The 115,343-nt window shown below is 52.7% G+C and carries 90 protein-coding genes, 6 tRNA genes, 6 rRNA genes, 1 pseudogene and 2 riboswitches (2 of these 105 only partly in view); of the genes and pseudogenes, 59 read left to right on the top strand and 44 right to left on the bottom strand.

Annotation, left to right across the window (positions count from 1 at the left end):
- Together GHC22_RS22400 and GHC22_RS22395 are read left to right on the top strand one after the other, a co-directional pair.
- Positions 1–279, top strand: partial view of an oligogalacturonate-specific porin KdgM family protein gene (locus GHC22_RS22400; RefSeq protein ID WP_003825173.1) — the final stretch only. It extends 402 nt beyond the left edge of the window; only the last 279 of its 681 coding nucleotides appear in the window; its start codon lies beyond the left edge, outside the window; it ends in the stop codon at positions 277–279.
- A gap of 78 nt (positions 280–357) precedes the next feature.
- Positions 358–1,782, top strand: a complete 1,425-nt coding sequence (locus GHC22_RS22395; RefSeq protein ID WP_032945626.1) for an MFS transporter — start codon at positions 358–360, stop codon at positions 1,780–1,782.
- Between the two features lie 58 nt (positions 1,783–1,840).
- Here the strand turns inward: GHC22_RS22395 and metJ are convergent, their stop codons facing one another.
- Positions 1,841–2,158 carry a met regulon transcriptional regulator MetJ gene (metJ, locus tag GHC22_RS22390; RefSeq protein ID WP_003825168.1) on the bottom strand — a complete coding sequence of 106 codons (318 nt, stop codon included), beginning with the start codon at positions 2,156–2,158 and terminating at the stop codon, positions 1,841–1,843.
- A 265-nt stretch (positions 2,159–2,423) separates the two neighbouring features.
- Here metJ and metB point away from each other — a divergent pair, with 265 nt between their 5' ends.
- From metB to katG, 4 genes are all read left to right on the top strand, one after another.
- On the top strand, positions 2,424–3,584 hold the full coding sequence (metB, locus tag GHC22_RS22385; protein ID WP_003028818.1) for a cystathionine gamma-synthase: 1,161 nt from the start codon (positions 2,424–2,426) through the stop codon (positions 3,582–3,584).
- A gap of 2 nt (positions 3,585–3,586) precedes the next feature.
- Positions 3,587–6,019, top strand: a complete 2,433-nt coding sequence (locus tag GHC22_RS22380; RefSeq protein WP_032945630.1) for a bifunctional aspartate kinase/homoserine dehydrogenase II — start codon at positions 3,587–3,589, stop codon at positions 6,017–6,019.
- A gap of 374 nt (positions 6,020–6,393) precedes the next feature.
- Positions 6,394–7,281 carry a methylenetetrahydrofolate reductase gene (gene metF / locus GHC22_RS22375; RefSeq protein ID WP_008787045.1) on the top strand — a complete coding sequence of 296 codons (888 nt, stop codon included), beginning with the start codon at positions 6,394–6,396 and terminating at the stop codon, positions 7,279–7,281.
- Between the two features lie 167 nt (positions 7,282–7,448).
- Positions 7,449–9,629, top strand: coding sequence for a catalase/peroxidase HPI (gene katG / locus GHC22_RS22370; protein ID WP_032945632.1), 2,181 nt, complete (start codon positions 7,449–7,451; stop codon positions 9,627–9,629).
- A gap of 86 nt (positions 9,630–9,715) precedes the next feature.
- Here the strand turns inward: katG and GHC22_RS22365 are convergent, their stop codons facing one another.
- Genes GHC22_RS22365 through ptsP form a run of 3 tightly spaced genes read right to left on the bottom strand, consistent with a single transcriptional unit; the run spans position 9,716 to position 14,011 of the window.
- The gene (locus GHC22_RS22365) at positions 9,716–10,819 is read right to left on the bottom strand and encodes a glycerol dehydrogenase (protein ID WP_153753916.1); all 1,104 of its coding nucleotides are present in this window, start codon (positions 10,817–10,819) and stop codon (positions 9,716–9,718) included.
- A gap of 12 nt (positions 10,820–10,831) precedes the next feature.
- Positions 10,832–11,494, bottom strand: a complete 663-nt coding sequence (gene fsa, locus GHC22_RS22360) for a fructose-6-phosphate aldolase (protein WP_003825157.1) — start codon at positions 11,492–11,494, stop codon at positions 10,832–10,834.
- A gap of 15 nt (positions 11,495–11,509) precedes the next feature.
- Positions 11,510–14,011, bottom strand: a complete 2,502-nt coding sequence (gene ptsP / locus GHC22_RS22355) for a phosphoenolpyruvate--protein phosphotransferase (RefSeq protein WP_048227754.1) — start codon at positions 14,009–14,011, stop codon at positions 11,510–11,512.
- Between the two features lie 308 nt (positions 14,012–14,319).
- Between ptsP and GHC22_RS22350 the strand changes: the two genes are divergently transcribed.
- The 5 genes from GHC22_RS22350 (at position 14,320) to GHC22_RS22330 (ending at position 19,335) form a co-directional block, all read left to right on the top strand.
- Positions 14,320–15,399, top strand: a complete 1,080-nt coding sequence (locus GHC22_RS22350) for a PTS fructose transporter subunit EIIC (RefSeq protein ID WP_003825153.1) — start codon at positions 14,320–14,322, stop codon at positions 15,397–15,399.
- Between the two features lie 14 nt (positions 15,400–15,413).
- Positions 15,414–15,734: a PTS fructose-like transporter subunit IIB gene (locus GHC22_RS22345; RefSeq protein ID WP_003825151.1), complete on the top strand. Its 321-nt coding sequence runs from the start codon at positions 15,414–15,416 to the stop codon at positions 15,732–15,734.
- A gap of 101 nt (positions 15,735–15,835) precedes the next feature.
- Complete coding sequence (locus GHC22_RS22340; protein ID WP_153753915.1) at positions 15,836–18,133, top strand: formate C-acetyltransferase; 2,298 nt, start codon at positions 15,836–15,838, stop codon at positions 18,131–18,133.
- Positions 18,099–18,977: a [formate-C-acetyltransferase]-activating enzyme gene (locus tag GHC22_RS22335; RefSeq protein ID WP_153753914.1), complete on the top strand. Its 879-nt coding sequence runs from the start codon at positions 18,099–18,101 to the stop codon at positions 18,975–18,977. Before GHC22_RS22340 ends, GHC22_RS22335 begins: the two co-directional genes overlap by 35 nt.
- A 1-nt stretch (position 18,978) precedes the next feature.
- On the top strand, positions 18,979–19,335 hold the full coding sequence (locus GHC22_RS22330) for a PTS fructose-like transporter subunit IIB (RefSeq protein ID WP_048215171.1): 357 nt from the start codon (positions 18,979–18,981) through the stop codon (positions 19,333–19,335).
- On the opposite strand, the gene GHC22_RS22325 is transcribed toward GHC22_RS22330, so the two are convergent.
- The 4 genes from GHC22_RS22325 to argE form a co-directional block, all read right to left on the bottom strand.
- Positions 19,322–20,182, bottom strand: coding sequence for a helix-turn-helix transcriptional regulator (locus tag GHC22_RS22325; RefSeq protein WP_153753913.1), 861 nt, complete (start codon positions 20,180–20,182; stop codon positions 19,322–19,324). The two genes, GHC22_RS22330 and GHC22_RS22325, sit on opposite strands and share 14 nt — an antisense overlap.
- Positions 20,183–20,333: 151 nt before the next feature.
- Positions 20,334–22,067, bottom strand: a complete 1,734-nt coding sequence (locus GHC22_RS22320) for a phosphoethanolamine transferase CptA (RefSeq protein WP_153753912.1) — start codon at positions 22,065–22,067, stop codon at positions 20,334–20,336.
- 209 nt (positions 22,068–22,276) lie between these two features.
- Entirely contained in the window at positions 22,277–24,928 is a 2,652-nt protein-coding gene (gene ppc / locus GHC22_RS22315) for a phosphoenolpyruvate carboxylase (RefSeq protein ID WP_003825139.1), read from the bottom strand.
- 269 nt (positions 24,929–25,197) lie between these two features.
- Positions 25,198–26,349, bottom strand: a complete 1,152-nt coding sequence (argE, locus tag GHC22_RS22310) for an acetylornithine deacetylase (protein WP_137378325.1) — start codon at positions 26,347–26,349, stop codon at positions 25,198–25,200.
- A gap of 155 nt (positions 26,350–26,504) precedes the next feature.
- On the opposite strand from argE, the gene argC reads away from it, so the two are divergent.
- From argC to oxyR, 4 genes are all read left to right on the top strand, one after another.
- Positions 26,505–27,509: an N-acetyl-gamma-glutamyl-phosphate reductase gene (gene argC / locus GHC22_RS22305; RefSeq protein ID WP_032945645.1), complete on the top strand. Its 1,005-nt coding sequence runs from the start codon at positions 26,505–26,507 to the stop codon at positions 27,507–27,509.
- Positions 27,510–27,519: 10 nt separating this feature from the next.
- Complete coding sequence (argB, locus tag GHC22_RS22300) at positions 27,520–28,293, top strand: acetylglutamate kinase (protein ID WP_003028854.1); 774 nt, start codon at positions 27,520–27,522, stop codon at positions 28,291–28,293.
- A gap of 108 nt (positions 28,294–28,401) precedes the next feature.
- On the top strand, positions 28,402–29,772 hold the full coding sequence (gene argH / locus GHC22_RS22295; protein WP_153753911.1) for an argininosuccinate lyase: 1,371 nt from the start codon (positions 28,402–28,404) through the stop codon (positions 29,770–29,772).
- Positions 29,773–30,105: 333 nt separating this feature from the next.
- On the top strand, positions 30,106–31,023 hold the full coding sequence (gene oxyR / locus GHC22_RS22290) for a DNA-binding transcriptional regulator OxyR (RefSeq protein ID WP_008787060.1): 918 nt from the start codon (positions 30,106–30,108) through the stop codon (positions 31,021–31,023).
- Here oxyR and sthA read toward each other — a convergent pair.
- Positions 31,006–32,406 (bottom strand): Si-specific NAD(P)(+) transhydrogenase, encoded by a 1,401-nt coding sequence (gene sthA, locus GHC22_RS22285; protein ID WP_003028860.1) that lies wholly within the window; start codon positions 32,404–32,406, stop codon positions 31,006–31,008. The genes oxyR and sthA overlap by 18 nt on opposite strands.
- A 191-nt stretch (positions 32,407–32,597) precedes the next feature.
- Here sthA and fabR point away from each other — a divergent pair, with 191 nt between their 5' ends.
- Together fabR and GHC22_RS22275 are read left to right on the top strand one after the other, a co-directional pair.
- A complete protein-coding gene (fabR, locus tag GHC22_RS22280; RefSeq protein WP_003028862.1) occupies positions 32,598–33,233 on the top strand; it encodes an HTH-type transcriptional repressor FabR in 636 nt (211 codons plus the stop codon).
- 15 nt (positions 33,234–33,248) lie between these two features.
- A complete protein-coding gene (locus GHC22_RS22275) occupies positions 33,249–33,608 on the top strand; it encodes a YijD family membrane protein (protein ID WP_003825114.1) in 360 nt (119 codons plus the stop codon).
- 82 nt (positions 33,609–33,690) lie between these two features.
- Here GHC22_RS22275 and trmA read toward each other — a convergent pair whose 3' ends face one another.
- Positions 33,691–34,791: a tRNA (uridine(54)-C5)-methyltransferase TrmA gene (gene trmA / locus GHC22_RS22270; protein WP_032945647.1), complete on the bottom strand. Its 1,101-nt coding sequence runs from the start codon at positions 34,789–34,791 to the stop codon at positions 33,691–33,693.
- Between the two features lie 115 nt (positions 34,792–34,906).
- Positions 34,907–35,094: riboswitch (cobalamin riboswitch) on the top strand.
- A 64-nt stretch (positions 35,095–35,158) separates the two neighbouring features.
- Between trmA and btuB the strand changes: the two genes are divergently transcribed.
- The 9 genes from btuB to birA all read left to right on the top strand — a co-directional run bounded on the left by btuB (position 35,159) and on the right by birA (position 45,806).
- Positions 35,159–37,015, top strand: coding sequence for a TonB-dependent vitamin B12 receptor BtuB (btuB, locus tag GHC22_RS22265; protein ID WP_153753910.1), 1,857 nt, complete (start codon positions 35,159–35,161; stop codon positions 37,013–37,015).
- A complete protein-coding gene (murI, locus tag GHC22_RS22260) occupies positions 36,960–37,811 on the top strand; it encodes a glutamate racemase (protein WP_003847829.1) in 852 nt (283 codons plus the stop codon). The genes btuB and murI overlap by 56 nt, the downstream gene beginning before the upstream one ends.
- A 380-nt stretch (positions 37,812–38,191) precedes the next feature.
- Positions 38,192–39,733: ribosomal RNA gene (locus GHC22_RS22255) — 16S ribosomal RNA — on the top strand.
- Between the two features lie 71 nt (positions 39,734–39,804).
- A tRNA-Ile gene (locus GHC22_RS22250) sits at positions 39,805–39,881 on the top strand.
- 105 nt (positions 39,882–39,986) lie between these two features.
- Positions 39,987–40,062: transfer RNA gene (locus tag GHC22_RS22245), tRNA-Ala, on the top strand.
- A 208-nt stretch (positions 40,063–40,270) separates the two neighbouring features.
- Positions 40,271–43,178 (top strand): 23S ribosomal RNA (locus tag GHC22_RS22240).
- Positions 43,179–43,275: 97 nt separating this feature from the next.
- Positions 43,276–43,391 (top strand): 5S ribosomal RNA (gene rrf, locus GHC22_RS22235).
- The 16S, 23S and 5S rRNA genes sit together here with 2 tRNA genes alongside, the layout of an rRNA operon.
- Positions 43,392–43,818: 427 nt before the next feature.
- On the top strand, positions 43,819–44,847 hold the full coding sequence (gene murB / locus GHC22_RS22230) for a UDP-N-acetylmuramate dehydrogenase (RefSeq protein ID WP_111466267.1): 1,029 nt from the start codon (positions 43,819–43,821) through the stop codon (positions 44,845–44,847).
- Complete coding sequence (gene birA / locus GHC22_RS22225) at positions 44,844–45,806, top strand: bifunctional biotin--[acetyl-CoA-carboxylase] ligase/biotin operon repressor BirA (RefSeq protein ID WP_128612557.1); 963 nt, start codon at positions 44,844–44,846, stop codon at positions 45,804–45,806. Before murB ends, birA begins: the two co-directional genes overlap by 4 nt.
- A 32-nt stretch (positions 45,807–45,838) precedes the next feature.
- Here the strand turns inward: birA and coaA are convergent, their stop codons facing one another.
- Both coaA and GHC22_RS24745 read right to left on the bottom strand, forming a co-directional pair.
- Positions 45,839–46,789, bottom strand: a complete 951-nt coding sequence (coaA, locus tag GHC22_RS22220; RefSeq protein ID WP_003031107.1) for a type I pantothenate kinase — start codon at positions 46,787–46,789, stop codon at positions 45,839–45,841.
- 289 nt (positions 46,790–47,078) lie between these two features.
- Positions 47,079–47,159 (bottom strand): annotated as a pseudogene (locus GHC22_RS24745) (hypothetical protein); the annotation flags it as partial.
- A 19-nt stretch (positions 47,160–47,178) separates the two neighbouring features.
- Here GHC22_RS24745 and GHC22_RS22215 point away from each other — a divergent pair.
- From GHC22_RS22215 to rpoC, 13 genes are all read left to right on the top strand, one after another.
- Positions 47,179–47,254 (top strand) — tRNA-Thr (locus GHC22_RS22215).
- An 8-nt stretch (positions 47,255–47,262) separates the two neighbouring features.
- Positions 47,263–47,347, top strand: a tRNA-Tyr gene (locus tag GHC22_RS22210).
- A gap of 114 nt (positions 47,348–47,461) precedes the next feature.
- Positions 47,462–47,536 (top strand) — tRNA-Gly (locus GHC22_RS22205).
- A gap of 5 nt (positions 47,537–47,541) precedes the next feature.
- A tRNA-Thr gene (locus GHC22_RS22200) sits at positions 47,542–47,617 on the top strand.
- Between the two features lie 118 nt (positions 47,618–47,735).
- The gene (tuf, locus tag GHC22_RS22195) at positions 47,736–48,920 is read left to right on the top strand and encodes an elongation factor Tu (protein ID WP_003031109.1); all 1,185 of its coding nucleotides are present in this window, start codon (positions 47,736–47,738) and stop codon (positions 48,918–48,920) included.
- A 230-nt stretch (positions 48,921–49,150) separates the two neighbouring features.
- Positions 49,151–49,534 carry a preprotein translocase subunit SecE gene (secE, locus tag GHC22_RS22190; protein ID WP_003033128.1) on the top strand — a complete coding sequence of 128 codons (384 nt, stop codon included), beginning with the start codon at positions 49,151–49,153 and terminating at the stop codon, positions 49,532–49,534.
- 1 nt (position 49,535) lies between these two features.
- Entirely contained in the window at positions 49,536–50,081 is a 546-nt protein-coding gene (nusG, locus tag GHC22_RS22185; RefSeq protein WP_003033125.1) for a transcription termination/antitermination protein NusG, read from the top strand.
- Between the two features lie 154 nt (positions 50,082–50,235).
- Positions 50,236–50,664, top strand: coding sequence for a 50S ribosomal protein L11 (rplK, locus tag GHC22_RS22180; RefSeq protein WP_003033122.1), 429 nt, complete (start codon positions 50,236–50,238; stop codon positions 50,662–50,664).
- 3 nt (positions 50,665–50,667) lie between these two features.
- Entirely contained in the window at positions 50,668–51,375 is a 708-nt protein-coding gene (gene rplA / locus GHC22_RS22175) for a 50S ribosomal protein L1 (protein WP_003033119.1), read from the top strand.
- A gap of 414 nt (positions 51,376–51,789) precedes the next feature.
- On the top strand, positions 51,790–52,287 hold the full coding sequence (gene rplJ, locus GHC22_RS22170; RefSeq protein ID WP_001207203.1) for a 50S ribosomal protein L10: 498 nt from the start codon (positions 51,790–51,792) through the stop codon (positions 52,285–52,287).
- Between the two features lie 66 nt (positions 52,288–52,353).
- Positions 52,354–52,719, top strand: coding sequence for a 50S ribosomal protein L7/L12 (rplL, locus tag GHC22_RS22165; protein WP_003033114.1), 366 nt, complete (start codon positions 52,354–52,356; stop codon positions 52,717–52,719).
- 320 nt (positions 52,720–53,039) lie between these two features.
- Positions 53,040–57,068, top strand: a complete 4,029-nt coding sequence (gene rpoB / locus GHC22_RS22160; RefSeq protein WP_003033111.1) for a DNA-directed RNA polymerase subunit beta — start codon at positions 53,040–53,042, stop codon at positions 57,066–57,068.
- A gap of 76 nt (positions 57,069–57,144) precedes the next feature.
- The gene (gene rpoC / locus GHC22_RS22155; protein ID WP_003826919.1) at positions 57,145–61,368 is read left to right on the top strand and encodes a DNA-directed RNA polymerase subunit beta'; all 4,224 of its coding nucleotides are present in this window, start codon (positions 57,145–57,147) and stop codon (positions 61,366–61,368) included.
- Positions 61,369–61,470: 102 nt separating this feature from the next.
- Here the strand turns inward: rpoC and GHC22_RS22150 are convergent, their stop codons facing one another.
- Both GHC22_RS22150 and GHC22_RS22145 read right to left on the bottom strand, forming a co-directional pair.
- Positions 61,471–61,788 (bottom strand): PTS lactose/cellobiose transporter subunit IIA, encoded by a 318-nt coding sequence (locus tag GHC22_RS22150; RefSeq protein WP_003033104.1) that lies wholly within the window; start codon positions 61,786–61,788, stop codon positions 61,471–61,473.
- Positions 61,789–61,792: 4 nt separating this feature from the next.
- Entirely contained in the window at positions 61,793–62,098 is a 306-nt protein-coding gene (locus GHC22_RS22145) for a PTS sugar transporter subunit IIB (RefSeq protein ID WP_003033102.1), read from the bottom strand.
- Between the two features lie 1,093 nt (positions 62,099–63,191).
- Between GHC22_RS22145 and cspG the strand changes: the two genes are divergently transcribed.
- Positions 63,192–63,404, top strand: coding sequence for a cold shock protein CspG (gene cspG / locus GHC22_RS22140; protein ID WP_003033098.1), 213 nt, complete (start codon positions 63,192–63,194; stop codon positions 63,402–63,404).
- A 119-nt stretch (positions 63,405–63,523) separates the two neighbouring features.
- Here cspG and thiH read toward each other — a convergent pair whose 3' ends face one another.
- From thiH to GHC22_RS22105, 7 genes are all read right to left on the bottom strand, one after another.
- On the bottom strand, positions 63,524–64,657 hold the full coding sequence (gene thiH / locus GHC22_RS22135; protein ID WP_148362590.1) for a 2-iminoacetate synthase ThiH: 1,134 nt from the start codon (positions 64,655–64,657) through the stop codon (positions 63,524–63,526).
- Positions 64,654–65,424 carry a thiazole synthase gene (thiG, locus tag GHC22_RS22130; protein ID WP_032941566.1) on the bottom strand — a complete coding sequence of 257 codons (771 nt, stop codon included), beginning with the start codon at positions 65,422–65,424 and terminating at the stop codon, positions 64,654–64,656. Before thiG ends, thiH begins: the two co-directional genes overlap by 4 nt.
- 1 nt (position 65,425) lies before the next feature.
- On the bottom strand, positions 65,426–65,626 hold the full coding sequence (gene thiS / locus GHC22_RS22125) for a sulfur carrier protein ThiS (RefSeq protein ID WP_016155307.1): 201 nt from the start codon (positions 65,624–65,626) through the stop codon (positions 65,426–65,428).
- Entirely contained in the window at positions 65,607–66,365 is a 759-nt protein-coding gene (locus GHC22_RS22120) for a HesA/MoeB/ThiF family protein (RefSeq protein ID WP_003826902.1), read from the bottom strand. Before GHC22_RS22120 ends, thiS begins: the two co-directional genes overlap by 20 nt.
- Positions 66,358–66,993 carry a thiamine phosphate synthase gene (gene thiE / locus GHC22_RS22115; RefSeq protein WP_149608323.1) on the bottom strand — a complete coding sequence of 212 codons (636 nt, stop codon included), beginning with the start codon at positions 66,991–66,993 and terminating at the stop codon, positions 66,358–66,360. Before thiE ends, GHC22_RS22120 begins: the two co-directional genes overlap by 8 nt.
- Positions 66,993–68,891 carry a phosphomethylpyrimidine synthase ThiC gene (gene thiC, locus GHC22_RS22110; RefSeq protein ID WP_153753909.1) on the bottom strand — a complete coding sequence of 633 codons (1,899 nt, stop codon included), beginning with the start codon at positions 68,889–68,891 and terminating at the stop codon, positions 66,993–66,995. The genes thiE and thiC overlap by 1 nt, the downstream gene beginning before the upstream one ends.
- Positions 68,892–68,974: 83 nt before the next feature.
- A riboswitch (TPP riboswitch) is annotated at positions 68,975–69,097 on the bottom strand.
- A 50-nt stretch (positions 69,098–69,147) separates the two neighbouring features.
- Complete coding sequence (locus tag GHC22_RS22105; protein ID WP_032945654.1) at positions 69,148–69,636, bottom strand: Rsd/AlgQ family anti-sigma factor; 489 nt, start codon at positions 69,634–69,636, stop codon at positions 69,148–69,150.
- Positions 69,637–69,732: 96 nt separating this feature from the next.
- Here GHC22_RS22105 and nudC point away from each other — a divergent pair, with 96 nt between their 5' ends.
- From nudC to GHC22_RS22075, 6 genes are all read left to right on the top strand, one after another.
- Positions 69,733–70,506 carry an NAD(+) diphosphatase gene (gene nudC / locus GHC22_RS22100; RefSeq protein ID WP_003033074.1) on the top strand — a complete coding sequence of 258 codons (774 nt, stop codon included), beginning with the start codon at positions 69,733–69,735 and terminating at the stop codon, positions 70,504–70,506.
- Between the two features lie 50 nt (positions 70,507–70,556).
- Entirely contained in the window at positions 70,557–71,621 is a 1,065-nt protein-coding gene (gene hemE, locus GHC22_RS22095; protein WP_003826889.1) for a uroporphyrinogen decarboxylase, read from the top strand.
- A 9-nt stretch (positions 71,622–71,630) separates the two neighbouring features.
- The gene (gene nfi / locus GHC22_RS22090; protein ID WP_048237131.1) at positions 71,631–72,311 is read left to right on the top strand and encodes a deoxyribonuclease V; all 681 of its coding nucleotides are present in this window, start codon (positions 71,631–71,633) and stop codon (positions 72,309–72,311) included.
- A 33-nt stretch (positions 72,312–72,344) separates the two neighbouring features.
- Positions 72,345–72,935 (top strand): YjaG family protein, encoded by a 591-nt coding sequence (locus GHC22_RS22085; RefSeq protein ID WP_003842015.1) that lies wholly within the window; start codon positions 72,345–72,347, stop codon positions 72,933–72,935.
- Between the two features lie 186 nt (positions 72,936–73,121).
- The gene (hupA, locus tag GHC22_RS22080; RefSeq protein ID WP_001044509.1) at positions 73,122–73,394 is read left to right on the top strand and encodes a nucleoid-associated protein HU-alpha; all 273 of its coding nucleotides are present in this window, start codon (positions 73,122–73,124) and stop codon (positions 73,392–73,394) included.
- 11 nt (positions 73,395–73,405) lie between these two features.
- Positions 73,406–74,098: a DUF1481 domain-containing protein gene (locus GHC22_RS22075; RefSeq protein WP_032945667.1), complete on the top strand. Its 693-nt coding sequence runs from the start codon at positions 73,406–73,408 to the stop codon at positions 74,096–74,098.
- A 61-nt stretch (positions 74,099–74,159) separates the two neighbouring features.
- On the opposite strand, the gene zraP is transcribed toward GHC22_RS22075, so the two are convergent.
- Both zraP and GHC22_RS22065 read right to left on the bottom strand, forming a co-directional pair.
- Entirely contained in the window at positions 74,160–74,603 is a 444-nt protein-coding gene (gene zraP / locus GHC22_RS22070) for a zinc resistance sensor/chaperone ZraP (RefSeq protein ID WP_153753908.1), read from the bottom strand.
- An 18-nt stretch (positions 74,604–74,621) separates the two neighbouring features.
- Positions 74,622–74,810: a hypothetical protein gene (locus tag GHC22_RS22065; protein WP_153753907.1), complete on the bottom strand. Its 189-nt coding sequence runs from the start codon at positions 74,808–74,810 to the stop codon at positions 74,622–74,624.
- Positions 74,811–74,867: 57 nt separating this feature from the next.
- On the opposite strand from GHC22_RS22065, the gene zraS reads away from it, so the two are divergent.
- Both zraS and zraR read left to right on the top strand, forming a co-directional pair.
- Entirely contained in the window at positions 74,868–76,253 is a 1,386-nt protein-coding gene (zraS, locus tag GHC22_RS22060; RefSeq protein ID WP_153753906.1) for a two-component system sensor histidine kinase ZraS, read from the top strand.
- 5 nt (positions 76,254–76,258) lie between these two features.
- On the top strand, positions 76,259–77,584 hold the full coding sequence (gene zraR / locus GHC22_RS22055; protein ID WP_071446128.1) for a sigma-54-dependent response regulator transcription factor ZraR: 1,326 nt from the start codon (positions 76,259–76,261) through the stop codon (positions 77,582–77,584).
- On the opposite strand, the gene purD is transcribed toward zraR, so the two are convergent.
- Entirely contained in the window at positions 77,581–78,870 is a 1,290-nt protein-coding gene (purD, locus tag GHC22_RS22050; RefSeq protein ID WP_048227505.1) for a phosphoribosylamine--glycine ligase, read from the bottom strand. The genes zraR and purD overlap by 4 nt on opposite strands.
- A 15-nt stretch (positions 78,871–78,885) precedes the next feature.
- Positions 78,886–80,475 (bottom strand): bifunctional phosphoribosylaminoimidazolecarboxamide formyltransferase/IMP cyclohydrolase, encoded by a 1,590-nt coding sequence (gene purH / locus GHC22_RS22045; protein ID WP_153753905.1) that lies wholly within the window; start codon positions 80,473–80,475, stop codon positions 78,886–78,888.
- Between the two features lie 624 nt (positions 80,476–81,099).
- Here purH and GHC22_RS22040 point away from each other — a divergent pair.
- The 3 genes from GHC22_RS22040 to rrf (GHC22_RS22030) all read left to right on the top strand — a co-directional run bounded on the left by GHC22_RS22040 (position 81,100) and on the right by rrf (GHC22_RS22030) (position 85,997).
- A 16S ribosomal RNA gene (locus GHC22_RS22040) occupies positions 81,100–82,641 on the top strand.
- Positions 82,642–82,876: 235 nt separating this feature from the next.
- A 23S ribosomal RNA gene (locus tag GHC22_RS22035) occupies positions 82,877–85,784 on the top strand.
- A 97-nt stretch (positions 85,785–85,881) separates the two neighbouring features.
- Positions 85,882–85,997 (top strand): 5S ribosomal RNA (gene rrf / locus GHC22_RS22030).
- Positions 85,998–86,379: 382 nt separating this feature from the next.
- Here rrf (GHC22_RS22030) and GHC22_RS22025 read toward each other — a convergent pair.
- Positions 86,380–86,817: an acetyltransferase gene (locus GHC22_RS22025; protein ID WP_153753904.1), complete on the bottom strand. Its 438-nt coding sequence runs from the start codon at positions 86,815–86,817 to the stop codon at positions 86,380–86,382.
- 157 nt (positions 86,818–86,974) lie between these two features.
- On the opposite strand from GHC22_RS22025, the gene metA reads away from it, so the two are divergent.
- The 4 genes from metA to aceK all read left to right on the top strand — a co-directional run bounded on the left by metA (position 86,975) and on the right by aceK (position 92,994).
- On the top strand, positions 86,975–87,904 hold the full coding sequence (metA, locus tag GHC22_RS22020) for a homoserine O-succinyltransferase (protein ID WP_003826503.1): 930 nt from the start codon (positions 86,975–86,977) through the stop codon (positions 87,902–87,904).
- A gap of 268 nt (positions 87,905–88,172) precedes the next feature.
- On the top strand, positions 88,173–89,774 hold the full coding sequence (gene aceB / locus GHC22_RS22015) for a malate synthase A (protein WP_032942053.1): 1,602 nt from the start codon (positions 88,173–88,175) through the stop codon (positions 89,772–89,774).
- A gap of 31 nt (positions 89,775–89,805) precedes the next feature.
- Positions 89,806–91,110, top strand: coding sequence for an isocitrate lyase (gene aceA, locus GHC22_RS22010; protein WP_003826506.1), 1,305 nt, complete (start codon positions 89,806–89,808; stop codon positions 91,108–91,110).
- A 102-nt stretch (positions 91,111–91,212) separates the two neighbouring features.
- Positions 91,213–92,994 carry a bifunctional isocitrate dehydrogenase kinase/phosphatase gene (gene aceK, locus GHC22_RS22005; protein ID WP_153753903.1) on the top strand — a complete coding sequence of 594 codons (1,782 nt, stop codon included), beginning with the start codon at positions 91,213–91,215 and terminating at the stop codon, positions 92,992–92,994.
- A gap of 86 nt (positions 92,995–93,080) precedes the next feature.
- On the opposite strand, the gene iclR is transcribed toward aceK, so the two are convergent.
- Positions 93,081–93,905: a glyoxylate bypass operon transcriptional repressor IclR gene (iclR, locus tag GHC22_RS22000; RefSeq protein ID WP_003826510.1), complete on the bottom strand. Its 825-nt coding sequence runs from the start codon at positions 93,903–93,905 to the stop codon at positions 93,081–93,083.
- Positions 93,906–94,100: 195 nt separating this feature from the next.
- Between iclR and metH the strand changes: the two genes are divergently transcribed.
- On the top strand, positions 94,101–97,784 hold the full coding sequence (metH, locus tag GHC22_RS21995; protein WP_063941207.1) for a methionine synthase: 3,684 nt from the start codon (positions 94,101–94,103) through the stop codon (positions 97,782–97,784).
- Between the two features lie 220 nt (positions 97,785–98,004).
- Positions 98,005–99,636 carry a Na/Pi cotransporter family protein gene (locus tag GHC22_RS21990; protein WP_153753902.1) on the top strand — a complete coding sequence of 544 codons (1,632 nt, stop codon included), beginning with the start codon at positions 98,005–98,007 and terminating at the stop codon, positions 99,634–99,636.
- Between the two features lie 115 nt (positions 99,637–99,751).
- On the opposite strand, the gene pepE is transcribed toward GHC22_RS21990, so the two are convergent.
- From pepE to GHC22_RS21975, 3 genes are all read right to left on the bottom strand, one after another.
- Entirely contained in the window at positions 99,752–100,441 is a 690-nt protein-coding gene (gene pepE / locus GHC22_RS21985; RefSeq protein WP_032942056.1) for a dipeptidase PepE, read from the bottom strand.
- A gap of 110 nt (positions 100,442–100,551) precedes the next feature.
- Positions 100,552–100,830 (bottom strand): addiction module antidote protein, encoded by a 279-nt coding sequence (locus GHC22_RS21980; RefSeq protein ID WP_153753901.1) that lies wholly within the window; start codon positions 100,828–100,830, stop codon positions 100,552–100,554.
- Between the two features lie 440 nt (positions 100,831–101,270).
- Positions 101,271–101,822 (bottom strand): AAA family ATPase, encoded by a 552-nt coding sequence (locus GHC22_RS21975; RefSeq protein ID WP_003826517.1) that lies wholly within the window; start codon positions 101,820–101,822, stop codon positions 101,271–101,273.
- A 275-nt stretch (positions 101,823–102,097) separates the two neighbouring features.
- Between GHC22_RS21975 and GHC22_RS24740 the strand changes: the two genes are divergently transcribed.
- Positions 102,098–102,283 (top strand): hypothetical protein, encoded by a 186-nt coding sequence (locus GHC22_RS24740; protein ID WP_228553211.1) that lies wholly within the window; start codon positions 102,098–102,100, stop codon positions 102,281–102,283.
- Between the two features lie 49 nt (positions 102,284–102,332).
- On the opposite strand, the gene GHC22_RS21965 is transcribed toward GHC22_RS24740, so the two are convergent.
- The 8 genes from GHC22_RS21965 to GHC22_RS21930 all read right to left on the bottom strand — a co-directional run bounded on the left by GHC22_RS21965 (position 102,333) and on the right by GHC22_RS21930 (position 108,878).
- Positions 102,333–103,145, bottom strand: coding sequence for a shikimate 5-dehydrogenase (locus GHC22_RS21965; RefSeq protein WP_153753899.1), 813 nt, complete (start codon positions 103,143–103,145; stop codon positions 102,333–102,335).
- 1 nt (position 103,146) lies between these two features.
- Positions 103,147–104,370, bottom strand: a complete 1,224-nt coding sequence (gene sorE / locus GHC22_RS21960) for an L-sorbose 1-phosphate reductase (RefSeq protein ID WP_048236371.1) — start codon at positions 104,368–104,370, stop codon at positions 103,147–103,149.
- 68 nt (positions 104,371–104,438) lie between these two features.
- A complete protein-coding gene (locus GHC22_RS21955; RefSeq protein ID WP_003031641.1) occupies positions 104,439–105,263 on the bottom strand; it encodes a PTS system mannose/fructose/sorbose family transporter subunit IID in 825 nt (274 codons plus the stop codon).
- Between the two features lie 11 nt (positions 105,264–105,274).
- A complete protein-coding gene (locus tag GHC22_RS21950; RefSeq protein WP_003826527.1) occupies positions 105,275–106,072 on the bottom strand; it encodes a PTS mannose/fructose/sorbose transporter subunit IIC in 798 nt (265 codons plus the stop codon).
- A 65-nt stretch (positions 106,073–106,137) separates the two neighbouring features.
- Entirely contained in the window at positions 106,138–106,632 is a 495-nt protein-coding gene (locus GHC22_RS21945) for a mannose/fructose/sorbose PTS transporter subunit IIB (protein ID WP_048227499.1), read from the bottom strand.
- The gene (locus GHC22_RS21940) at positions 106,632–107,039 is read right to left on the bottom strand and encodes a mannose/fructose/sorbose PTS transporter subunit IIA (RefSeq protein ID WP_003031647.1); all 408 of its coding nucleotides are present in this window, start codon (positions 107,037–107,039) and stop codon (positions 106,632–106,634) included. The genes GHC22_RS21945 and GHC22_RS21940 overlap by 1 nt, the downstream gene beginning before the upstream one ends.
- 9 nt (positions 107,040–107,048) lie before the next feature.
- The gene (locus tag GHC22_RS21935) at positions 107,049–107,855 is read right to left on the bottom strand and encodes an SDR family oxidoreductase (protein ID WP_153753898.1); all 807 of its coding nucleotides are present in this window, start codon (positions 107,853–107,855) and stop codon (positions 107,049–107,051) included.
- A gap of 69 nt (positions 107,856–107,924) precedes the next feature.
- Positions 107,925–108,878 carry a sugar-binding transcriptional regulator gene (locus GHC22_RS21930; RefSeq protein WP_153753897.1) on the bottom strand — a complete coding sequence of 318 codons (954 nt, stop codon included), beginning with the start codon at positions 108,876–108,878 and terminating at the stop codon, positions 107,925–107,927.
- 469 nt (positions 108,879–109,347) lie between these two features.
- Between GHC22_RS21930 and rluF the strand changes: the two genes are divergently transcribed.
- Positions 109,348–110,223, top strand: coding sequence for a 23S rRNA pseudouridine(2604) synthase RluF (gene rluF / locus GHC22_RS21925; protein ID WP_008786901.1), 876 nt, complete (start codon positions 109,348–109,350; stop codon positions 110,221–110,223).
- Here the strand turns inward: rluF and GHC22_RS21920 are convergent.
- The 6 genes from GHC22_RS21920 to panS form a co-directional block, all read right to left on the bottom strand.
- Positions 110,220–110,492 carry a DUF3811 domain-containing protein gene (locus tag GHC22_RS21920; protein ID WP_003826541.1) on the bottom strand — a complete coding sequence of 91 codons (273 nt, stop codon included), beginning with the start codon at positions 110,490–110,492 and terminating at the stop codon, positions 110,220–110,222. The two genes, rluF and GHC22_RS21920, sit on opposite strands and share 4 nt — an antisense overlap.
- Positions 110,493–110,565: 73 nt before the next feature.
- Positions 110,566–111,324 (bottom strand): DeoR/GlpR family DNA-binding transcription regulator, encoded by a 759-nt coding sequence (locus tag GHC22_RS21915; RefSeq protein WP_153753896.1) that lies wholly within the window; start codon positions 111,322–111,324, stop codon positions 110,566–110,568.
- A complete protein-coding gene (locus GHC22_RS21910; RefSeq protein ID WP_057068617.1) occupies positions 111,311–112,174 on the bottom strand; it encodes a Cof-type HAD-IIB family hydrolase in 864 nt (287 codons plus the stop codon). The genes GHC22_RS21915 and GHC22_RS21910 overlap by 14 nt, the downstream gene beginning before the upstream one ends.
- Positions 112,175–112,192: 18 nt before the next feature.
- A complete protein-coding gene (locus tag GHC22_RS21905; protein ID WP_032942081.1) occupies positions 112,193–113,032 on the bottom strand; it encodes a histidine biosynthesis protein in 840 nt (279 codons plus the stop codon).
- A gap of 27 nt (positions 113,033–113,059) precedes the next feature.
- Positions 113,060–114,646, bottom strand: a complete 1,587-nt coding sequence (locus GHC22_RS21900; protein WP_057068619.1) for a hypothetical protein — start codon at positions 114,644–114,646, stop codon at positions 113,060–113,062.
- 243 nt (positions 114,647–114,889) lie between these two features.
- Positions 114,890–115,343, bottom strand: partial view of a ketopantoate/pantoate/pantothenate transporter PanS gene (panS, locus tag GHC22_RS21895; protein ID WP_032942083.1) — the 3' portion only. Its footprint extends 485 nt past the window's final position; the window shows 454 of its 939 coding nt (coding positions 486–939); the start codon falls outside the window, past its right edge; its stop codon occupies positions 114,890–114,892.

The raw sequence follows: 115,343 nt of genomic DNA, 5'->3' as shown, positions 1-115,343 counted from the left end.
GACGGCAAAGATGACCGCATGGTCTATCGTCCGGAAGCCTGGCTTGGTTATAACGTCAATGACTGGATGTTTGAGCTAAATGGTATTTATAAAATTGCCGATAGCGAAGATTTATATAACAACCGGAAAGATGATTATGAATATAACTTCCGCGTGGCGTACAAATTAGGCTCCTGGGTTCCATTTGTTGAGGTTGGCAACGTTTCCTCGGGTTATAACACAACAACGACAGACGATCGTCAGACCCGTTATCGTGTCGGTCTTGGTTATAACTTTTAATCGGTAATAGTTTTCGTATCGGCTGATTACGTCGATAAGCATAGTTTGTGTGAATAATATGTCTAAGGAGTTGACATCATGTCTAATGATGGAACTATTATCGGAAATAATGAAACCACTGCCGTCAGGCCTTTCGGAATTAGAGATAAAATTGGTTATTTATGTGGTGACCTCGGAACCTGTTTTATTCTTGGCTTAGTTAATAGTTTTTTAATGATTTATTACACTAACGTCCTCGGTATTTCCGGCGTTATTGTTGGCTCACTCTATTTTGTGACCAAACTCTTTGATGCGTTCGTTGATGTTGGTGTAGGGCGCTTATGCGATACCTCTAAACTGACGGTACATGGACGTTTCAACCCGTGGGTGCGTCGCATGAAGTATCCATTTTGCATCATTGCGGTTGTCCTGTTCCTGCCGTTTGTGAATGATTTTTCTTATACGGCGAAAATCATCTACATCTGCTGCTCCTATTTCATTTACGGTTCGCTGTTATCGACCGTGAGTATTCCGTACGGTGCTATGTCTGCGGCGATTAGCTCGAATCCTGAAGATCGTGTATCGCTTTCAACCTGGCGTAGCGTTGGGTCAGCAATTGGCGGTGGGGCAACTGGCTTTTTCATTCCAATCCTGATGTACACCACCCTGGTGGATGGAAGCCAGGTGATTTCCGGGCAACACTTCTTCTGGATTTCCATTGGTTGCGCAGTGCTGGGCTTGATCTTTTTATCCTTGACCTGTCATTTAACGACGGAGCGCGTGCGCGTGGAGAGAAAAGAGAGCATGCCCGTTTCGGTGTTGCTGAAGGGACTGGCACGCAATAAGGCGCTGATTGTTTTAGTGGTTGTGGATTTGCTGATTGTAATTAATCAGGGGTTGTCCGGTACCAACATGACTTACCTGTTTAATGACTATTTCCACAATAAAGAGGCGATGTCAGTCGCGTTGCTGTTTACCTTTGGTTCCCTGGTTCTGCTGGCGCCATCGGCATCCTGGCTCACGAAGCGGTTTGGTAAAAAAGAAGCCAGTGTAGGCGCGTTGCTTTTTGCCGTGGTCATGTATGTGATTATGTACTTTGTCCACATTACGGATGCAAAGGTCTATCTGGTTTTCTTGTTCCTGGCGACGCTGGGTGCAGGGTTATTCAACCTGATGATTTGGGCGTTTATGACTGATGTTTGTGACTACCATCAGTATGTCACTGGCGATCGCGAGGATGGCACGGTTTATGGTGTGAACTTCTTTGCGCGCAAGGTTGGTCAGGCATGTGCAGGGGCGATTGGTGGGTTTATGCTGGCTATCATTGGCTATCAATCATCGTCAACAGGTGGTGCAGTGCAAACCAGCATTGTGCAGGAAAATATTTATACGATGGCGAATCTCTTGCCGGCGCTATGCCTGTTTTTGGCGGCGGTCATTCTGATTTATTTCTATCCATTGAACCGTACGGAAACGCTCAAAATGGAAGAAACATTGAATAAACTCAATGGTATTAGTAAGTAACACTGTGAGAAAAGGCGGGAGCATTCCCGCCTCTACACGCCCATTGCTGTTCTAACTATCAGTATTCCCACGTTTCCGGGTTGATACCCAGTTCACGCATGATTACCTTTGCTTCTTCCGGGATTTCATCACTGCGTTCTTTACGCAGGTCGTCATCGTTGGGTAAGGGTTGCCCAGTAAAAGCATGCAGAAACGCTTCACACAGCAGTTCGCTGTTGGTGGCGTGGCGCAGGTTGTTCACCTGACGACGCGTGCGTTCATCGGTAAGGATTTTTAACACCTTCAGAGGAATGGAAACCGTAATTTTTTTGACTTGCTCACTCTTCTTACCGTGCTCAGCGTATGGGCTGATATATTCGCCGCTCCATTCAGCCATGAGATACCTAATCCTCTTCGTCATTAATATTGAGGCCAGAACCTGAGCCCGGACCATAATTGCGCGTAGTTTATCGTAGTGGCGTGGCCCTGACACGAAGTAAGCCGACGCAGATGTACGCTAATGCATATAATTTTAACGGCTATTTCCAGTTTGCTCAATCTATACGCAAAGAAGTTTAGATGTCCAGATGTATTGACGGCTATCGTAACTATGATTACTCTGGTGTCTGACTTTTCACCGACTCAGCCAGGATCTCCTCAATATGACGCGTAAACAGGCCACCATCGCAGTGCGTAGCGGGTTAAATGACGACGAACAGTACGGTTGCGTTGTCCCGCCGATTCACCTCTCCAGCACCTATAACTTTACCGGATTTAATGAACCTCGCGCCCATGACTATTCGCGTCGCGGCAACCCAACGCGCGATGTTGTTCAGCGTGCGCTGGCGGAACTGGAAGGCGGTGCAGGTGCTGTGCTGACCAATACTGGCATGTCGGCGATTCATCTGGTGACCACGGTCTTCCTCAAGCCAGGCGATCTGCTGGTCGCACCGCATGACTGCTACGGCGGGAGCTACCGACTGTTTGACAGTCTGGCAAAACGTGGCTGTTACCGCGTCCTGTTTGTCGATCAAGGAGATGAGCAGGCATTGCAGGCCGCATTGGCGGAAAAACCGAAGCTGGTGCTGGTAGAAAGCCCAAGCAACCCGCTGCTGCGCGTGGTGGATATTGCGAAAATCTGTCAGCTGGCGCGTGAAGCTGGCGCGGTCAGCGTGGTCGACAACACTTTTTTAAGCCCGGCACTGCAAAATCCACTGGCATTGGGCGCCGATCTGGTGTTGCATTCATGCACGAAATATTTAAACGGTCACTCAGACGTGGTGGCTGGTGTTGTGATAGCGAAAGATCCGGAAACGGTCACTGAACTGGCATGGTGGGCGAATAATATTGGTGTGACCGGCGGCGCGTTTGATAGTTATCTGCTGTTGCGCGGCCTGCGTACTCTGTCTCCTCGAATGGAGGTGGCGCAACGTAATGCTCAGGCGATAGTCGATTATCTGCAAACTCAGCCGCTGGTGAAAAAATTGTATCACCCGTCATTGCCGGATAATCAGGGCCATGAGATTGCCGCGCGTCAGCAAAAAGGCTTTGGCGCGATGTTAAGTTTTGAACTGGATGGTGATGAGCAAACGCTGCGCCGCTTCCTTGGCGGGTTGTCATTGTTTACGCTGGCGGAATCGTTAGGGGGTGTTGAAAGTCTGATCTCCCACGCCGCAACCATGACACACGCGGGCATGGCGCCAGAAGCGCGTGCTGCTGCCGGAATTTCCGAAACGCTGCTGCGTATCTCCACCGGTATTGAAGATGGCGAAGATTTAATTGCCGACCTGGAAAATGGCTTCCGGGCTGCAAACAAGGGGTAAACATGAGTGTGATTGCGCAGGCAGGGGCGAAGGGTCGTCAACTGCACAAATTTGGTGGTAGTAGTCTGGCAGACGTGAAATGTTATCTGCGTGTCGCAGGCATTATGGCGGAGTACTCGCAGCCTGATGACATGATGGTTGTTTCAGCCGCAGGCAGTACCACTAACCAGTTGATTAGCTGGCTGAAATTAAGCCAGACCGATCGCCTTTCTGCGCATCAGGTTCAACAGGCGTTACGTCGCTATCAGAGCGAGCTTATCAGCGGTTTGTTACCGCCTGATATAGCGGATGGACTAATTGGTGCGTTTATTCACGATCTGGAGCGTCTGGCTGGATTACTCGACAGTGGCGTGAACGATGCCGTCTATGCTGAGGTTGTTGGGCATGGTGAGGTATGGTCCGCGCGTTTGATGTCTGCGGTCCTTAACCAACAGGGGCTGGAGTCAGCCTGGCTGGATGCGCGCGATTTTTTACGTGCTGAACGCGGTGCCCAGCCGCAGGTAGATGAAGGTCTTTCTTACCCGCTGCTACAGCAACTGCTGGCGCAGCATCCGGGTAAACGGCTGGTGGTTACCGGCTTTATTAGCCGCAGCAATTGCGGTGAAACGGTCCTGCTGGGGCGTAACGGCTCCGACTACTCGGCGACGCAGGTTGGCGCGCTGGCGGGCGTTTCTCGCGTAACTATCTGGAGCGATGTCGCCGGGGTTTACAGCGCGGATCCGCGTAAAGTAAAAGACGCCTGTTTGCTGCCGCTGCTGCGTCTGGATGAAGCCAGCGAGCTGGCGCGTCTGGCGGCACCGGTTCTCCATGCCCGTACCTTACAGCCGGTTTCCGGTAGCGATATCGATCTCCAACTGCGTTGTAGCTATACGCCGGAGCAGGGTTCAACGCGCATTGAACGCGTACTGGCCTCCGGTACCGGGGCGCGTATTGTGACCAGTCATGATGACGTCTGCCTGATTGAGTTTTTGGTTCCGACTGGCCAGGACTTTAAGCTGGCTTATAAAGAGATTGATCAGGTTTTAAAACGTACCCAGGTGCGTCCGCTGGCAGTGGGTGTGCATCCTGACCGCCAACTGCTGCAATTTTGCTATACCTCCGAAGTCGCTGACGGCGCACTGAAAATTCTGGATGAAGCTGGTCTGCCGGGCGAGCTGCGTTTGCGCCAGGGGCTGGCGCTGGTAGCGATGGTCGGGGCGGGCGTCACCCGTAATCCGCTGCACTGCCACCGTTTCTGGCAACAGTTGAAAGGTCAGCCGGTTGAATTCACCTGGCAATCGGAAGAGGGTATCAGCCTGGTCGCGGTACTGCGTACTGGGCCAACAGAGAGCCTGATTCAGGGCCTGCATCAGTCAATTTTCCGCGCGGAAAAACGCATTGGTCTGGTGTTGTTCGGCAAAGGCAACATTGGTTCGCGCTGGCTGGAGCTGTTCGCTCGCGAGCAGAGCACGCTCTCGGCGCGCACCGGATTAGAGTTTGTGCTGGCGGGTGTGGTTGATAGCCGTCGTAGCCTGCTGAATTACGAAGGGCTGGATGCCAGCCGCGCGTTAGCTTTCTTTGATGACGAGGCAGTAGAGCAGGATGAAGAGTCTCTATTCCTGTGGATGCGTGCTCACCCGTATGATGATTTAGTGGTGCTGGACGTTACTGCCAGCGAGCAACTTGCGGATCAGTATCTGGATTTTGCCAGCCATGGTTTCCACGTTATCAGCGCCAACAAACTGGCGGGGGCGAGCAGCAGTCATAATTATCGCCAAATTCATGACGCTTTTGAAAAAACCGGCCGCCACTGGCTGTATAACGCCACCGTGGGAGCAGGTTTGCCGATCAATCATACCGTGCGCGATCTGATTGATAGTGGAGATACCATTCTGTCGATCAGCGGGATCTTCTCCGGTACGTTGTCGTGGTTGTTCCTGCAATTTGATGGCACGGTCCCGTTCACCGATCTGGTGGATCAGGCGTGGCAACAGGGGCTGACTGAACCCGATCCGCGCGTAGATCTTTCCGGCAAAGATGTGATGCGTAAGCTGGTGATTCTGGCGCGTGAAGCAGGTTACGACATCGAACCGGACCAGGTTCGCGTGGAATCGCTGGTGCCTGCGCATTGTGAAGAAGGCTCTATTGACCATTTCTTTGAGAATGGTGATGAGCTGAACGAGCAGATGGTGCAGCGTCTGGAAGCGGCGCGTGAAATGGGGCTGGTGCTACGCTATGTGGCGCGTTTTGATGCTAACGGTAAAGCGCGCGTTGGTGTTGAGGCGGTTCGTCCTGAACACCCGCTGGCGGCGCTGTTGCCGTGCGATAACGTATTCGCCATTGAAAGCCGCTGGTATCGCGATAACCCGCTGGTGATCCGTGGACCGGGCGCAGGTCGTGACGTCACCGCCGGCGCTATTCAGTCAGACATCAACCGTCTGGCGCAACTGCTGTAGTTTTTGTTGCCGGATGATCCGGCCGACGGTTCGTTTGTGACCCAGGCCGGATAAAATACGTCAACAGCCATCTGCATAATCACTTCAACGCTCTCATCCTGCGTTAAACCTACCCGTATTGCGTCTTACCCGCGCTCTGGCCAGAGGCGAGTCTGTCACCGCTCTCGTTAACGGCTTGCAGACGGTCATGCCACAATTCCTCATCATTTCAGGCTGATGTGAATTTTTTTCACGTTGGCTGAGTATTCCTCACCTTTAACGATGATTTTTGTGTTGACGCCAGCGTGCTTTTCCGTCATTTTTACATCTAGACGTCTAAACGTATAGCAGTTCACAACACAACATATAACGACAAAAGATTGATGAGGTAAGGTATGAGCTTTTTTCACGCCAACCAGCGGGAAGCGCTGAATCAGAGTCTGGCCGAAGTACAGGGGCAGATTAACGTTTCTTTCGAATTTTTCCCGCCGCGCACCAGTGAAATGGAGCAAACCCTGTGGAACTCTATCGATCGCCTGAGCAGCCTGAAGCCGAAGTTTGTTTCAGTCACCTACGGTGCAAACTCTGGTGAGCGCGACCGTACGCACAGCATTATTAAAGGCATTAAGGATCGCACTGGTCTTGAAGCAGCTCCGCACCTGACCTGTATTGATGCAACCCGCGATGAGCTGCGCACCATTGCTCAGGACTACTGGAATAACGGTATTCGTCATATTGTTGCTCTGCGCGGTGACCTGCCGCCGGGAAGCGGTAAACCGGATATGTATGCCTCTGACCTGGTGACTCTGCTGAAAGACGTTGCGGACTTTGATATCTCCGTTGCGGCTTACCCGGAAGTACACCCAGAAGCGAAGAGCGCTCAGGCCGATTTGCTGAACCTGAAGCGTAAGGTTGATGCCGGTGCAAACCGCGCCATTACTCAGTTCTTCTTCGATGTAGAAAGCTATCTGCGCTTTCGCGATCGCTGTGTGTCTGCGGGAATCGATGTGGAAATTATTCCGGGTATCCTGCCAGTCTCTAACTTTAAGCAGGCGAAAAAATTTGCCGATATGACCAATGTTCGTATCCCTTCCTGGATGTCGACCATGTTTGATGGTCTTGATGATGATGCGGAAACCCGCAAGCTGGTAGGTGCAAACATCGCTATGGACATGGTGAAAATCCTCAGTCGCGAAGGGGTGAAAGATTTTCACTTCTATACCCTTAACCGTGCCGAGATGAGCTACGCAATTTGTCACACGCTGGGAGTAAGACCAGCATAATTAGTGCCTCAGCCCTCTTCGGAGGGTTTTTTATTGATCATTTTGATCTACATCTCTGTAACTTTAAATATAAAAGGAATGAGCTATCGAATCTGTGGGTTTTTTCGACTATATCTTATCTCTGGTGGTGTATATCGTAGTCAGAACACTGTAAAGGGAGCATATAGATGAGCATGTCCGACGATAGCCAGAACGCATCAACTGCCGGTAAGTGTCCTTTTCATCAGGGCGGGCCGGATCACAGCGCGGGAGCAGGAACGAACAACCGCGACTGGTGGCCCAATCAACTCCGTGTAGATCTTTTAAACCAACATTCCAACCGTTCTAACCCGCTGGGTGAGGACTTCGACTACCGCAAAGAATTTAGCAAACTTGACTACTCTGCCCTGAAAGGGGATCTCAGAGCCCTTCTGTCCGAATCTCAACCGTGGTGGCCCGCTGACTGGGGAACCTATGCCGGATTATTTATCCGCATGGCATGGCACGGTGCAGGGACCTATCGCTCCATCGATGGACGCGGTGGCGCGGGTCGCGGACAGCAGCGTTTTGCACCACTGAACTCCTGGCCGGACAACGTCAGCCTGGATAAAGCGCGTCGTCTGCTGTGGCCAATCAAGCAGAAATATGGCCAGAAAATTTCCTGGGCCGACCTGTTTATCCTTGCGGGTAACGTGGCGCTGGAAAACTCAGGCTTCCGTACCTTCGGCTTTGGTGCCGGTCGTGAAGACGTCTGGGAACCGGATCTCGACGTAAACTGGGGTGATGAAAAAGCCTGGTTGACCCACCGTCATCCGGAAGAACTGGCAAAAGCGCCGCTGGGCGCAACCGAAATGGGCCTTATCTATGTGAACCCGGAAGGGCCGGACCATAGCGGCGAACCGCTCTCTGCGGCCGCGGCTATTCGCGCGACCTTCGGTAACATGGGTATGAACGACGAAGAAACCGTAGCGCTGATTGGCGGCGGTCATACGTTGGGTAAAACCCATGGTGCAGCACCGGCTTCGCACGTAGGCGCCGATCCAGAATCCGCACCAATTGAAGCGCAGGGCCTGGGCTGGGCCAGCAGCTACGGCAGCGGCGCGGGTGCAGACGCAATTACTTCCGGTCTGGAAGTGGTCTGGACGCAGACGCCGACCCAATGGAGCAACTATTTCTTCGAGAACCTGTTCAAATATGAATGGGTACAAACCCGCAGTCCGGCAGGCGCGATTCAATTTGAAGCGGTTGATGCGCCAGAAATTATCCCCGATCCGTTCGATCCGTCGAAAAAACGTAAGCCAACAATGTTGGTTACCGACCTGACGCTGCGTTTCGATCCGGAGTTCGAGAAGATTTCCCGCCGTTTCCTGAACGATCCGCAGGCCTTCAACGAAGCGTTTGCCCGCGCATGGTTTAAGCTGACGCACCGTGATATGGGGCCAAAAGCGCGTTACATCGGACCGGAAGTGCCAAAAGAAGATCTGATTTGGCAAGACCCGCTGCCGCATGCGTTCTTTAACCCAAGCGAAGAAGATATCCTGAAACTGAAGGCGACCATTGCTGCTTCCGGGTTGTCCGTGGGCGAGCTGGTGTCAGTGGCGTGGGCTTCTGCATCAACGTTCCGCGGTGGGGATAAACGTGGCGGCGCTAACGGTGCGCGTCTGGCGCTGGACCCACAGCGTGGCTGGGATGTGAATGCTACCGCGGCACGCGTACTGCCTGTGCTGGAAGGCATTTATAAGTCAGCCCATACCGCTTCGTTAGCCGATATTATCGTGCTGGCCGGTGTTGTTGGTATAGAGCAGGCGGCTAGCGCTGCGGGTGTCAGCATTAAAGTACCTTTTGCGCCGGGCCGCGTGGATGCGCGTCAGGACCAAACGGATATTGAGATGTTTGAACTGCTTGAGCCGATCGCCGATGGCTTCCGTAACTACCGCTCCCGTCCTGACGTATCGACCACCGAGTCGCTGCTGATTGATAAAGCGCAGCAGCTGACGCTGACCGCACCGGAAATGACCGTGCTGGTGGGCGGTATGCGCGTACTGGGCACCAACTTCGACGGCAGCCAGCATGGCGTCTTTACCGATCGTCCTGGCGTGCTCAGCACTGACTTCTTCGTCAATCTGCTGGATATGCGCCATGAGTGGAAGGCGGTTGATGAGTCAAAAGAGCTGTTCGAAGGTCGTGACCGTCTGAGCGGTGAAGTGAAATACACGGCAACCCGCGCCGATCTGGTGTTCGGTTCTAACTCCGTACTGCGCGCAGTGGCTGAAGTTTATGCCTGCAGCGATGCTCACGAGAAGTTCGTGAGAGATTTCGTTGCCGCATGGGTGAAAGTGATGAACCTGGATCGTTTCGATCTGCTGTAACAGATAATGCCGGATGTCGCTTGTGCGTATCCGGCATAGTATGAATAAAAAAATCCCCGCGATTGCGGGGATTTTTTATTGGCAGGTTATTCCCACTCTTGCAGGTAACGTTGACCGTACTGGTCAGCCACCAGCAGGGCGGCATACACCTGGTCCGGAGTTGCGCCGCCAGGCATGTTGTGGATGGTTTCGCCTTCTGCACAGGCTGCCTCAGCCACAATGCGCATTTTCGCCGGGATATCCTGTTTGATGTCCAGTTGCGCCAGGGTAATCGGCAGGCCAACGGAATGACACAGCGCGGCAACGGTTTCAATTTCATCAACTGGCGCGTTTTCCAGCACCAGCTGTGTCAGCGTACCGAAAGCCACTTTCTCGCCGTGGTAGTAGTGATGCGCATCCGGGATTGCGGTCAGACCGTTATGAATGGCGTGAGCCGCTGCCAGGCCACCGCTTTCAAAACCGACGCCACTCAGATAGGTGTTGGCTTCAATAACGCGCTCCAGTGCTGGTGTAACCACGTGCTGCTCGGCTGCCAGCATCGCTTTTTCACCTTCTTCGATTAGCGTATTAAAGCACAGCTCTGCCAGCGCCAGCGCCGCCTGAGTACACTGACCGCCCGCCATGGTGGTTGCGCCGCTGCGTGAACAAGCACGTGCTTCGAACCAGGTTGCCAGCGCATCGCCAATACCCGCAGCTAACAGACGCGCCGGTGCGCCCGCGACAATTTTGGTATCCACAATGACCCTGTCCGGGTTGTTGGGCAGCAGCAGATAGCGATCGAATTCACCGGCATCGGTGTAAATGACGGACAGCGCGCTGCACGGCGCATCGGTAGAGGCGATGGTTGGGGCAATGGCGACAGGCACGCCCATAAAGTGCGCCAGCGCTTTGGCGGTATCCAGCGTTTTCCCGCCGCCAATACCAAGTACTGCGCCACACTGCGCTTTTTCCGCTACGCCGCGCAGACGGTCGATTTCGTTTTGTGAACATTCGCCGCCAAACGGTGCAATTTCCAGCGCCAGTCCGGCATCCTGAAAGCTTTTTTCCAGTGCGTCCTGGGCAAAGCCTAAGACAAACTTGTCCCCAACGACCAGCCAGCGTTCTGCCAGTGGTTTGAGGTAGCTGCCAAGACGGGTAATAACATCGGCACCCTGGATGTACTTACCAGGTGATTGAATAATGCGATCCATACTTTATTTCCCTCACAGGTTGATGTGACCAAATGCGTTGTTCCAGTCCTGCTCAAACTTCTCTATTGCTGACTCTACCGCAGGGGTATTGAGCATTTGTTGCGCTACGTCTAATGGCAGGGTGATAGCTTCACATCCTGCCAGTAAGCAATCCAGCGCCTGACGCGGGGTTTTAAAGCTGGCTGCCAGTACCATGCTGTTTGGCGCATGCAGCTCCAGTAACGTTTGCAGTTCCTGTACTGTGCGAATCCCGTCGCCGCCCTGTGCGTCGATACGGTTAACGTAAGGCGCGATATATTTAGCTCCTGCCAGCGCAGCCAGTAGCCCCTGAGATGCACTGTATACGGCGGTTCCCAGCGTGGTGATACCCTCTTTTTTCAGCATCTTAATCGCGGCCAGACCTTCGGATGTCACCGGGATTTTCACTACCAGACCAGGCACCGCGTTGCTCAGGCGTTTGGCTTCTTCCACCATGCCCTGTGCGTCTCGGCTCATGGTTTGGGCAAACAAAATACCCTCTTCGCCGATGGCGTTTTGCAGGCGTGGCAGTACATCCCAGATAGATTCTTTGCTTGCCGCCACAATGCTTGGGTTGGTGGTAACACCCGCGATAGGGAAGATGCGTGCCAGACGTTCAACTTCCGCGACGTTGGCGGTATCAAGGTAAAGTTCCATACAAAAACATCCTCTTTAAAGTTCAAGTTCATGTTGCAACAGGCTGGCGATAGCGTCGGCTGAGGCGGCACTAACCAGCGCGTTACGGAATTCTTCATGCATAATGCGGCGCGCCAGACGCGAGAAAATACGCATATGCTGATCGCCAGCGGCATGTTTGTTGAGCGTCAGCATAATAATGAACTGTGCATCATCATCACCCCAACGTACCGGCGCTTGCAGGCGCGCTACGCTGATGGTGGACTGCTCAATATGTTCGGATTTGCTGTGTGGAATGGCGAAGCTAAAACCTAATCCGGTAGAGAAGACGGCTTCGCGCGCCCACAGGTCTGCTTCCAGTTTACGTGGATAGCGGCAACGGCCTGCCAGCAGGAGGTTATCGGTCATCCCTTTGATTACCTCTTCTTTACTGCGCCAGTCGCTGTCCAGTGTGATGCATTCGGCGGTAACCAGAGGTGTATCCTGTTGGGTCATGCGGAACTGAGCCAGCAGATGTTCGACCTCCAGCGAGGTTCGACAAGCCATCGCTTGATTCAGCAATTGACGGCAGGCACGGCTGTCGAGTTGCGCCATCCGCGCTTTGGCGGCGGGAATGGAGGGAGCGCTCATACTGATCTCGTCCAGACCCAGTCCCACCAGCAATGGCAGCACCGAACCTTTGGCACCCAGTTCGCCGCACAGGCCAATCCATTTCCCCTGCCGATGTACTGCCTGTACGGCGTAATCCAGCGCGCGCAGGAAAGCCGGATTCAGGCTGTTGTAGTGGCGGGTAACTTTGGCGTTGTCGCGGTCGACCGCCAGCAGGTATTGCGTCAGGTCATTGCTACCAATACTAAAGAAATCAATCTCTTCACAGCATTGGTCAATGATGAACATCACAGACGGAACCTCCAGCATAATACCGAGCTGGATCTTCTCATCAAACGGAATGTGTTCACTTCGCAGTTGCTGCTTGGCTTCTGCCAGTTTCTCTTTGACCCACAGGATCTCTTCCATCGAGGAGATCATTGGGATCATGATTTTCAGGCTACCGTGCGCTGAGGCGCGCAGGATCGATCGCAGTTGCGTAGTAAACAACGTGGCATATTCTTCATAAATACGCACCGCGCGATAACCGAGAAATGGGTTGGTCTCAGCAGGAATATTCAGATAATCAACGGGTTTATCACCGCCGATATCCATGGTGCGTACAATAATGCTGCGTCCCTTTGCGGGTTCCAGCGCCTGGCAGAAAATGTTGTATAGTTCGTTCTCATCCGGGGCGCAGGTACGGTCCATATACAGCATTTCCGTACGGAACAGGCCAACCGCTTCCGCACCGTTACTAAAGGCTGCTTGTGCTTCCACGGAGTGGGCGATGTTGGCGGCGACTTCCATACGGATGCCATCAGCCGTGCGTGCCTCCTGGGTCAGCCAGATACGTTGCTGTTCCCGAATGGCATCCTGGATACGGGCTTCTTGCTGATAATAACGTACGATGGATTCATCAGGGGCAACGACGACTGCTCCTGCGTTACCATCGATATAAACCGTTTGCTGTAGCCATGGCATCAAAGATTCAATATCTACGCCAACCAGCGTAGGGATGTTGAATGACCGGGCGAGAATCACCGTGTGTGACGTAGTACCACCGCTTTTTAACAGCAAGCCTTTCAGCAATGTTTTGTCCAGTTCGAGGAACTGGCTCGGTGTTAGCTCATCCGCCATGCAAACCGTAGGCTGGGTCAGTTTTCCCGGTGCAGGGAAGCGCTGTTCCCCATAAATTTGCTGCAGAAGCTGGAAGCAAACATCGCGTACATCCAGTGCACGCTCCTGTAAATAACTGCTGCTTGAACGGGCGAATTCATCACAAAAATGTCCGGCACTTTCGACAACCGCCTGGGCGCAGCTTAACCCGCGTGATACGCCGGCGAGCAGGTGCTGGCGCAGTGAGAGGTCGCTTGCCAGCGAGCGGTGTGCTTCCAGAATCGCACTGGTAGCGCCGTCGCTGTCGAGTAATCGAAACTCAATATTTTTCATCAACAGCGTTAAACCGTTATCCAGTGCCGCTTGCTCGGTTTCAATATCTTGAGCGGATGGAAGGTTACTGAGCGCGTTAAGATCCAGCGAAGAAAGCAGACTCAGAACGCCCCCTGCGCTGCCGCTGCAGACGGTGCGAGCGCGGAAAAGCTGTGGATTTAAATGGGTGAGCGATGCCGGAAGTGGCTCCAGCTCGTTGTTTTTGGCTTCCGCTAGCGGTGCATCGCAGTGCGGAAATTCATTTCGTAACCATTGGCTCAGATGCTGGTGGGCTGCCTGTTCATCTGTACCGGAAATCAGCAACTGGCAGCTATCACCCGCCAGAGTATCGGTGCCAATCAACGATAGTGCGCTCTTAGCGTTGCCCTTACGTTCGGTACGCAGGTTGTGCCACTCAATGTGTGAGGTAAAGGTGTTGCACTGCGTTTCTATGTGGCTTGCCGGGCGTGCATGTACGCCATTGGGTAGCTCACAGGTAAATTCCACAATCAGGGCCATAGCCTCATCTCCCATAACGATTTCTCGCTACAGGATAAAAGGGCAACGCCTGAGCCTGCCATGTGACAAATCTGCCAAAAACTGGATAAATGTAATGTAACTATCAAAGTGAGACATCCCTCACAAGTCAGCGTATCCACTATAAATTCCGAGAAACTGCAAGTTATGAGGCGGATCGCATTTTTGTACTGATATTACAAAAGTCCAGCAAATGGCCTTTTTATCCACTGTTTGCGTCGCGTCAGATTGCCTATTGTTTTCCGCAACAAGTTTATGGATATGGGCTTTAGGCAGCCCGGGAGCGACTTATGAAAGAGTTGGTACAAATCCTGAAAAATACTCGTCAGCACCTGATGACCGGTGTTTCGCATATGATCCCCTTCGTCGTAGCGGGCGGTATTTTGCTGGCTGTCTCCGTCATGCTGTATGGCAAAGGCGCGGTACCGGATGCTGCGACCGATCCTAATCTTAAAAAGCTGTTTGATATTGGCGTCGCCGGGTTGACTTTGATGGTGCCATTTCTTGCTGCTTATATCGGCTATTCCATCGCTGAACGTTCTGCTCTGGCCCCTTGTGCGATTGGCGCATGGGTGGGAAACAGCTTCGGTGCAGGTTTCTTTGGCGCATTAATTGCTGGGATTATTGGCGGTATCGTTGTCCATTATCTGAAGAAGATCCCCGTACATAAGGTGTTGCGTTCGGTAATGCCTATCTTCGTTATTCCCATCGTCGGCACTTTTATCACCGCAGGTATCATGATGTGGGGGCTGGGGGAGCCTGTTGGCGCGTTAACTACTAGCCTGACCGAGTGGCTGCAGGGTATGCAGCAGGGCAGCATTGTGCTGCTGGCGGTAATTATGGGACTGATGTTGGCCTTCGATATGGGAGGGCCAATTAACAAAGTTGCCTACGCATTCATGCTGATTTGCGTGGCGCAGGGGGTTTATACCGTCGTGGCAATCGCCGCAGTAGGGATCTGCGTGCCGCCGCTGGGTTTAGGTTTAGCGACGCTGATTGGTCGTAAGAATTTCTCTTCTGAAGAACGCGAAGCCGGTAAAGCTGCGCTGGTAATGGGCTGCGTTGGCGTAACGGAAGGCGCGATTCCGTTTGCTGCAGCCGATCCGCTGCGTGTCATTCCATCGATTATGGTGGGTTCCGCCTGTGGCACGGTAACCGCCGCCCTGTTTGGTGCGCAGTGTTATGCCGGCTGGGGCGGACTGATTGTTCTGCCTGTAGTGGAAGGAAAACTGGGTTATATCGCGGCTGTTGCCGTTGGTGCTGTAGTGACCGCCGTGTGCGTTAACGTACTGAAAAGTCTGGCGCGGAAAAAAGTGTCTCAGGTCGATCAGAAAGAAGATGACCTGGATTTAGATTTTGAAATGAATTAAGTGAGGAATGAGTCATGACCAAGATTATCGCAGTAACCGCATGTCCTTCTGGCGTTGCCCACACCTATATGGCAGCCGAAGCGCTGGAAAGCGCCGCTAAAGCTAAAGGTTGGCAAGTAAAGGTTGAGACTCAGGGTTCGATCGGTCTGGAAAACGAACTGACCGCGGCGGATGTGGCGGAAGCCGACATGGTCATTCTGACCAAGGACATTGGTATTAAATTTGAAGAACGTTTTGCGGGCAAAACTATCGTTCGCGTCAACATCAGCGATGCAGTGAAACGTGCCGACGCCATCATGAACAAGATTGGCGCGCATCTGGCGCAAACCGCTTAACCGTTTGTTTGCCGGATGGCGGCTTCGCCTTATCCGGCCTACAGATGCGTAGGCCTGATAAGCGTAGCGCCATCAGGCAACTATTCCCGCAGGAGTTCCTCATGACGAACCGTATCCAACGTTTAAAAACCGCTCTGTTTCAGAACAACCGTGAAATTTCGCTTGAACGTGCGCTGTTATATACCGCCAGCCACCAGCAGACGGAGGGAGAGCCGGTTATTCTGCGTCGGGCGAAAGCCACCGCATATATTCTTGAGCACGTTGAGATTTCGATTCGTGATGAGGAACTGATTGCCGGAAACCGTACTGTTAAACCGCGTGCGGGCATTATGTCACCGGAAATGGATCCTTACTGGCTGCTTAAAGAGCTGGAGCAGTTTCCAACCCGTCCGCAGGACCGTTTTGACATCAGCGAAGAGGATAAACATCTCTATCGCGATGTGCTGTATCCGTACTGGGAAAAGCGGTCGATGAAAGATTTCATCAACGGTCAGATGACCGATGAGGTTAAAGCTGCCGTCAGTACCCAGATTTTTAGCATTAACCAGACTGACAAAGGTCAGGGACATATCATTATTGATTATCCACGCCTGTTGAATCATGGGCTTGGCGAACTGGTAGCGCAGATGCGAGCGCATTGTCTGCAGCAGCCGGAGAATCACTTTTATCAGGCTGCGCTGCTGCTGCTTGAGGCTTCGCAAAACCATATTCTGCGTTACGCTATGCTGGCAGAGAAGATGGCGGAAAGCTGCCCGGATGCGCAGCGACGCCAGGAATTACTGACGATTGCTGAAAACTCTCGGCATAACGCCCAAAGCAAGCCGCAAACCTTCTGGCAGGCATGTCAGCTGTTCTGGTACATGAACATTATTTTGCAATATGAATCCAACGCCAGTTCTCTTTCACTTGGACGCTTCGACCAGTATATGCTGCCGTTTTATCAGGCTTCGCTGACGCAGGGGGAAGACCCAGCATTCTTACAAGAGATCCTCGAATCCCTATGGGTGAAATGTAATGACATCGTACTGCTGCGATCCACCAGCAGTGCGCGCTACTTCGCTGGCTTCCCAACAGGCTACACCGCGCTACTGGGGGGATTGACGGAGAATGGTCGTAGTGCGGTAAATGTATTGTCTTTCCTCTGTCTTGATGCGTATCAGAACGTACAGCTACCACAACCAAACCTCGGTGTGCGCACGAATGCATTGATCGATACACCGTTCCTGATGAAAACAGCACAGACCATTCGTCTTGGTACCGGCATCCCGCAAATCTTTAACGATGAAGTGGTGGTGCCCGCGTTTCTGAATCGCGGTGTTTCGCTGGAAGATGCGCGGGATTACGCGGTAGTAGGCTGTGTCGAGCTGTCTATTCCAGGCAGAACATACGGTTTGCACGATATCGCTATGTTTAATCTGCTGAAAGTGATGGAAATTTGTCTGCATGAGAACGAAGGCAACCGCACTCTGACGTACGACGATCTCCTGGCGCATATTCGTGCCAAAATCAGCCACTACATCACGTTGATGGTGGAGGGCAGTAATATCTGCGATATCGGTCACCGCGACTGGGCGCCGGTGCCGCTGCTCTCCTCGTTTATTAGCGACTGTCTGGATAAAGGGTGCGATATTACCGACGGCGGTGCGCGTTATAACTTCTCCGGCGTACAGGGGATCGGTATTGCAAACCTGAGCGATTCGCTGCATGCGCTCAATGGGCTGGTATTCGAACAACAGCGCTTATCTTTTGATGAACTTTTGTCGGTGCTAAAAGATAACTTTGCTACCCCGGAAGGCGAGAAAGTTCGCGCCAGGCTGATCAATCGCTTCGAAAAATACGGCAACGATATCGATGATGTAGATAACATTAGCGCCGAACTGCTACGTCATTACTGCAAAGAGGTAGAGAAATACCAGAATCCGCGCGGCGGGCAATTTACGCCGGGTTCGTATACCGTCTCTGCACACGTGCCGCTGGGTTCGGTCGTTGGGGCAACACCGGATGGCCGCTTAGCCGGGGAGCAACTGGCAGATGGGGGGCTGTCGCCGATGCTGGGACAGGATATGCAAGGACCGACGGCGGTATTGAAGTCGGTCAGCAAGCTGGATAACACACTGCTTTCCAATGGGACGTTGCTGAACGTGAAGTTTACGCCAGCCACACTGGAAGGTGAGGCCGGTTTACGCAAGCTGGCGGATTTTCTGCGGGCATTTACCCAGCTCAAACTCCAGCATATCCAGTTTAACGTGGTGAATGCCGACACATTGTGCGAAGCGCAGCAGCGCCCGCAGGATTTCACCGGGCTGGTGGTGCGCGTGGCGGGTTACAGCGCCTTCTTTGTCGAGTTGTCGAAGGAGATCCAGGATGACATCATTCGCCGCACCGCGCATCAACTGTGAGGTAATTGACCCTCGTGGCGAGGAAGTCGCGCGTATATTCAACATTCAGCGTTACTCACTGAATGATGGGCAGGGTATTCGTACGGTCGTCTTTTTTAAAGGCTGTCCGCATACCTGCCCTTGGTGTGCTAACCCGGAATCACTCTCGCCACGTATTGAAACGGTACGGCGGGAGAGTAAGTGTCTGCACTGTACACCCTGTCTGCGTGATGCCGACGAGTGTCCCTCTGGGGCATTTGAACGTATTGGTCGTGATATCACGTTGGACGATCTGGAACGTGAAGTGATGAAAGATGATATTTTCTTTCGTTCTTCTGGTGGGGGGGTAACGCTTTCCGGCGGTGAAGTGCTGATGCAAGCGCCCTTTGCCACACGGTTCCTGCAACGTCTGCGGCGCTGGGATGTGCGCTGTGCAATTGAAACGGCTGGCGATGCGCCGGCCGGTCGCTTGTTATCGCTGGCAAAAGAGTGTGATGAGGTGTTGTTCGACCTCAAAATAATGGATGGAGATCTGGCTCGTGAGGTCATCAACATGAACCTACCGCGTGTACTGGCGAATTTACGGCTATTGGTGGAGGAAGGGGTTAATGTCATACCTCGCCTGCCGCTGACTCCGGGCTTTACGATGAATTCAGATAACACGCAGCATGTGTTGACGATGTTGTCATCACTAGGCATAAAACAGGTACACCTGCTACCGTTTCATCAATATGGCGAGCCCAAATACAGCCTGCTCGGTTTACCCTGGTTGATGAAAGAAGTGCCCGTACCGACGGCGCAAGAGGTGGATATTATACGTAAGATGGCAGAATGCGCCGGATTTCAGGTAACAGTAGGAGGATAGTATGACCATCGCACCTGTACGATATCTGGTTGCTGTCACCGCGTGCGTAAGCGGCGTGGCCCATACCTATATGGCAGCTGAGCGGCTGGAGAAACTCTGCCAGCAGGAAAAATGGAGCATCAAGATCGAAACTCAAGGGGCATTGGGAACCGAAAATCGCCTGATGGAAGAGGATATTAACCGCGCTGATGTGGTGTTGCTCATTACTGATATTGAACTGGCAGGAGCAGAGCGTTTTACGCAGAGCCGATACGTTCAGTCGGGCATTAGCGCATTTCTGCGTGAGCCGCAGCGGGTGATGAGCGCCGTACGAAAGCTGCTTTCAGCGCCACAGCACACACATCTTACTCTGGATTAGCTTCTTTCTCCGTCAATTGGCTGTGGTACTGCCGACGGTATTCTGATGGTGAACGTTCGGTATTTTTGCGAAACAGGCGGCAGAAGTAGTTGCTGTCAACAAACCCACAAATGTGCGCCACCTCTTTAATCTTCAATTCGTAACCCTTCAACAGCGTTTTTGCGTGTTCCAGTCGCGTGTGGTTCAGGTATTCGTTAAACCCGATAGCGCCCGTTTTTTGAAAAAGGTGGGAAAGATAATTGGGTGAGATGTAGAACGCCTGCGCGACGGATTCTCGGGTGAGCGGTGAAGCGTAGCGTTCGTCAATATAGTTGCGAATGGCTTCGAAAAGCGCCTGGCTGCGTGATGCGGTTTGGATCTGGCTGCCGAGCAGATCGCGGCAGTGGCTCAGTAAGCTTGCAACGATTAGCCTGGCGGTTTGCTGCTCCTGCGGCTGCATCTGCATTTCATTGAGCGTTTGCAGCAGGAATGAGCCAACACGCGGTCCACGCCGCGCGACGTGCTGGCGGGTAAGGTTTTGATATTGCTTACCGTCCCACTGAACGATGCTAAAACCCAGTTGCTGTTTGCCAAATAAGATACTGAGCGTGGTCACCGGTGTGAGCCACTGTGGAAAGTTCCAGCCACCAGCCGGAACGAACAAGGCATCGCAAGGCTGTAACGTCGCGGATGCGCCAGCAACACCGTTATCGGTGAATTCACCTTCCAGCACAATCTCCAGTCGGGGAAAATCGACCTGATACGCCAGTTCCGGCGTTGAGCTACTGGTGCTGGCAAAGTAAATCTGCCGCAGCGGTGTGGGGCTGTTGATCAGGCGAGAGAGCAGGTGGCTGATGTCGTGATACATGTTAATCCCTTGCAGGCAGCAGACAGGGAAACAGTAACGTTGAAAACAATCGCCCTCAAGTGATTATTGCCGGATGGCGGCTAATGCCTTATCCGGCCTACAAGTCTTTGCGAGCTGTAGGCCGGATAAGCGTAGCGCATCCGGCAGACTGTTACTGATTACCGATTTGATCGCCGTAAGGCAGGGTATCGTAATCAATCAGGGCATTCTTTTTGTACGGGTTGCCAATCCAGCGGGTCGTCTCTTTGAACTGCGGGCTGGTAATGGCACGAGTTGGATCGAAACCATCATAGGTGAAGCCCGCTAAATCAGACCATGTGTGGATAAGCTCTGAGCTGCTGTATTTACGATTCACATCCTGTGAGAAGTCACGCGGGTGTGCAGCCTGCCATTTTTCCGAGGTCCACAGCAGGAACGGCACCGTATACATATGGCGCGTTGGGTTGTCTTCATTACGACCCTGCGTTTTATGCGGCGGCGTATCGTATACCTCTTCCCCATGATCGGAAAAGTACAGCAGGAAGCCGTTCGGATCAGTCGCTTTATAGTCTTTGATCAGACTGGCAATGATATGGTCATTGTAGACATTCGCGCTGTCGTAATCGTTGTAAGCTTCCAGCTCATCGTTACTCAGGCCAGCGGGCACATTGTCGATATTATTGTCGAACTTACCCTGACCATCCGGGTAACGGAATTTGTACTTAATATGCGTACCCAGCAGGTGAACGATGATGAACTTTTTCGGTGCAGGGTCAGCCAGTACTTCTTTAAATGGCGCCAGCACGTTGCTGTCATATTCGCGCGCACTTTGGGTACGCTGCTGGTTCATATAGAACTGTTTATCCGTCTGCTTAGAGAACACCGTCAGCATGGTGTTGCGGGCGGTCATCGTCTGCTGATTGGTGATCCAGAAGGTTTTATAACCTGCCTGTTTCATCATGTTCATCAGGGACGGCTGAGTCAGATACAGATCTGGGTTCTTCTCGTTGGCAAAGGTCAGCGCCTGCTGCAGGATTTCAATGGTGTACGGACGTGAGGTCACGACATTATTGAACACGGTGAAGTTAGGATCGGATTTATGCAGCGCATCCAGTTCAGGCGTTGTTTCGCGTGGGTAACCGTACAGGCTCATGCGGCCACGTTGCGTTGACTCGCCAATCACCAGTACCAGCGTACGCGGCGCATCACCGGAGTTGTCTTTAAAGTTGGCCAGCGGCGGCAGGGCATTGTTCTCATTCAGCAGGCTGTTCAGCGCGGTCAACTGCTGACGATACTGATAATACCCGGAGATGAACTGCCACGGTGCGGCAGGCTCCATGCGTGAAGCGAGACCATCCAACGTTTTTTCAAACGGCTTATGTTTGATAAATGTGTTCACTGTCATCGGATGCAGAATCAATCCGTATAACAGTGCAAACGACACCAGATAGCGCCAGGATGATGGAATATGCACAGGACGCAGACGTGTCCATAGCAGAATTGCCACAGCTGTATAGGCCAGCGCAATTAAGACAATCTTCAGGCTGAAATATTGGCTCAGATATTCGCTGGCTTCGTTCGCATTGGTTTCAAACATTACGTACAGAACGCTTTGCGAGAACTCTTGCCCGTAGATGACGTAATAGCTCAGAGCAGCCAGCGAGGCCGCCCATAACACCACGCCTATCACTGCAGCAATAATGCGGATACGGTTTGGAAATAAGAATACCGGAATCAACCACAGCGAACTAAACAGCAAGGAGTCGCGTAAACCGGTAGATCCGCTGTAGCCACTAAAATAGATAACGGCCTGCAGTAATGAGGAAAAAAACCAAAAATAGAGGAGCGCCCAACCCAGGGCTTTCCAGCTAAAGGCGGGTTTAGACTGGAGTTGTAAGGATTGCATAATGTGAGCCTGTCTTTAATCGTAGCGCCAAGAGTAGCGACTAAACATTAAGAGGAACTGAAGCATCACGATCTTAGGATCGTGTTTTGTTGTTTATATATTCATGGAGTGAATATATTCAGGCGGGAATATATTGAAAAAGAAGCGGTTAGGACAGCAGTTTTTGCCGTCGCCTTCATACAATAGCACGAAGGCGACGAGAGGGGTCGTTAGCCAGTATTACGCATACCAGCGGCGACACCAGCGATTGTGACCATCAATGCTTGTTCCACGCGTGGGTCCGGTGCATTGCCTTGCTCTTCCGCCAGGCGTGAGCGGTGTAACAGCTCTGCCTGTAATACGTTCAGCGGGTCAGTATAAATATTTCTTAACTGAATGGACTCGGCAATCCACGGCAGGTCGGCCATCAAATGCGAGTCGTTGGCAATCGCCAGTACGACATCGATATCTGCTGCCAGGCGTTGGCGTAGCTCTGCACCCAGCGGCCACAGATCTTTTTTGACCAGGCGCTGATCGTAATACTCTGCCAGCCACAGGTCTGCTTTCGCGAAAACCATTTCCAGCATGCCAAGGCGTGTGGAGAAGAATGGCCAGTCGCGGCACATGGCTTCAAGTTCGCTTTGCTTGCCGTCTTCAACCACTTTTTGCAGCGCGGTACCTGCACCCAACCAGGCCGGGAGCATCAGGCGGTTCTGCGTCCAGGCGAAGATCCACGGAATGGCGCGCAGAGACTCTACCCCGCCGGTCGGACGGCGTTTTGCCGGACGTGAACCGAGCGGGAGTTTACCCAGTTCCTGCTCCGGTGTCGCTGAGCGGAAATAAGGGACGAAGTCTTTGTTTTCACGCACATATCCACGATAGAGCTCGCAGGAAATATCGGAAAGCTCATCCATGATATGACGCCAGCTATCTTTCGGTTCTGGCGGTGGTAACAGGTTGGCCTCCAGAATTGCTCCGGTATACAGCGACAGGCTGCTGATGGTCACTTCCGGCAGGCCGTACTTAAAGCGGATCATCTCCCCTTGTTCTGTCACGCGCAGACCGCCTTTCAGGCTGCCCGGCGGTTGAGAGAGTAGCGCCGCATGTGCAGGCGCGCCGCCGCGACCAATGGAACCACCGCGACCGTGGAAAAGCGTCAGTTCGATACCGGCTTTTTCGCAGGTTTTGATTAGCGCGTCCTGAGCCTGGTATTGCGCCCAGGAGGCCGCCATCACGCCCGCGTCTTTTGCGGAATCAGAATAGCCAATCATGACCATCTGTTTGCCCTGAATAAAGCCGCGGTACCAGTCGATATTTAAAAGTTGAGACATGACGTCATCGGCATTGTTGAGGTCGTCCAGCGTTTCAAATAGCGGAGCGACCGGCATAGCAAAACCAATTCCGGCTTCTTTCAGCAGCAGATGCACGGCCAGCACATCCGACGGAGTTTTCGCCATCGAGATAACATAGGCGGCAATGGAGCCATATGGGGCTTCGGCAATGACCCGACAGGTGTCGAGCACTTCACGGGTGTCGTTGCTCGGTTCCCAGTTACGCGGCAGGAGCGGACGCTTGGAATTCAGTTCGCGGATCAGGAAAGCCTGTTTATCCGCTTCCGACCAGTTTTCGTAGTCGCCAATACCCAGATAACGGGTCAGTTCGCCCAGGGCTTCAGTATGACGGGTGCTTTCCTGACGAATATCAATACGCACCAGCGGTACACCGAAACACTTCACGCGCCTAAGGGTGTCGAGCAATTCGCCATTGGCGATAATACCCATGCCACAGGCCTGCAGAGACTGGTAGCACGCGTAAAGCGGGTCCCAAAGCTGTTCGTTTTGGGTGAGAAGTCCCGCTGGTTTCGGCAATTTCTCGCCTTTCAGACGGGCTTCAAGCCAGGCCTGGGTTGCCATCAGACGAGAACGCAGGGTTTTCATCAGATAGCGATAAGGTTCAGCTGCACCTTCTTCGCCTACCAGCGCCATCAGCTCCGGCGTGGCATCCACCATCGACAGCTCAGAAATCAGAAACTGGATGTCTTTCAGGAACAGGTCTGTCGCTTTCCAGCGGCTGAGCAGCAGCACGTGACGGGTGATATCTGCCGTTACGTTCGGGTTACCATCACGGTCACCGCCCATCCAGGAAGTAAATCGAACCGGGACAAAATCAACCGGCAGCTTATAACCCAGATGCTCTTCCAGTTGTTCATTCAGCTCGCGCAGGTAGTTCGGTACACCTTCCCACAGGCTGTTTTCAACTACCGCGAAACCCCATTTGGCTTCATCAACCGGGCTTGGGCGCAGCTTGCGGATCTCATCCGTATGCCAGGACTGGGCAATGAGCTGACGCAGACGGCGCATCAGTTGGTTGCGTTCATAATCGACGAGGTCTTTGTTATCAAGCTGCTTGAGGCAGGCGTTCACTTCACCCATTTTATGGATCAGCGTACGACGAGTGATCTCGGTCGGGTGGGCGGTGAGTACCAACTCCAGAGAGAGTGATTCTACGGCTTTCTTGATGGTGGCGTCATTGAGGTTGGGCTGCTCTTTCAGTTTACGCAGAGTGCGAGCAATCACTTCCGGGTTGCTGGCTGCTTCGCCTTTTGGCGAAATGCTGTGGTATTGCTCGGCGGTGTTGGCCAGGTTCAGGAACTGGCTAAATGCGCGGGCAACCGGCAGCAGCTCGTCGTTAGACAGATTTTGCAGTGTGGTGAGCAATTCCTGGCGATTAACTTCATTGCCAGCGCGAGATGATTTGGACAGCTTACGAATTGTTTCTACGCGATCAAGAATGTTCTCTCCCAGCGCATCCTTGATGGTCTCTCCCAGCACTTTGCCGAGCATACTGACATTACTACGCAACGCGGAATATTGTTCGTTCATATTAACCCAGACACCCCATCTATTTTGAATATGTCCTGTATCTTTCGCGCCTGACTATCACGCGAAATCTTGCGGACTTAACTTTTTAGCCGTCTTTTATAAAGCCACGTAAAACACGTGACGTCAATTGCTGCGAAATCGGTTCAGCAAACGAATAAATGCCGTGAATTTACGTTATTTAATTCACATCCAATCAAATAAGCGTTGCTTATGGAAATGTTAAAAAATCATCCCGCTTACCACTAAAGGATTAGCGGGGTGACAAGCAGTTAATGCCAGCAGAAATGATGCACAACCTGGGTGATTAATTCGCGAGTTGGCTTAATAAAGCGTGTTTCCAGATATTCATCCGGCTGATGCGCCTGATTAATAGAACCTGGACCCAATACCAGCGTCGGGCAAAGCGTCTGGATAAATGGCGCTTCGGTGCAGTAGTTCACCACTTCAGTCTGTGCGCCCAGCAGTTTCTCAACCACCTCTACCAGTTGATGGTCAGGCGGACACTCATAGCCTGGAATCGGTGGATGCAGTTCCGATACGGTCAGGCGGCCCGGCCAGCGTTCGCTGACAGGGGCCAGCGCTTCGTTAAGTAACCCATTGAGATCGTTTAGCGTCATACCTGGTAGCGGGCGAATATCCATATGCAGTTCGCAGCAGGCGCAGATTCGGTTGGCGGCGTCGCCACCGTGGATGTGGCCCAAATTTAACGTTGGATACGGAACGGTAAAGGCATCATGGTGATAGCGCGCTTTCAGGTCATCGCGCAGATGCATGATATGGCCGATGGCATCATGCATCAGTTCAATCGCATTAACGCCACGTGCCGGATCGCTTGAATGACCCGATTGTCCCAGAATGCGTATCGCATTAGAGATATGACCTTTGTGTGCGCGAACCGGTTGCAGTGAAGTGGGTTCGCCAATAATCGCGCAGTCTGGGCGCAGAGCAGTGGTTTCAGAAAAGTAGCGAGCTCCCGCCATGCTGGTCTCTTCGTCAGCAGTGGCCAGAATGTAGAGGGGCTTTTTCAGCTTCGTGACGTCGACATCACGCAACGCGTCGAGGATAAAGGCGAAGAAGCCTTTCATGTCCGCCGTACCCAAACCATAGAGCTTATTGTCATGCTCGGTCAGGGTGAACGGATCGCGCGTCCAGCGTCCGTCGTCAAAGGGTACGGTATCGGTATGGCCCGCCAACAACAGACCACCAGAGCCCTGTCCAATGCTCGCCAGCATATTGAATTTATTCCGCGTATCGGGAACCGGCTGGACCTCCACATTGAAGCCTAAATCTTTAAACCAGCCCGCCAACAGAGTGATTAAACCTGCATTGCTTTGATCGAGCGCTTCTTCGGTAGCGCTAATCGATGGCGTGGCAATCAGAGCGCGGTAAATCTCGATAAATGGCGGTAAATTGTTTTTCATTGTTGACACACCTCGGGTCATGATAGTATCAATATTCATGCAGTATTTGTGAATAAAAATACATTAACGTTGAGCGTAATAAAACCCACCAAGTGTAAGGTGAGGTGATAAAGGCTTATACCTGGCAACAGAATCTAAGAAGGTGAGCAGCCCCGATGTTGAATACGCTGATTGTGGGCGCCAGTGGCTATGCCGGCGCAGAGCTTGTGACCTATGTAAATCGCCATCCTGATATGACCATAACCGCTTTGACCGTCTCAGCGCAAAGCAATGATGCAGGAAAATTAATCTCCGATTTGCATCCGCAGTTGAAAGGCATTGTCGATTTACCGTTGCAGCCAATGTCAGATATCAGCGAGTTTAGCGCAGGGGTGGATGTTGTGTTCCTCGCAACGGCTCATGAGGTAAGTCATGACCTGGCTCCGCAGTTTTTGCAGGCCGGTTGCGTGGTGTTTGACCTCTCTGGCGCGTTTCGCGTAAATGACGGCGCGTTCTATGAAAAATATTATGGTTTTACCCATCAGCATCCCGACCTGCTGGAGCAGGCAGTTTACGGGCTGGCGGAATGGAAAGAAGACCAACTGAAAGAAGCGAATCTGATTGCTGTGCCGGGTTGTTACCCGACGGCGGCGCAGCTTTCGCTGAAACCACTGATTGACGCCGGGCTGTTGGATCTCAGCCAGTGGCCGGTAATTAATGCGACCAGCGGCGTAAGCGGCGCGGGCCGTAAAGCGGCTATCTCTAATAGTTTTTGCGAAGTAAGCCTGCAACCGTATGGCGTGTTTACCCATCGTCATCAGCCGGAAATCGCTACTCATCTGGGGGCTGAAGTGATTTTCACCCCGCATCTGGGCAACTTCCCGCGCGGAATTCTGGAAACTATCACTTGCCGCCTTAAAGCGGGTGTAACTCATGCTCAGGTAGCGCAGACGCTGCAACAGGCGTATGGCGATAAACCGCTGGTGCGTCTGTATGACAAAGGGGTTCCAGCGTTGAAGAATGTGGTTGGATTACCATTCTGCGATATCGGGTTTGCTGTGCAGGGTGAGCATCTGATCGTTGTGGCGACGGAAGACAACTTATTGAAAGGCGCGGCGGCACAGGCGATGCAGTGCGCAAATATTCGTTTTGGCTTTGCCCAAACGCAGTCTCTTATTTAAGGGTGCAACAATGAATCCATTAATTATCAAGCTGGGCGGCGTTTTACTGGATAGTGAAGAGGCGCTGGAGCGCTTGTTTACCGCACTGGTGAATTATCGTGAGTCGCACCAGCGTCCGCTGGTCATTGTGCACGGTGGCGGCTGCGTGGTCGACGAGCTGATGAAGCAGCTGAATCTGCCGGTGAAAAAGAAAAATGGTCTGCGCGTCACGCCTGCCGATCAAATTGACATTATTACCGGTGCCCTGGCGGGAACGGCGAATAAAACCTTGCTGGCCTGGGCGAAAAAGCATCACATCGCGTCTGTGGGTCTGTATCTTGGCGATGGCGACAGCGTAAAAGTGACGCCGCTCGATAAAGAACTGGGTCATGTTGGACTGGCGCAGCCGGGTTCGCCTAAGCTGATTAACACGCTGCTGGAAAGCGGTTTTCTGCCGGTAGTGAGCTCTATTGGTGTCACTGATGATGGTCTGCTGATGAACGTGAATGCCGATCAGGCTGCAACGGCGCTGGCGGCAACGCTGGGTGCGGATCTGATCCTGCTCTCTGATGTGAGCGGTATTCTGGATGGCAAAGGCCAGCGCATTGCCGAAATGACCGCAGCGAAAGCGGAACAGCTGATTGAACAGGGCATTATTACCGATGGCATGATCGTGAAGGTGAATGCGGCGCTGGATGCCGCGCGTACGCTGGGCCGTCCGGTGGATATCGCCTCCTGGCGTCATGCAGAGCAGCTTCCGGCGCTGTTTAACGGCACGCCAATTGGTACGCGTATTCTGGCTTAACTATTAATGTGCCGGATGGTGGCTTCGCCTTATCCGGCCTACGTGGGTTTTGTAGGCCCGGTAAGCGCAGCGCCACCGGGCAAAAATATCATATTAAGGAAATTCGTTATGGCACTTTGGGGTGGGCGTTTTACACAGGCAGCAGATCAGCGGTTCAAACAGTTCAACGACTCGTTGCGTTTTGACTACCGCCTGGCAGAACAGGATATTGTTGGCTCTGTGGCCTGGTCCAAAGCGTTAGTAACGGTCGGTGTACTGACTGCCGATGAACAGCTGCAGTTGGAAGAGGCGCTGAATAACCTGCTGGAAGAGGTTCGCGCAAATCCTCAGCAGATTTTGCAAAGCGATGCCGAAGATATTCACAGTTGGGTGGAAGGTAAGCTGATTGATAAAGTCGGCCAGCTTGGTAAAAAACTGCATACCGGGCGTAGCCGTAATGACCAGGTCGCGACCGATCTCAAGCTGTGGTGCAAAGACACGGTTATCGAATTACTGTCGGCCAATCGTCAGTTGCAAACTGCGCTGGTGGTGACGGCGGAGAATAACCAGGACGCCGTCATGCCGGGTTACACCCACCTGCAACGTGCGCAGCCGGTGACGTTTGCTCACTGGTGTCTGGCCTATGTTGAAATGTTGGCGCGTGACGAGAGCCGTTTGCAGGATGCGCTCAAACGCCTGGACGTCAGTCCGTTAGGCTGCGGCGCGCTGGCGGGTACGGCGTATGAAATCGATCGCGAGCAGTTGGCGGGTTGGTTGGGCTTTGCCTCGGCAACGCGCAACAGCCTGGACAGCGTTTCTGACCGTGACCACGTGCTGGAGTTACTCTCCGACGCCTCTATCGGCATGGTACACCTGTCGCGTTTTGCTGAAGATCTGATTTTCTTTAACACCGGCGAAGCGGGCTTTGTTGAACTCTCCGACCGTGTGACTTCCGGTTCATCTCTGATGCCGCAGAAGAAAAACCCGGATGCGCTGGAGCTGATCCGTGGTAAATGCGGTCGCGTGCAGGGTGCGCTGACCGGCATGATGATGACTTTAAAAGGCCTTCCACTGGCATACAACAAAGATATGCAGGAAGACAAAGAAGGGCTGTTCGACGCGCTCGACACCTGGCTGGACTGTCTGCATATGGCCGCGCTGGTGCTGGATGGAATCCAGGTGAAACGTCCGCGTTGCCAGGAAGCGGCGCAGCAGGGTTATGCTAACGCCACTGAGCTGGCGGATTATCTGGTGGCGAAAGGCGTCCCGTTCCGCGAAGCGCACCATATTGTGGGGGAAACGGTGGTCGAGGCGATTCGTCAGGGCAAACCGCTGGAAGCGCTGTCGCTTGCCGAGTTACAAAAGTTCAGCCAGGTGATTGGCGATGACGTTTACCCGATCCTCTCGTTGCAATCGTGTCTGGATAAACGTGCAGCGAAAGGTGGCGTGTCGCCGCAGCAGGTTGCGCAGGCGATCGACTACGCGAAGGCACGCCTGTAGGTCGGATAAGGCGAAGCCGCCATCCGGCACTGTGCGCCGTTCTGCCTGATGGCGCTACGCTTATCAGGCCTACCAAACCATAACCCGGCCGAGCTTTGCGACGCCGGGCTTTTTTATGCAAAAAAAATGCGGACGCAAGGTCCGCAAAAGTTCACGTTGGCTTTAGTTATTTCGAGTATGAGAGAAACTCTCAAAACGGACAGTAGCTTCAAGGGTTAAAGGGGTACCGTTCCGTTTCTGTGGTGCATTATTAAACAGAAAGCTTGATAGGGATAATCGTTCGTTGCTATGCTACCTATCGCTACGAACTATCGTGGCGATGGAGGATGAATAATGAATATTCGTGATCTTGAATACCTGGTGGCACTAGCCGAACATCGTCACTTCCGACGAGCGGCAGACTCCTGTCACGTTAGCCAACCCACGCTGAGCGGGCAGATCCGCAAGCTGGAAGATGAGCTTGGCGTCATGTTGCTGGAGCGTACGAGTCGCAAGGTGCTGTTCACCCAGGCCGGTTTGCTGCTGGTGGATCAGGCGCGCACCGTGCTGCGCGAGGTCAAAGTGCTCAAGGAGATGGCAAGCCAACAAGGCGAGACAATGTCTGGCCCGCTGCATATTGGTTTGATCCCAACGGTGGGGCCATACCTGCTGCCGCATATTATTCCGATGTTGCACCAGACCTTCCCAAAACTGGAGATGTATCTCCATGAAGCGCAGACACATCAGCTGTTGGCGCAACTGGATAGCGGCAAGCTCGACTGCGTCATTCTGGCGCTGGTCAAAGAGAGTGAGGCGTTCATCGAAGTACCGTTATTTGATGAGCCTATGATGCTGGCGATCTATGAAGATCACCCATGGGCAAACCGTGACTGTGTACCGATGTCCGATCTGGCGGGTGAAAAACTGCTGATGCTGGAAGATGGCCACTGTCTGCGCGATCAGGCGATGGGTTTCTGCTTTGAAGCGGGTGCTGATGAAGATACCCATTTTCGGGCAACCAGTCTGGAAACGCTGCGTAACATGGTGGCGGCAGGCAGTGGTATTACCTTACTGCCTGCGCTGGCCGTTCCACCGGAGCGTAAGCGTGATGGTGTCGTTTATCTGCCATGCATTAAACCCGAACCGCGTCGTACGATTGGTCTGGTATACCGTCCTGGTTCGCCGCTGCGCAGCCGTTATGAACAGCTGGCAGAGGCCATCCGTGGATCAATGGATGGCCATTTCGATAGTGCGTTAAAACAGGCGGTTTAAGCCATTTAGCGCCGCTACCCGATAGGCTTCTGCCATGGTTGGGTAGTTAAAGGTGGTGTTAACGAAGTACTCGATAGTGTTACCACCACCTTTTTGCTCCATTATCGCTTGTCCGATGTGAATAATTTCGGCCGCGCGCTCCCCAAAGCAGTGGATCCCCAAAATCTCTTTGGTTTCGCGATGGAACAGGATCTTCAGCGTTCCGACACTCATACCCACGATTTGTGCACGTGCCAGATGCTTAAACTGGGCGCGGCCAACCTCGTATGGTACTTTCATTGCCGTGAGCTGCTGTTCTGTTTTACCAACGGAGCTGATTTCCGGAATGGTATAAATCCCGGTTGGGATATCTTCGATCAGATGCGCAGTGGCTTCGCCTTTTACCAGTGCCTGGGCGGCAATGCGTCCCTGGTCGTAGGCCGCCGAGGCCAGGCTCGGATAACCAATTACATCCCCTACGGCGTATACATGCGGCAGCGCCGTCTGGTACATACTATTCACTTTGAGCTGCCCGCGGCTGTCGGTTTTCAGACCAATGTTTTCCAGCGCCAGCGAATCGGTATTACCGGTACGGCCATTGGCGTACAGCAGGCAGTCGGCCTTCAGTTTCTTACCGGACTTCAGGTGCATGATGACGCCGTCATCGCAACCTTCAATCTTCTCATACTCTTCGTTGTGGCGAATGACCACACCGCTGTTCCAGAAGTGGTAAGAGAGCGAGTCGGACATCTCCTGATCGAGGAATGCCAGCAGACGATCGCGGGTGTTGATTAAATCAACTTTGACGTCCATTCCACGGAAGATCGACGCATATTCACAGCCAATGACCCCTGCGCCATAAATCAGCACATGACGGGGTTCGTGGTGCAGGCTCAGGATAGAGTCACTGTCGTAAACCCGGGGATGCGAAAAGTCGACATCAACAGGGCGATAAGGACGCGAACCGCAGGCAATAACAAACTTATCCGCAGTCAGCGTTTCCACCGTACCGTCGTGACATTCCAGGGCGATCGTGTGTTCATCAACAAAACGGGCATTTCCCTGCAAAATTTCGCAGTGGTTGCGCTCGTAAAATCCTTGCCGCATACGCGTTTGCTGATTAATAACGTTATCAGCGTGGTTGAGAATATCGGCGAAAGAAGAACGAAGGAGTCGGGAGTGGTCGCTGTACAGTGGGTTCTGATTGAATTCAATAATGCGGCTGACGGCGTGGCGGAGAGCTTTCGACGGGATGGTGCCCCAGTGGGTACAACCTCCGCCGACATTATGATAGCGCTCAATTACCGCGACGCGCGCTCCTTGCTTAACCAGACCCATTGCCGCGCCTTCGCCGCCGGGACCGGAACCTATTACTATTGCATCGTAATCGTAAGAATGTGACATGGTCAGGCTTACCTGTTCTTATACATAAAAGCAACAGAATAGTAACATCGTTGTTGAGATAACCCAATTATCGTTGTGCTTTTTTGCGAAGTCGAAGCACAAACTGCGCGTAAACAATCATTCACAAAGCCATGCCAACCGCCTAATCTCTGGTATAGTGCCAGCAAGGTATGTGGAAGGATTCAGACATCGTGATGGGCGTTAGAGCGCAACAAAAAGAGAAAACCCGGCGTTCGCTGGTAGAAGCCGCATTTAGTCAACTCAGCGCTGAGCGTAGTTTTGCCAGCCTCAGTTTACGCGAAGTCGCTCGTGAAGCGGGCATTGCGCCAACCTCGTTTTATCGCCATTTCCGCGATGTGGATGAACTCGGCCTGACGATGGTGGACGAGAGCGGTCTGATGCTGCGTCAGTTGATGCGCCAGGCGCGCCAGCGTATCGCGAAGGGCGGGAGTGTGATCCGCACCTCGGTCTCAACATTTATGGAGTTCATCGGCAACAATCCTAACGCCTTCCGTTTATTATTGCGCGAGCGTTCGGGGACATCCGCAGCGTTTCGTGCAGCGGTCGCTCGTGAAATTCAGCACTTCATCGCGGAACTTGCGGACTATCTGGAACTCGAAAACCATATGCCTCGTGCGTTTACTGAAGCACAAGCCGAAGCCATGGTAACCATTGTGTTCAGCGCCGGGGCAGAAGCACTGGATGTTGGCGCTGAGCAGCGCCGACAGCTGGAAGAGCGGCTGGTATTGCAACTACGCATGATCGCGAAAGGCGCATTTTATTGGTACCGCCGTGAACAAGAGAAGATGACGCACCACTCCGAGTAACGAGAAGGACAAGCAATGAAACAGTCAGGTCAAGATAAAGGTACGCTGCTGCTGGCGCTGGTTGCTGGCTTATCGATCAATGGTACATTTGCGGCGCTGTTTAGCTCCATTGTGCCATTCTCAGTATTCCCGATCATTTCGCTGGTGCTGACGGTGTATTGTCTGCATCAACGCTATCAGAACCGCACCATGCCTGTGGGATTGCCGGGCCTGGCTGCCGCCTGCTTTATCCTCGGCGTTCTGTTGTACAGCACCGTGGTACGCGCTGAATATCCGGATATCGGCTCTAACTTCTTCCCGGCGGTACTGTCTGTGATTCTGGTGTTCTGGATCGGCTTTAAAGTCCGTAACCGTAAACAGGAAATTGCGGAGTAACAGTTGTAGCGGTAGGCCGGATAAGGCAAAGCCGCTATCCGGCAATCTGAACAGGTAGTGCTTATCCAGCCTACGTTCTGTCTTACTTCTTGGTTAACAGTACGCCGCACTCCATATGGTGCGTATACGGGAACTGATCGAATAGCGCCAGACGTGAAACATTGTGCGTCTGGCTTAACGTTTCCAGGTTTTTACACAGCGTCTCCGGATTGCAGGAGATGTACAGAATGCGCGGATACGCCTGCACCATTTTCTCCGTTTCGCTGTCCAGACCGCTGCGTGGTGGGTCAACGAAGATAGTTTCACACTGGTAACTCTTTAGATCGATTCCCTGCAAACGGTTGAACTCGCGAACGCCGTTCATCGCCTGAGTAAACTCTTCGGCCGCCATGCGGATTATTTGTACGTTTTCAATCTGGTTAGCCGCAATGTTGTACTGTGCAGCAGCAACGGACGGCTTGGCGATTTCCGTCGCCAGTACGCGGTTGAAGTTTTGTGCCAGGGCTAACGAGAAATTGCCATTGCCGCAATACAGCTCCAGCAGGTCGCCTTTTGAGCCCCTGGTGACATCAATCGCCCACTCCAGCATCTGAATATTCATGGCGGCGTTCGGCTGGGTGAAGCTGTTCTCAACCTGGCGATAGATAATCTCTTTACCCGCAACCGGCAAGCGTTCGTCAATGTAGTCCTGATCCAGCTCGATTTTGGTTTTGGTTGCCCGGCCAATCAGATGCACATTCAGGTTTTTCGCCCGTAGCGCATCCCGCAGCGCTTCAGCTTCCTGACGCCATTCATCATCCAGCTTTTTATGGTACAGCATCGATACCACCGCCTGACCGCTCAGGGTTGTGAGGTAATCAATCTGAAACAGTTTGTGACGCAGGACGTGGTTGTTGCGAACGCCTTCGATCATTGCCGTCATTAGCGTGTTGATAAGCTCACTGGCTGCCGGGAAGCTGTCGACACGGATACGGTTTTTGGTCTGGCTGTCGAACATGATGTGGTACAGATCATCACCGTCATGCCACAAACGGAATTCCGCGCGCATACGGTAGTGGCTGACCGGTGAGCGAAACACTTCCGGAGCCTGTGCATAAAATGGCGTCATTAAGCTCTGCAGACGCACCACTTTTTCAGCTAACTGTGCGTCGTACTGTTCTGTCGGAAGGTGTTCGGGGGTCATGATGCGTCCTGAAAAATAAAAGTACGCGGGGATTGTAGGGATTGCTCATCAGATGTCCAGTCATTGATGATTTCCGATATTGTGATACGCAGTCTGGACAGTGGGTTGTAACAAACTGTAGCATCCGTTTTCCGGTCCTGTGAGTTAAAAGGGAATCCAGTGTGAATCTGGAGCTGACGCGCAGCGGTAAGGAAGGTAGGGGATGAGCGCACCTGGTGCAGACACTGCGGCATGCCGTGGGAAGTCATCGTCTCTTTAAGTTGCCTCCAAGCCCGAAGACCTGCCGGCTAACGTCGCATCTGGCTTTCATCATCGCGTACTATCGGTGGGACCTGCGGCATCCTTCTTATATTGTGGATGCTTTACAATGATTAAAAAATCGTTGCTGTGCACGGCACTTTCCGTCACGGCATTTTCTGGTTGGGCACAGGATACTAGCCCAGATACTCTCGTTGTTACTGCCAACCGTTTTCAGCAGCCTGTTAATACTGTCCTTGCCCCCACTGATGTGGTGACGCGTGAAGATATTCAGCGCTGGCAGTCAAAAGATCTCAATGATGTCATGCGCCGATTGCCGGGCGTAGATATTTCGCAAAGCGGCGGTATGGGGAAAAGCTCCTCGCTGTATGTTCGCGGTACTGAGTCCCGGCATGTCCTGGTATTGATTGATGGCGTGCCGATGGCGCGTGCAGGCATCGGTAATGCGATTGATATTGGTCAGATTCCGGTATCGTTGGTGCAACGTGTTGAATATATTCGCGGGCCGCGTTCAGCTGTGTACGGATCTGGTGCGATCGGTGGTGTGATGAACATCATTACGATGAGTAATGAAGAGAAATCACAGATCAACGCAGGTATGGGGACTGATGGTTATCAGACCTACGACGGCACGATAAATAAACGATTTGGTGACACGATGGTGACGGCGGCTGGCGCTTACCAGACGACCAAAGGTTTTAACATTCAACCTGATTCCCCTTACAGCGGTGACAGCGATCGCGATAGTTATCGCAACAAACTGTTCTGGGGCGGCTTGCAGCACAAGTTTAACGATAACTTCTCCGGTTTCTTCCGTGGTTACGGCTACACGGCGAATAGCGATTACGATCAGGGCTCTTATGGCTATGCTGGCGGTAATGACGAAGCTCAGAATTACACTCAGTCCTGGGATTCCGGCCTTCGTTACAGCTCAGGTATCTATTCCGCCCAACTGATTGCTAACTACCAGCATCTCAAAGATTACAACTATAGCAATCAACTCGGTCGTTATGCGGGGGATGCTACGCTGGATAATATGGAACAGCGCTATATTCAGTGGGGAAATAACGTTGAGGTTGGGCATGGAGCGATTAGCGGTGGTGTCGACTGGAAACAAGAAAAGCTGACTTCCAGTAGTACCACGAAATCGGACGCTTATAAACGTGATACGACCGGACTTTATCTAACTGGGCAACAACAAATTGATAGCGTCACGCTGGAAGCCTCAGGCCGTGAAGATCATGATGAACAATTCGGCTGGCATGGCACCTGGCAGACTGCTGCAGGCTGGGAGTTTGTTGATGGCTACCGTGCAACGCTCTCTTATGGCACAGGTTTCCTGGCTCCTTCACTTGGTCAGCAATACGGGGCTACGCGTTTTGCCTCTTCCTATGGGCCGGGTATTGCAGCCAACCCGAATTTGAAACCGGAAGAATCTAAACAGTGGGAAGCAGGGATTGATGGATTGACAGGGCCGCTTGATTGGCGTCTTTCTGCATATCATTATGAAATTCAAAACCTGATCGATTACAAGAATAACCAGTACGTCAACGTTAAGTCAGCCACGATTAAAGGGCTGGAATGGACTGGGAATGTTACGACTGGCCCGGTAGATCATCACCTGACGCTACAGTATGTTGACCCGCGGGATGATGATACGAATAAGGTTCTCTATCGCCGAGCAAAACAGCAGGTTAAGTATGAGTTAACTGGGCAGGTTCAGGACTTGGGGTGGAACGTTGCTTATCAATATATAGGTGAACGTTACGATAATGATTACGACAATAATCGTGATGTTAAATTGGGCGGCGTCAGCTTGTGGGATATCGGAGTGTCATATCTAATCACCTCACAGCTGACAGTTCGTGGTAAAATCGCCAACCTGTTCGATAAAGATTACGAGACAGTTTATGGCTACGCAACTGCAGGACGGGAATACACCTTGTCTGGCAGCTACACCTTCTGATCCCCGTCCCACCGTGCTGGTGTTTGATTCCGGCGTCGGTGGGTTGTCGGTCTATGACGAGATCCGGCGTCTTCTGCCGGATCTCCACTATATCTACGCTTTTGACAACGTCGCCTTTCCTTATGGAGAGAAGAGCGAGGAGTTTATCGTCGAGCGTGTTGTTGAGATTGTGACTGCGGTCCAGCAGCGCTATCCCCTTTCTCTTGCGGTCATCGCGTGTAATACAGCAAGCACGGTGTCGCTCCCTGCGTTACGTGAGAAATTTGCTTTCCCGGTTGTGGGCGTGGTGCCTGCGATTAAACCGGCAGCGCGACTCACGGCTAACGGTGTTGTGGGGCTACTGGCTACACGTGCAACGGTGAAGCGCTCGTATACCCATGAGCTGATTGCGCGATTCGCTAACGAATGCCAAATTGCAATGTTGGGTTCTGCTGAGCTGGTGGAACTGGCGGAAGCGAAGCTGCACGGTGAAACAGTTTCTCTGGAAGAGCTGCGGCGTATTCTGCGTCCGTGGCTGCGGATGTCTGAACCACCTGACACAGTAGTGCTCGGTTGCACTCATTTCCCTCTATTACAGGAAGAACTTTTACAGGTCCTTCCCGAGGGGACGAGACTGGTGGATTCTGGTGCCGCGATAGCGCGCCGCACGGCCTGGTTGTTAGAGCATGAAGCACCAGATGCGAAATCAACCGATGAGAACGTTGCATTTTGTATGGCAATGACGACAGAAGCTGAACAATTATTGCCTGTGCTACAGCGCTATGGCTTTAAAACGCTCGAAAAACTGTCGGTTTAAGTGGTTTTGATGAAAAAACACGCACTCGGAAGATTATTTTAAATTTCCCCTTGTCAGCCTGAAATAACTCCCTATAATGCGCCTCCACTGACACGGAACAACGGATTACAAGCCGCCGGGTCAGCGGGGTTCTCCTGAGAATCTCGTAGAGAAAAGCAAAAATAAATGCTTGACTCTGAATGAGGAAAACGTAATATACGGGACCTCGCGACAGAGCGCTAAAGCGCGTCGCAACTGCTCTTTAACAATTTATCAGACAATCTGTGTGGGCACTCGAAGATACGGATTCTTAACGTCGCAAGACGAAAAATGAATACCAAGTCTCAACGAGTGAACACGTAATTCATTACGAAGTTTAATTCATTGAGCATCAAACTTTTAAATTGAAGAGTTTGATCATGGCTCAGATTGAACGCTGGCGGCAGGCCTAACACATGCAAGTCGAACGGTAGCACAGAGGAGCTTGCTCCTTGGGTGACGAGTGGCGGACGGGTGAGTAATGTCTGGGAAACTGCCCGATGGAGGGGGATAACTACTGGAAACGGTAGCTAATACCGCATAACGTCGCAAGACCAAAGAGGGGGACCTTCGGGCCTCTTGCCATCGGATGTGCCCAGATGGGATTAGCTAGTAGGTGGGGTAACGGCTCACCTAGGCGACGATCCCTAGCTGGTCTGAGAGGATGACCAGCCACACTGGAACTGAGACACGGTCCAGACTCCTACGGGAGGCAGCAGTGGGGAATATTGCACAATGGGCGCAAGCCTGATGCAGCCATGCCGCGTGTATGAAGAAGGCCTTCGGGTTGTAAAGTACTTTCAGCGAGGAGGAAGGTGTTGTGGTTAATAACCGCAGCAATTGACGTTACTCGCAGAAGAAGCACCGGCTAACTCCGTGCCAGCAGCCGCGGTAATACGGAGGGTGCAAGCGTTAATCGGAATTACTGGGCGTAAAGCGCACGCAGGCGGTCTGTCAAGTCGGATGTGAAATCCCCGGGCTCAACCTGGGAACTGCATCCGAAACTGGCAGGCTAGAGTCTTGTAGAGGGGGGTAGAATTCCAGGTGTAGCGGTGAAATGCGTAGAGATCTGGAGGAATACCGGTGGCGAAGGCGGCCCCCTGGACAAAGACTGACGCTCAGGTGCGAAAGCGTGGGGAGCAAACAGGATTAGATACCCTGGTAGTCCACGCCGTAAACGATGTCGACTTGGAGGTTGTGCCCTTGAGGCGTGGCTTCCGGAGCTAACGCGTTAAGTCGACCGCCTGGGGAGTACGGCCGCAAGGTTAAAACTCAAATGAATTGACGGGGGCCCGCACAAGCGGTGGAGCATGTGGTTTAATTCGATGCAACGCGAAGAACCTTACCTACTCTTGACATCCAGAGAACTTAGCAGAGATGCTTTGGTGCCTTCGGGAACTCTGAGACAGGTGCTGCATGGCTGTCGTCAGCTCGTGTTGTGAAATGTTGGGTTAAGTCCCGCAACGAGCGCAACCCTTATCCTTTGTTGCCAGCGGTTCGGCCGGGAACTCAAAGGAGACTGCCAGTGATAAACTGGAGGAAGGTGGGGATGACGTCAAGTCATCATGGCCCTTACGAGTAGGGCTACACACGTGCTACAATGGCATATACAAAGAGAAGCGACCTCGCGAGAGCAAGCGGACCTCATAAAGTATGTCGTAGTCCGGATTGGAGTCTGCAACTCGACTCCATGAAGTCGGAATCGCTAGTAATCGTGGATCAGAATGCCACGGTGAATACGTTCCCGGGCCTTGTACACACCGCCCGTCACACCATGGGAGTGGGTTGCAAAAGAAGTAGGTAGCTTAACCTTCGGGAGGGCGCTTACCACTTTGTGATTCATGACTGGGGTGAAGTCGTAACAAGGTAACCGTAGGGGAACCTGCGGTTGGATCACCTCCTTACCTTAAAGAACCGACCTTTGTAGTGCTCACACAGATTGTCTGATGAAAATTAGCAGTAAGAAAATCTCTGCAGGCTTGTAGCTCAGGTGGTTAGAGCGCACCCCTGATAAGGGTGAGGTCGGTGGTTCAAGTCCACTCAGGCCTACCAAATTCTTTCTGATACCGCGTTGTGAAACGACTCGCATACTTCTGTATGCTTCACCGTTCCACGCCTTGTCTCAGCAAGAATTAAGGTGAATGAGATAACTACGATGGGGCTATAGCTCAGCTGGGAGAGCGCCTGCCTTGCACGCAGGAGGTCTGCGGTTCGATCCCGCATAGCTCCACCATCCTTACTGCAAAAACACAAGAAAACTTCAGAGTGTACCTGAAAAGGTTCACTGCGAAGTTTTGCTCTTTAAAAATCTGGATCAAGCTGAAAATTGAAACGACACACTGTTTCATTTCTCCGTAATAAGAAATGAAAAGCGGTGTGTTCGAGTCTCTCAAATTTTTGCAAGTCGATGATGAATCGAAAGAAACATCTTCGGGTTGTGAGGTTAAGCGACTAAGCGTACACGGTGGATGCCCTGGCAGTCAGAGGCGATGAAGGACGTGCTAATCTGCGATAAGCGTCGGTAAGGTGATATGAACCGTTATAACCGGCGATTTCCGAATGGGGAAACCCAGTGTGATTCGTCACACTATCATTACGTGAATACATAGCGTAATGAAGCGAACCGGGGGAACTGAAACATCTAAGTACCCCGAGGAAAAGAAATCAACCGAGATTCCCCCAGTAGCGGCGAGCGAACGGGGAGCAGCCCAGAGTCTGAATCAGCATGTGTGTTAGTGGAAGCGTCTGGAAAGTCGCACGATACAGGGTGAAAGTCCCGTACACAAAAGTGCATGTGTTGTGAACTCGAAGAGTAGGGCGGGACACGTGGTATCCTGTCTGAATATGGGGGGACCATCCTCCAAGGCTAAATACTCCTGACTGACCGATAGTGAACCAGTACCGTGAGGGAAAGGCGAAAAGAACCCCGGCGAGGGGAGTGAAAAAGAACCTGAAACCGTGTACGTACAAGCAGTGGGAGCACCCTTTGGGGTGTGACTGCGTACCTTTTGTATAATGGGTCAGCGACTTATATTCTGTAGCAAGGTTAACCGAATAGGGGAGCCGAAGGGAAACCGAGTCTTAACTGGGCGTTAAGTTGCAGGGTATAGACCCGAAACCCGGTGATCTAGCCATGGGCAGGTTGAAGGTTGGGTAACACTAACTGGAGGACCGAACCGACTAATGTTGAAAAATTAGCGGATGACTTGTGGCTGGGGGTGAAAGGCCAATCAAACCGGGAGATAGCTGGTTCTCCCCGAAAGCTATTTAGGTAGCGCCTCGTGAACTCATCTTCGGGGGTAGAGCACTGTTTCGGCTAGGGGGTCATCCCGACTTACCAACCCGATGCAAACTGCGAATACCGAAGAATGTTATCACGGGAGACACACGGCGGGTGCTAACGTCCGTCGTGAAGAGGGAAACAACCCAGACCGCCAGCTAAGGTCCCAAAGTCATGGTTAAGTGGGAAACGATGTGGGAAGGCACAGACAGCCAGGATGTTGGCTTAGAAGCAGCCATCATTTAAAGAAAGCGTAATAGCTCACTGGTCGAGTCGGCCTGCGCGGAAGATGTAACGGGGCTAAACCATGCACCGAAGCTGCGGCAGCGACACTATGTGTTGTTGGGTAGGGGAGCGTTCTGTAAGCCGTTGAAGGTGTATCGTGAGGTATGCTGGAGGTATCAGAAGTGCGAATGCTGACATAAGTAACGATAATGCGGGTGAAAAACCCGCACGCCGGAAGACCAAGGGTTCCTGTCCAACGTTAATCGGGGCAGGGTGAGTCGACCCCTAAGGCGAGGCCGAAAGGCGTAGTCGATGGGAAACAGGTTAATATTCCTGTACTTGGTGTTACTGCGAAGGGGGGACGGAGAAGGCTATGTTAGCCGGGCGACGGTTGTCCCGGTTTAAGCATGTAGGCGGAGGTTCCAGGTAAATCCGGTACCTTATTAACGCTGAGGTGTGATGACGAGGCACTACGGTGCTGAAGTAACAAATGCCCTGCTTCCAGGAAAAGCCTCTAAGCATCAGGTAACACGAAATCGTACCCCAAACCGACACAGGTGGTCAGGTAGAGAATACCAAGGCGCTTGAGAGAACTCGGGTGAAGGAACTAGGCAAAATGGTGCCGTAACTTCGGGAGAAGGCACGCTGATATGTAGGTGAAGTGGTTTACCCATGGAGCTGAAATCAGTCGAAGATACCAGCTGGCTGCAACTGTTTATTAAAAACACAGCACTGTGCAAACACGAAAGTGGACGTATACGGTGTGACGCCTGCCCGGTGCCGGAAGGTTAATTGATGGGGTTATCCGTAAGGAGAAGCTCTTGATCGAAGCCCCGGTAAACGGCGGCCGTAACTATAACGGTCCTAAGGTAGCGAAATTCCTTGTCGGGTAAGTTCCGACCTGCACGAATGGCGTAATGATGGCCAGGCTGTCTCCACCCGAGACTCAGTGAAATTGAACTCGCTGTGAAGATGCAGTGTACCCGCGGCAAGACGGAAAGACCCCGTGAACCTTTACTATAGCTTGACACTGAACACTGGTCCTTGATGTGTAGGATAGGTGGGAGGCTTTGAAGTGTGGACGCCAGTCTGCATGGAGCCATCCTTGAAATACCACCCTTTAATGGCTGGTGTTCTAACGTAGACCCGTAATCCGGGTTGCGGACAGTGTCTGGTGGGTAGTTTGACTGGGGCGGTCTCCTCCTAAAGAGTAACGGAGGAGCACGAAGGTTAGCTAATCCTGGTCGGACATCAGGAGGTTAGTGCAAAGGCATAAGCTAGCTTGACTGCGAGAGTGACGGCTCGAGCAGGTGCGAAAGCAGGTCTTAGTGATCCGGTGGTTCTGAATGGAAGGGCCATCGCTCAACGGATAAAAGGTACTCCGGGGATAACAGGCTGATACCGCCCAAGAGTTCATATCGACGGCGGTGTTTGGCACCTCGATGTCGGCTCATCACATCCTGGGGCTGAAGTAGGTCCCAAGGGTATGGCTGTTCGCCATTTAAAGTGGTACGCGAGCTGGGTTTAGAACGTCGTGAGACAGTTCGGTCCCTATCTGCCGTGGGCGCTGGAGAATTGAGGGGGGCTGCTCCTAGTACGAGAGGACCGGAGTGGACGCATCACTGGTGTTCGGGTTGTCATGCCAATGGCATTGCCCGGTAGCTAAATGCGGAAGAGATAAGTGCTGAAAGCATCTAAGCACGAAACTTGCCCCGAGATGAGTTCTCCCTGACTCCCTGAGAGTCCTGAAGGAACGTTGAAGACGACGACGTTGATAGGTCGGGTGTGTAAGTGTAGCGATACATTGAGCTAACCGATACTAATGAACCGTGAGGCTTAACCTTACAACGCCGAAGATGTTTTGGCGAAGAGACAGACACAAGATTCAGCTTGATTACAGATTAGATTGACATGCAAAAGCGTGTTGATAAACAGAATTTGCCTGGCGGCTGTAGCGCGGTGGTCCCACCTGACCCCATGCCGAACTCAGAAGTGAAACGCCGTAGCGCCGATGGTAGTGTGGGGTCTCCCCATGCGAGAGTAGGGAACTGCCAGGCATCAAATAAAAGCGAAAGGCTCAGTCGAAAGACTGGGCCTTTTGTTTTATCTGTTGTCTGTCGGTGAGCGCTCTCCTGAGGAGGACAAATCCGCCGGGAGCGGATTTGAACGTTGCGCAGCAACGGCCCGGAGGGTGGCGGGCAGGACGCCCGCCATAAACTGCCAGGCATTAATTTAGTGAAGAAGCCCATCCTGACGGATGGGCTTTTTTGCGTCTGTGCGGGGCAAAAACCGCCGGATGCGGCGTGCCGCCTTATCCGGCCTACAGAGGCCGGGCTGAACGTATTTTGTAGGCCTGATAAGCGCAGCGCATCAGGCACATCGCAGTGCCATCGGGAGCAAAGCAATATCCTGAGCCTCCATAACACAAGCCATCCTGCGGTATATGCGGTAAACTAGGCGCGATTTTGCATCAGGAAAGCGTCTATGAATCACTCCCTTAAAGCCTGGAACACCTTCGGTATCGATCAGCAAACGAATGAACTTGTCTGCGCCGAAAATGAACAACAATTACTGAATGCCTGGCAATCAGCCAATGCATCGCATCATCCTGTACTGATCCTGGGCGAAGGGAGTAACGTCCTGTTTCTTGATACCTTCCAGGGTACGGTGATCGTCAATCGTATTAAGGGTATTGAGATTACAGAACAACCGGATGCGTGGCATTTGCACGTAGGTGCGGGTGAAAACTGGCATCATCTGGTCCAGCATACGTTGCAGCTTGGCATGCCTGGGCTGGAAAATCTGGCGCTTATCCCAGGCTGCGTGGGTTCATCGCCAATCCAGAATATTGGTGCCTATGGCGTAGAGCTACAGCGCGTCTGCGAATACGTAGACTGCGTTGAGCTGTCGACTGGCAAACATCTGCGCGTTGGTGCAGCAGAATGTCGTTTTGGTTATCGTGACAGCATCTTCAAACATGAATACCAGGATCGCTTCGCAATTATTGCTGTTGGTTTACGCTTGTCTAAACAGTGGCATCCGGTACTGACCTATGGCGATCTGACGCGCCTGGATCCTACAACGGTGACGCCTCAGCAGGTTTTTGATTCTGTCTGCCATATGCGCACGACAAAATTGCCCGATCCGAAAGTAAACGGTAATGCAGGAAGCTTCTTTAAAAACCCGGTTGTCATCGCAGAGATTGCGCAGGAGCTCCTGGCAAAATTCCCAACAGCACCTCATTACCCGCAGGCTGATGGTTCTGTGAAACTGGCAGCAGGCTGGCTTATCGATCAGTGTCAGCTAAAAGGCATGCGCATTGGTGGCGCAGCGGTACATCAACAGCAGGCACTGGTGCTGATCAATGCAGACAATGCGACGAGTCAGGATGTGGTGCAACTTGCACATCATGTACGTCAAAAAGTCGGTGAGAAATTTAATGTCTGGCTCGAACCAGAGGTCCGATTTATTGGCCCGCAGGGTGAAATGAATGCTGTGGAGATCATTGCATGAAGGATAATACCGTCCCTCTGACGCTTATTTCATTACTCGCTGATGGCGAATTTCATTCCGGTGAGCAGCTCGGTGAAAAGTTGGGAATGAGCCGTGCCGCAATCAATAAGCATGTCCAGACGTTACGCGACTGGGGGGTTGATGTCTTTACTGTTCCAGGTAAAGGATACAGCTTACCGGAGCCTATCCAACTATTAGATGCCTCACTTATTCATTCTCAACTGGATGGTGGAAATATCACAGTCCTGCCGGTTATCGACTCAACCAATCAGTACCTGATGGACCGAATAGGTCAACTGGAGTCAGGGGATGCCTGTGTCGCTGAATATCAGCAAGCCGGGCGCGGCCGCCGTGGTCGCAAATGGTTTTCACCGTTTGGTGCCAACCTGTACCTGTCAATGTTCTGGCGGTTGGAACAAGGACCGGCTGCCGCGATTGGCCTGAGTCTGGTTATTGGTATCGTCATGGCTGAGGTTTTACGCGATCTGGGCGCAGAGAAGGTACGTGTAAAATGGCCCAACGACCTCTATTTGCTCGACCGTAAGCTGGCAGGGATCCTGGTTGAACTGACCGGTAAGACAGGGGATGCCGCGCAGATTGTTATCGGTGCGGGTATTAATATGTCCATGCGCCGGGTTGAAGAAAATGTGGTGAATCAAGGCTGGATTAACTTGCAGGAAGCGGGCATTAACATTGATCGCAATACCCTTGCTGCCCGACTGATACGTGAGTTGCGTGCTGCGTTAGTGCTCTTTGAACACGAAGGTTTAGCGCCGTATCTGTCTCGCTGGAAGAGACTGGATAACTTTATCGACCGCCCGGTCAAACTTATTATTGGCGATAAAGAAATATTTGGCGTCTCTCGTGGAATAGACGCGCAAGGTGCATTATTGCTTGAGCAAAATGGCGAGATCAAACCCTGGATGGGTGGAGAAATATCGCTAAGAAGCGCTGAGTAATAAGAAGGGGAGCTGTTGCTCCCCTTTTTTATTTATTTTCTCAACCTGACTTGCTCAACGGCATGATTGGCACTTTTCGTCATGATTAAGCTTGCTCGCTCACGCGTTGGTAATATATTTTGCTTTAAATTCAGCCAGTTGATCTCTTTCCACAACGATGTGGCGGTGTTGATAGCCTCATCTTCTGATAATTTTGCATAGTTATGAAAATAAGAGTCCGGGTTGGTAAACGCCCCTTCACGGAATTTCAGGAAACGGTTGATATACCACGTCTGGAGTAATTCTTCTGGCGCATCAACATAAATAGAAAAGTCGACAAAGTCAGAAACAAATACATGATGCGGATCGTGAGGATAGTCCATCCCGCTCTGTAAAACATTTAGCCCTTCGAGTATTAATATGTCGGGCTGGGCAACGGTTTTGTCGCCATCAGGGATCACATCATAGATGAGATGGGAATAGACCGGCGCCGTGACGTTAGGTACGCCTGATTTCAGATCGGAAACGAATTTAACCAAGCGATGCATATCATAGGACTGGGGGAAGCCTTTCTTCTTCATCAGTCCACGATCTTTCAATACCTGGTTAGGGTGGAGAAAGCCATCGGTAGTAATCAACTCAACCTTGCGATGCTCGGGCCAGCGACTGAGCAAAGCCTGCAAAACACGCGCAGTCGTACTTTTACCGACGGCGACGCTGCCAGCAATGCTAATAATATAAGGAATACGCTCGCCATTCGTGCCTAAAAATTGCTCCAGCACGGCCTGACGTCGCAGGTTCGAACTGATGTAAAAGTTTAGCAAACGCGAGAGAGGCAAATAAATCTCGGCAACTTCTTCCAGCGATAAGTCTTCGTTAATGCCTTTAAGACGAGCAATCTCTTCCTCGGTCAGGGTCATCGGCACGGAATCACGAAGCGCAGCCCACTGGTTGCGATCAAACTGTAGGTAAGGCGACGTTAACGCTTGCTCTTTTATACTCATACGCATGGTCTGGCTGTCATTGCTATATCAGGTCTGCGGTAAAAAACGAAATCATCCCGGTACGCAATGGCACGCACATTTCAGTTAATTTGGACAATGGGCAGGAGGGTAACACCAGATGGGGGGGAATAATAAGAAAAAATCATCCTCTGAAATGCAATGTGACGGGTATTCCAGATGTATAAAGATGTGCTTTCTCTCTATCAAAGCGTACCTGTCGGAGCAAAATTCCTCCCAGAGGAGGCACCTGACGTTGGAAATTTGTCCAATTCAAAGAGGAAATAGATTATTTATCGGTCGTATAGTGCAAAATGTGAGCGATAGAACATTTTATGCAATTTTTTAGTTGCATGAGTGCGCATGTCTCCATAAAATGCGCGCTACTTGATGCCGACTTAGCTCAGTAGGTAGAGCAACTGACTTGTAATCAGTAGGTCACCAGTTCGATTCCGGTAGTCGGCACCATCAAGTCCGGTGGGGTTCCCGAGCGGCCAAAGGGAGCAGACTGTAAATCTGCCGTCACAGACTTCGAAGGTTCGAATCCTTCCCCCACCACCACTTTCTGGCAGCGTTATCGCCGCCTGAGTTGATTAAAAAATTAATCAGCTCGAACAGAAAAGAGAGAAATCTCTTTTTTGTTGCAGAAAGAACTGGGTAGCCGAGTTTCAGGATGCGGGCATCGTATAATGGCTATTACCTCAGCCTTCCAAGCTGATGATGCGGGTTCGATTCCCGCTGCCCGCTCCAGACGTGCTGATATGGCTCAGTTGGTAGAGCGCACCCTTGGTAAGGGTGAGGTCCCCAGTTCGACTCTGGGTATCAGCACCACTTCACTTCTCCTTCCCGTTTCTCTCTGTTTACTTTTAAAAGCATTCAACAGCTCAGGTATATTGCCTGGTTGATGTGGTGATATCACCGATTTATCCGTGTCTTAGAGGGACAATCGATGTCTAAAGAAAAATTTGAACGTACTAAACCGCACGTTAACGTCGGTACTATCGGCCACGTTGACCATGGTAAAACAACGCTGACCGCTGCAATCACTACCGTTCTGGCTAAAACCTACGGCGGTGCTGCTCGCGCATTCGATCAGATCGATAACGCGCCGGAAGAAAAAGCTCGTGGTATCACCATCAACACTTCTCACGTTGAATATGACACCCCGACTCGCCACTACGCGCACGTAGACTGCCCGGGCCACGCCGACTATGTTAAAAACATGATCACCGGTGCTGCGCAGATGGACGGCGCGATCCTGGTTGTTGCTGCGACTGACGGCCCGATGCCGCAGACTCGTGAGCACATCCTGCTGGGTCGTCAGGTAGGCGTTCCGTACATCATCGTGTTCCTGAACAAATGCGACATGGTTGATGACGAAGAGCTGCTGGAACTGGTAGAAATGGAAGTTCGTGAACTTCTGTCTCAGTACGATTTCCCGGGCGACGACACTCCGATCGTTCGTGGTTCTGCTCTGAAAGCGCTGGAAGGCGAAGCAGAGTGGGAAGCGAAAATCATCGAACTGGCTGGCTTCCTGGATTCTTACATCCCAGAACCAGAGCGTGCGATTGACAAGCCGTTCCTGCTGCCTATCGAAGACGTATTCTCCATCTCCGGTCGTGGTACCGTTGTTACCGGTCGTGTAGAACGCGGTATCATCAAAGTTGGTGAAGAAGTTGAAATCGTTGGTATCAAAGAGACTGCTAAGTCTACCTGTACTGGCGTTGAAATGTTCCGCAAACTGCTGGACGAAGGCCGTGCTGGTGAGAACGTTGGTGTTCTGCTGCGTGGTATCAAACGTGAAGAAATCGAACGTGGTCAGGTACTGGCTAAGCCGGGCTCTATCAAGCCGCACACCAAGTTCGAATCTGAAGTGTACATTCTGTCCAAAGACGAAGGCGGCCGTCATACTCCGTTCTTCAAAGGCTACCGTCCGCAGTTCTACTTCCGTACTACTGACGTGACTGGTACCATCGAACTGCCGGAAGGCGTAGAGATGGTAATGCCGGGCGACAACATCAAAATGGTTGTTACCCTGATCCACCCAATCGCGATGGACGACGGTCTGCGTTTCGCAATCCGTGAAGGCGGCCGTACTGTTGGTGCGGGCGTTGTTGCCAAAGTAATGAGCTAATTGCCGAATAACATTTGACGCAATGCGCAATAAAAGGGCATCATTTGATGCCCTTTTTGCACGCTTTCACACCAGAACCTGGCTCATCAGTGATTTTTTTTGTCATAATCATTGCTGAGACAGGCTCTGAAGAGGGCGTTTAGTCCGAAACGCACCAGAGCATTTCGGTTTGGATCGCCTCGCTTACGCGGGGTGAAAATGTTTGTAGAATACTTCTGACAGGTTGGTTTATGAGTGCGAATACCGAAGCTCAAGGAAGCGGGCGCGGCCTGGAAGCGATGAAGTGGGTTGTTGTCGCTGTATTGCTGCTTGTAGCTATCGTTGGCAACTACCTCTATCGTGACATGATGCTGCCGCTGCGTGCGCTGGCCGTAGTGATTCTGATTGCCGCAGCGGGTGGTGTCGCGCTGTTGACAACAAAAGGTAAAGCGACCGTTGCTTTTGCCCGTGAAGCGAGAACCGAAGTCCGTAAGGTCATTTGGCCAACTCGCCAGGAAACATTGCACACCACATTAATTGTGGCTGCGGTTACCGCAGTAATGTCACTGATCCTGTGGGGACTGGATGGTATTCTGGTTCGCCTGGTATCCTTTATCACTGGCCTGAGGTTCTAAGATGTCTGAAGCCCCTAAAAAGCGCTGGTACGTCGTTCAGGCGTTTTCCGGTTTTGAAGGCCGCGTAGCCACGTCGCTGCGCGAATATATCAAGTTACAAAATATGGAAGAGCTGTTTGGCGAAGTCATGGTGCCGACCGAAGAAGTGGTCGAAATCCGTGGTGGCCAGCGTCGCAAGAGCGAACGTAAATTCTTCCCGGGCTATGTACTGGTCCAGATGGTGATGAATGACGCAAGCTGGCACTTGGTGCGCAGCGTGCCGCGTGTGATGGGCTTTATCGGCGGTACATCTGACCGTCCGGCGCCGATCAGCGACAAAGAAGTTGATGCGATCATGAACCGTCTGCAGCAGGTTGGCGATAAACCGCGTCCGAAAACGATGTTTGAGCCAGGTGAAATGGTTCGCGTTAGTGACGGTCCGTTTGCTGACTTTAACGGCGTGGTTGAAGAAGTGGACTACGAGAAGTCCCGCCTGAAAGTCTCTGTTTCTATCTTCGGTCGTGCGACCCCGGTAGAACTGGACTTTGCCCAGGTAGAAAAAGCCTAAACAGCGATCAAAAAAGCGGCGATTTAATCGTTGCACAAGGCGCGAGATTGGAATACAATTTCGCGCCTTTTGTTTTTATGGGCCCTGTCCGTAAAACGAATTTAATCACGGGGAGCCTCCTTGAGGCGCTATAACCCAACTAGAGGAATTTAGAATGGCTAAGAAAGTCCAGGCCTACGTCAAGCTGCAGGTTGCAGCTGGTATGGCTAACCCGAGTCCGCCGGTAGGTCCAGCACTGGGTCAACAAGGCGTGAACATCATGGAATTCTGCAAAGCGTTCAACGCAAAAACTGATTCCATGGAAAAAGGTCTGCCGATCCCGGTTGTTATCACCGTTTACGCTGACCGTTCTTTCACTTTCGTTACCAAAACGCCTCCGGCAGCAGTTCTGCTGAAGAAAGCGGCTGGTATCAAGTCTGGTTCCGGCAAGCCGAACAAAGACAAAGTGGGTAAAATTTCCCGCGCTCAGCTGCAGGAAATCGCGCAGACCAAAGCTGCCGACATGACTGGTTCCGACATTGAAGCGATGACTCGCTCCATTGAAGGTACTGCACGTTCCATGGGCCTGGTAGTGGAGGACTAAGAAATGGCTAAACTGACCAAGCGTATGCGCGTGATCCGTGACAAAGTTGATGCAACTAAACAGTACGACATCAACGAAGCTATTGCTCTGCTGAAAGAGCTGGCCACTGCTAAATTCGTAGAAAGCGTAGACGTTGCCGTTAACCTCGGCATCGACGCTCGTAAATCTGACCAGAACGTACGTGGTGCAACTGTACTGCCGCACGGTACTGGCCGTTCCGTTCGCGTAGCCGTATTTGCCCAGGGCGCAAACGCTGAAGCTGCTAAAGCTGCAGGCGCTGAGCTGGTAGGTATGGAAGATCTGGCTGACCAGATCAAGAAAGGCGAAATGAACTTTGACGTTGTTATTGCTTCCCCGGATGCAATGCGCGTTGTTGGCCAGCTGGGTCAGGTTCTGGGCCCGCGTGGCCTGATGCCAAACCCGAAAGTTGGTACTGTAACCCCTAACGTTGCTGAAGCAGTTAAGAACGCTAAAGCAGGTCAGGTTCGTTACCGTAACGACAAAAACGGCATCATCCACACCACCATCGGTAAAGTGGATTTTGACGCTGACAAACTGAAAGAAAACCTGGAATCTCTGCTGGTTGCGCTGAAAAAAGCGAAACCGACTCAGGCTAAAGGCGTGTACATCAAGAAAGTTAGCATCTCCACCACCATGGGTGCTGGTGTTGCCGTTGATCAGTCCGGTCTGACTGCGACTGTGGCGAACTAATATTCGCCTTTACGTGGGCGGTGATTTTGTCTACAATCTTACCCCCACGTTTCTGCTAATTGCAGACGTATATCCGAGATATTCAGGCTGTGGCAAGGCGACAACTGAGTGAATCGCCAGGAGCATAGTTAACTATGTGACTGGTGTGAACGAAGGCAGTCAACGCCGTCACAGATTGAATAGCGACAGATAGACAAGATTTGTTCGTTGGAGCCTGGCCTATCCAGGCCTCCGTCGAAGACCGCAGGTGTTTCGTAAGAAACTTAATGCCCTGCGTAGACGGTGACAGAACGCTAAGATTATTTCTGATACTCTGGCTTGTTTCTGCTCACCGTATTTAGACGCTCTCTCAGTTGGGGAGAGTGAAGTGAGTTCCGGAACATGAGTTCCGGCAAACATCCAGGAGCAAAGCTAATGGCTTTAAATCTTCAAGACAAACAAGCGATTGTTGCTGAAGTCAGCGAAGTAGCCAAAGGCGCGCTGTCTGCAGTAGTTGCGGATTCCCGTGGCGTAACTGTAGATAAAATGACTGAACTGCGTAAAGCAGGTCGTGAAGCTGGCGTATACATGCGTGTTGTTCGTAACACCCTGCTGCGCCGCGTCGTTGAAGGTACTCAGTTCGAGTGCCTGAAAGACACGTTTGTTGGTCCGACCCTGATTGCATACTCTATGGAACACCCGGGCGCTGCTGCTCGTCTGTTCAAAGAGTTCGCGAAAGCGAATGCAAAATTTGAGGTCAAAGCCGCAGCCTTTGAAGGTGAATTGATCCCGGCATCGCAAATCGATCGCTTGGCAACTCTGCCGACCTACGAAGAAGCAATTGCACGCCTGATGGCAACCATGAAAGAAGCTTCGGCTGGCAAACTGGTTCGTACTCTGGCTGCTGTACGCGATGCGAAAGAAGCTGCTTAATCGCAGTTATCTTTCTCAAGCATCTGCTTACGTATAAACTTATTCTGATTTTCAGGAACAATTTAAATGTCTATCACTAAAGATCAAATCATTGAAGCAGTATCCGCTATGTCCGTAATGGACGTTGTAGAACTGATCTCTGCAATGGAAGAAAAATTCGGTGTTTCCGCTGCTGCTGCTGTAGCTGTAGCTGCTGGCCCGGCTGAAGCTGCTGAAGAAAAAACTGAATTCGACGTAATTCTGAAAGCTGCTGGCGCTAACAAAGTTGCTGTAATCAAAGCAGTACGTGGCGCAACTGGCCTGGGTCTGAAAGAAGCTAAAGACCTGGTAGAATCTGCTCCGGCTGCCCTGAAAGAAGGCATCAGCAAAGACGACGCAGAAGCACTGAAAAAATCTCTGGAAGAAGCTGGCGCTGAAGTTGAAGTTAAATAAGCCAACTTTTCTGGTTGCAGCCTAAGAAATTAGGCTGATGGCTGGTGACTTTTTAGTCACCAGCCTTTTTGCGCTGTAAGGCGCCAGTAGCATTTCACACTGTTTGACTACTGCTGTGCCTTTCAATGCTTGTTTCTATCGACGTCTTAATATACTGCGACAGAGCATCAGTTCTGTGTAAATCGCAATGAAATGGTTTAAGCGTGATAGCAACAGGCATTGCGGAAAGTATTCGATTTTCCGGTCAACAAAATAGTGTTGCACAAACTGTCCCTTCGTCGGACAGATGGGTCGACTTGTCAGCGAGCTGAGGAACCCTAATGGTTTACTCCTATACCGAGAAAAAACGTATTCGTAAGGATTTTGGTAAACGTCCACAAGTGTTGGACATACCTTATCTCCTTTCTATCCAGCTTGACTCGTTTCAGAAGTTCATCGAGCAAGATCCTGAAGGGCAGTATGGTCTGGAAGCAGCTTTCCGTTCCGTTTTCCCGATTCAGAGCTACAGCGGTAATTCCGAGCTGCAATACGTCAGCTACCGCCTTGGCGAACCGGTGTTTGACGTTCAGGAATGTCAGATCCGTGGCGTGACCTATTCCGCACCGCTGCGCGTAAAACTGCGTCTGGTGATCTACGAGCGCGAAGCGCCGGAAGGCACCGTAAAAGACATTAAAGAACAAGAAGTCTACATGGGCGAAATTCCGCTCATGACTGACAACGGTACCTTTGTAATCAATGGTACTGAGCGTGTTATCGTTTCTCAGCTGCACCGTAGTCCTGGCGTCTTCTTTGACTCCGACAAAGGTAAAACCCACTCTTCGGGTAAAGTGCTGTATAACGCGCGCATCATCCCTTACCGTGGTTCCTGGCTGGACTTCGAATTCGATCCGAAGGACAACCTGTTCGTACGTATTGACCGTCGCCGTAAACTGCCTGCGACCATTATTCTGCGTGCACTGAACTACACCACTGAGCAGATCCTTGACCTGTTCTTTGAAAAAGTTGTTTTCGAAATTCGCGACAACAAGCTGCAGATGGAACTGGTGCCGGAACGCCTGCGTGGTGAAACCGCTTCCTTTGACATTGAAGCTAACGGCAAAGTCTACGTCGAAAAAGGCCGTCGCATCACTGCGCGCCACATTCGCCAACTGGAAAAAGACGATATCAAACATATCGAAGTTCCGGTTGAATACATTGCTGGTAAAGTTGCGGCTAAAGACTACGTTGACGAATCTACTGGCGAGCTGATCTGCGCAGCTAACATGGAGCTGAGCCTGGATCTGCTGGCTAAGCTGAGCCAATCTGGTCACAAGCGTATCGAAACGCTGTTCACTAACGATCTGGATCACGGTCCGTACATTTCTGAAACTGTACGTGTTGACCCAACCAACGATCGTCTGAGCGCACTGGTAGAAATCTACCGCATGATGCGTCCTGGTGAGCCGCCGACTCGTGAAGCTGCTGAAAGCCTGTTCGAGAACCTGTTCTTCTCCGAAGACCGCTATGACCTGTCTGCGGTTGGTCGTATGAAGTTCAACCGTTCTCTGCTGCGCGACGAAATCGAAGGTTCCGGTATCCTGAGCAAAGACGACATCATCGAAGTGATGAAGAAGCTCATCGATATCCGTAACGGTAAAGGCGAAGTCGATGATATCGACCACCTCGGCAACCGTCGTATCCGTTCCGTAGGCGAAATGGCGGAAAACCAGTTCCGCGTTGGCCTGGTACGTGTTGAGCGTGCGGTGAAAGAGCGTCTGTCTCTGGGCGATCTGGATACCCTGATGCCTCAGGATATGATCAACGCCAAGCCGATTTCTGCAGCAGTGAAAGAGTTCTTTGGTTCCAGCCAGCTGTCTCAGTTTATGGACCAGAACAACCCGCTGTCTGAGATTACGCACAAACGTCGTATCTCCGCACTCGGCCCAGGCGGTCTGACCCGTGAACGCGCAGGCTTCGAAGTTCGAGACGTACACCCGACTCACTACGGTCGCGTATGTCCAATCGAAACGCCTGAAGGTCCGAACATCGGTCTGATCAACTCCCTGTCCGTGTATGCACAGACTAACGAATACGGCTTCCTCGAGACTCCGTATCGTAAAGTGACCGACGGTGTTGTAACTGACGAAATTCATTACCTGTCTGCTATCGAAGAAGGCAACTACGTTATCGCTCAGGCGAACTCCAACCTGGATGACGAAGGCCACTTTGTAGAAGATCTGGTTACCTGCCGTAGCAAAGGCGAATCCAGCTTGTTCAGCCGCGACCAGGTTGACTACATGGACGTATCCACCCAGCAGGTGGTATCCGTCGGTGCGTCCCTGATCCCGTTCCTGGAACACGATGACGCCAACCGTGCATTGATGGGTGCGAACATGCAACGTCAGGCGGTTCCGACTCTGCGCGCTGATAAGCCGCTGGTTGGTACCGGTATGGAACGTGCTGTTGCCGTTGACTCCGGTGTTACTGCAGTTGCTAAACGTGGCGGTACTGTTCAGTACGTGGATGCTTCCCGTATCGTTATCAAAGTTAACGAAGACGAGATGTACCCGGGCGAAGCAGGTATCGACATTTATAACCTGACCAAATACACCCGTTCTAACCAGAACACCTGTATCAACCAGATGCCTTGCGTATCTCTGGGCGAGCCGGTTGAACGTGGTGATGTGCTGGCAGACGGTCCGTCCACCGACCTCGGTGAACTGGCGCTGGGTCAGAACATGCGCGTGGCATTCATGCCATGGAATGGTTACAACTTCGAAGACTCCATCCTCGTATCCGAGCGTGTTGTCCAGGAAGACCGTTTCACCACCATCCACATTCAGGAACTGGCATGTGTGTCCCGTGACACCAAGCTGGGGCCAGAAGAGATCACCGCTGATATCCCGAACGTGGGTGAAGCTGCGCTCTCCAAACTGGATGAATCCGGTATCGTTTATATCGGTGCGGAAGTGACCGGTGGCGACATTCTGGTTGGTAAGGTAACGCCGAAAGGTGAAACCCAACTGACGCCAGAAGAGAAGCTGCTGCGTGCGATCTTCGGTGAGAAAGCGTCTGACGTTAAAGACTCTTCTCTGCGCGTGCCAAACGGTGTTTCCGGTACGATTATCGACGTTCAGGTCTTTACTCGCGATGGCGTAGAAAAAGACAAACGTGCGCTGGAAATCGAAGAGATGCAGCTGAAGCAGGCGAAAAAAGACCTGTCTGAAGAACTGCAGATCCTCGAAGCTGGCCTGTTCAGCCGTATCTACGCTGTGCTGGTTTCCGGTGGTGTTGAAGCTGAGAAGCTCGACAAACTGCCGCGTGACCGCTGGTTAGAACTCGGCCTGACCGACGAAGAGAAACAGAATCAGCTGGAACAACTGGCTGAGCAGTACGACGAACTGAAACACGAATTCGAGAAAAAACTCGAAGCGAAACGCCGTAAAATCACTCAGGGCGACGATCTGGCACCGGGCGTGCTGAAGATTGTTAAGGTGTATCTGGCGGTTAAACGTCGGATCCAGCCTGGTGATAAGATGGCAGGTCGTCACGGTAACAAGGGTGTAATCTCTAAGATCAACCCGATCGAAGATATGCCACACGATGCTAACGGTACGCCGGTAGATATCGTACTGAACCCGCTGGGCGTACCATCGCGTATGAACATCGGTCAGATCCTTGAAACCCACCTGGGTATGGCTGCAAAAGGTATCGGCGATAAGATCAACGCCATGCTGAAACAGCAGCAGGAAGTCGCGAAACTGCGCGAATTCATCCAGCGTGCTTACGATCTGGGCTCAGATGTTCGTCAGAAAGTTGACCTGAATACCTTCAGCGATGAAGAAGTTCTGCGTCTGGCTGAAAACCTGAAAAAAGGTATGCCGATCGCAACGCCGGTATTCGACGGTGCGAAAGAGTCTGAAATCAAGGAACTGTTACAGCTGGGTGGCCTGCCGACTTCCGGTCAGATCACACTGTTCGACGGTCGTACCGGTGAGCAGTTCGAGCGCCAGGTTACCGTTGGCTATATGTACATGCTGAAACTGAACCACTTGGTTGATGACAAGATGCATGCGCGTTCTACCGGTTCTTACAGCCTGGTTACTCAGCAGCCGCTGGGTGGTAAGGCGCAGTTCGGTGGTCAGCGCTTCGGGGAGATGGAAGTGTGGGCGCTGGAAGCATATGGCGCAGCATACACCCTGCAGGAAATGCTCACCGTTAAGTCTGATGACGTGAACGGTCGTACTAAGATGTATAAAAACATCGTGGACGGCAACCATCAGATGGAACCAGGCATGCCGGAATCCTTCAACGTACTGTTGAAAGAGATTCGTTCGCTGGGTATCAACATCGAGCTGGAAGACGAGTAACTCTCGATCAAACAGGTCACTGGTGCTGGCGTAACAGCCAGCGCCAGATTGTGCTAACTCCGACGGGAGCAAATCCGTGAAAGATTTATTAAAGTTTCTGAAAGCGCAGACTAAAACCGAAGAGTTTGATGCGATCAAAATTGCTCTGGCCTCGCCAGACATGATCCGTTCATGGTCTTTCGGTGAAGTTAAGAAGCCGGAAACCATTAACTACCGTACGTTCAAACCTGAACGTGACGGCCTTTTCTGCGCCCGTATCTTTGGGCCGGTAAAAGACTACGAGTGCCTGTGCGGTAAGTACAAGCGCCTGAAACACCGTGGTGTGATCTGTGAGAAGTGCGGCGTTGAAGTGACCCAGACTAAAGTACGCCGTGAGCGTATGGGCCACATCGAGCTGGCGTCTCCGACTGCTCACATCTGGTTCCTGAAATCTCTGCCGTCCCGTATCGGTCTGCTGCTTGATATGCCACTGCGCGATATCGAGCGCGTACTGTACTTCGAATCTTATGTAGTTATCGAAGGCGGTATGACTAACCTGGAACGTCAACAGATCCTGACTGAAGAGCAGTATCTGGACGCGCTGGAAGAGTTCGGTGACGAATTCGACGCGAAGATGGGTGCGGAAGCTATTCAGGCCCTGCTGAAGAGCATGGATCTGGAGCAAGAGTGTGAAACTCTGCGCGAAGAGCTGAACGAAACCAACTCCGAAACCAAGCGTAAGAAGCTGACCAAGCGTATCAAACTGCTGGAAGCCTTCGTACAGTCTGGCAACAAGCCAGAGTGGATGATCCTGACCGTTCTGCCGGTTCTGCCGCCAGATCTGCGTCCGCTGGTTCCGCTGGATGGTGGTCGTTTCGCAACGTCGGATCTGAACGATCTGTATCGTCGCGTTATCAACCGTAACAACCGTCTGAAGCGTCTGCTGGATCTGGCTGCGCCGGACATCATCGTACGCAACGAAAAACGTATGCTGCAGGAAGCGGTTGACGCCCTGCTGGATAACGGTCGTCGCGGTCGTGCGATCACCGGTTCTAACAAACGTCCTCTGAAATCTTTGGCCGACATGATCAAAGGTAAGCAGGGTCGTTTCCGTCAGAACCTGCTCGGTAAGCGTGTTGACTACTCCGGTCGTTCTGTAATCACCGTAGGTCCATACCTGCGTCTGCATCAGTGCGGTCTGCCGAAGAAAATGGCACTGGAACTGTTCAAACCGTTCATCTACGGCAAGCTGGAACTGCGTGGCCTGGCCACCACCATTAAAGCCGCTAAGAAAATGGTTGAGCGTGAAGAAGCTGTCGTTTGGGATATCCTGGACGAAGTTATCCGCGAACACCCGGTACTGCTGAACCGTGCACCAACACTGCACCGTCTGGGTATCCAGGCATTTGAACCGGTACTGATCGAAGGTAAAGCTATCCAGCTGCACCCGCTGGTTTGTGCGGCATATAACGCCGACTTCGATGGTGACCAGATGGCTGTTCACGTACCGCTGACGCTGGAAGCCCAGCTCGAAGCGCGTGCGCTGATGATGTCTACCAACAACATCCTGTCTCCGGCGAACGGCGAACCTATCATCGTTCCGTCTCAGGACGTTGTATTGGGTCTGTACTACATGACCCGTGACTGTGTTAACGCCAAAGGCGAAGGCATGGTGCTGACTGGCCCGAAAGAAGCTGAGCGTATCTATCGCGCAGGTCTGGCCTCTCTGCATGCGCGCGTTAAAGTGCGTATCACCGAATATGAAAAAGATGAAAACGGCGAATTCGTTGCGAAAACCAGCCTGAAAGACACGACCGTTGGCCGTGCCATTCTGTGGATGATCGTACCGAAAGGTCTGCCTTTCTCCATCGTCAACCAGGCGCTGGGCAAGAAAGCTATCTCCAAAATGCTGAACACCTGTTACCGCATTCTGGGCCTGAAGCCGACCGTTATCTTCGCTGACCAGACAATGTACACCGGCTTTGCATATGCAGCGCGTTCAGGTGCATCTGTTGGTATTGATGACATGGTCATCCCAGAGAAGAAACACGAGATCATCTCTGAAGCGGAAGCTGAAGTTGCTGAGATCCAGGAGCAGTTCCAGTCTGGTCTGGTAACCGCAGGCGAACGCTATAACAAAGTTATCGATATCTGGGCTGCGGCGAACGATCGTGTATCCAAAGCGATGATGGATAACCTGCAAACCGAAACCGTTATTAACCGTGACGGCGTAGAAGAGCAGCAGGTTTCCTTCAACAGCATCTACATGATGGCCGACTCCGGTGCGCGTGGTTCTGCAGCACAGATTCGTCAGCTGGCCGGTATGCGTGGTCTGATGGCGAAGCCAGATGGCTCCATCATCGAAACGCCAATCACCGCGAACTTCCGTGAAGGTCTGAACGTACTCCAGTACTTCATCTCTACTCACGGTGCTCGTAAAGGTCTGGCGGATACCGCACTGAAAACAGCGAACTCCGGTTATCTGACTCGTCGTCTGGTTGACGTCGCGCAGGACCTGGTTGTTACTGAAGACGATTGCGGCACTCTGGAAGGCATCACCATGACCCCGGTTATCGAGGGTGGTGACGTTAAAGAGCCGCTGCGCGATCGCGTTCTGGGTCGTGTAACTGCTGAAGACGTTCTGAAGCCGGGTACGGCGGATATTCTGGTTCCACGCAACACGCTGCTGCACGAACAGTGGTGTGATCTGCTGGAAGAGAACTCCGTTGACTCCGTTAAAGTCCGTTCCGTTGTATCTTGTGACACCGACTTTGGTGTATGTGCACACTGCTACGGTCGTGACCTGGCGCGTGGCCACATCATCAACAAAGGTGAAGCAATCGGCGTTATCGCGGCACAGTCCATCGGTGAGCCGGGTACACAGCTGACGATGCGTACGTTCCACATCGGTGGTGCGGCATCTCGTGCGGCTGCTGAATCCAGCATCCAGGTGAAAAACAAAGGTAGCATCCGTCTGAGCAACGCGAAGTCGGTTGTGAACTCCAGCGGTAAACTGGTTATCACCTCACGTAACACCGAACTGAAACTGATCGACGAATTCGGCCGTACCAAAGAAAGCTATAAAGTGCCTTACGGCTCCGTTATGGCGAAAGGTGATGGCGAACAGGTTGCTGGCGGCGAAACCGTAGCAAACTGGGATCCGCATACCATGCCGGTTATCACCGAAGTGAGTGGTTTTGTCCGCTTCACTGACATGATCGACGGCCAGACCATTACTCGTCAGACCGACGAGCTGACCGGTCTGTCTTCTCTGGTGGTTCTGGATTCTGCAGAGCGTACTGCGGGTGGTAAAGACCTGCGTCCGGCACTGAAAATTGTTGATGCTCAGGGCAACGACGTTCTGATCCCAGGCACCGATATGCCTGCTCAGTACTTCCTGCCGGGTAAAGCGATTGTTCAGCTGGAAGATGGCGTACAGATCAGCTCTGGTGACACCCTGGCGCGTGTTCCGCAGGAATCCGGCGGTACCAAGGATATCACCGGTGGTCTGCCGCGCGTTGCGGACCTGTTCGAAGCACGTCGTCCGAAAGAGCCGGCAATCCTGGCTGAAATCAGCGGCATCATTTCCTTCGGTAAAGAAACCAAAGGTAAACGTCGTCTGGTTATCACCCCGGTAGACGGTAGCGAACCGTACGAAGAGATGATTCCGAAATGGCGTCAGCTCAACGTGTTCGAAGGTGAACGTGTAGAACGTGGTGACGTGGTTTCCGACGGTCCGGAAGCGCCGCACGACATCCTGCGTCTGCGTGGTGTGCATGCTGTAACTCGTTACATCGTTAACGAAGTTCAGGACGTATACCGTCTGCAGGGTGTTAAGATTAACGATAAACACATCGAAGTTATCGTTCGTCAGATGCTGCGTAAAGCCACCATCGAAAGCGCTGGTAGCTCCGACTTCCTGGAAGGCGAGCAGGTTGAATACTCCCGCGTCAAGATCGCAAACCGCGAGCTGGAAGCGAACGGCAAAGTGGGTGCAACGTTCTCCCGCGATCTGCTGGGTATCACCAAAGCGTCTCTGGCAACCGAGTCCTTCATCTCTGCAGCATCGTTCCAGGAAACCACGCGTGTCCTGACCGAAGCAGCTGTTGCAGGTAAACGTGATGAACTGCGCGGTCTGAAAGAGAACGTCATCGTGGGTCGTCTGATCCCGGCAGGTACTGGTTATGCGTACCACCAGGATCGTATGCGCCGTCGCGCAGCGGGCGAACTGCCAGCTGCACCGCAGGTAACTGCTGAAGATGCGTCTGCCAGCCTGGCAGAACTGCTGAACGCAGGCCTGGGCGGTTCTGACAACGATTAATCGTTGCCGACCATAATAAAAAACCCGCTTCGGCGGGTTTTTTTATGTCTATGTTATTTCTGATGGCGTTTATCAGGTCTACAAAGCCATCCGGCAGTGTCATTAATTTACCGGCGGTAACCGCCGATAAAGCTCAATCATATCGCCGGCCAGATCCTGAATCACCATGGCATTCATCAGGTGGTCCTGCGAATGGACGGTGATGAGATTAACCGGTAGTTTGCCAGTGCCCTCGTCAATACCGATCAGCTGGGTCTGGATTTTATGCGCTTGTTTGACGTACTCGCGTGATTCCGTCATCGCTTGTTCTGCACCGGAGAAATCACCTTTACGCGCCAGTTGCAATGCCGTCAGGGCCTGGCTGCGTGCAGCGCCAGCATTTACCAATAACTCCATGATGATCGTTTCTAACTCTTCCATACCATCACTCCAGTAGTTTCAGCGCCTTATCCAGTACCGCATCGCCTTTCATCATGCCGTAATCCATCATGTCGATAACGGCGACCTTTTTGCCTAGTGGGTCGGCGATCGCCTGTAGCTTGGCCTGTTCATACTTAACCTGTGGACCGAGCAAAACGATATCCGCTGTAGCGATATTCTCTTCAAACTCGGCCACCGGGACGGCTTTGATAGTGACGTCAACGCCTTTTTTCTGGGCGGCATCTTTCATCCTTTGCACCAGCATGCTGGTGGACATTCCGGCGGCACAGCATAAAACGATGTTTTTCATAAGCAGTCTCGATCAACATGTGTGAGTTGATAATTATCGCGAGCCAGCTATAGCAACAACTGCTTTGCAACGATTGTGTGCAAGGCATCACAAAGAAAGCCGCTTTTTCTGAAACCGGTTACAAAAAGAGGCAGAACCCTGCTATCTGGACCAGGGCCAGCGGCTTTTTGACTCGCTTATCACATGCTGGAATATATAATTACTGTCAATAAATACATGTTATAAAAAACAGTATTGACAGCGTTTTTTAAACCCGTATGTTAATACTTAACAGCGGAGAAATTGTAGTTTGCTGTTAACGTAGTAAGTGTTAGTAGAGCTTGATTGGGGTTTGCGATAAAGGCCACGAAGTATTTTTTGTATGGGATAGTCGATGCTGAAAACGCTATTTTTTCACTTCGACAATGCTTTCAGGCCACGTAGTTGATATATCTAATCGCAAAAAGTCAGTAAAACGCGACGATGTAACGCCATGATTTTATAGTAAATGTTTGTGATTTCTGCTTTTCTGGTTATCACAAGGGAAATAAGGCAACGCATCAAAGAGTATATGTCGCGAGGGGAAGTGTACTTGTTTAGGTCACCAGCCTTGAGTTCTATTATCAAGCGGGTGGAATGTGTTTAACGGTAAATAGAGGAAAGCTTCAGTTAGTATCAATATCCAATATTATCTGTAGTAAACGTGTACATTTTAAAGTAGTACCATCAGCAGTATTAAATCGTTAAGTTTATTAATGTTAAATTTGAAGTGTGTAGTAACGTAAAGCCCTGACTGCAATAGTCGGGGCTTTTGTTCATTGTAGATCAAGCTGTTATCCAGGATGCTTAGCCGCGATGGTTCAACATTGCATCACTCAGTGAGTATTAAAAAAATTAATGCTTGCTTAATGATTAGAAGTAGGTCTACTATAGCGGCATCGGTTTGGAACACAGACCTTATGCAAGCAGTTTTAGTAAAGCAGTTCTCAGTTCAAGCGTTATCCTCAGATACTCTTCTTCATGAGCCTCCTCCCTAAGTGCCCCATAAGTTAATTTCTGCAAAACAGGCCATCTTCGCTGCATAAGCGGCTCAAAAACATGAAAGGAAGTATCTATGTCTAACAAAATGACTGGTTTAGTAAAATGGTTTAACTCTGATAAAGGCTTCGGCTTTATCACTCCTCAGGACGGTAGCAAGGATGTGTTTGTGCATTTCTCCGCTATCCAGAGTAACGATTTTAAAACGTTAGACGAAGGTCAAAAGGTGGAGTTCTCCGTGGAGAATGGCGCTAAAGGCCCGTCTGCTGTTAACGTTGTCGCGCTGTAATCGCCGATAATTTCACGAGCGCTTACGATAGCGATGAAGGCCAGAGCCCGAGCAGTTAAGTGCCAGTGAAGAAAAAACCCGCGAAAGCGGGTTTTTTTGTTTATGCGATTGCTCCTGACCTACGGTACCTGTGAAGCGCGCCCCAGATAGCTGTCCCAGTCTTTCCACACGGGCTGTAAACCCTGGGCCATGAGTGCTTCAGCAACGGCTTCTGGGCGACGATCGTCGTGCGGGGAGAACTGTTCCAGTTCGGGGTGGTTATCGGCATAACCACCGGGCTGGGTTTTTGAGAAGGCGCTGACGTTGTTGATCGCCAACGGGATCACATGGTCACGAAACCATGGCGATTCGCGGGTGGAGAGCGACAGCTCAATTTCTGGCGCCAGTAAACGAAACGCGCAAATGGTCTGGACCAACTGTCGCTCATCCATGATCGATGCAGGCTCAACGCCTCCGGTGCATGGGCGCAGGCGAGGGAAGGAGATAGAGTAACGGCTCTGCCAGTAATGCTGCTGCATCCATAGCAGATGTTCAGCCACCATATAGCAATCAACCCGCCAGCTGTCGGACAAACCAATCAACGCGCCAAGACCGATTTTGTCGATCCCTGCGCGGCCCAGCCTGTCCGGCGTTTCCAGGCGCCAGAAGAAATCCTGCTTTTTCCCTTTTAAATGGTGACGAGCGTAAGTTGCCTCATGATAACTCTCCTGATACACCATTACGCCATCCAGCCCCAGCGTCTTCAGCTCTGCATATTCAGCCTCTGACAACGGCTGTACCTCCATCTGTAAAGAGGCGAACTGGCGGCGAATGGCAGGCAAATGGCGACGAAAGTAATCCATCCCCACTTTTGCCTGATGTTCACCGGTGACCAGCAGCAGATGCTCAAAACCCAGCTCACGGATAGCCGCACACTCCCGTGTTATCTCATCTTCGTCCAGCGTTTTGCGTTTGATACGGTTGCTCATCGAAAAACCGCAGTAGGTGCAGTCGTTGGCGCAAAGGTTGGAGAGATACAACGGCACGTAAAAGCTCACCGTGTTACCAAAACGCTGACGGGTGAGCTTCTGCGCCCGCTGCGCCAGCGGCTCCAGATAATCGGCGGCGGCAGGAGAGAGCAATGCCATCAGATCGTCGCGACTAAGATGCGAAGCGTTGAGGGCGCGCTCTACGTCAGCGGCGGTTTTACCGTTGATGCGCAGGCGGATGTCGTCCCAGTCCAGCTGTCGCCAGCGGTCGCTGAACGTTTTCATGCGAAGGCCTCCAGGAATCCGGTTAACGGGCTGGTGGGACTTGCCTGCGAACTTTTGCTTCCTGGTACCGCCTGGCGTGCCAGCAAGCCAGCTTCAACGGCCAGACGGAAGGCGGTTGCCATCATCACCGGGCTGTCGGCTACCGCGATTGCCGTATTGACCAACACCGCGTCGGCACCCATTTCCAGCGCCTGCGTGGCGTGGCTGGGGACGCCGATGCCTGCATCAACCACCACCGGCACGGTCGCCTGTTGGATAATAATCTCCAGCATCGCTTTGGTTTCCAGCCCCTGATTAGAACCGATGGGCGCGCCGAGCGGCATGACTGCAGAACAGCCTACTTCTTCCAGCCGTTTGCACAGCACCGGATCTGCGCCACAGTAAGGCAGTACCACGAAGCCCTTTTTCACCAGTGCTTCTGCGGCTTTCAATGTTTCGATTGGATCGGGTAACAGCCAGCGGGCGTCCGGGTGGATTTCTAACTTCAGCCAGTTTGTGCCCAGCGCTTCACGCGCCAACTGGGCAGCAAAAATCGCCTCTTCAGCGGTTTTTGCCCCCGAAGTGTTGGGCAACAGCGTCACACCAGCGTCTACCAGCGGCGCCAGAATGGCATCGTTGTGCTGACGCAAATCCACGCGCTTCATGGCCAGCGTTACCAGTTGGCTGCCGGAGGCGCGAATCGCCTCGACCATCAGCTGCGATGAAGCAAATTTTCCGGTGCCGGTGAACAGATGCGAATCAAACGTTTTGTCGGCAATACGTAACATATCAACCCCCTGCAATAACCTGAAAAAGCAGGATCTGGTCGCCTTCCTGCACGATTTGCTGCTCCCACTGCTCGCGTGGGAGGATCTGCTGATTGAGCGCCAGCGCCGCGCCCGGTTTAAGCTGATTAAGCGCAGTGAGCAGCCCACTGACGGTTTGTCCTTCGGCGCACTGCATCGGCTCATCATTGAACTGAATCTGCATGTTGCCCTCCGCATACCGGGCAGCCGCTGGCGCGTCGTAGTGCGAAGCTGCGCCACTGGCTGGTTTTACCGTCAAACAGGCGTAGCTCTCCGCTGGGTGTCTCAATACCGCTGAGCAATTTAATCGCTTCTAACGCCTGCAAGGTGCCCATCACGCCCACAACCGGTCCGACGATACCGGCGGTACGGCAGTTGCGTTCGGGCTCTACATCGTCCGGCCACAGGCAGCGGTAACATCCTTGTTCCCACGGGGGCGTCAGCACCATCAGTTGGCCGCCAAAGCCGACGGCGCTGGCGGTGACGAGCGGGGTGTTGAGCGTTACGCAGGCGGCGTTAATTTCCTGGCGCGTGGCCATGTTATCGGTACAGTCGAGCACCACATCGGCACGCGCTACAGCATGCCGAAGCGCATCGCCTTTCAGTCGCTGCTGGAGTGACACCAGCTCGATATCCGGGTTGAGCCGCGTCAGGCGCTGCTGGGCAACCTGCGATTTTGAACGTGCGATATCATCAGTGGTAAACAGGATCTGGCGCTGCAGGTTGCTCAGATGAATGTCGTCATCGTCTACCAGCGTCAGTTTTCCGATGCCTGCTCCCGCCAGATACAGCGCGGCAGGCGAACCTAACCCGCCTAAACCGACAATCAGCACATGGCTATCGAGTAGCTTTTGCTGGCCTTCAATGGCGATATCGCCGAGCAGGATCTGTCGGCTGTAACGCATAAAGTCGCGGTCATTCATCGCCCACTCCCGCGATATCCAGTAGTTGGGCCGTGGCGACCTGCCAGTCAGCCGCCTGGGTAATGGCGCTGACCACGGCAATGCTGCCGACGCCGGTCGCCAGTACCGCCGGGGCGCGCTCAAGGCTGATACCGCCAATGGCGACGGTCGGGTAATCCGCTAATCGTTCAATATGGTTTGCCAGTTGCGTGAGTCCCTGCGGGGCGGAAGGCATCTGTTTGGTTTGCGTGGGAAAAACATGACCCAGCGCGATATAAGAAGGCTTAGCGGCGAGCGCGACGTCGATCTCCATATCATCGTGAGTGGAGACCCCCAGGCGCAGCCCCGCCGCCTGAATCGCCTTCAGGTCGGTGGTTTCAAGGTCTTCCTGGCCCAGATGTACGCCGTAAGCGCGGTGCTTAATTGCCAGACGCCAGTAGTCGTTGATAAACAGACGGGCGTCATAGCAACGCCCCAGTTCAATGGCGGCCATAACGTCGGCTTCGACCTCTTCATCACGCTTATCTTTAATGCGCAGTTGGATCGTGCGTACGCCCGCCTGCAGCAAGCGTTCAATCCATGGCACGCTGTCCACCACCGGGTAAAGCCCGAGGCGAAACGGCACGGTCGGGAAATCAGGCTGGTACATTACGCCTCCTCTTTTTTGAGGTAGATTTCGCCGCCTTTGGCGCGGAAGTTCTCCGACATATCCGCCATGCCGACTTCAATCGTTTGTGCGGCAGCGTAGTCGCGAACCTCCTGGCTGATTTTCATCGAGCAGAACTTCGGCCCGCACATGGAGCAGAAGTGGGCGACCTTACCGGATTCCTGTGGCAGGGTTTCATCGTGGTAGGCACGGGCGGTGAATGGGTCGAGCGCGAGGTTAAACTGGTCTTCCCAGCGGAATTCGAAGCGCGCTTTCGACATGGCGTTATCGCGGATCTGCGCGCCCGGATGACCTTTTGCTAAGTCAGCTGCATGGGCGGCAATCTTGTAGGTAATCAACCCTTGTTTAACATCTTCTTTGTTCGGCAGGCCGAGGTGCTCTTTTGGCGTGACGTAGCACAGCATCGCGCAGCCAAACCAGCCGATCATCGCCGCACCGATCCCGGAAGTGAAGTGGTCGTAGCCCGGTGCGATATCGGTGGTCAACGGTCCTAAAGTGTAGAACGGTGCTTCATGGCAGTGCTCCAGCTCTTCGGTCATGTTGCGCTGGATCATATGCATGGGCACATGACCTGGACCTTCTATCATCACCTGCACGTCGTATTCCCAGGCGATTTTGGTCAGCTCGCCCAGCGTATGCAGCTCGGAGAACTGCGCTTCGTCGTTCGCATCCTGAATTGAACCCGGGCGCAGGCCGTCACCTAGCGACAAAGAGACATCGTAGGCGGCGCAGATTTCGCAAATCTCGCGGAAATGTTCGTACAGGAAGTTCTCTTTGTGATGAGAAAGGCACCATTTCGCCATAATTGAACCGCCGCGTGAGACAATGCCGGTCAGGCGTTTGGCAGTCATCGGCACGTAGCGCAGCAGCACGCCCGCGTGAATGGTGAAGTAGTCGACGCCCTGTTCGGCCTGCTCCAGCAGCGTGTCGCGGAAGGCTTCCCAGGTGAGATCTTCGGCGATCCCGTTGACCTTCTCCAGCGCCTGGTAGATCGGCACAGTACCGATCGGTACCGGACTGTTACGCAGGATCCACTCGCGGGTTTCGTGGATATAGCGACCGGTGGAGAGATCCATCACCGTGTCAGCGCCCCAGCGCGTCGACCACACCAGCTTCTCTACCTCTTCTTCAATGGAGGAGGTGACGGCAGAGTTACCAATGTTGGCGTTAACCTTCACCAGGAAGTTGCGACCGATAATCATCGGCTCGGATTCCGGGTGATTGATGTTGGCAGGAATAATCGCTCGGCCCGCGGCCACTTCATCACGCACGAATTCCGGCGTGATGTTTTCCGGCAGGCGTGCACCAAAGTTCATCCCCAGATGCTGGTGACGCAGCACTTCACTGTGAATGCGCTCGCGGCCCATGTTTTCACGGATGGCGATGAACTCCATCTCCGGGGTCACTATTCCCTGGCGGGCGTAGTGCAGTTGGGTGACTCGCTTACCCGCTTTGGCGCGCTTTGGCGTCAGCAGGCCGGTGAAACGCAGCTCGTCCAGGCCATCGTCGGCCAGACGTTCTTTGGTATAAGCGGAACTCCGGTCGTCTAATTCTTCGCTATCGTTACGCGCCGCAATCCACGGTTGGCGCAGCTTTGCCAGACCCTGCTGGACGTTAATCGCCACGTCAGGATCGCCATACGGTCCGGAGGTGTCGTATACCGGAACGGCTTCGTTCTCTTCGAACTGCGGGTTGTCTTTTGTGCCGCCAGTCAGCGTTGGGCTGAGCTGAATTTCGCGCATCGGAATGCGGATATCCGGCTGCGAACCGGTAATATAAATGCGTTTTGAGTTAGGGAAGGCGGTCCCTTCCAGGGTATCGATAAAGTGTTGGGCTTGAGCGCGCTGTTCGCGGCGTGATGGTTTAGTAGTGGCAGACATAGCTCATTCCAAATAAAAGTAAGGATATGGCTTGTCAGACGACGGATGAAGCAAGAGAGAAGCTCGCCCGGAGGCGATGCTATTGTAGATTGACTCTTGTTCCCTTCGCAGGTTTTAACCTGATCAGGTTCCGCGGATCCCGAATTAACGGTCTCAGCCTTTTCCACTCATGCTGCTGTGGAAAATAAGCACTCCGACAAGAAGTAACCTCAGTAAAGAGGTAATGAATGTAAACTACGCGTTAATGCCGCAAATCTCAAGCATGACGTTTGAGAGTGTTACTCTCGTGCATTGCGTCAAATACCAGCATGATCAGCTTATCTTCCAGCACGAATCGGGCTTCCAGTGCCTCGCCGAGATCCGATAAAACCTGTTGAAATTCAAGGAAGTTATCATGATCAATCGCAGTTTCCAGGCTGGAGTCATAGTAGTCCATGATCAGCTGCGTATTGGCTTCCAGCAGCGGCCAAATTTTTGTGGCTTTTAAAAGCTGCCCGTTCCCTTCCAATTTATGGAGAATACGTTCATAAATACTGAAGTGTCCGGTGGAGAGGTAATCGACCAGGCTCTGACAAAAATCATCCAGCGCCTTTTCATTGAGTCGCATGTACGATTCTTTGCCAGGCTTAATGCCAACCAGATTGTAGTAAGCCACGAGCAGGTGCTTACGTACATGTAGCCAGCGATCAACCAGTTTATTACTTCCTCCGACGTGCTCCGTCAGGCTTTCCAGCTGGTTTAGCATGATTGACTCCGCAAGATGGTGTTTAGGAACTGCTCACCCGTAAATGTAAAAATAATGTAAACAACATGCCTGTGAAGCAAAGGTTGCGCAAGAGATATGGATCGTATAATTGAAAAATTAGATAGCGGCTGGTGGATCGTCAGTCATGAGCAAAAGTTATGGTTACCTCATGGCGAGCTACCTTATGGCGACGCAGCCCGTTTTGATCTGATTGGTCAGCGCGCGCTGCCAATAGGCGAGTGGGAAGGGGAAACTGTCTGGCTGGTGCAGCAGCAGCGTCGACACGATATGGGGTCGGTGCGCCAGGTCATTGACCAGGATGTTGGCCTGTTTCAACTGGCCGGACGCGGCGTACAGCTGGCGGAGTTCTATCGCTCGCATAAATTCTGCGGCTACTGCGGCCATCCCATGCACCCGAGTAAAACGGAGTGGGCGATGCTCTGTAGCCACTGCCGTGAACGTTATTACCCGCAAATTGCCCCGTGCATAATCGTCGCTATTCGCCGAGATGATTCCATCCTGCTTGCCCAACATGTTCGCCATCGTAACGGCGTGCATACCGTACTGGCAGGTTTTGTCGAAGTGGGCGAGACCTTAGAACAGGCGGTGGCGCGTGAAGTTATGGAAGAAAGCGGGATTAAGGTGAAAAATCTGCGCTATGTCACTTCTCAGCCGTGGCCATTCCCGCAGTCTTTGATGACCGCATTTATGGCGGAGTATGATAGCGGCGAAATCGTCATCGACCCGAAAGAGCTGCTGGAAGCGAACTGGTATCGCTATGACGACTTACCGCTCTTACCCCCGCCGGGTACTGTCGCGCGTCGATTGATTGAAGACACTGTGGCAATGTGTCGGGCTGAGTACGAGTAAAGAGCGAGTGGTGATACACTGATGGACTGACGCAATAAGGAACTGCAAAAATGACCGAACTGAAGAACGATCGTTATCTGCGTGCGCTGCTGCGCCAGCCCGTTGATGTCACTCCGGTATGGATGATGCGCCAGGCAGGCCGCTATCTACCGGAATACAAAGCTACCCGTGCCGAAGCGGGCGATTTTATGGCGCTGTGCAAAAATGCCGAGCTGGCCTGCGAAGTCACGTTGCAGCCGCTGCGTCGCTATAAACTTGATGCCGCGATCCTCTTCTCGGATATCCTGACGATCCCGGATGCGATGGGACTCGGGCTGTATTTTGAAGCAGGAGAAGGTCCACGCTTTACCTCTCCGATTACCAGCAAGGCTGACGTCGACAAACTGCCGATCCCGGATCCGGAAGATGGGTTGGGGTACGTGATGAACGCGGTGCGTACTATCCGCCGTGAACTGAAAGGCGAAGTGCCGCTGATCGGCTTCTCCGGTAGTCCGTGGACGCTGGCGACCTACATGGTTGAAGGCGGCAGCAGCAAAGCCTTCACCGTGATTAAAAAGATGATGTACGCCGACCCTAAAGCGCTGCATCTGCTGCTTGATAAGCTGGCGAAGAGCGTCACGCTGTACCTGAACGCGCAGATCAAAGCGGGTGCGCAGTCGGTGATGATTTTCGACACCTGGGGTGGCGTGCTGACCGGTCGCGACTATCAGCAGTTCTCTTTGTACTACATGCACAAAATCGTTGATGGCCTGCTGCGCGAGAACGAAGGTCGTCGCGTACCGGTGACGCTGTTTACCAAAGGCGGTGGTCAGTGGCTGGAAGCGATGGCGGAAACCGGCTGTGATGCGTTAGGTCTCGACTGGACCACTGACATTGCCGATGCGCGTCGTCGTGTAGGTCATAAAGTGGCGCTCCAGGGCAATATGGATCCGTCCATGCTGTATGCGCCGCCAGCCCGCATCGAAGAAGAGGTGGCGACAATTCTGGCCGGATTCGGTCAGGGTGAAGGGCATGTCTTTAACCTGGGCCACGGCATTCATCAGGACGTCCCGCCAGAACATGCGGGTGTCTTTGTGGAGGCGGTACATCGGTTGTCCGAACAGTACCACCGCTAAGGAGTTATCATGGATCTCGCGTCATTACGCGCGCAGCAGCTTGAACTGGCTTCTTCAGTGATCCGCGAGGATCGTCTGAAGAACGATCCGCCGGATCTGATCGGCGGGGCGGACGTTGGGTTTGAGCAGGGTGGCGAAGTGACGCGAGCCGCGATGGTCTTACTGAAGTATCCCACGCTTGAACTGGTCGAATACAAGGTGGCGCGTATCGCCACCACCATGCCCTACATTCCCGGTTTTCTCTCCTTTCGTGAAACTCCCGCGCTGATGGCCGCCTGGCAACTGCTCTCGCACAAGCCAGATCTGCTGTTCGTTGATGGTCATGGCATTTCTCACCCGCGTCGTCTGGGCGTGGCCAGCCATTTTGGCCTGCTGGTGGACGTACCAACGATTGGTGTGGCGAAAAAACGGTTGTGCGGCAAGTTTGAATCGCTCGCTGCTGAACCTGGTGCGCTAGCGCCGTTGCTGGATAAAGGCGAACAACTGGCATGGGTCTGGCGCAGCAAAGCGCGCTGTAACCCGTTGTTTATTTCCACGGGCCACCGTGTGAGTATGGACAGCGCACTGGCGTGGGTTCAACGCTGTATGAACGGCTATCGTTTGCCGGAACCCACACGCTGGGCAGATGCAGTGGCATCCGAACGCCCGGCTTTTACTCGGCTTGCAGCAAAAACGCCCCATATCGGGTAAACTGCGGCTAATTTCCGTATTTGAGAACTCATCATGTTACAAAATCCGATTCACCTGCGTCTGGAGAAGCTGGAAAGCTGGCAGCACGTCACGTTTATGGCTTGTCTGTGCGAACGCATGTACCCAAACTACGCCATGTTCTGCAAGCAAACTGAATTTGGCGATGGACAGATTTACCGCCGAATTCTGGATCTGATTTGGGAAGCGCTGACGGTTAAAGACGCGAAAATCAATTTCGACAGCCAGCTGGAAAAATTTGAAGAGGCCATTCCTTCTGCAGACGATTACGATCTGTACGGTGTTTATCCGGCGATTGATGCCTGTGTGGCATTAAGCGAGCTGATGCATTCGCGTCTTAGCGGTGAAACGCTGGAGCATGCAATCGAAGTTAGTAAGGCTTCGATTACGACGGTTGCGATGCTGGAAATGACTCAGGCTGGTCGTGAAATGACCGATGAAGAGCTCAAAGAGAACCCTGCCGTTGAGCAAGAATGGGATATTCAGTGGGAAATTTTCCGACTTTTAGCCGACTGTGAAGAACGCGATATTGAGCTGATAAAAGGGCTGCGTGCAGACCTGCGCGAGGCTGGCGAGAGCAATATTGGTATAAATTTTCAGCAATGACACCACAAAACGTGATTTAACGCCTGATTTGTCGTGCCTGAAGGCTTCCCATCCGCCCCCGGTCTGGTCTACATTTGGGGGGCGAAAAAAAGTGGCTATCGGTGCGTGTATGCAGGAGAGTGCTTTTCTGGCATTTCCGTCGCACTCGATGCTTAGCAAGCGATAAACACATTGTAAGGATAACTTATGAACAAGACTCAACTGATTGATGTAATTGCAGACAAAGCAGAACTGTCTAAAACACAGGCTAAAGCTGCTCTGGAATCCACTCTGGCTGCTATTACTGAGTCTCTGAAAGAAGGCGATGCTGTACAACTGGTTGGTTTCGGTACCTTCAAAGTGAACCACCGTGCTGAGCGCACTGGCCGCAACCCGCAGACCGGTAAAGAAATCAAAATCGCCGCAGCTAACGTACCGGCATTTGTTTCTGGTAAAGCACTGAAAGACGCGGTTAAGTAATTCGCGTGGCAGTGAACAGTTTTAACGAAGGGGCGGTTTCGCCCCTTTTGTCCATCTGGCGTCATACGCTTTGGCTTTCAGGTGTTCTGTTACTGTCTGCCTGCGGTAGCCATTCTGAGCTTCCTCCTTTCACGGCCAGCGGCTATGTTGGCGATCAGGGGGCGGTACGCATTTGGCGTAAAGACTCCGGTGACGATGTTCACTTGCTCTCGGTATTTAGTCCGTGGCGTAAAGGCGAAACCACTACCAGTGAATACCGCTGGCAGGGTGATTCGCTCTCTCTGATAGAACTCAACGTTTACAGTAAACCGGCTGAACATGTCCGTATACGCTTCGATGACCGGGGCGAACTGAGCTTCATGCAGCGTGAAGTCGACGGGCAAAAGCAGCAGCTTTCCAGCGATCAAATCGCGCTTTACCGCTATCGAGCCGATCAAATTCGCCAGACCAGCGATGCGCTGCGTCAGGGGCGGGTGATATTGCGTCAGGGACGTTGGCATGCGGATAACACGGTCACAACCTGTGAAGGTGAAACGCTGAAGCCAGACCTGGAGTCGTGGGCGATAAACCATATCGAGCGCCGCCAGAGACATTCATCCGTAGAGGTGAGTGTGGCATGGCTGGAAGCGCCCGAAGGGTCGCAGCTACTGCTGGTCGCCAATGAAGATTTTTGTCACTGGCAGCCTACAGCCAAAACTTTCTGAAAACCTGAATACAGGAAATCAGCAGGCCTGATCCGTATAGCGTCATCAGGCATTAAGTCTTTTACCAGTGGCCCATTCCCATATGGCCGCCGCCGCGATGGTTACCGCCACCGCCGCATCCGCCGTAGCCCATTCCCGCGCCACGTGGCACGCCAGCCTGCGCCATTGCGACATCACGTTTAACGCGCTGCTCGTCCAGAGACTGATTCAACGCTTCCATATCTTTTGCAACGGCGTTAATTTTTGCCGTGTCAGGCGAGCTGGCTGTTAATAGTGCATTGTACTCATAACGTTTGGATGTCAGCTGTTGGCGCAACGCGCTGGTCTGGGAATAATAATCATCATAGATTTTCTGTGCGGCAGCCTGCTGCTCAGCGGTCATTGGCGTACCGCCCCGTTGCTGCATTCCGTCGCCATATCCCCAGTGATTCTGTGCCAGTACCGGGGTGGAGCCAAGTGCGATAAGAGAAAGTGCAATCAGTGCCAGTTTGTTGTTCCGTTTCATCGTTCGTTCTCCTGTTGGTTAGCTTACATTCCCTTTTGCATCTTCCGTGCCAAAGCGGCAATCCCAGTCCTGCGGGCGTTGTACCCGCCGTCTTTGCAGGGAAACGAGTAAAAATGACTCGCCAGAACGCGTCAGCGAGTCATTTTTACCCGTTACTTTCAGCTGTTTGTGTCTGAGGGCAGGGTTATCAGGGGGAAAAAATGGCATGATTTCTGCTGTATACCTGCAACGATGAAAGGAACAAGCGGGGTGAAGGGAGAGCGTATGCGTCTTTATAAGGATACGGTGGCAAAGTGGTTGAGCCGACTCTTGCTGGCGGCAATCCTGGTTTTGGTCGGCTGGTTTTCGATTATGACCATTCGGGACTATGGGCGGGAAAGTGGTGCCGCGCGGCAAACGCTACTGGAAAAAGGCAGCGTGCTCATTCGCGCTCTGGAGTCTGGTACGCGCGTAGGCATGGGGATGCGCATGCATCATGCCCAGCAGCAGACGCTACTGGAGGAAATGGCTGTACAGCCTGGCGTGCTATGGTTTGCTGTCGTCGATGAGCATGGTGTCATTATTACCCACAGCAATTCCGCGATGGTCGGCAAAACGCTCTATTCATCGGATGTCCTGCGACAGCTTAGTCCTGGGGAGCAAGAAAGCTGGCGGAATATTGAAATTCCAGCGAGGGATGGTGAAAAAACGCCAGCACTGGAAATTTATCGCCAGTTTCAGCCGATGTATGGTCCAGGACGCCACGGCATGGCGCGCTGTGCCAGTAATGACGGGCAGCTTATCACCCCAGCACAAACCATATTTATCGCCTTTGATGCCAGCGATTTGACAGCGACTCAGGCAAGGGAGTGGCGTAATACACTGATAGTCCTCTCTGCGCTGGCGGCTGTGTTGCTGGCCACCGTGCTGACGTTCTTCTGGTATCAGCGCTATCAGCGCTCGTACAAAGAACTCCAGGATGCGATGAAGCGTAAAGAAAAACTGTTAGCACTCGGTCATCTTGCGGCTGGGGTGGCACATGAAATTCGTAACCCGCTTTCATCGATCAAAGGGTTAGCGAAGTATTTTGCCGAGCGAACCCCGGCAGGAGGCGAGTCGCACGAGTTGGCACAGGTGATGGCGAAAGAGGCGGATCGTTTAAATCGGGTGGTGAGCGAGTTGCTGGAGCTGGTGAAACCTGCACATCTGACGCTGCAAAAGGTGGATCTCAATGAGGTTATCACCCACTCATTACACCTGGTGAGTCAGGATGCGGCAAGCCGGGAAATCCAGCTCCGCTTTTCGGCCAATTGTACGCTGCCCGCTATCCAGGCCGATCCTGACCGACTGACTCAGGTTTTGTTGAATCTGTATCTGAACGCCATTCATGCGATTGGTCGTCAGGGCACGATCACGGTTGAAGCGAATGAAAGCAGCGGCGAACGCGTTAAAATTGTGGTTACCGATAGTGGGAAGGGGATTGCGGCGGAACAGCTGGAGGCCATTTTTACGCCTTACTTTACGACCAAAGCTGACGGAACCGGCCTCGGGCTGGCGGTAGTGCAGAACATTATCGAACAGCACGGTGGCACCATTCAGGTGGCAAGCGTTGAGGGCAAAGGCGCGACCTTTACCCTTTGGCTGCCGACCAAAGCGAAACAACAGGATTAACAAGGATGACGCGCGGAAAAATCAATATTCTGGTGGTAGATGACGATATCAGCCACTGCACCATTTTACAGGCGCTGCTGCGCGGCTGGGGTTATGAGGTCGCGCTGGCCTATAGCGGGCGAGCGGCGCTGGAACAGGTGCGCGAACGCGTATTTGATTTAGTGCTGTGTGATGTACGCATGGCGGAGATGGACGGCATCGCAACGCTGAAAGAGATTAAAGCGCTGAATCCGGCGATTCCAGTCTTGATCATGACGGCGTTCTCCAGCGTGGAGACTGCCGTTGAAGCGCTTAAAACCGGGGCGCTGGACTACTTAATCAAGCCGCTGGATTTTGACCGTCTGCAGGAGACGCTGGAAAAGGCGCTGGCGCATACGCGGGAAACGGGCGCTGAACTGCCATCGGCGTCGGCTGCGCAGTTTGGCATGATTGGCAGCAGTCCGGCGATGCAGCAGTTGCTCAACGAAATTGCGATGGTTGCTCCTTCGGATGCTACGGTGCTTATTCACGGAGACTCCGGTACGGGGAAAGAGTTGGTAGCCCGGGCGCTGCATGCCAGCAGCGCCCGTCGCGATAAACCGCTGGTGACGCTCAACTGCGCGGCGCTTAATGAATCGCTGCTGGAGTCCGAACTTTTTGGTCACGAGAAAGGGGCGTTTACCGGGGCGGATAAACGGCGGGAAGGGCGTTTTGTCGAAGCCGATGGCGGCACGTTATTTCTTGATGAAATTGGCGATATCTCACCGCTGATGCAGGTGCGTCTGCTGCGGGCTATCCAGGAGCGCGAAGTGCAGCGGGTTGGCAGCAACCAGACTATTGCGGTTGATGTCCGGCTGATCGCCGCTACGCATCGCGATCTAGCAGAGGAAGTCAGTGCCGGGCGCTTTCGCCAGGATCTCTACTATCGCCTGAACGTCGTCACCATTGAAATGCCAGCGCTGTGCCAGCGCCGGGAAGATATTCCGCTGCTAGCCGAACATTTTCTCCAGCGTTTTGCCGCGCGTAACCGTAAAGCGGTGAAAGGCTTTACTCCGCAGGCGATGGATCTGCTGATCCACTACGACTGGCCGGGCAATATTCGTGAGCTGGAAAATGCGATTGAGCGCTCGGTGGTGCTGCTGACGGGGGAATATATTTCCGAACGCGAGCTGCCGATGGCGATTGCCGCGACGCCGATAAAAACGGAATTCAGTGGCGAGATCCAACCGCTGGTGGATGTCGAAAAAGAGGTGATTCTGGCGGCGCTGGAAAAAACGGGCGGCAATAAAACGGAAGCCGCCCGTCAGTTAGGCATTACGCGTAAAACGCTGCTGGCGAAAATTTCGCGTTAGCGTTGCTCGCGTTCAATGGCGCGCCAGCCGATGTCGTTACGGCTGAAGCTGCCATCCCAGCGGATGTCGGTCATCAGGGCGTAAGCGCGTTTCTGCGCTTCAGCCACGGTATGACCCAGGGCGGTGGCGCACAGCACGCGACCGCCGCTGGTCAGCACGCGATCGTCTTCGGCGAGTTTAGTGCCCGCATGGAACACTTTTCCGTCTTCTACTTCTTCCAGCGGCAGACCGTGGATCTCATCTCCGGTGTTGTAGTTGCCCGGATAACCTCCGGCAGCAATGACGACACCCAGCGAGGCGCGTTCGTCCCACTCGGAGGTTTTCTCATCCAGCTTGCCGTCGCAGGCGGCCAGGCAAAGCTCCACCAGGTCCGATTTCATGCGTAGCATGATTGGCTGGGTTTCCGGATCGCCGAAGCGGCAGTTGAACTCGATAACCTTCGGATTGCCCTGTTTGTCGATCATCAGACCCGCGTACAGGAAACCGGTGTAGGTATTCCCTTCCGCCGCCATACCTTTTACGGTTGGCCAAATAATGCGTTCCATGGTGCGCTGATGCACTTCATCAGTTACCACCGGCGCTGGTGAGTAAGCACCCATACCGCCGGTGTTCGGGCCAGTGTCGCCGTTGCCTACGCGTTTGTGGTCCTGGCTGGTGGCCATCGGCAGCACGTGCTCGCCGTCGACCATTACGATAAAGCTCGCTTCTTCGCCGTCGAGGAACTCTTCGATCACGATACGGTGGCCCGCATCGCCAAAAGCGTTACCTGCCAGCATGTCATGAACGGCGGCTTCTGCTTCCTCCAGCGTCATCGCCACGATAACGCCTTTACCGGCGGCCAGACCGTCAGCTTTGATGACGATCGGCGCGCCTTTCTCACGCAGATAGGCCAACGCTGGCTCAATCTCAGTGAAGTTCTGATATTCCGCCGTCGGGATCTGGTGACGGGCGAGGAAATCTTTGGTGAAGGCTTTGGAGCCTTCCAGCTGTGCAGCGCCTTCGGTTGGCCCGAAGATCTTCAGGCCAGCGGCGCGGAACGCATCGACCACGCCAATCACCAGCGGCGCTTCCGGGCCGACGATGGTCAGGTCAATTTTCTCGTTCTGGGCAAAGCTCAGTAGAGCTGGAATATCGGTGACGCCGATAGCCACGTTCTGCAGTGCTGGTTCCAGTGCGGTGCCCGCGTTACCTGGTGCAACAAAAACGGTATCAACCAGCGGGGACTGTGCGGCTTTCCAGGCCAGGGCGTGCTCGCGCCCGCCGTTGCCAATCACTAATACTTTCATTGTCTGCTCCGTGGATTAATGGCGGAAGTGGCGCATGTCGGTAAAGATCATCGCGATACCGTGTTCATCGGCAGCGGCAATGACTTCGTCATCACGGATAGAACCACCGGGCTGGATAACGCAGCTCACGCCAACGGCGGCGGCAGCATCAATACCATCGCGGAACGGGAAGAAGGCGTCAGAGGCCATTGCAGAGCCTTTCACTTCCAGACCTTCGTCAGCCGCTTTAATCCCGGCGATTTTTGCGGAGTACACGCGGCTCATCTGGCCTGCGCCTATGCCGATAGTCATGTTCTCTTTGGCATAAACAATGGCGTTGGATTTCACGAACTTGGCGACTTTCCAGCAGAACAGTGCATCGCGCAGCTCTTGCTCGGTCGGCTGACGTTTGGACACCACGCGCAGTTCGCCTTCGATCACCATCCCCAGATCCCTGTCCTGAACCAGCAAACCGCCGTTAACGCGTTTGAAGTCGAGGCCCGGTACACGCTGTGCCCACTGACCGCAGGTCAGAACGCGAACGTTCTGTTTGGCGGCGGTGATTTTCAGTGCGTCTTCGGTTGCGGACGGGGCGATGATCACTTCCACGAACTGACGGGAGATAATTGCCTGCGCGGTTTCGGCATCCAGTTCGCGGTTGAAAGCGATGATGCCGCCGAATGCGGAGGTCGGGTCGGTTTTATAGGCGCGGTCGTAAGCGTCGAGAATAGAGGTACTTACCGCCACGCCGCACGGGTTAGCGTGCTTAACGATCACACAGGCTGGCTCGCTGAACTCTTTCACGCACTCCAGCGCCGCGTCGGTATCGGCGATGTTGTTGTAGGAAAGCGCTTTGCCCTGTACCTGCTGCGCGGTGGCAACGGACGCTTCTTTAACATTCTCTTCTATATAGAAGGCAGCCTGCTGGTGGCTGTTCTCGCCGTAGCGCATATCCTGCTTCTTAATGAAGTTCAGGTTCAGCGTACGCGGGAAACGACCGGCGGCCTCTTTGCTCTCACCGTGGTAAGCCGGAACCATGCTGCCGAAGTAGTTGGCAATCATGCTGTCGTAGGCGGCGGTGTGTTCGAAGGCTTTAATCGCGAGGTCAAAGCGGGTTTCCAGAGTCAGGGAGCCTTCGTTGGCATCCATCTCTTTAATAATGGCGTCGTAGTCGCTGCTCTTCACAACGATCGCTACGTCTTTATGGTTCTTGGCAGCGGAACGCACCATGGTCGGGCCGCCGATATCAATGTTCTCTACCGCATCTTCCAGCGAGCAGCCTTCACGGGCGACGGTCTCGGCGAATGGATACAGGTTTACAACCACCATATCGATAGGATCAATGTGGTGCTGTTCCATAATGGCATCGTCCTGACCGCGACGACCAAGAATGCCGCCGTGGACTTTCGGATGCAGGGTCTTCACGCGTCCATCCATCATTTCCGGGAAGCCGGTGTAATCGGAAACTTCGGTCACTGGCAGACCTTTCTCCGCTAACAGGCGCGCAGTGCCACCTGTAGACAGCAGCTCCACACCACGTGCGGAAAGTGCCTGAGCGAATTCGATGATACCGGCCTTGTCAGAAACACTGAGCAGAGCGCGGCGGACTGGACGACGTTGTTGCATGGTAAATCCCCTGGATTTGACTATTACAGAGAGCGTTAGGTGAATTCTTGGCTAAAAACTCAGCTAACGCCCCTTACGGGGCATCCTTGTTTTGCGGGGGCATTGTAACGAAAACGTTTGCGCAACGCTCGCGAATTTTTAATTTTCGATTTTGACCTCTTCTTTTTCTGTTGAAGGAGGCTGATATAACGAGAGGATCGTAGAAACGATCGTGTGGTTTGTGGATAAGTCTGTGTGTAAATGGGTATAAAGCGGGGTTTCGCTGTGGAATGCAGCAGTCAGTCATTTTTCTGTCATTTAAGGGTTGCGGGCCGCAGGAAACTCCCTATAATGCGCCTCCATCGACACGGCGGATGTGAATCACTTCACACAAACAGCCGGTTCGGTTGAAGAGAAAAACCTGAAAATGAGGGTTGACTCTGAAAGAGGAAAGCGTAATATACGCCACCTCGCGACAGAGCGCTAAAGCGCGTCGCAACTGCTCTTTAACAATTTATCAGACAATCTGTGTGGGCACTCGAAGATACGGATTCTTAACGTCGCAAGACGAAAAATGAATACCAAGTCTCAACGAGTGAACACGTAATTCATTACGAAGTTTAATTCATTGAGCATCAAACTTTTAAATTGAAGAGTTTGATCATGGCTCAGATTGAACGCTGGCGGCAGGCCTAACACATGCAAGTCGAACGGTAGCACAGAGGAGCTTGCTCCTTGGGTGACGAGTGGCGGACGGGTGAGTAATGTCTGGGAAACTGCCCGATGGAGGGGGATAACTACTGGAAACGGTAGCTAATACCGCATAACGTCGCAAGACCAAAGAGGGGGACCTTCGGGCCTCTTGCCATCGGATGTGCCCAGATGGGATTAGCTAGTAGGTGGGGTAACGGCTCACCTAGGCGACGATCCCTAGCTGGTCTGAGAGGATGACCAGCCACACTGGAACTGAGACACGGTCCAGACTCCTACGGGAGGCAGCAGTGGGGAATATTGCACAATGGGCGCAAGCCTGATGCAGCCATGCCGCGTGTATGAAGAAGGCCTTCGGGTTGTAAAGTACTTTCAGCGAGGAGGAAGGTGTTGTGGTTAATAACCGCAGCAATTGACGTTACTCGCAGAAGAAGCACCGGCTAACTCCGTGCCAGCAGCCGCGGTAATACGGAGGGTGCAAGCGTTAATCGGAATTACTGGGCGTAAAGCGCACGCAGGCGGTCTGTCAAGTCGGATGTGAAATCCCCGGGCTCAACCTGGGAACTGCATCCGAAACTGGCAGGCTAGAGTCTTGTAGAGGGGGGTAGAATTCCAGGTGTAGCGGTGAAATGCGTAGAGATCTGGAGGAATACCGGTGGCGAAGGCGGCCCCCTGGACAAAGACTGACGCTCAGGTGCGAAAGCGTGGGGAGCAAACAGGATTAGATACCCTGGTAGTCCACGCCGTAAACGATGTCGACTTGGAGGTTGTGCCCTTGAGGCGTGGCTTCCGGAGCTAACGCGTTAAGTCGACCGCCTGGGGAGTACGGCCGCAAGGTTAAAACTCAAATGAATTGACGGGGGCCCGCACAAGCGGTGGAGCATGTGGTTTAATTCGATGCAACGCGAAGAACCTTACCTACTCTTGACATCCAGAGAACTTAGCAGAGATGCTTTGGTGCCTTCGGGAACTCTGAGACAGGTGCTGCATGGCTGTCGTCAGCTCGTGTTGTGAAATGTTGGGTTAAGTCCCGCAACGAGCGCAACCCTTATCCTTTGTTGCCAGCGGTTCGGCCGGGAACTCAAAGGAGACTGCCAGTGATAAACTGGAGGAAGGTGGGGATGACGTCAAGTCATCATGGCCCTTACGAGTAGGGCTACACACGTGCTACAATGGCATATACAAAGAGAAGCGACCTCGCGAGAGCAAGCGGACCTCATAAAGTATGTCGTAGTCCGGATTGGAGTCTGCAACTCGACTCCATGAAGTCGGAATCGCTAGTAATCGTGGATCAGAATGCCACGGTGAATACGTTCCCGGGCCTTGTACACACCGCCCGTCACACCATGGGAGTGGGTTGCAAAAGAAGTAGGTAGCTTAACCTTCGGGAGGGCGCTTACCACTTTGTGATTCATGACTGGGGTGAAGTCGTAACAAGGTAACCGTAGGGGAACCTGCGGTTGGATCACCTCCTTACCTTAAAGAAACGTTCTTTGTAGTGCTCACACAGATTGTCTGATGAATGATGAACTTCTGAATGTACTTTCGAGTGCATTAAGAAGTTTTGCTCTTTAAAAATCTGGATCAAGCTGAAAATTGAAACGACACACTGTTTCATTTCTCCGTAATAAGAAATGAAAAATGGTGTGTTCGAGTCTCTCAAATTTTTGCAAGTCGATGATGAATCGAAAGAAACATCTTCGGGTTGTGAGGTTAAGCGACTAAGCGTACACGGTGGATGCCCTGGCAGTCAGAGGCGATGAAGGACGTGCTAATCTGCGATAAGCGTCGGTAAGGTGATATGAACCGTTATAACCGGCGATTTCCGAATGGGGAAACCCAGTGTGATTCGTCACACTATCATTACGTGAATACATAGCGTAATGAAGCGAACCGGGGGAACTGAAACATCTAAGTACCCCGAGGAAAAGAAATCAACCGAGATTCCCCCAGTAGCGGCGAGCGAACGGGGAGCAGCCCAGAGTCTGAATCAGCATGTGTGTTAGTGGAAGCGTCTGGAAAGTCGCACGATACAGGGTGAAAGTCCCGTACACAAAAGTGCATGTGTTGTGAACTCGAAGAGTAGGGCGGGACACGTGGTATCCTGTCTGAATATGGGGGGACCATCCTCCAAGGCTAAATACTCCTGACTGACCGATAGTGAACCAGTACCGTGAGGGAAAGGCGAAAAGAACCCCGGCGAGGGGAGTGAAAAAGAACCTGAAACCGTGTACGTACAAGCAGTGGGAGCACCCTTTGGGGTGTGACTGCGTACCTTTTGTATAATGGGTCAGCGACTTATATTCTGTAGCAAGGTTAACCGAATAGGGGAGCCGAAGGGAAACCGAGTCTTAACTGGGCGTTAAGTTGCAGGGTATAGACCCGAAACCCGGTGATCTAGCCATGGGCAGGTTGAAGGTTGGGTAACACTAACTGGAGGACCGAACCGACTAATGTTGAAAAATTAGCGGATGACTTGTGGCTGGGGGTGAAAGGCCAATCAAACCGGGAGATAGCTGGTTCTCCCCGAAAGCTATTTAGGTAGCGCCTCGTGAACTCATCTTCGGGGGTAGAGCACTGTTTCGGCTAGGGGGTCATCCCGACTTACCAACCCGATGCAAACTGCGAATACCGAAGAATGTTATCACGGGAGACACACGGCGGGTGCTAACGTCCGTCGTGAAGAGGGAAACAACCCAGACCGCCAGCTAAGGTCCCAAAGTCATGGTTAAGTGGGAAACGATGTGGGAAGGCACAGACAGCCAGGATGTTGGCTTAGAAGCAGCCATCATTTAAAGAAAGCGTAATAGCTCACTGGTCGAGTCGGCCTGCGCGGAAGATGTAACGGGGCTAAACCATGCACCGAAGCTGCGGCAGCGACACTATGTGTTGTTGGGTAGGGGAGCGTTCTGTAAGCCGTTGAAGGTGTATCGTGAGGTATGCTGGAGGTATCAGAAGTGCGAATGCTGACATAAGTAACGATAATGCGGGTGAAAAACCCGCACGCCGGAAGACCAAGGGTTCCTGTCCAACGTTAATCGGGGCAGGGTGAGTCGACCCCTAAGGCGAGGCCGAAAGGCGTAGTCGATGGGAAACAGGTTAATATTCCTGTACTTGGTGTTACTGCGAAGGGGGGACGGAGAAGGCTATGTTAGCCGGGCGACGGTTGTCCCGGTTTAAGCATGTAGGCGGAGGTTCCAGGTAAATCCGGTACCTTATTAACGCTGAGGTGTGATGACGAGGCACTACGGTGCTGAAGTAACAAATGCCCTGCTTCCAGGAAAAGCCTCTAAGCATCAGGTAACACGAAATCGTACCCCAAACCGACACAGGTGGTCAGGTAGAGAATACCAAGGCGCTTGAGAGAACTCGGGTGAAGGAACTAGGCAAAATGGTGCCGTAACTTCGGGAGAAGGCACGCTGATATGTAGGTGAAGTGGTTTACCCATGGAGCTGAAATCAGTCGAAGATACCAGCTGGCTGCAACTGTTTATTAAAAACACAGCACTGTGCAAACACGAAAGTGGACGTATACGGTGTGACGCCTGCCCGGTGCCGGAAGGTTAATTGATGGGGTTATCCGTAAGGAGAAGCTCTTGATCGAAGCCCCGGTAAACGGCGGCCGTAACTATAACGGTCCTAAGGTAGCGAAATTCCTTGTCGGGTAAGTTCCGACCTGCACGAATGGCGTAATGATGGCCAGGCTGTCTCCACCCGAGACTCAGTGAAATTGAACTCGCTGTGAAGATGCAGTGTACCCGCGGCAAGACGGAAAGACCCCGTGAACCTTTACTATAGCTTGACACTGAACACTGGTCCTTGATGTGTAGGATAGGTGGGAGGCTTTGAAGTGTGGACGCCAGTCTGCATGGAGCCATCCTTGAAATACCACCCTTTAATGGCTGGTGTTCTAACGTAGACCCGTAATCCGGGTTGCGGACAGTGTCTGGTGGGTAGTTTGACTGGGGCGGTCTCCTCCTAAAGAGTAACGGAGGAGCACGAAGGTTAGCTAATCCTGGTCGGACATCAGGAGGTTAGTGCAAAGGCATAAGCTAGCTTGACTGCGAGAGTGACGGCTCGAGCAGGTGCGAAAGCAGGTCTTAGTGATCCGGTGGTTCTGAATGGAAGGGCCATCGCTCAACGGATAAAAGGTACTCCGGGGATAACAGGCTGATACCGCCCAAGAGTTCATATCGACGGCGGTGTTTGGCACCTCGATGTCGGCTCATCACATCCTGGGGCTGAAGTAGGTCCCAAGGGTATGGCTGTTCGCCATTTAAAGTGGTACGCGAGCTGGGTTTAGAACGTCGTGAGACAGTTCGGTCCCTATCTGCCGTGGGCGCTGGAGAATTGAGGGGGGCTGCTCCTAGTACGAGAGGACCGGAGTGGACGCATCACTGGTGTTCGGGTTGTCATGCCAATGGCATTGCCCGGTAGCTAAATGCGGAAGAGATAAGTGCTGAAAGCATCTAAGCACGAAACTTGCCCCGAGATGAGTTCTCCCTGACTCCCTGAGAGTCCTGAAGGAACGTTGAAGACGACGACGTTGATAGGTCGGGTGTGTAAGTGTAGCGATACATTGAGCTAACCGATACTAATGAACCGTGAGGCTTAACCTTACAACGCCGAAGATGTTTTGGCGAAGAGACATCGAAATTCAGCTTGATTACAGATTACATCGACATGCCCAGGAGGTGTGTTGATGAACAGAATTTGCCTGGCGGCTGTAGCGCGGTGGTCCCACCTGACCCCATGCCGAACTCAGAAGTGAAACGCCGTAGCGCCGATGGTAGTGTGGGGTCTCCCCATGCGAGAGTAGGGAACTGCCAGGCATCAAATAAAAGCGAAAGGCTCAGTCGAAAGACTGGGCCTTTTGTTTTATCTGTTGTCTGTCGGTGAGCGCTCTCCTGAGGAGGACAAATCCGCCGGGAGCGGATTTGAACGTTGCGCAGCAACGGCCCGGAGGGTGGCGGGCAGGACGCCCGCCATAAACTGCCAGGCATTAATTTAGTGAAGAAGCCCATCCTGACGGATGGGCTTTTTTGCGTCTGTGCGGGATGAAAACCGCCGGATGCGGCGTACCGCCTTATCCGGCCTACAGAGGCTGGGCTGAACGTATTTTGTAGGCCTGATAAGCACAGCGCATCAGGCAACACGTCTGCACACTACCGGATACGGCATATCGCCTTATCCGGCCTACAAAAGCTAGTCCTGCTACCCGCGTACGAGGTTGAGTAACGGGTACGGTCGTCCGAGATCGTCCACCTCTGTACGTCCCGTCACGCTAAATCCCATCTTCTTATAGAATCCAACCGCCTGCTCATTCTGCTCGTTAACGTTGGTTGTTAGCGTTGAACTCATTGATAAAGCATGTTCAATCAGCAGTTTACCAACACCACTACCACGCACATCCGGATCGACAAACAAAGCATCAATATGCTTGTCGGTCAGAAGCATAAAAGCGACGGGCTCATCCTGTTCTGTCACTGCAACCCACAGAGGGGCTTCTGGTAAAAATGAACGTACCAGCTCCTCCAGCTCAATCCGATAATCCGCAGAGAGGAAATGGTGCGTGGCATCTACTGAGCGACACCAAATAGAAACTAACTTATCTCCTTCGTCCGGACGCGAACGACGAATGGTAAGGTTCATAGCATTCTCCTTTTTTCTTTACTGCACTATTCTACAGCAAGGAGCCGTGAAACTTTCTCAACTTGAGGATGCAAGCTCGACATTCGCATGATTCCTGGGTATCTTCAGCTATCTGGATGTCTAAACGTTTAAACGTATGTTGTGAGGTTATCAGGTTATGCCAATTCGCGTGCAGGACGAGCTACCCGCCGTCAATTTTTTGCGTGAGGAAAACGTCTTCGTGATGACGACATCCCGCGCTTCCGGTCAGGAAATTCGTCCACTGAAGGTGCTCATCCTTAACCTGATGCCCAAGAAGATTGAAACGGAAAACCAGTTCCTGCGCTTACTGTCTAACTCACCGCTGCAGGTAGATGTTCAGCTATTGCGCATCGATGCCCGCGAGTCACGCAACACCCCAACGGAGCATCTGAATAACTTCTACTGTAATTTCGAGGATATCTGCGATCAGAACTTTGACGGATTGATCGTGACCGGCGCACCGTTGGGCCTGGTTGAATTTAATGATGTGGCTTACTGGCCGCAGATTAAGCAAGTGCTTGAATGGGCCAAAGATCACGTTACCTCGACGTTATTTGTCTGTTGGGCGGTGCAGGCCGCGTTGAATATCCTGTACGGAATTCCCAAGCAAACCCGCACGGATAAACTCTCAGGCGTCTATGAGCACCATATTCTGCACCCTCATGCGCTACTGACGCGTGGATTCGATGATGCGTTCCTGGCCCCGCATTCGCGCTATGCTGATTTCCCTGCAGCGCTTATCCGCGACTACACCGATCTCGAGATCTTTGCTGAAACCGAAGAGGGAGATGCCTACCTGTTTGCCAGCAAAGACAAACGTATCGCCTTCGTGACGGGTCATCCTGAGTATGACGACCATACACTCGGCAGCGAATATTTTCGTGACGTCGAAGCGGGCTTATCGCCGGAAGTACCCTATAACTATTTCCCGAAAGATGACCCGCAAAACAAACCGCGGGCAACCTGGCGTAGCCACGGTAATCTGTTGTTTACCAACTGGCTCAACTATTACGTCTACCAGATCACGCCATATGATCTGCGTCACATGAATCCAACGCTGGATTAATCTTCTGTAGCAGACGATCCTTAAGCGTTTCAGCATATTGAATCAGGCACCTTCGGGTGCCTTTTTTATTTCCGAAACGCACCTCATCGTGTAATTAAATTTTATTTATATTGTTATCAATAGGTTAATTGATAATTAAATTAAAAATGGAAATTGTTTTTGATTTTGAAATTTAAATGAGTAGTCTTAGTTGTGCTGAACGAAAAGCGCACAACGATCCTTCGTTCGCATTGGGGATGTGTTTGGATCAATGACGAGGAACTACGCAATGAATCAACAGGCAACGACAACCGATGAACTGGTCTTCACCAGGCCGCGTGGCGAACAGGAACAGCAAATTCTGACCGCTGAAGCAGTGGAGTTTCTGACTGAACTGGTGACAAGATTTACGCCAAAGCGGAATAAACTTCTGGCTGCACGTATCCAGCAGCAGCAGGATATTGATGACGGTAAGTTGCCTGATTTTATTTCGGAAACAGCTTCCATTCGTGAAGGTAACTGGAAAATTCGCGGAATTCCTGATGATTTACTGGATCGCCGCGTAGAGATCACCGGACCCGTTGAGCGCAAGATGGTCATCAACGCGCTGAACGCGAACGTCAAAGTCTTTATGGCTGACTTCGAAGATTCACTGGCTCCTGAGTGGAGCAAAGTTATCGACGGGCAGATCAACCTGCGCGATGCGGTCAATGGCACCATTAGCTACACCAACGAAGCGGGTAAAATTTATCAGCTCAAGCCTAATCCGGCTCTGTTGGTATGTCGCGTTCGTGGTCTGCATCTGCCGGAAAAACACGTCACCTGGCGTGGCGAATCTATCCCGGGCAGCCTGTTCGACTTTGCCCTCTATTTCTTCCACAACTACAAAACGTTGCTGGCGAAAGGCAGCGGCCCTTATTTCTATCTGCCAAAAACGCAGGCCTGGCAAGAAGCGGCATGGTGGAGCGAAGTGTTCAGCTATGCAGAGGACCGCTTTAACCTGCCGCGCGGCACCATTAAAGCGACCCTGCTGATTGAAACGCTGCCTGCCGTCTTCCAGATGGACGAAATTCTGCACGCCCTGCGTGACCACATTGTGGGTCTGAACTGCGGTCGTTGGGACTACATTTTTAGCTATATCAAAACGCTGAAGAACCACCCGGATCGCGTGCTGCCGGACCGTCAGGTGGTGACGATGGATAAACCATTCCTCAGCGCCTATTCGCGTCTGCTGATTAAAACCTGTCATAAACGTGGCGCATTCGCGATGGGCGGCATGGCAGCGTTCATTCCCAGCAAAGATGCGGAACGTAACAACCAGGTTTTGACCAAGGTAAAAGCGGACAAAGCACTGGAAGCAAATAACGGTCATGACGGCACATGGATTGCCCATCCGGGACTGGCAGATACCGCCATGGCGGTGTTCAACGACGTACTCGGTGAAAACAAAAATCAGCTGTTCGTGACCCGTGAAGAAGATGCCCCGATTACCGCAGAGCAACTGCTGGCACCTTGTGAAGGTGAGCGTACTGAAGAAGGCATGCGCGCCAATATCCGTGTCGCGGTGCAGTACATCGAAGCGTGGATCTCCGGTAACGGCTGCGTACCGATTTACGGTCTGATGGAAGACGCGGCCACCGCCGAAATCTCCCGTACCTCCATCTGGCAGTGGATCCACCACGAGAAGACGCTCAGCAACGGCAAGCCGGTTACCAAACCGCTGTTCCGTCAGATGCTGGCCGAAGAGATGCTGGTGATTCAGGACGAGCTGGGCGAACACCGCTACAGCAGCGGGCGTTTTGACGATGCCGCGCGCCTGATGGAGCAAATCACTACCTCTGATGAACTGATCGATTTCTTGACCCTGCCAGGCTACCGCCTGCTGGCGTAATCCACCACATAACAATATGGAGCATCTGCACATGAAAACCCGTACTCAACAAATCGAAGAATTACAGAAAGAATGGACTCAACCGCGCTGGGAAGGCATCACCCGTCCATATAGCGCGGAGGAAGTGGTGAAATTACGTGGCTCGGTCAACCCGGAATGCACGCTGGCGCAGCTTGGCGCGGCGAAAATGTGGCGTCTGCTGCACGGCGAATCGAAGAAAGGTTATATCAACAGCCTCGGCGCGCTGACCGGCGGTCAGGCTCTGCAGCAGGCGAAAGCCGGTATTGAAGCGGTCTACCTTTCAGGCTGGCAGGTGGCGGCAGATGCCAACCTGGCATCCAGCATGTACCCGGACCAATCGCTGTATCCGGCGAACTCCGTCCCGGCGGTGGTTGATCGGATCAACAACACATTCCGTCGCGCCGATCAGATCCAATGGTCAACCGGTATTGAGCCGAACGATCCTCGCTATGTCGATTACTTCCTGCCGATCGTTGCCGATGCGGAAGCAGGGTTTGGCGGCGTACTGAACGCGTTTGAACTGATGAAATCGATGATTGAGGCTGGTGCAGCGGCCGTTCACTTCGAAGATCAGCTCGCATCGGTGAAAAAATGTGGTCACATGGGCGGCAAAGTGCTGGTTCCGACTCAGGAAGCTATCCAGAAACTGGTGGCCGCCCGTCTGGCAGCCGACGTCATGGGTGTGCCGACGCTGGTGATTGCACGTACCGATGCTGACGCAGCCGATCTGATTACGTCTGATTGCGACCCATACGACAGCGAGTTCATCACTGGCGAACGTACCAGCGAAGGGTTCTACCGTACGCATGCGGGTATTGAGCAGGCGATCAGCCGTGGTCTGGCCTACGCACCGTATGCGGATCTGGTGTGGTGTGAAACCTCCACGCCGGACCTTGAGCTGGCGAAGCGCTTTGCCGATGCGATCCACGCGAAATACCCTGGCAAACTGCTGGCTTACAACTGTTCGCCGTCGTTTAACTGGCAGAAAAACCTGGATGACAAAACTATCGCCAGCTTCCAGCAGCAGCTGTCGGATATGGGTTACAAATACCAGTTCATTACCCTGGCGGGTATCCACAGCATGTGGTTCAACATGTTCGACCTCGCGCACTCCTATGCGCAGGGTGAAGGCATGCGCCATTATGTTGAGAAGGTTCAGCAGCCAGAATTTGCGGCAGCTAAAGACGGTTACACCTTCGTCTCCCATCAGCAGGAAGTGGGCACAGGTTACTTCGACAAAGTCACCACCATCATTCAGGGCGGAGCTTCCTCGGTGACCGCGCTGACCGGCTCGACCGAAGAATCGCAGTTTTGATTAATGCCCGGTGGCGCTGCGCTTACCGGGCCTACGAAGGGATGTAGGCCGGATAAGCGAACGCGCCATCCGGCATGACGTTGTGCCGGATGGGAGACATTGATGACGCGTGGCCTGGAATTACTGATTGCTCAGACTATCTTGCAAGGTTTCGACGCCCAGTACGGGCGTTTTCTGGAAGTCACCTCCGGCGCGCAGCAGCGTTTTGAACATGCCGACTGGCATGCGGTTCAGCAGGCGATGAAAAGCCGTATTCACCTTTACGATCATCACGTGGGTCTGGTGGTGGAGCAGTTGCGCTGCATTACTGACGGCAAAAGTACCGACGCGGATTTTTTACTTCGCGTGAAAGAGCATTACACCCGGCTACTGCCGGATTACCCGCGCTTCGAGATTGCGGAGAGTTTCTTTAACTCCGTTTACTGTCGGTTATTTGACCACCGCTCGCTGACTCCCGAGCGGCTGTTTATTTTCAGTTCTCAGCCAGAGCGCCGTTTTCGCACGATCCCCCGCCCGCTGGCGAAAGACTTTTTTCCGGATACCGGCTGGGAGTGGCTGCTGACGCGCGTCCTTAGCGATCTGCCCCTGCGTCTGCCGTGGCAGAACAAACATCGTGATATCCACTACATCATCGAACACCTGACCGAAACCCTGGGAGCGGATGTGTTGTCGGGCTGCCATTTACAGGTGGCGAACGAACTGTTTTATCGCAACAAGGCCGCCTGGCTGGTCGGTAAGCTGATTACTCCTTCGGGGACGCTACCGTTTTTACTGCCAATCCACCGGACTGATGAAGGCGAATTGTTTGTCGATACCTGTCTGACCACGACGGCGGAGGCGAGCATTGTGTTTGGCTTCGCCCGCTCCTATTTTATGGTTTACGCCCCTTTGCCCGCGGCGCTGGTGGAGTGGCTGCGCGAGATCCTGCCCGGTAAAACCACCGCCGAACTGTACATGGCGATTGGCTGTCAGAAACACGCGAAGACCGAAAGTTACCGCGAATATCTGCTCTATCTTGCCCATTGCGATGAGCAGTTTATTGAAGCGCCGGGGATCCGCGGCATGGTGATGTTGGTGTTTACGTTGCCGGGTTTTGACCGGGTGTTTAAAATCATCAAAGACAAATTTGCCCCGCAAAAAGAGATGTCTGCCACCCACGTCCGCGCCTGCTATCAACTGGTCAAAGAACACGATCGTGTTGGGCGGATGGCTGACACCCAGGAATTCGAGAATTTTGTGCTGGAGAAACGGCAAATCGATCCGGCGCTGATGGCGCTGTTATTGCAGGAAGCCCCGGAAAAAATTACCGATCTCGGCGATCAGATTGTCATTCGCCATCTGTATATCGAACGACGGATGGTGCCGCTGAATATCTGGCTGGAGCAGGTCGAAGGTCAGCAACTGCGCGATGCCATTGAAGAGTACGGCAACGCCATTCGTCAGCTGGCCGCCGCCAATATTTTCCCCGGTGATATGCTATTTAAGAACTTCGGCGTGACCCGTCACGGGCGTGTGGTGTTCTACGATTACGATGAAATCTGCTACATGACGGAGGTGAATTTCCGCCATATCCCGCCGCCACGCTACCCGGAAGATGAGATGAGCGCTGAGCCGTGGTACAGCGTATCGCCGGGAGATGTCTTCCCGGAAGAATTTCGTCACTGGCTATGTGCCGACCCGCGTATAGGGCCGCTATTTGAAGAGATGCACGCTGACCTGTTCAGCGCTGACTACTGGCGCGGCCTACAGACGCGCATCAAAAACGGTCACGTGGAAGATGTTTACGCCTACCGACGTCGGCAGCGGTTCAGCGTGCGTTATGAAACCGACCGTAGGCCGGATAAGGCACTTGCGCCGCCATCCGGCAATGTGCGCCGTGCCTGATGCGCTACGCTTATCAGGCCTACAAATCTGCCCTAACCCTGGATAGCAGGCCGGGTAAGGCGTAGCCGCCACCCGGCAACCCCATCTTAGCGAAATCCGCCGTACGCCAGCGTTACTTCTTTCGCCGCTTTGATCGCCATGGCGCCAAACTCGGTCACGCGATCGTCGGTAATACGCGAAATGGGTCCGGAAATGGAAATCGCAGCGAACGGCTCGCGGTGCTCGTCATAAATGCACGACGCCACGCAGCGCAGACCCAGCGCATGTTCCTCATCATCAAAGGAATAGCCGCGCTTGCGCGTCTGGGCCAAATCCTCTTTCAGATGCACTGGCGACACCAGCGTGGCGTGTGTATAAGCATGCAGGCCTTTGCGGTGCAGCAGGCCAGTCACTTGTTCTTCGCTCAGTTGGGATAAAAACGCTTTACCCGCACCGGAGGCGTGCATCGGCAGCTTGCCGCCGATAGGCGCGGACATGCGCATCAGTTGGGTGCACTGCACCTGGTCGATAATAATGGCCTGATGATCGCTTTGATCCAGCACGGCCAGGTTTACCGTCTCACCGGAATCTTCCATCAGCTTGCGCAGGATCGGATGGACAATCGCCAGCAGATTACGGCTTTGCAAAAAGCTGCTGCCGACGATGAACGCATGCGCACCTACGGCCCAGTGGCCTAATTCACCCACCTGACGGACAAAACCCTGCTGCTGCATGGTGGTCAGCAAACGGTGAGTCGTGGAGTTTGGCAGGCCAGCCTGCTGCGCCAGCTCGGTCAGCGCCACGCTGCCGTTGGATTCCGCAATCCACTCCAGCAGCTTCAGACCGCGGGTCAGAGACTGAACCTGCCCGGTTGCAGGCGCAGTAGCAGCGGCGGGTTTTCTACCGCGTTTCGCGGGGACAGTGGCTACCATGGCAGACTCCTTTTCTGTATCGTGGAAATCATTTTCGTTTTATTCAATTATAATGCAAGAATTCCTGTACTGATCGGATGAGTGAAGCTGAACATGTCTCATGTTGGCCGTTGTTCTCTTTTCCGCCTCTCAGGTTTGTGCCAGTATGACCTGTTGAGTTTTTTTCGGTCTGGTTGAGCGTTGTCGGGAGCGAGTGTGAGCAGCAAAGTAGAACAATTACGTCAGCAGTTAAATGAACGTATTCTGGTGCTGGACGGCGGTATGGGCACCATGATCCAGGGATATCGTCTGAGCGAAGAGGATTTCCGCGGCGAACGCTTTGCCGACTGGCCGTGCGATCTGAAAGGCAACAACGACCTGTTGGTGCTCAGCAAACCGGAGGTCATCGCCGCCATCCATAACGCCTACTTTGAGGCGGGCGCGGATATCATCGAAACCAACACCTTTAACTCGACGACTATCGCCATGGCGGATTACCAGATGGAATCCCTGTCGGCGGAAATCAACTTTGCGGCAGCCAAACTGGCGCGTGCGGCGGCTGACGAATGGACGGCGCGCACGCCGGAAAAACCGCGCTACGTCGCAGGCGTGCTCGGCCCAACGAACCGTACGGCGTCTATCTCGCCTGATGTTAACGACCCGGCTTACCGCAACATTACCTTTGATCAGCTGGTGGCCGCCTACCGTGAATCCACCAAAGCGCTGGTGGAAGGCGGCAGTGACCTGATCCTGATTGAAACCGTCTTCGATACTCTGAACGCCAAAGCCGCTATTTTCGCGGTTAAAACCGAATTTGAAGCGCTGGGCGTTGAGCTGCCGATTATGCTCTCCGGCACCATCACCGATGCTTCCGGGCGTACGCTCTCCGGCCAGACTACCGAAGCATTCTACAACTCCCTGCGCCACGCCGATGCGCTGACCTTCGGTCTGAACTGCGCGTTAGGCCCGGACGAGCTGCGCCAGTACGTGCAGGAACTGTCGCGCATTGCTGAATGCTACGTCACCGCGCACCCGAACGCCGGTCTGCCGAACGCCTTTGGTGAATACGATCTCGACGCCGACACCATGGCGGCGCAGATTCGCGAGTGGGCTGAGGCCGGTTTCCTGAATATTGTCGGCGGCTGCTGCGGCACCACGCCGGAACATATCGCCGCCATGAGCCGCGCAGTGGATGGCTTACCGCCGCGCCGCTTGCCGGAAATCCCGGTTGCCTGCCGCCTTTCCGGCCTTGAGCCGCTGAACATCGGCGACGACAGCCTGTTTGTGAACGTTGGCGAGCGTACCAACGTCACCGGTTCGGCGAAGTTTAAACGCCTGATCAAAGAAGAGAAATACAGCGAAGCGCTGGACGTCGCCCGTCAGCAGGTGGAAAGTGGCGCGCAGATCATCGATATCAACATGGATGAGGGGATGCTCGACGCCGAAGCGGCAATGGTGCGTTTTCTCAACCTGATCGCCGGTGAGCCGGATATCGCCCGCGTGCCGATTATGATCGACTCCTCGAAATGGGACGTTATCGAGAAAGGGCTGAAGTGCATTCAGGGTAAAGGCATCGTTAACTCCATCTCGATGAAAGAGGGGGTTGAGACCTTTATCCATCACGCGAAGCTGCTGCGTCGCTACGGTGCCGCGGTGGTGGTGATGGCCTTTGACGAGCAAGGGCAGGCCGACACCCGCGCACGTAAAATCGAAATCTGCCGTCGGGCGTACAAAATTCTTACCGAAGAGGTGGGCTTCCCGCCGGAAGATATCATCTTCGACCCGAACATCTTTGCTGTCGCGACCGGTATTGATGAGCACAACAACTACGCGCAGGACTTTATCGGCGCGTGTGAAGACATCAAACGCGAACTGCCGCACGCGCTGATCTCCGGCGGCGTTTCTAACGTTTCATTCTCGTTCCGTGGCAACGACCCGGTACGTGAAGCCATTCACGCGGTATTCCTCTACTACGCCATTCGCAACGGCATGGACATGGGGATCGTCAACGCCGGACAGCTGGCTATTTACGACGACTTGCCCGCCGAGCTGCGCGATGCGGTTGAAGATGTGATCCTCAACCGTCGTGACGATGGCACCGAACGACTGCTGGAGCTGGCAGAGAAATATCGCGGCAGTAAAACCGACGACACGGCGAATGCCCAGATGGCGGAGTGGCGCACCTGGGACGTGAAAAAGCGCCTCGAATACTCGCTGGTGAAAGGCATTACCGAGTTTATTGAGCTGGATACCGAGGAAGCGCGCCAGCAGGCTGCGCGTCCGATCGAAGTTATTGAAGGACCGCTGATGGACGGCATGAACGTCGTTGGCGATCTGTTCGGCGAGGGCAAAATGTTCCTGCCGCAGGTGGTGAAATCCGCCCGCGTGATGAAGCAGGCGGTGGCGTACCTCGAACCGTACATTGAGGCCAGCAAAGAGAAAGGCTCCAGCAACGGCAAAATGGTCATCGCGACCGTTAAGGGCGATGTGCACGATATCGGCAAAAACATTGTCGGCGTGGTGCTGCAATGTAACAACTACGAAATCGTCGATCTTGGCGTGATGGTGCCCGCGGAGAAAATCCTCAGAACGGCGCGTGAAGTGAATGCCGATCTGATTGGCCTTTCCGGGCTGATTACCCCATCGCTGGACGAAATGGTCAACGTGGCGAAAGAGATGGAGCGTCAGGGATTCACTATTCCGCTGCTGATTGGCGGCGCGACCACCTCAAAAGCGCACACGGCGGTGAAAATCGAGCAGAACTACAGCGGCCCGACGGTGTACGTGCAGAACGCCTCGCGTACCGTTGGCGTGGTGGCTGCGCTGCTCTCTGACACCCAGCGTGATGACTTTGTCGCCCGTACGCGTAAAGAGTACGAAACCGTGCGTATCCAGCATGCGCGTAAGAAACCGCGTACCCCGCCAGTAACGTTACAGGCTGCCCGCGACAACGATCTGGCCTTCGACTGGGAAAACTACACCCCGCCGGTGGCGCACCGTCTGGGCGTGCAGGAAGTGGAAGCCAGCATCGAAACCCTGCGCAATTACATCGACTGGACGCCGTTCTTTATGACCTGGTCGCTGGCCGGGAAGTACCCGCGCATTCTCGAAGATGAGGTGGTAGGAGAAGAGGCGAAGCGCCTGTTCAAAGACGCTAACGACATGCTGGATAAACTCAGCGCCGAGAAGACCCTGAATCCGCGCGGCGTAGTGGGGTTATTCCCGGCAAACCGCGTGGGTGACGATATCGAGATCTACCGTGACGAGACGCGTACGCACGTCATCAACGTGAGTCATCATCTGCGCCAGCAGACGGAAAAAGTCGGTTTCGCCAACTACTGCCTGTCTGACTTTGTTGCGCCGAAACTGAGTGGCAAAGCGGATTATATCGGTGCTTTCGCGGTGACCGGCGGTCTTGAGGAAGATGCGCTGGCGGACGCCTTCGAAGCCCAGCACGACGACTACAACAAGATCATGGTGAAAGCGATCGCTGACCGTCTGGCGGAAGCGTTCGCAGAATATCTGCATGAGCGCGTGCGTAAAGTCTACTGGGGCTATGCGGCGAATGAGAACCTCAGTAACGAGGAGCTGATCCGCGAAAACTACCAGGGGATTCGCCCGGCACCAGGCTATCCGGCGTGCCCGGAACACACCGAAAAAGCCACCATCTGGGAACTGCTGGATGTGGAAGCGCACACCGGGATGAAGCTCACCGAATCCTTCGCCATGTGGCCAGGCGCGTCGGTTTCCGGCTGGTATTTCAGTCATCCGGACAGCAAGTACTACGCCGTGGCGCAAATCCAGCGCGATCAGGTTGAAGATTATGCCTTCCGTAAAGGGATGAGCGTGGCGGAAGTGGAGCGCTGGTTAGCGCCGAACCTCGGCTATGACGCCGACTGATTCACAAAACTGTCATCTTTCTTTACAACAAACAGGGCGCTCAATGAGTGCCCTGTCTCTTTATTACGTTTAAACCCTTATACTGAAAGGGGGCCGTTGCCGGATGGCGGCGTAAACGCCTTATCCGGCCTACATAGGGATGATTTGTAGGCCTGATAAGCTCAGCGCCATCAGGCAAATGAGCCTCAAAAAACCATAAAAATAAGGAGAACCTGATTCCGTGTTAACTCTGTTACACCTGCTTTCTGCTGTATCTATGCTGGTTTGGGGTACGCATATTGTGCGTACCGGCGTGATGCGCGTCTTTGGCGCCCGCTTGCGTACCGTGCTCAGCCGTAGCGTTGAAAAGAAGCCGCTCGCCTTTTGTGCGGGTATCGGCGTAACGGCGCTGGTGCAAAGCAGCAACGCCACCACCATGCTGGTGACCTCGTTTGTTGCACAAGATCTCGTGGCGCTCACCCCTGCGCTGGTCATAGTGCTCGGCGCCGACGTGGGGACCGCGCTGATGGCGCGTATCCTGACCTTCGATCTCTCCTGGCTGTCACCACTGCTGATTTTTATCGGCGTGATCTTCTTTCTCGGCCGTAAGCAGTCCCGCGTGGGGCAACTGGGGCGGGTCGGTATTGGGCTGGGGTTGATTTTGCTGGCGCTGGAGCTGATTGTGCAGGCGGTAACGCCGATCACCCAGGCTAATGGTGTACAGGTTATTTTTGCCTCGCTCACTGGCGATATTATGCTCGATGCGCTGATTGGCGCCATGTTTGCGATTATCAGTTACTCCAGCCTGGCGGCGGTGCTGCTGACGGCCACGCTGACCGCGGCAGGTATTATCTCGTTCCCGGTGGCGTTGTGTCTGGTGATTGGTGCCAACCTCGGGTCCGGCCTGCTGGCGATGTTGAATAACAGCGCCGCTAACGCCGCAGCACGCCGTGTGGCGCTCGGCAGCCTGCTGTTTAAGCTGGTGGGCAGCCTGATTATCCTGCCGTTTGTTCATCCGCTGGCCAATCTGATGGATGAACTGCCGCTGCCGAAATCTGAACTGGTTATCTACTTCCACGTCTTCTACAACCTGGTGCGCTGCGTGGCGATGGTGCCGTTCGCCGAACCGATGGCGCGTTTTTGTAAGCGCATCATCCGCGATGAGCCGGAGCTGGATGCACATCTGAAACCCAAACATCTGGACGTCAGCGCGCTGGATACGCCGACGCTCGCTCTGGCCAATGCCGCCCGTGAAGCCCTGCGTATCGGTGACGCGATGGAGCAGATGATGGACGGGCTGAAGAAAGTAATGCACGGCGAACCGCGTGAAGAGAAAGAGCTGCGCAGGATGGCGGACGACATTAACGTGCTGTACACGGCAATTAAGCTCTATCTGGCGCGGATGCCAAAGGATGAGCTAGCTGAAGAGGAATCGCGCCGTTGGGCGGAGATTATCGAAATGTCGCTCAACCTTGAGCAGGCTTCCGATATTGTCGAACGTATGGGCAGCGAGATAGCCGATAAGTCGCTGGCCGCTCGCCGGGCATTCTCTGTCGAAGGGCTGAAAGAACTGGATGCGCTCTACGATCAGTTGCTCAGCAATCTGCAGCTGGCGATGTCGGTGTTCTTCTCAGGAGATGTGACCAGTGCCCGTCGTCTGCGCCGCAGCAAGCACCGCTTCCGTATTCTCAATCGTCGTTATTCGCATGCGCACGTTGACCGTCTGCATCAGCAGAATGTGCAGAGCATCGAGACCAGCTCCTTGCACCTGGCGCTGTTGGGCGATATGCAGCGTCTGAACTCGCTGTTTTGTTCCGTGGCTTACAGCGTGCTGGAACAGCCGGATGAAGACGATGAGCGGGATGATTTTTGAGTGAGGTGAAGCAGTAGGCCGGATAAGGCATTTATGCCACCATCCGGCAATGTTGTCGTCGATCTTGTAGGCCGGATAAGGCGAAGCCGCCATCCGGCATCAGACAACAAATCAACTAAAAGCAGTGGCCCGCTTCAACGGCAACCGCTTCTTCACCCGCTTTAAAGATATACGTGGTGTTCGGGCCGCCGAGCACGGATTGACCGTTACTTACCTTAATCCAGTTCCCTTCCGGCAGGCCAATCACCGTCAGCTCCGGTGCCACAACCAGCAGCTCGCGGATACGCTGTTCACGCGTTTCGCCTTTATGGCCTTCCGGCAGCGCGTTGGTGAAGTGTGGGTTAATCTGCAGTGGGAACAGACCCAGCGCATCAAAACCTTTTGGATCGACAATCGGCATGTCGTTGGTAGTGCGGATGGTCTGGCAGGCAAGGTTGGAACCTGCGCTCCAGCCGATGTACAGCGCACCGCGTTTGACGACATCCACAATCGGGGCCAACAGACCGCGCTCGCGGCTTTCTTTCAGTAACTGGAAGGTATTACCCCCGCCGACAATCACCAGCTCTGCGTTTTCAATAGCGGCAATCGGATCGGCAACGGTATGAATACCCGTAACGTTGACGCCCATTGGCGCAAAGATGGCTGCCGTTTTCGCCGTGTACTCATCCCAGGTTTGCGTCACGCCAGCGAACGGAATAAACACCGCCGTACGGCGACCATTCAGTTGTTCAGCAATCAGCGGCAGCGCATGTTCCATCCAGCCTTTGCCCGGCAGCGTCGAGTTACTCAATAAAAGCAGTTCCATCATTTCTCCATGTAATCAGAAAATTACAAACCGCGCTAATGCTACCACTATCAGGCTAACGCCTTACTGATATGGCTCACGATGTTGGAAGGGGAAGATAGAAGCTGAGGCTATTTTTTAAGTGTCAATTCAATGCCGAGTACCTTCATCACTGCAAGGGTGGTTTTCAGCGTCGGGTTACCTTTCTCACTAAAAGAGCGATAAAGCTGCTCGCGGGATAATCCCGTTTCTGCCGCAATGTTCGCCATTCCCTTAGCGCGAGCTACCACGCCCAGTGCTTTTGCAATGTATGCTGCATCGCCTGTTTCGAGGGCATCGGCCATAAACACGGCAATTTCTTCATCATCAACCAGCGCAGTCGCGGGATCGTAGTGAGTAAGTTTTTTCATGGCAGAAGATCTCCTGTGAATCCAGTGTACGGGCGAGCATTCTTCAACAGGTTTTACATCACCAGATAAACTATTCGCCAAACGAAAAAGGCGTGTGGCAATGAGCGTTTTAGCTCTCCTGTCCCGTAGGTTTTGCTCCCAACGCCGGAAAACCATTGTCTGAAGAATTTCCATGATGACGTTCCATGTATTTTATAAACTACATTATGAATTGACAAGTTGAGACTAGAGAGTAAAAAAATGGGGAGTAAGGGGAAATGCTTGTTGGAGGAAACAGGAAAGTGTCTCGCAATAATACGTAGTTTTTCAGGATGCTGCGGTTGATACGAGAATCGATGATAGGGGATTGGGAGGGCTTTGTGCCAGGAGCGGAAGCTATATGTCCACTAGAATATGACAGATTCATGCATGGTGATTCACCACTACACGTAGTTGCCGTCTTAGCAGGGTTTTATCCTGGAAAGAATAAAATCCACTCGCTCTTCTACAGAAACACATGGTAATTCAATCAACTGATAGTCATACATACGGTATGTTTTTACCATTGCGTGATATGTCGCGATGGCAACATCGAAAGATTGTTTGCGCTCTGTGTCCTGTACATATATTTCACGCCAGGGTGGTGCAATAAATACGATTCGGTTATAGCGAAATTTCTCGATGGCGTTTTCCAGATGCCTCGGTATGGTAAGTTCAGAAAGACGTAAATAACCTACAACATCAGGAACACCACGATCAAAGAAGCAGGGTTGTGTATGCCCTTCCGCTTCATGCCACGAACGCATTTCCCAGGATAGCATCAGATCTGCAAATGCAGTCTGGTTGGCCCACGGTAATGCATCGCCGCCGATGTTAACCTGGTCTTGGATCACACCTCTTCCAGCTTCTTTAGAACACCAAAACCCTCGTTTTATAATAGTATCAATTATCGTGCTTTTGCCTGACCCTGGGCCACCAGTCAGAATGAATCGATGCTGAAACGCTGAAGACATTGAACTCTCCCAAACCTTCTTAGACGCGATGATTTAGCAATTGATGGCGTACTTTTTGCGTATCGTCATATTACCTGCTGATGGCATGACTAACTAAGTTTTATCCCCATTTTAATGTCCGCTATTCTCTCATTTCACAGGCCGATCTACTTTATTTCTCACTCGCCGAGGCGTTCCGCCATCTTGATTGTAGCCATCTCACTACTGAAGAAAATCTGGCGCTATCGTTTGGCTGTGAAGAGGCGCTGGCAGGGTTGTACCAGACGCTGAATTTTATGGGCGAAAGCCTACTGACCATGGCGGGCGAAAGCCTACTGACCATGGCGGGTGAAGGTCAGGAACATTTTGCGTATGAGAGCATATGCCAGTTAGGACACAGTCTGGTCAACATCAGCCAGTTGATTCCCGCACTGGTGCAGTTAGAAGCGAAAGCTGACCAGCAACTGTTCGCTGTTGCATAGTACCTAAAATAGACAGAGCGCCCACCCCTGGCGCTCTGTTCCTGCTCTCTTACCCCGCCCGCGCAAATTCTGCCGCTTCGGCGATTAGCGCGTCATCCGGGCGTACGCCGGTGTACATGGCGAACTGCTCCACGGCCTGTAAGGCAATCACCTCTGCACCGCTGATGGTCTTTTTACCTAATTGCTGTGCCAGTTTGATTACCGGTGTTTCCGGCGGCAGGGCGACGACGTCAAACACCACGCTGGCGGCAGCGACCATTGCTTCGCTGTAGGCCAGTTCATCGCTCTCTTTACCGCCAGCCATGCCGACGGGCGTCACGTTGACCAGAATATCGCAGGTAATTCCTTCCGGCTGCGGCTGCCACTGGAAACCGTACTGTTTTGCCAGCGCCGGGCCGCTCTCCCGGTTACGGGCGGCGACGATCACATCGCGAAAACCGGCATCGCGAAATGCGGCGATAACCGCTTTACCCATTCCACCGCTGCCGCGGATCATGACGCGCGCGTGGTTATCAAGCTGGTGGCTTGCAATCAGGCTTTTTACCGCAATGTAGTCGGTGTTAAATCCTGTCAGCGTACCGTTGTCATTGACGATGGTGTTGACGGAATCAATGACTTTTGCGGAAGGATCGATGGCATCCAGAAACGGCATGCAGCTCTCTTTAAACGGCATAGAGACCGCACAGCCGCGAATCCCGAGTGCGCGAACGCCTTTCACTGCGGCCTCAATATCCTGCGTAGTAAAGGCTTTGTAGATAAAATTTAACCCTAACTTTTCATACAGATAGTTATGAAAGCGTGTGCCAAAGTTGCCGGGGCGACCGGCAAGCGACATGCACAACTGGGTGTCGCGGTTAATCATGTTAAATTTCCTCGGCGTGAGACAATATGTACTGTTCGGCTTCCTGCGACCAGATCCCCTGATGACGCTCCAGGATAGCGCGCAAGGCCGGATCGTCAATCTGGGTGAGCGCAGTTAACGGCAATGCTTTTCCGGTGTAAACCAGTTTTTTACCTCCACCGACCTGCGGCAGTTCCAGCGTTGTTTCACCTGCCGCATTCAATCCCAGAATGTGCGTCACCACTTTTGCCGCCTGAACTTTCTTCTCTTCGATCAGTTTTACCGCCGTGCGCATGTCGTCGGTATTGCCGCCAGATGTCCCAACATAATGGGTGAAGGCATAGTGCACGTCGTAGAAGTTAATCGGCGCGCTAAACTGCTTATCCTGCGGACCGGCAAAGAAGTTCATGCAACCATCGGCAGCCAGCAAAGAAGAGGCCAGCGTAACCAACTGTTCGTTGGGCACAAACACAAAGATGTCATCAAACCCGTGCCCGCCGCTCAGCGCCATCAAGGTGTCATAACCTGCATCCTGGGCGTGGAGATAATGGATCAACGTTTGTGGTTCTGATGGATAGTGCTTGCGGGCGTAGCTCAGCTTGTCGTTATTGGTGTCGGTCACCACCAGCAGCGCCGGGTTAACCGGACCATGCAGCGCGTAGTCGATCGCCAGTAGTCCCATCGGCCCGGTGCCGCCGAGTATCAGTGTACGCCCCTGCGGACGAATGCCCATATTGTGGTTATAAGTGCCTTCCTGTAGGTGATAGTTGGCGTTGAATGCGCCAATCACGCAGGACAGCGGCTCAACCAACGAGCCTTCAAAATAGGTTTCACCTTCGTAGGCTAACAGGCAGTCCTGCTCCATGACTTCATCAGGAATGATGACGTGCGTGGCTTCACCGCCCACCCACGGGAAGGAGTAGCCGGGGCAGTCCGGGCGATCCGGCAGTTGCAGGTTAGCCTGAATGACATAGCGCTGGCCGGGCTGAAACTTATGCTGCCATTTTTTGCCTACGGCAATGATATCGCCGCAAAACTCATGGCCGATGATGATCGGGTTTGTAGCCACATCGTCCGGCACCTTTTTGTGGTTCTCGCCCTGGTTAGCCTCTTTCCAGGAAGAAAGGCACAGGCTGTCGGTTACGACTGAGGCCAGAATTTCATCGTCCTGCATTTCAGGAAGATCGAAGGTTTCCAGGCGCAGATCGCGTTTACCATAAAGGCGTAAAGCTGTTGTTGTTTGCATTGTTACCACCTCTTCCTCTTTCGAGGACTATTTGTTGAAGTTGCCCCGGCATCGCCGGGGCGAAAAAATCAGGACAGGAAGCCCAGCGCGTTACCGATAATTCCCAGCGCAAACAGGGCGAAGATCAGCCATACCGGGTTAATTTTCTTGTTGAGCAGACGCACCATCAGCAGCGTCAGACCCAGCGCCAGCAGGCCGGGGCAGAGTTGGTCGAGAATGTTCTGCACGGTCATGGTGACGGTGGTGCCGTCTGCGCCAGGCGTTTGCGATACCACCAGCGGCACGTTGATGCTGGTCCATTTGGTGACCAGTACCCCCATGACAAACAGGCCGAGAATCGATGCGCCTTCGGTCAGTTTCTGCAGCAGGTTGCCGCCCATGTCGCTGACGATATTGACCCCTTTACGAAAGCCAAGCTGTAAGCCGTACCACTTCATGGCAAGACGTACTGCATTGAAAATAAAGAAGAACAATAGTGGGCCGAGAATGTTTCCGGACAGCGCCAGCGATGCGCCGAGCGCGGCGGTAATCGGGCGCAATGTTCCCCAGACCAACGGGTCGCCAACACCGGCCAGCGGGCCCATCAGCCCAACTTTGATGCCGTTGATGGCGCCGTCGTCAATTTCCGCACCATTGGCGCGAGCTTCTTCCATCGCGGCGGTCACGCCAATCACCGGGCCGCACACGGCAGGCGTGGTGTTGAAAAACACCAGGTGGCGTTTGAGTGCTGCAACCTGGTCCTCTTTCAGCGGATACAGGCGCTTGATGGCAGGGATCATGTCGTAGCAAAAGCCCAGCCCATGAATGCGTTCAAAGTTGAATGACGCCTGTTGCAGGTTGGAGCGAACAAACATGCTAAAAAGGTCGGATTTGGTCAGTTTTTTCTGTTCCATGGCTGGCTCCATTAGTCATCAAGCTGATCGAGAGCTTGAGAAGAGGCGGGTTGCGCCTGCGGTTCGGCTTTACGCCACTGTGGGTTCAACTGGATGTAGACCAGCGCGATAATCACGCCAACCCCACCGAAAGCCAGCAGGCTCAAATCGAGATAACCCCCAGCGATAAACCCGAGGAAGAAGAAGGGCATCAGGTACTTCACGCCCATCATGCGCAGCACCATGGCGTAGCCGACCACCACGATAAAGCCACCGGCAATCTGCAATCCGCGGGTGACGAATTCCGGAATGGCGTTGAGCATATTGCTGACCATATCGGCGCTGACAAACAGCGAGACGATTAATGCAGGGATGGCAACGCGCAGCGCCTGTACGCCGAGAGCGGAAACGTGCAGCATGTCGATGGTGCGAAAGCGGGCGTCTTCGGCTGCTTTATCCGCCGCGTGCTGGAACACCACGGTGATGGTACGGGCGAATACCGTCAGCACCTGACCTGCCGCCGCGACTGGCAGGGCGATGGCGATACCGGTAGCAATGCTTTGCTGACCGACGATAACCAGAATGGCGGAGATAATACTGGCGAGCGCCGAATCGGGAGACTGCGCTGCGCCGACGTTCATCCAGCCAAGAGCGATTAACTCCAGCGTGCCGCCGAGCATAATCCCGGTTTTTAAATCACCGAGGATCAGGCCAATTACGGTACAAGCAATTAGCGGTCGGTGGGTCTGGAACTCATCCAGCACGCTGCCCATTCCGGCAATACAGGAAAATAGGAATATGGCGATAATTTGTAGGGTACTTATTTCCATAATATGTCACCTTGTGAATGTGATCATCCCTGCCTGTTAAAGCATAAGTACACAGGCATTTTTATTTATTCAGCGAACGATTGTTCTTCTATTTTTTCGAGAATATTAATAGATGGATCGGATGCGACAACGCGTAAATCCAGCGTAACACCCAGTTTATCTAACTCACGAAACGCATTAATGTCGTCGCTGTCTAAAGAAACGGCTTTGGTTAATTGTTTTTTACCTGGTCGCCAGGCCATGCCGCCAATATTTAACGTGGCAATTTTTACCCCTTGTTTTACCATTGCTAATGCATCCTGTGGACGGGTAAATAGATAAAAAACGGTTTCGTTCTGGTATTGCGGATTATGATAAACCGCGACCGCCTTTTCGATATTAACGACGTTCACTTTCATTCCCGGTGGGGCAGCCTGACGTAATAATGTGCGGCGTACTTCATCGTTATAAACGTCGTCATTACAGATAATAATCCGTTGGGCATTCGCCACCTTCGACCAGACGGTGGTGACCTGACCGTGGATCAGGCGGTCATCAATACGAGCAAGGGTAATGTTCATCAGAAATCCTCTTCGGCCGTTTCCAGATGCTTCCAGACGACACAGGTTTGTTGAGCAATGGTCGTCAGGTGTTCGCACAGTTCATCCACATTCATACTGCTTTGGTTGTCTACCAGCTCCAGCGCCAACGGCAGTGATAACCCGCTAATGACCCGTATCGCCGGATTGTGCATCGCCAGTGTCGCAGCGGCATTCCAGGGACTGCCACACTGCAAATCGACGGCAATCAGCCATTCATCGCCAGTGTGAATACTTACTAACTTTTTTAGCTTTTCCACAATGTCGCTGGCGTTCTCTCCGGGGACAAATGCCACGGCTTCAACGTTGGCATCACCGTAGACCATCTGTACCGATTCCAGCATGGCGCAGGCCAGTTTGCCGTGAGCACAGAAGATTGCATTGACCATAAAACCTCCTTAGCCGCGCGTTTTTCCGCCCGCAATGTTAGTGGTTACTCCGGTGATGTAACTGGCGCGCTCAGATAAAAGATAACAAACAAAATCAGCGACTTCGCTTAAGCGCCCTGATCGACCAATCGGGATCGCGTTCTTGGTGTAGCCCTCGCGCAGCTGTTCGACGGTGATGTTGCGGGTCCAGGCCAGCGCTTCTTCATACTCGGGGGTCCGCAGTCCGGTTTTTTCCAGAATGCCAGGCGCAATACCAACCACGCGGATGCCGTGTTTGCCCAACTCTTTCGACCAGGAACGGGTAAAACTATTCAATGCGGCTTTGGTCGCGGCGTAACAGCTTTGACCTTCAGAACCTTCCAGTCCGCTTTCGGAAGAGACATTCACAATCACGCCGTTACGCTGTTTTATCATTTGGCGTGCCGCTGCCTGCGACATTAAGAACACACCTTTCTGGTTGATATTAACCATTTTTTCGAAAGCAGCTTCGTTGAGTTCGTATTGCCCGGCGGGTGCATTTTCATCGACCAGCAGACGCGGAAAATTAACGCCAGCATTATTTACCAGCCCATCAATACGTCCGTAGCGTTGGATAATTTCAGCGACAGTATGATTAACCTCTTTGGCACTGGAAATATCCGTTGGCCAGAAATGATACCCGTCATGGCTATCGTATTTACCTTCTCCACCATGAATATCTGCCATTTGTACATTAGCGCCTTGCGCTAATAACTCTTCGACAATCGCCAGACCAATTCCGGATGCACCACCGGTAACAATAATGACTTTGCCCTGCAAGTTTAACCACGTTTGCATAATAAACTCCCGATTCAGATAAGGGGATCCCACATAAAATTAATTATGGCAGGACCAATTAGAATTTATTTACTTCAACAATAATTCAGCGGTATGACTGTTAGTGACTAAACAGTTAATATAATTCCCACGTAATGCGCCTAATATCCCACTGTATTTTTCTTCACCCATTGCAATGCCAATGGAGTAACGCGCCTGTTTTAATTTATTGGTTTCGATGGAGAGCGTCTTTTCACTCATATTGGTCTCTACGGTTACACCGTTGATATCGTAAAAGCGCGAGCAAATGTCTCCGGCAACCTGGCGGGCATGCAGGTCATCACTCTCTTCACTGCCGTAAAAAGCGTGCCAGTTGGCGCCATCACGTATCGCCGGAGATCCAATCCCGACCAGCGCGATGTCCAGATTATCCCAGTACGCGGAAATCGATTTAAAATGTCGTGACTGCATGATCCCGTTACGGATCAGCGGGTTTTCCAGCAGTGCCGGGAAATCTGCCAGGTGTGATTCCCCTTTGAGCTTTGCCGCAGCGCCGTAGGTCAGCGTATTGACATGGTAGCGGCTTTCAAGCTTGCCGGATGGTCCGCCGATAATCGGCACACAGATCAGCTGGCGCGACTGGCTGGCAGGAGATAATCCTTCCACCAGTCCCCGTACCGCGCGGCCCCATGAGAACCCGATAATGTCCCCAGGTTCCAGTAAGCGTACCAGCAACTGCGCGCCATGTACGCCCATCATATTAAGTTGTTCATCTTCCTGCTCGCTGTCGCAGGAGACTACGACCGCCTCTTTCAGGCCAAATTTCTGTTTTAGCTGCTGTTCCAGCCACAGATTTTCGTTGTAGTCGTAATTAATGGCGATGGTGACGATACCCTGCTCGCGTCCACGTTTTAGTAACCGGCTGATCGTGGTGCGATAAATACCCAGCTCGCGGGCGATTTGCGCTTGTGTCATATCCTGTTCGTAATACAACTGCGCTATTTTTACGATCAGGCGGATATCATCGCTGTTTTCCGTCGCCATTTTTGGACTCCTGCACATTTGTGCAAATCACGAAATTGCCTTCTTGATCTGATATAACCTCATCTGTTCTCCATCTCAAAGCTATTTTCACTTATTTCAGCGCCCTGAAATGACCGATTGTGTTGCACATTTGATGTGGTGATGGCGCGTTGTCGGCACAGATGTGCATACCTCTCTAATGTATTGATTCTGCTTGTTTTCACTCAACAAAATTGCAGGGATGGATCGCTGACACTTTTGTGTCAAAAGGTGTGACGGATCACAAATAGCGCGTGGACAGTCGAACACGATTATTTTTTATCGTCCGCAAGGTAGGGTATATTTCGCTTTTAATACACAAAGTCATTCAAGTTGTATCAAGGCGGCAAGGGAGCGAATCCCCGGGAGCATAGATTGCTATGTGACCTGGGTGAGTGAGGGCAGCCAACGCAGAGACAGCTTGAAGGATGAAGTGTATACAGGAGAAACTATGCTGCCCGACTCATCCATCCGATTAAATAAATACATCAGTGAAAGCGGAATCTGCTCGCGCCGCGAGGCGGATCGCTTTATCGAACAAGGGAATGTCTTCCTGAATGGTAAACGCGCCACCATCGGCGATCAGGTGATGCCTGGCGACGTCGTAAAAGTAAATGGTCGGTTGATTGAGCCGCGTGAAGCGGAAGATCTGGTTTTTATCGCGCTGAATAAGCCGGTAGGGATTGTCAGCACCACCGAAGACAGCGAACGCGACAACATTGTTGATTTCGTGAATCACAGCAAGCGCGTGTTTCCAATTGGTCGTCTGGACAAAGATTCTCAGGGACTTATCTTTCTGACCAACCACGGCGACCTGGTGAATAAAATCCTGCGTGCCGGTAACGATCACGAAAAAGAGTATCTGGTGACGGTCGATAAGCCGGTCACTGATGACTTTATCCGTGGTATGGGGGCCGGTGTGCCCATTCTCGGTACCGTCACCAAAAAATGTAAGGTGAAGAAAGAAGCGCCGTTTGTGTTTCGCATTACGCTGATTCAGGGGCTTAACCGTCAGATCCGTCGTATGTGCGAACACTTTGGCTATGAAGTTACCAAGCTTGAGCGTACGCGTATCATGAACGTTGGTTTGTCTGGTCTGCCGCTTGGTGAATGGCGCGACCTGACAGATGACGAACTGATCGATCTGTTCAAGCTGATTGAGAACTCGTCCTCAGAAGCCAAACCGAAGGCGAAAGCGAAGCCAAAAACCGCAGGCATTAAGCGTCCGGTGGTGAAAATCGAAAAATCAGCGGAGAAAGAGAAATCGCGCCCGGCGGCAAACGGTAAGCGTTTTACTTCGCCGGGACGTAAGAAGAAGGGACGTTAACGTCTGCCGCGCGTCGGCGTATTTGCTGACCAGGAAAACGATGCTTCAGCATCCGGTTTATAGGCCTGCTTTTTCTTCAACTGGCGGGCTTTTTTAGCTTCTGCTTCGCGCAAGGCCATCAGTTTATCGATGTACTCTTTCTTGATGCTGTTGGTCTCTGCGTTGGTCAGCAGACGACCATGCGCAATGCGCGCGCGGTCGAGCAGCGTTTTCAGTTCACGCTGTTCGCGCTCGGTCATCTCTTTTTGGGTAATGCGGGGGAGTGCCATAAGGGTGCCCTCTGTTAGCCGATATCCTCAGTGTACGGTAATCCAGAACCTGCTGATAGCGTCATGTATTGTATTATTCAGCAATACGTAATTTTCCGGCGAAGTCCTGCTGTGTATAGCCCGTTGTTCCGAATCGTTTGTCTGTGATGATGTTATCGATCTCTTTTAATGTGGCGATACACATCACTCCGTCCTGGCCAAATTTTGTATGGTCGGCAAGAATTACCGACTTTTTACTCATAGCAATCATTGATTTGGCAACATAGGCTTCATCGAAGCTTTTCACCAGCACACCATGTTGAGGTGAAATACCACCCGCGCCGATGAAGCAGATATCTGCGTGAATAGTGTTTATTTGCTGACAAACGGAGACGCCGAGATTGGCACGGAAATGGTAGTCATATTCACCACCTAATACATAAACGCGCGCTTTAAGATTATGTTCTTTTATTTTATCGGCAATTAAGGCTGAGTTAGTAATAACGGAGTAGGCCAGAGGAGGTAATTGTTCGGCCAGAATAAGATTTGTTGTACAGGAGTCAATGAATAGAGTGTCGTGCTCGCTGACCATCCCGGCGGCAAGTTTACCAATTGCCATTTTTTCTTCGCGGTGTATATCAATCCGCGCGCCAAATTCATCTTCCTGAACAACCTGCTTTTTGACGGCTCCGCCGTGAATCTTGGTAATTTGCCCTTCAGACTCCAGTATGGAGAGATCGCGGCGAATGGTCTCTGATGTGACTTTTAGCGTTTCCGATAATTTGATAACCGTCACTTCACCGAATTTATTTAATTCATCGAGGATATGTTTTCTTCTTTTAATCGGGTTCATTATTTTCCGCCAACGTCGTGCTTTGGCGCATGGTAACTGGATGTGCAGAGCAACGCAACCACTCCAGCGCACAGACAATACCCTCATCATCATTAGAGGCCGTCACATAGCTGGCTTGTCGTTTTACTACCTCAGGCGCATTCCCCATTGCAATACCAATGCCGGCGGCGGAAAACATACTGATATCGTTTTGCTGGTCGCCAATCGCCGCAACTTTATCGGCTGTTATATTTAGCTGGTGCATTAACATGCTAATAGCATAACCTTTATTTATTTCGCTACGTTGGATATCAATGTAATTCTCCCCAGTGATAGTCGCTGTATAACCATAAGGCAATTTATTATTCACGTCTGCACACAACGCATTTATTTTTAACTGCTCAGAAACGAGTGTGATTTTATAAATGTCTTGTCGGTTTAAAATATTACCGGGTGCTGCAGGAATAAGTGGTAATTCAAATAAACGGGCTTCATAAGTTGTCCATGGCGCTACCTGTAGGTCGCAACGATGATAAATAGCATCGGCGCTAAAAAAGTGATGAGGGCAGAGGGAAAGTGCAATATGTCGGTCAATATCCCGAAGATTCATACAAGAGAGCGCTGCAGTATGAATATTGCGCTGCTGCGCCATCTCGAGGATCTGACCTCCGTTAAAGCCTGCGCACCAGCCAAACAGAGCATTAACCTGCTGCTGCTGTAGCAGGCGCATCATAGAGGAGACCGGTCTGGCGGAACAGGCGGCCAACAGGCCACCGCGCTGGTGGAATTCTACGAGTGCTTGACGAGTGCGTGGACTGATTGTCTTTTGCGAAGTCAGTAGTGTTCCATCCAGATCGGTGACCAGTAACATGCTTTTTTTCCCTTAATATCAATGCGCAATAAACGGTGTGACAGCCTCTTTGGCGGCGTTGCAGACCATATTGTCGATTGCCGTACCGACGACCAGAATATTGACCCCGGTATCCTTAAACGCTTTGGCATTGGCGAGGTTAATTCCGCCTTCCGCCAGCGTCGGCACGCTTACCGCGCCGACCAGCGCCCACAGGCGATCTTTAATGGCTTGCGGAATATCACCTGCGGCTACACCTTCGTAGCTCATACCGGTCATTAAACCAATCATGTCGACGCCAATCTCCTGCATCCGTTTTGCTACGCTGGCGACCTCTTCTGGAGTGCGTGCAGGAATACCGAAGGTATGCAGGTCATCCGGGTGACCAATATAAGCATCAACGGTCAGGCCATACTGATGGGCGAGATTAACGATGTCCTGTAGATCGTCCCAGTCGGATTTATGAGTGTGTAAGCCATCGGCACCAGCACGAGCAATCTCCAGTATCTCTGTTTCCGTGAGCGGGACCGGTAACGTTTCGGTAAAGCCACCTGCGATACCGACGGTAATGAAGATATCGTCAGGAACCACATTACGTACGCCATGTACTGCTTCGGCCATCTGGCTGTTGGTGATTTCGTGGCGGATTTGTTCTGCCGCGTGCATGTTGCTCACCCCCTTATGCCCACGCGCCAGCGCCAGTGCGGGATGGTTCGGTTCGAGCAGCTTAACGCCCGCCTCACATACTGCTTTTGCCAGACGCGCATCGTCGCCGGTTATCCCTGTACTGAGGATGGTCTGCCCGCCGTGCAGCGTGATGGCATCTTTCACTTTCTGTAACGCTTTAGCGCGTTTTTTATTCATATCGCCTTTAAACATGGTGTACCTCTGGTGTTGGTGCATTAATTAATGGGCTGACGCGGTAGATTCTTTCTGTGCGACAGCCTTAAAACGGTTGGCAATAATGGTGGAAATACAGGTCAGGCCCATGACGGTAACCATCACAATCGCCATTTGCAGCGCATTGCTGGATAAGAACGGAGAGGCAAATGCGGGGACATAAGCCACGCCTTTGACGTTAAAGAAACCCAGCATCATGCCGCCCAGACCGGCCCAAACGATCGCTGAACCAAAGACAATTTTGTTGGCAAACATGAACGGATAGGCCGATTCAACGAAGGTCCCAAAGCCGAGGTTGATAAGCAGGCCGGGCGTCGCGACGGCTGCTTCGCTTTTTTCTCGTGGTGCGATGACGTTAGCCAGGTTGATTCCTGCAGCAACCATCACCAGGCCTACCATATCGACAGCGCCGAGGAAGCTGACTCCGGATTTTTCCATTTCCAGGAGCACCAGCGGCAGAATGACTGCGTGATAGACTCCCCCCAGAATAGCTGGCCAGATAACCAACCCAGCCAGCAGGCCGGCAAGAATAGGGCTGAAGGCCAGCGTGCTTTCGATAGCCAGTTTGATGTAATTACCTGCTGACAGCGCCAGCGGACTCAGCAGATAGTGCATGATTAACCCAGCGGCCAGGCCTGAGATCCCACCCGCTACAATGTTGACGGTGGTCATCGGAAAGCGCCAATTCAGGCATAATTCGAACAGCCAACGAACGAAAATCCCGGCCATCAAACCACCGATGATCCCTCCAATCAGACCGCCTTCGACGGAAAGTACTCCGGCGACCACCCCGGCAACAATTGAGACTTCATCCAGTTCCGAAATCTGTTTTGCTGCGAGAACCGCAACTAAAACCGGTAGGCCCTTCAGTAGAATTTCAAAGATATCGTTGAGTTTTTCCAGGCCCGGAATGTGACTGAGTGCGAGCACGATTGCCATGGCAATAAAGCCCGGCAGCGCAGGGATCATTATGCTGCGAATATTGAAGCGCTTAAGCAGACTTTTTCCAGAACCGCCCTGTGAAGGAGAGGCACTGCCCAACTGTGGTTTGTATTTAACGCCCCAGTGCTTACACAGTGATGCGATGAAGGAGACTGCGCGGGTCCGGCTGGTGGTACCCGTCGTGCCCGAGGTTGCGACGACATTTGCCCCTTTTGCCGCCACTAGCGCCATTGAGGTTCCGCCGGTGCCAACAATCGGTGTTTTCATTTCAACAGCTGCGGCAAAGACAGCCTGGTTGGCCTTCACCGGATCGGCGCTCATCACGATGATCCCGTCGATCTCACCGTTACGGATCATTTCAGCAATCCTGCAATCGCTCTCAACTACCGAGTCGTTCACATCTGAAAGTTTGCCCTGAAATATCCTTTGTGGTTTTTGTTGGTTTTCTGTGGTTAGTGCAAATACCGACGCTGGCGTGTGAGCTTTGGCAACGTCCATTGAGGCTTCTGCCGCAATGAACTGCACAGCGGCAACTTCCACTCCTGCGGCTTCGCACTGCTGGTAAATTTCCTGGAGTAGCTTTTCTGGTTCAGCACCACCCAGGTTGTAGAGGTTGCCTCCACTGCTTCCAATAATCGCAATTTTTTTCATAGCGGCCTCGAAGATAGGGTAAGGGTTTATCTGTGTTGTAGTGAAATCATATTCCCAATTAAAACAAACTAAATCAACATTAGAAAAATGATTAAATTTGAATTAAAAACAGGTTTGTTTGTGTATTTTATTGAAAAATAACAATTAAATAATTATTTTGTTTTATGTTGATGTTTGTTGTTTTGTGATGGGGTTCAAATGCGGGTAGGGAGAAATGGAGGATGCCTCCTCCATTTATGAAGATTAGTGTTGTTTTACTGAGTGTGGTTTCTCTTCAATCGACTTACCGGACCAGTAGCCTGCCAACAGCGAACCGGAAAGGTTGTGCCAGACGGAGAATAACGCGCCAGGCAGGGCGGCAAGCGGGCCAAAGTAGATCTTGCCCAGCGCAGCGGCAAGTCCTGAATTCTGCATGCCCACTTCGATTGCCAACGTACGGCAGGTTGACTCGTCGAAACCAAACAATTTTCCGCCCCAGTAGCCGCTGAGCAGGCCAATGGTGTTATGTAGGATTACGGCGATAATCACCACAAAGCCGACGGATGCAATGTGCGAGGCAGAACCCGCCACGACGGCGCTGATGATTGCCAGAATGCACACCATTGAAAATGCGGGCAGATACGGTTCCACGACTTTTACGACGCGTGGGAACAGGTGGTGAATGACCAACCCCAACGCAATTGGAATGACCACGATC

The sequence above is a fragment of the Citrobacter sp. H12-3-2 genome, from assembly GCF_009649895.1.
In the GTDB taxonomy this organism is placed as follows: domain Bacteria; phylum Pseudomonadota; class Gammaproteobacteria; order Enterobacterales; family Enterobacteriaceae; genus Citrobacter; species Citrobacter portucalensis.
Note: the sequence above shows the minus strand (reverse complement) of the source record. Positions and strands in the feature narration are given on the sequence as shown.

Excerpts from the sequence above, each read along its gene's own strand:
- zraP (WP_153753908.1), bottom strand. The coding sequence starts at position 74,603 with ATGAAACGGAACAACAAACTGGCACTGATTGCACTTTCTCTTATCGCA.
- GHC22_RS22325 (WP_153753913.1), bottom strand. The coding sequence starts at position 20,182 with ATGTATCACGACATCAGCCACCTGCTCTCTCGCCTGATCAACAGCCCC.
- GHC22_RS22330 (WP_048215171.1), top strand. The coding sequence starts at position 18,979 with ATGACCATCGCACCTGTACGATATCTGGTTGCTGTCACCGCGTGCGTA.
- thiS (WP_016155307.1), bottom strand. The coding sequence starts at position 65,626 with ATGCAGATTCAGTTCAATGATGAGCCGATGCAGTGCGCCGAAGGACAA.
- GHC22_RS22145 (WP_003033102.1), bottom strand. The coding sequence starts at position 62,098 with ATGAAAAACATCGTTTTATGCTGTGCCGCCGGAATGTCCACCAGCATG.
- metB (WP_003028818.1), top strand. The coding sequence starts at position 2,424 with ATGACGCGTAAACAGGCCACCATCGCAGTGCGTAGCGGGTTAAATGAC.
- cspG (WP_003033098.1), top strand. The coding sequence starts at position 63,192 with ATGTCTAACAAAATGACTGGTTTAGTAAAATGGTTTAACTCTGATAAA.
- nudC (WP_003033074.1), top strand. The coding sequence starts at position 69,733 with ATGGATCGTATAATTGAAAAATTAGATAGCGGCTGGTGGATCGTCAGT.
- tuf (WP_003031109.1), top strand. The coding sequence starts at position 47,736 with ATGTCTAAAGAAAAATTTGAACGTACTAAACCGCACGTTAACGTCGGT.
- oxyR (WP_008787060.1), top strand. The coding sequence starts at position 30,106 with ATGAATATTCGTGATCTTGAATACCTGGTGGCACTAGCCGAACATCGT.
- thiG (WP_032941566.1), bottom strand. The coding sequence starts at position 65,424 with ATGTTACGTATTGCCGACAAAACGTTTGATTCGCATCTGTTCACCGGC.
- GHC22_RS21945 (WP_048227499.1), bottom strand. The coding sequence starts at position 106,632 with ATGAACATTACCCTTGCTCGTATTGATGACCGCCTGATCCACGGTCAG.
- iclR (WP_003826510.1), bottom strand. The coding sequence starts at position 93,905 with ATGGTAGCCACTGTCCCCGCGAAACGCGGTAGAAAACCCGCCGCTGCT.
- metJ (WP_003825168.1), bottom strand. The coding sequence starts at position 2,158 with ATGGCTGAATGGAGCGGCGAATATATCAGCCCATACGCTGAGCACGGT.
- GHC22_RS22350 (WP_003825153.1), top strand. The coding sequence starts at position 14,320 with ATGAAAGAGTTGGTACAAATCCTGAAAAATACTCGTCAGCACCTGATG.
- rluF (WP_008786901.1), top strand. The coding sequence starts at position 109,348 with ATGCTGCCCGACTCATCCATCCGATTAAATAAATACATCAGTGAAAGC.
- GHC22_RS21940 (WP_003031647.1), bottom strand. The coding sequence starts at position 107,039 with ATGGTCAATGCAATCTTCTGTGCTCACGGCAAACTGGCCTGCGCCATG.
- GHC22_RS22085 (WP_003842015.1), top strand. The coding sequence starts at position 72,345 with ATGTTACAAAATCCGATTCACCTGCGTCTGGAGAAGCTGGAAAGCTGG.
- pepE (WP_032942056.1), bottom strand. The coding sequence starts at position 100,441 with ATGGAACTGCTTTTATTGAGTAACTCGACGCTGCCGGGCAAAGGCTGG.
- GHC22_RS22120 (WP_003826902.1), bottom strand. The coding sequence starts at position 66,365 with ATGAATGACCGCGACTTTATGCGTTACAGCCGACAGATCCTGCTCGGC.
- argB (WP_003028854.1), top strand. The coding sequence starts at position 27,520 with ATGAATCCATTAATTATCAAGCTGGGCGGCGTTTTACTGGATAGTGAA.
- GHC22_RS22105 (WP_032945654.1), bottom strand. The coding sequence starts at position 69,636 with ATGCTAAACCAGCTGGAAAGCCTGACGGAGCACGTCGGAGGAAGTAAT.
- GHC22_RS21915 (WP_153753896.1), bottom strand. The coding sequence starts at position 111,324 with ATGAACCCGATTAAAAGAAGAAAACATATCCTCGATGAATTAAATAAA.
- ppc (WP_003825139.1), bottom strand. The coding sequence starts at position 24,928 with ATGAACGAACAATATTCCGCGTTGCGTAGTAATGTCAGTATGCTCGGC.
- rpoB (WP_003033111.1), top strand. The coding sequence starts at position 53,040 with ATGGTTTACTCCTATACCGAGAAAAAACGTATTCGTAAGGATTTTGGT.
- GHC22_RS21930 (WP_153753897.1), bottom strand. The coding sequence starts at position 108,878 with ATGGCGACGGAAAACAGCGATGATATCCGCCTGATCGTAAAAATAGCG.
- thiC (WP_153753909.1), bottom strand. The coding sequence starts at position 68,891 with ATGTCTGCCACTACTAAACCATCACGCCGCGAACAGCGCGCTCAAGCC.
- nusG (WP_003033125.1), top strand. The coding sequence starts at position 49,536 with ATGTCTGAAGCCCCTAAAAAGCGCTGGTACGTCGTTCAGGCGTTTTCC.
- GHC22_RS21900 (WP_057068619.1), bottom strand. The coding sequence starts at position 114,646 with ATGAAAAAAATTGCGATTATTGGAAGCAGTGGAGGCAACCTCTACAAC.
- argH (WP_153753911.1), top strand. The coding sequence starts at position 28,402 with ATGGCACTTTGGGGTGGGCGTTTTACACAGGCAGCAGATCAGCGGTTC.
- GHC22_RS21980 (WP_153753901.1), bottom strand. The coding sequence starts at position 100,830 with ATGAAAAAACTTACTCACTACGATCCCGCGACTGCGCTGGTTGATGAT.
- sthA (WP_003028860.1), bottom strand. The coding sequence starts at position 32,406 with ATGTCACATTCTTACGATTACGATGCAATAGTAATAGGTTCCGGTCCC.
- GHC22_RS21975 (WP_003826517.1), bottom strand. The coding sequence starts at position 101,822 with ATGTCTTCAGCGTTTCAGCATCGATTCATTCTGACTGGTGGCCCAGGG.
- GHC22_RS21935 (WP_153753898.1), bottom strand. The coding sequence starts at position 107,855 with ATGCAAACGTGGTTAAACTTGCAGGGCAAAGTCATTATTGTTACCGGT.
- argC (WP_032945645.1), top strand. The coding sequence starts at position 26,505 with ATGTTGAATACGCTGATTGTGGGCGCCAGTGGCTATGCCGGCGCAGAG.
- fsa (WP_003825157.1), bottom strand. The coding sequence starts at position 11,494 with ATGGAACTTTACCTTGATACCGCCAACGTCGCGGAAGTTGAACGTCTG.
- thiE (WP_149608323.1), bottom strand. The coding sequence starts at position 66,993 with ATGTACCAGCCTGATTTCCCGACCGTGCCGTTTCGCCTCGGGCTTTAC.
- rplK (WP_003033122.1), top strand. The coding sequence starts at position 50,236 with ATGGCTAAGAAAGTCCAGGCCTACGTCAAGCTGCAGGTTGCAGCTGGT.
- aceB (WP_032942053.1), top strand. The coding sequence starts at position 88,173 with ATGAATCAACAGGCAACGACAACCGATGAACTGGTCTTCACCAGGCCG.
- GHC22_RS21950 (WP_003826527.1), bottom strand. The coding sequence starts at position 106,072 with ATGGAAATAAGTACCCTACAAATTATCGCCATATTCCTATTTTCCTGT.
- GHC22_RS22340 (WP_153753915.1), top strand. The coding sequence starts at position 15,836 with ATGACGAACCGTATCCAACGTTTAAAAACCGCTCTGTTTCAGAACAAC.
- GHC22_RS22345 (WP_003825151.1), top strand. The coding sequence starts at position 15,414 with ATGACCAAGATTATCGCAGTAACCGCATGTCCTTCTGGCGTTGCCCAC.
- nfi (WP_048237131.1), top strand. The coding sequence starts at position 71,631 with ATGGATCTCGCGTCATTACGCGCGCAGCAGCTTGAACTGGCTTCTTCA.
- zraS (WP_153753906.1), top strand. The coding sequence starts at position 74,868 with ATGCGTCTTTATAAGGATACGGTGGCAAAGTGGTTGAGCCGACTCTTG.
- katG (WP_032945632.1), top strand. The coding sequence starts at position 7,449 with ATGAGCATGTCCGACGATAGCCAGAACGCATCAACTGCCGGTAAGTGT.
- trmA (WP_032945647.1), bottom strand. The coding sequence starts at position 34,791 with ATGACCCCCGAACACCTTCCGACAGAACAGTACGACGCACAGTTAGCT.
- metA (WP_003826503.1), top strand. The coding sequence starts at position 86,975 with ATGCCAATTCGCGTGCAGGACGAGCTACCCGCCGTCAATTTTTTGCGT.
- GHC22_RS22065 (WP_153753907.1), bottom strand. The coding sequence starts at position 74,810 with ATGCCATTTTTTCCCCCTGATAACCCTGCCCTCAGACACAAACAGCTG.
- aceK (WP_153753903.1), top strand. The coding sequence starts at position 91,213 with ATGACGCGTGGCCTGGAATTACTGATTGCTCAGACTATCTTGCAAGGT.
- rplL (WP_003033114.1), top strand. The coding sequence starts at position 52,354 with ATGTCTATCACTAAAGATCAAATCATTGAAGCAGTATCCGCTATGTCC.
- coaA (WP_003031107.1), bottom strand. The coding sequence starts at position 46,789 with ATGAGTATAAAAGAGCAAGCGTTAACGTCGCCTTACCTACAGTTTGAT.
- metF (WP_008787045.1), top strand. The coding sequence starts at position 6,394 with ATGAGCTTTTTTCACGCCAACCAGCGGGAAGCGCTGAATCAGAGTCTG.
- GHC22_RS22395 (WP_032945626.1), top strand. The coding sequence starts at position 358 with ATGTCTAATGATGGAACTATTATCGGAAATAATGAAACCACTGCCGTC.
- argE (WP_137378325.1), bottom strand. The coding sequence starts at position 26,349 with ATGAAAAACAATTTACCGCCATTTATCGAGATTTACCGCGCTCTGATT.
- birA (WP_128612557.1), top strand. The coding sequence starts at position 44,844 with ATGAAGGATAATACCGTCCCTCTGACGCTTATTTCATTACTCGCTGAT.
- secE (WP_003033128.1), top strand. The coding sequence starts at position 49,151 with ATGAGTGCGAATACCGAAGCTCAAGGAAGCGGGCGCGGCCTGGAAGCG.
- aceA (WP_003826506.1), top strand. The coding sequence starts at position 89,806 with ATGAAAACCCGTACTCAACAAATCGAAGAATTACAGAAAGAATGGACT.
- rplJ (WP_001207203.1), top strand. The coding sequence starts at position 51,790 with ATGGCTTTAAATCTTCAAGACAAACAAGCGATTGTTGCTGAAGTCAGC.
- purH (WP_153753905.1), bottom strand. The coding sequence starts at position 80,475 with ATGCAACAACGTCGTCCAGTCCGCCGCGCTCTGCTCAGTGTTTCTGAC.
- GHC22_RS22320 (WP_153753912.1), bottom strand. The coding sequence starts at position 22,067 with ATGCAATCCTTACAACTCCAGTCTAAACCCGCCTTTAGCTGGAAAGCC.
- GHC22_RS24740 (WP_228553211.1), top strand. The coding sequence starts at position 102,098 with ATGGGCGAAAGCCTACTGACCATGGCGGGCGAAAGCCTACTGACCATG.
- GHC22_RS21965 (WP_153753899.1), bottom strand. The coding sequence starts at position 103,145 with ATGATTAACCGCGACACCCAGTTGTGCATGTCGCTTGCCGGTCGCCCC.
- GHC22_RS22275 (WP_003825114.1), top strand. The coding sequence starts at position 33,249 with ATGAAACAGTCAGGTCAAGATAAAGGTACGCTGCTGCTGGCGCTGGTT.
- btuB (WP_153753910.1), top strand. The coding sequence starts at position 35,159 with ATGATTAAAAAATCGTTGCTGTGCACGGCACTTTCCGTCACGGCATTT.
- sorE (WP_048236371.1), bottom strand. The coding sequence starts at position 104,370 with ATGCAAACAACAACAGCTTTACGCCTTTATGGTAAACGCGATCTGCGC.
- rplA (WP_003033119.1), top strand. The coding sequence starts at position 50,668 with ATGGCTAAACTGACCAAGCGTATGCGCGTGATCCGTGACAAAGTTGAT.
- zraR (WP_071446128.1), top strand. The coding sequence starts at position 76,259 with ATGACGCGCGGAAAAATCAATATTCTGGTGGTAGATGACGATATCAGC.
- GHC22_RS22150 (WP_003033104.1), bottom strand. The coding sequence starts at position 61,788 with ATGGAAGAGTTAGAAACGATCATCATGGAGTTATTGGTAAATGCTGGC.
- GHC22_RS22365 (WP_153753916.1), bottom strand. The coding sequence starts at position 10,819 with ATGGATCGCATTATTCAATCACCTGGTAAGTACATCCAGGGTGCCGAT.
- hemE (WP_003826889.1), top strand. The coding sequence starts at position 70,557 with ATGACCGAACTGAAGAACGATCGTTATCTGCGTGCGCTGCTGCGCCAG.
- GHC22_RS22025 (WP_153753904.1), bottom strand. The coding sequence starts at position 86,817 with ATGAACCTTACCATTCGTCGTTCGCGTCCGGACGAAGGAGATAAGTTA.
- GHC22_RS22380 (WP_032945630.1), top strand. The coding sequence starts at position 3,587 with ATGAGTGTGATTGCGCAGGCAGGGGCGAAGGGTCGTCAACTGCACAAA.
- GHC22_RS21905 (WP_032942081.1), bottom strand. The coding sequence starts at position 113,032 with ATGTTTAAAGGCGATATGAATAAAAAACGCGCTAAAGCGTTACAGAAA.
- GHC22_RS21910 (WP_057068617.1), bottom strand. The coding sequence starts at position 112,174 with ATGTTACTGGTCACCGATCTGGATGGAACACTACTGACTTCGCAAAAG.
- GHC22_RS21955 (WP_003031641.1), bottom strand. The coding sequence starts at position 105,263 with ATGGAACAGAAAAAACTGACCAAATCCGACCTTTTTAGCATGTTTGTT.
- murI (WP_003847829.1), top strand. The coding sequence starts at position 36,960 with ATGGCTACGCAACTGCAGGACGGGAATACACCTTGTCTGGCAGCTACA.
- GHC22_RS22335 (WP_153753914.1), top strand. The coding sequence starts at position 18,099 with ATGACATCATTCGCCGCACCGCGCATCAACTGTGAGGTAATTGACCCT.
- murB (WP_111466267.1), top strand. The coding sequence starts at position 43,819 with ATGAATCACTCCCTTAAAGCCTGGAACACCTTCGGTATCGATCAGCAA.
- purD (WP_048227505.1), bottom strand. The coding sequence starts at position 78,870 with ATGAAAGTATTAGTGATTGGCAACGGCGGGCGCGAGCACGCCCTGGCC.
- ptsP (WP_048227754.1), bottom strand. The coding sequence starts at position 14,011 with ATGGCCCTGATTGTGGAATTTACCTGTGAGCTACCCAATGGCGTACAT.
- thiH (WP_148362590.1), bottom strand. The coding sequence starts at position 64,657 with ATGAAAACGTTCAGCGACCGCTGGCGACAGCTGGACTGGGACGACATC.
- hupA (WP_001044509.1), top strand. The coding sequence starts at position 73,122 with ATGAACAAGACTCAACTGATTGATGTAATTGCAGACAAAGCAGAACTG.
- GHC22_RS21920 (WP_003826541.1), bottom strand. The coding sequence starts at position 110,492 with ATGGCACTCCCCCGCATTACCCAAAAAGAGATGACCGAGCGCGAACAG.